Below are 115,343 nucleotides of genomic sequence, written 5' to 3'. Positions count from 1 at the left end.
CTGCATCAACCAGGCATCTGTGCTAGCATGCCGCCCTTGGCTTTTTTCTCGGTGCATTCAGTGTTAGCCCCGGAACAGAGCCATATACCCTTTTTGATTTGAACTCCAGTCACTCTGGTTCGGTAAATGGTTGGCCGCAAGGCTCCTGCCACTGTGAGGCAGGCTCACCACCGAATCGCGTACTGGCTCATCCCAACCCACGTGACCTTTGGTAGGGGTCACCACTAGGAGAGGAGGCGCCATGCCAACTATTACTCTTCCCGACGGCAGTCAACGTTCGTTCGATCATGCAGTCTCTGTTGCCGATGTTGCAGCATCGATTGGCGCAGGTCTGGCAAAAGCCACCGTGGCCGGCAAGGTCAACGGCAAACTGGTTGATGCGTGCGATCTGATTGAAAATGACGCCACTCTGCAAATCATCACGCCTAAAGATGAAGAGGGGCTGGAGATCATTCGTCACTCTTGCGCCCACTTGGTAGGCCATGCAGTGAAGCAGCTGTACCCAACGGCCAAAATGGTCATTGGTCCTGTCATTCAGGAAGGTTTTTACTACGATATTTTCTATGATCGTCCCTTCACGCCGGATGACATGGCTGCTATTGAGCAGCGTATGCAGCAGCTGATCGAGAAAGACTACGACGTGATCAAAAAGGTCACGCCTCGCGCAGAAGTTATCGAGCTGTTCTCTGAACGCGGTGAAGACTACAAACTTCGCCTGATCGAGGACATGCCCGATGAGCAGGCGATGGGCCTGTACTTTCACGAAGAATACGTCGATATGTGTCGCGGGCCTCACGTGCCTAATACGCGCTTCCTGAAATCCTTCAAGCTGACTAAATTGTCGGGCGCTTACTGGCGCGGCGATGCCAAGAACGAGCAGTTGCAGCGTATTTACGGCACCGCCTGGGCGGATAAAAAGCAGCTGGCAGCCTACATCCAGCGTATCGAAGAGGCTGAAAAGCGCGATCACCGTAAAATCGGCAAACGCCTGGGTCTGTTCCATACACAAGAAGAAGCGCCGGGCATGGTGTTCTGGCACCCGAATGGCTGGACGCTGTATCAAGTGCTTGAGCAATACATGCGCAAAGTGCAGCGTGATAACGGTTACCTGGAGATCAAGACGCCTCAGGTTGTGGATCGCAGCTTGTGGGAAAAGTCCGGTCACTGGGCTAACTATGCTGAAAACATGTTCACCACTGAGTCGGAAAACCGCGATTACGCGATCAAACCGATGAACTGTCCGTGCCATGTGCAAGTTTTCAATCAAGGCCTGAAAAGCTACCGTGAGTTGCCGCTGCGTTTGGCTGAATTCGGTGCTTGCCACCGTAACGAGCCGTCGGGTGCTTTGCACGGCATCATGCGGGTTCGGGCTTTTACGCAAGACGATGCGCATATTTTCTGCACAGAAGAGCAAATGCAGGCGGAGTCCGCAGCGTTCATCAAGTTAACGCTGGATGTTTACGCAGATTTCGGTTTCAAAGACATCGAGCTGAAGCTTTCGACGCGCCCGGAAAAGCGCGTGGGTTCAGATGAGTTGTGGGATCGCGCTGAGAGCGCGCTGGCTTCAGCCCTTGATAGTGCTGGCCTGGCGTATGATTTGCAGCCGGGTGAAGGTGCTTTCTACGGACCCAAGATTGAATTTTCTTTGAAAGATTGTCTGGGTCGTGTCTGGCAGTGTGGTACCTTACAGCTCGATTTCAACCTGCCTATCCGTCTTGGCGCAGAATATGTGTCTGAAGACAATAGCCGCAAGCACCCTGTCATGCTGCATCGCGCGATCCTCGGATCGTTCGAGCGTTTCGTCGGTATTCTGATCGAGCATTACGAAGGTGCGTTCCCTGCGTGGCTAGCGCCAACTCAGGCAGTGATCATGAATATCACTGATAAACAGGCAGAATTTGCTGCTGAAGTTGAAAAAATTCTCAATCAGAGCGGATTTCGTGCCAAGTCTGACTTGAGAAATGAAAAGATCGGCTTTAAAATCCGCGAGCATACTTTGCTCAAGGTTCCTTATCTCTTGGTTATCGGAGATCGGGAAGTCGAGATGCAGACTGTCGCTGTGCGTACACGTGAAGGTGCTGACCTGGGCTCTATGCCCGTCGCGCAATTCGCTGAATTCCTCGCACAAGCGGTTTCCCGGCGTGGTCGCCATGATTCGGAGTAATTATTATTAAGCGTGAAATGAGACAAGATAAACGAGCTGCACCGAAAGCCCCGATCAACGAGAATATCTCTGCACGCGAGGTTCGGTTAATTGGGGCTGAAGGCGAGCAGCTTGGGATTGTGTCAATTGAAGACGCGCTTCTTAAAGCTGAAGAGGCCAAACTGGATTTGGTGGAAATTTCCGCTGATGCAGTACCCCCAGTTTGTAAGCTGATGGACTACGGCAAATCGATCTTCGAAAAGAAGAAGCAGGTTGCCGCTGCAAAGAAAAACCAGAAACAGATCCAGGTTAAAGAAATCAAGTTTCGTCCAGGGACGGAGGAAGGGGATTACCAGGTAAAACTGCGCAACCTGGTACGTTTCCTGAGTGATGGGGACAGGGCCAAGGTATCGTTACGATTCCGCGGCCGTGAGATGGCCCACCAGGAGCTGGGTATGGAACTGTTGAAGCGGGTTGAAGCTGACCTCGCGGAATACGGTACCGTCGAACAGCATCCTAAGATGGAAGGACGCCAGCTGATCATGGTCATCGCCCCGAAAAAGAAGAAGTAATCAATTGGGCACGGCAGGCCTTCTGATTATGTTTATCAACTGAATGCGGAGTACCGAACATGCCAAAGATGAAAACTAAAAGTGGTGCTGCTAAGCGGTTTCTGAAAACTGCTAACGGCATCAAGCACAAGCACGCTTTCAAGAGCCACATCCTGACCAAAATGTCGACTAAGCGTAAGCGTCAACTGCGCGGTAGCAGCTTGCTGCATCCGTCTGACGTGGCAAAAGTGAAGCGCATGCTGCGCCTTTGCTAATTTCGGTCAAGAATAGAGGAAGTAACTCATGGCTCGTGTAAAGCGTGGCGTTGTCGCCCGTAAACGTCACAAAAAAATTCTGAAACTGGCTAAAGGCTACTACGGCGCACGCTCCCGCGTATTCCGTGTTGCCAAGCAAGCGGTAATCAAGGCAGGCCAATACGCCTACCGTGACCGTCGTCAGAAAAAACGTCAGTTCCGCGCTCTGTGGATCGCTCGTATCAACGCTGGTGCACGTATCAACGGTCTGTCTTACAGCCGTTTCATCGCCGGCCTGAAAAAAGCGTCCATCGAGATCGACCGTAAGGTTCTGGCTGATCTGGCAGTGAACGAAAAAGCGGCGTTTGCTGCGATTGTCGAGAAAGCTAAAGCCACTTTGGCTTAAGTACCCCCGACAGTCATCCGGGCCTACCTGTGTGAGCTCGGATACTAAACGTCATAAATAGGGGAAGAGCCTTTAAGCTCTTCCCCTATTTTGTATCTGGAGTCTGTACATGGAAAACCTGGATGCGCTGGTCGCCCAAGCACTAGAGGCTGTGCAAAGCGCGGAAGACATCAATGCCCTGGAGCAAATCCGGGTTCTGTACCTTGGCAAGAAAGGTGAGTTGACTCAGGTGATGAAGACCCTGGGGAATTTGCCTGCAGAGGAGCGTCCGCAAGTCGGCGCCCTGATCAACGTTGCCAAGGAGCGTGTAACAGAGGTTCTCAATGCGCGTAAGGCACTGTTTGAAGAGGCTGAACTGGCCGCCAAACTGTCTGCCGAATCCATTGACGTGACCCTGCCTGGCCGCGGCCAGACCTCAGGCGGTCTCCATCCGGTCACCCGGACTCTGGAGCGCATTGAGCAGTTCTTCACTCATATTGGCTACGGCATCGCCGAAGGCCCGGAAGTTGAGGACGATTACCATAATTTTGAGGCGCTCAACATCCCAGGCCATCATCCGGCCCGGTCGATGCATGACACCTTTTATTTCAATGCGAACATGCTGTTGCGCACCCATACCTCACCGGTACAGGTCCGCACCATGGAATCCAAGCAGCCCCCGATTCGCATCGTCTGCCCAGGCCGTGTTTATCGCAGCGACTCCGATATCACTCACTCGCCAATGTTCCACCAGGTAGAGGGCTTGTTGGTCGATCGTGACATCAATTTTGCTGACCTCAAAGGCACTATCGAAGAGTTCTTGCGGGTATTTTTCGAAAAAGAACTGGCTGTTCGTTTCCGTCCTTCGTACTTCCCGTTCACAGAGCCATCGGCCGAAGTTGATATGGAATGCGTGATGTGCAGCGGTAAAGGTTGCCGCGTTTGCAAGCAGACCGGTTGGCTTGAGGTTATGGGGTGCGGCATGGTTCACCCGAACGTGCTGCGTATGTCCGGGATTGACCCGGAAGAATTCTCGGGCTTTGCCTTTGGTATGGGGGTAGAGCGTTTGGCCATGCTGCGTTACGGCGTGAACGACTTGCGTCTGTTCTTCGACAACGACTTGCGGTTTCTTGCGCAATTTCGCTAGTCGTAACGGATTCTTAGGAGAGCAGAATGAAATTCAGTGAACAATGGCTGCGTGGTTGGGTTAATCCGCAGGTAAGTCGAGATGAGCTGGTTGCTCGTCTGTCGATGGCGGGTCTTGAGGTTGATAGTGTTACCCCGGCTGCCGGTGTTTTCAGTGGTGTTGTGGTGGGTGAGGTGCTGAGCACTGAGCAGCACCCTGATGCCGACAAGCTGCGCATTTGTCAGGTCAGTAATGGTGCCGAAACTTTTCAGGTCGTTTGCGGAGCGCCGAATGTGCGTCCGGGTCTGAAAATACCGTTTGCCATGTTGGGTGCCGAACTGCCGGGCGACTTCAAAATAAAGAAGGCCAAGCTACGCGGCGTTGAGTCAAACGGCATGCTGTGCTCGCAAGCTGAGCTGCAAGTCGGTGAAGGCAATGACGGGCTGATGGAGCTTCCAGCCGATGCGCCGGTGGGTGAGGATATTCGTGCCTACCTGCAGCTTGAAGATGCCAGCATTGAAGTCGATCTGACCCCGAACCGTGGTGACTGCCTCTCGTTGGCAGGTCTGGCCCGTGAAGTGGGCGCCTTATATGCTGCCCAAGTGACGCGTCCAGTTGTAGCACCTGTTGCTGCCGTACACGACGAAGTCCTCCCAGTCGACGTGCTTGCCCCGCCAGCATGTCCGCGCTACCTGGGCCGTATCATTCGTAACGTGGATTTATCACGGCCTACACCCTTGTGGATGGTTGAGCGTTTGCGTCGCGCCGACGTACGCAGTATCGACGCGGCCGTGGATATTACCAACTATGTGATGCTTGAGCTGGGGCAGCCGCTTCATGCGTTTGATCTCGCTCAGATCCATGGCGGTATCCGAGTGCGTATGGCTGAGGAGGGAGAGAAACTGGTACTCCTTGATGGTCAGGAAATTACCTTGCGTAGCGATACGCTTGTAATTGCTGATCATCAGCGTGCGTTAGCCATAGCGGGTGTCATGGGTGGCGAGCACAGCGGTGTAACCTCAACAACACGTAACATCTTCCTTGAAAGTGCGTTCTTCGATCAGATCGTTGTAGCGGGTAAAGCCCGTTCGTATGGTCTGCACACGGATGCTTCGCACCGTTATGAGCGCGGCGTGGACTGGAAGCTGGCGCGTGAGGCTATGGAGCGAGCCACTGGCTTGCTGCTAGACATCGCGGGCGGTGAAGCGGGTCCGATCATCGAAACCGTCAACGAACAGTACTTGCCGTCGATTGCCCCTATAACTCTGCGGGCCGCGCGTATCAGTCAGATGCTTGGCATGGAGATGGACCCGGCTGAGGTTGAGCGCTTGCTGCGCGCACTGGGTCTGACCGTCACAGCAGAAACCGCAGGGCAGTGGCGCGTAGAAGTACCTAGTCACCGCTTTGATATCAGTCTTGAAGTCGACTTGATTGAAGAGCTCGCGCGATTGTACGGCTACAACCGCCTGCCGGTTCGCTACCCGCAAGCTCGCTTGGCGCCACAAGCCAAAGCTGAAGCACGCAGCGACCTGCCAGAGCTTCGTCGCCTGTTAGTCGCACGCGGTTATCAAGAAGCCATCACCTATAGCTTCATCGATCCTAAGCAGTTCGAGCTATTCAGTCCGGGTGTTGAACCCTTGCTGCTGGCTAACCCGATTTCTAACGACATGGCGGCGATGCGTGCGTCCTTGTGGCCAGGCTTGATCAAATCGCTGCAGCACAACCTCAACCGTCAACAAGATCGTGTTCGTTTGTTCGAAAGTGGACTGCGTTTCGTGGGGCAGTTGGAAGGCCTGAAGCAAGAGCCAATGTTGGCAGGCGTAGTCTGTGGCTCGCGCTTGCCAGAAGGCTGGGCGCAGGGTCGTGATACTGTGGATTTTTTCGATGTTAAGGCAGACGTTGAGGCTGTTCTTGGATTCGCAGGTGCTCTGAATGCTTTCACTTTTGTGCCTGGCAAGCATCCGGCGCTGCACCCGGGTCAAACCGCTCGTATCGAGCGCGATGGTCGAGAGGTGGGGTATGTAGGTGCAGTCCACCCTGAGCTGTCAAAAAAGCTGGGCCTCGATCGACCTGTATTTGTCTTTGAGATGGTATTGGCTGAAGTTGCCTTGGGTAAAATGCCTAAATTCCAAGAACTCTCGCGCTTTCCCGAAGTGCGTCGAGACTTGGCGTTGATTGCTGATTGCAACGTAGCGGCCAGCGATGTCCTGAAAGTCATTCGTGAAAATGCAGGAGAGTGGCTGACAGACCTAAGGCTTTTTGACGTTTATCAAGGTAAAGGTATTGATCCAAATAGAAAAAGCCTTGCAGTTGGCTTGACCTGGCAGCATCCATCGCGCACTCTTAATGACGATGAGGTGAATACTACTACGCAAAATATCCTCACCTCGCTCGAACAAAGGTTGAACGCCACGTTAAGGAAGTGACGTATGGGGGCTCTGACGAAAGCTGAGATGGCGGAACGTCTTTATGAAGAGCTAGGCCTGAATAAACGCGAAGCCAAAGAGTTGGTTGAGTTGTTTTTCGAAGAAATCAGGCACGCTCTTGAAGACAATGAACAGGTCAAGCTGTCAGGTTTTGGCAATTTTGATCTGCGTGACAAGCGACAGCGGCCTGGCCGTAATCCGAAAACGGGAGAGGAAATCCCGATCACGGCACGCCGTGTGGTCACCTTTCGTCCAGGGCAGAAGTTGAAGGCCCGAGTAGAGGCTTATGCTGGAACCAAGTCATAACGACGAGCTCCCGCCAATACCAGGCAAACGCTACTTCGCCATAGGCGAAGTAAGTGAGTTATGTGCGGTTAAACCGCATGTTCTGAGGTATTGGGAGCAAGAGTTTCCTCAACTCAACCCCGTAAAGCGCCGCGGTAACCGCCGGTATTATCAGCGACAGGATGTGCTGATGATCCGGCAGATACGCGCTTTGCTTTATGACCAAGGCTTCACTATTGGCGGGGCGCGTTTGCGTCTTTCTGGTGATGAGGCCAAAGATGACACAACGCAGTACAAGCAATTGATACGTCAAACAATCTCCGAGCTGGAGGACGTTTTGCTGATTCTCCGTAAATAATGCGTGATCAAATGCTTTCGCATTCTGAAAGCATGAGGTATATTCAACAGCGTTTGTTATAGCAAGTCGTTCTAACGCCTAGTCGGGGCGTAGCGCAGTCCGGTAGCGCACTAGCATGGGGTGCTAGGGGTCGAGTGTTCGAATCACTCCGTCCCGACCATATTCTGTAAGGGAATCAAGGGTTTAGGCCTTTGATTCCCTTTCTCGTTTCTGCCTTGCGCAAAACTGGCGCAAAATGCGCGCAAAACTATCCGGTAATTTCGCTGATATTCAGGTCTGGAATCGCATCCGACCAGATCACATCGGCGTGGTCTTTCTGGTAGTTTTTGGTCATGGTCTCGCTGGCATGGCCCGCAATTGTTTGCCCATCCTTACCGGCTCTTTTGTACAGGTGCAGCGACAGCGCGCGCACTTCGTGAAAGCCAGGCATTTCCTCTTCTTTCCAATCCGCATAACAGCCAGCAAGCTCTCGCGCCTCTTTGAAAGAGCGCGTCAAAAACCGATCTTCAACCTTGGTCCAGTGCTCTTTGGTCTGCGCCTGCTTTTGTAGCAGTCGTCGCGGCTTACGATGGATGAGGAAGGGCGAGGCGACGTTGTCACGGCAACGCGTGATAACGGCCTGCAATTCGTCAGTCACCTTGAAACGAATCCACGCAGTATCGCTGGCCTTGGCTGTCTTCTTTTGCACCAGGTACAGGTAGCCATCCCGGACACCATCAAATCGCATATCCAAAATGTCCGAGCGCCGTTGAGCGGTGATCAGTGCCAAGTCGATGGCGTTGCGTAGCCAACCTGGAGCTACGTCTCGTATTGCCTTGAGGCCTTCGACGGTATGGCGTTTGCGCTGCTTCTTCTCGATACGGTTGATCGTGCTTGATGCCGGATTGTCAGGGCATAAGCCGTTCGATGCAGCATGGTTGAAAATGTCTACCAGCAGCTCGCGGCTTTGATTGGCACTGCGGGGTGTCAAGGTGTCGAGTAGTTCTGCAACCATGCGAATGGTTATCTGATCGACTGCCTTACCCTCGAAATGCCGTCTGAAGTGTCTGAAGTGAACGGCGTACAGTCCGAGCGTCCCCTTGGCCACCTCAATGGTACGGTCGAGGCCGTGCTCGATGCCAATTAAGGGCTGGCCGATGAGGTGCAGTTTCGGGCGGGGCTGGTTATTCACTTGCCAGATTTGCCCGTGCCGAGTGATGAGGTGGTGCTGTTGTGGGCTTGAACTTCTAGTGCTTCATCGACGAATAAAAGAGATAGACCCTCCGTCATTATGGGAAAGGTCTTATTGACCCTTGGCTGAACTGGCCGATACAGTCCGCGCACTTCAATGGATTGACCTGAACGGGGCGCTGCTTTAATCGGCCCTGGTGATTAAGGAAAATACGACATGCACATGCGCCTGATTTATGCAGACGACCGAGAAGAACTTGGGGGTCGTCTCAGTGAGATCGAAGCCCCTTTCTTTGCCAAATTCGAAGTCGAAGACGCTTTATGTAAGCCTTTGCCCACGCTGAGCCTGTTTGATATCCAAACGTATGGCCGACAATTAACCCATGAAGAAATCGTAGACGCCGTAGAAGCGGGCGACATTTTATTGGTTAAAGACGATCCCTTCAGTCCGCTGAGCCAAGACACATTCAACGAGTATTTCCACATCACCGGACGCGGTTGGACGGGCAGTTTCCATATGCCTGTTGAGCAGGAAAAACCGCCGTTGCCGGAAGCTGAACCTATTTTCAAACCGCAACCGCAACCGCAACCGCAAGCGCCTGGCTTCTATGTCGTCCCTAAAAGCACCACGGGCGAAAAGTTAAAAGCGGCTTTATTCTCGGTACAAAATCCCACCGTGATGAGCAAGTTCGATGCGCTGAATCCAAACCTTGGCAAGATCAACGCCGGTACGATGATCGTATTGAGCGACCCGAATAACCTGCAATGCACGCGTGAAGAAGCGATGCTGATGGAAGTTGCGGCCAAGGCTAATGCCGTTATTAAAGAGATGACGCCAGAAGAAGCTGAGTTCATGGTTCGGCATCGAGAAGAAATTGAAACGTTCTTGGCGCGGGGTGCGACAGCGATAGGGGGTGGTGAGGCGATATTCTCCAAGCATCTGGATGACGTTCAGAGGTTAATGAAGGATATCGAAGCCTTGCATGTGAGGACGTTTCAGGCCACGGGTGGCCTTACGTCCGCAGAGTTCTTCGCCGAACGTAAACGTCTGCTTGCTCAACTGAACACGAACCTTACCGCGTTAACACGCAAAAGCATTGGGCTTCCTGACCACCCGAACTTGAAAAGTGCGCTGGGTATTTCCAGTCGTAGCCTGGTTCATCGCTGGACGGCAGCAGGGGGAGCTGACCAGATACCCGGGTATGCGACGCATATAGAGGGCGTGTCGAAGGCTGCGAAATATGTAAAAGCCGGAGGTTGGGTCGGCACCGCCATTGGCGGGGGGGCATCGTATATGAAGGTTCAGGACGTTTGCTCTGCGGGCGATACCGAGGCATGTCGAAAAGTTAAATTCACCGAGGCAGGAGGTTTTGTGGGTGGCGTTGCAGGTGGGGCAGCTGCTGGTGCAATGATGACAGGCGCTACTGTCGGGTGGGCTTGTTTTGCTATAGGCGTCCCCACTGGTGGTATCGGTACACTGGTCTGCGGGATTGTAGTTGTCAGTGCCGGGTCTCTTGCAGGAGGCGTTGTGTTGGGGGCTGCTGGAGAAGAGCTTGGCGAGGTTATCTATGAGCACAGCAAATGAGTGCGGCTGAGTTTGTATTCGGTTACCTCGGGGGCGCTGTACTTCTTGGTGTCTTAATTTGGATTGGTGTCGCTCTCTATTTGGCTTTTACCAAGACGGATTTGATGTTAGCCCATTTGAAGAATTGCCCTGCGATCATGGTTAGAGCTCCACTGCGAAACGGTGGGCCCTGGGGCAAGCTACTACTGATTGGGGGCATATCCGGAATCATTACATTCCCAAATTTTTACCTTAAAAGAGGTGAGCTAAGTGCAGATGATCTATCTACGTTTCCGGCATCGCTTAGGCGAAAACTGATATTCATGCAGTGGAGTATTATCGTGCTTTTTAGCTTTGCTTTTTTACTATGGGTTGTCGGCAAGGTTGTTGGTTGGCACAAGTAAAGTTAGTCATGTTCTATCAACAGCACTGCCTTATTTGTGCTGAGGTCGTTGTAGGTGGAGGGGGCGTAGCCCGAGAAATTGTGGGCGGAGGAGAGCCAGGGGCTGATAATTTATGAGATTGCTCAATGAATATGAGTTTCGGCGATAAGATTTTTTTGTCAGTGGGCTTAATTGACTTTGGAGGGACATTTATTTGGATTGGAGTATGCCTACATCTTGGGTATACAAAGATGGACCACATGTTGGATCATCTGGGAAATAGCTCATTGCTTCATACATTGACCCCGCTTAAGCACAGTGGGCCTTGGGGCAAGCTTTTGCTCGTGGGTAGTATTTCTAGTGTACTCGCGTTTCCCAAATCCTACCTAAAGCGCGGCAAGATTAGTCCTGACGATTTGCACAAGTTCCCTTTGGCGCTCAAGCGCAAGCTAGTGATCTTGCAGTGGGTTGGACTCACACTTCTGTTGACTATGGTGGGTCTTGCAGCAGTGACTAAGTTTGGGATTTTATAAGATCGCTTATCAACAGCCTGCTCTTGGATTGTAAGTAGCCGATCAGCTTCCAATTCAAACCACTCATATCAACATCATTATTTAGCCCGCCTCATGCGGGCTTTTTAGTTTCTGGAGTTTACTCATGACCCCAACTTTCCGCATCGTCGCAGACGGTGCCGACATTACCACGCTGATCAACGACCGCCTGCTTTTACTGTGAACCACTGACAAACCCGGCATGGATTCCGACGACTTTGAACTGCGCATCGATGACCGTCATAGCGCCGTGTCATTGCCAAGTCGTGGAGCCAACATTGAAGTATTCCTCGGCTACAGCGGCACCGCCTTAGCCAGCCTCGGGCGCTACACCGTGGATGAGGTCGAGTTGTCCGGTCCACCCGATACGCTGGTGATCCGGGGTAAAGCCAGCGACATGCGCGGCGGTGGCAAGACCACGCGCAGCGGCAGTTGGGAAGGGGTGAGCCTGACCAGCTCAGCGAATCCGACTTCAACTTCATCACCCGGCTCTCCAAGCAGTTCGACTGCACCGCCAAAGTGGCGGACGGCAAGCTGCTGGTGATGCAGCGTCAAGGCGGTCAGAGTGCGAGCGGCAGAGCCTTGGGCTCAATCACTCTAACCCGCAGCGACGTCAGTCGCTGGCAGTTCCGGCTGGGTGATCGCAGCGCGCACAGGGCGGTCAGCACCAAGCACCAAGACAAGAAAACCGGCAAGTTGGCCATCGTCACTTTGGACTACGACGAAGCCCCTGTCCGATCTGGCCAACACCCACTCAGCGTTAATCCTTGCGGAACAGGGCAAGCGATTCGCCCTGGAGCAATGGCTGGCAGCCAGCGATCAAGCCCACTATCGAGCCTTGACCGATGCCAAAACTCATCAAGCCCGCCTGCGTGATCGCCTTGCTACTGCTGACCTGCGGCTGTCAGTCCTACTCGACGCTACCAGCGCAACTGGTAGTGACGGAATGCAAGCCACCACCGGCCCCGGCGGCGTGGTTCATGCACCCCGTCGAGCCAAACTTGACCCGGCGCATGCTCAACGAATTATCGGAATCACCGGCGAAGGCGACCAAGGACTGATCGCGCTGCAGGCCTGTCAGGCCTACGCCAAAGAAGTATCAGGCACGAAATAAAAGGAGCGGCCGAGCGGGATGCGTCAACATCCAGCCCGGCCACCAAACCCGCAGATTAGCCCTGCAAGCCCAGTCAAGGCTCCTGCTCCGTGCACAAAGCGGAGCGAGCCTGGTACCTGTCTATTCATACAGTAAAGCTCTTGCAAACAATGTCCTCACCCATCATTCCTTGGATGAGCGGCAAACGCCGGCTGGCCGACCGTTTTACCGCCGCCACCGCTCCGGCAATCAACCTGCTGCGCATTGAAGAAAATCTGTCTGCAGCTTGGCAGCGGTTGTCCGGCTCCTATGTTGAAAACTTGCCCTGGCTTGAATGTGCCGAGCGCTACGACCGGCCACACACCTTCCACTATATGGACCCGCCTTACTGGCAGACCGCTGACTACGGCGTGGACTTCCCGTTTGAAAACTACGAGCGCATGGCTGATTTTATGCGGCGCTGTAAAGGGAAGGTGATGGTCAGCATCAATGACCATCCGGACATTCGGCGGGTGTTTGAAGGGTTTCACTTTGAGACGACTGAGATCCACTACACAACCACGAATAAGCGGCAGGGGAAAGCTGAGGTGACGGGGGAGCTGATTGTTATGAATTGGGTGCCGGAGGCTTTGGGAGGGTTGTTTTAGAGTGTATAGATGGAATCGCTAGCAGTCCGTGACGAAGGGCTGCCATCGGCCTATTCTGTTGAAAAATTCGATTTTCCCCAAACACTCGAATATGGATGGGCGAAAACACCTGTTTTGTACGTTGTCACGTGAAATCCGAGGCCTGAACCTTCTGCCCAAAATTCTGATTTCAATCTCAGGCGCGTACTTTTCTGCGTTGGAAAGCATGGCCGACTTTTTCAACAGAATCGGCCAAAAGCTGTCATTCATCTGATCTCCAAACCAACGGAAATCATCGGGAGGACGATAACCGAGAATTGACAAGGCACCAGCGGTCGGACTCCCCTCAAGAACCGCTCGGGCACGCCGATGACGTAGGTGTTAGTTTGCGCGGCTCCGGCCACGAACCGGAATCGCAGACAGGGATGTTTGGACGTCTTTCACGCCTAACCAGGCGTACTTCATTCCTGTCATGAGTATCATCCGATGCTGCAAAAATCCCTGAGAACTCAAATCCTCGCGCTGCTGAGCGGCAGCCTGTTGGCGATGTTGCTGATTGCTTTAGCATGCTTTCATTTCCTGTCCAACGGCGTGCAAAACTACGCCAACTTAATCGAAGGCCCGCTGCACACTTCGCAATTGATCGACGAGGCCAACCTGCAATTCAAGGTGCAGGTTCAGGAATGGAAAAACGTATTACTACGGGGCAAGCAGCCGGCAGAGCTGGATAAATATTGGAAGCAATTCGAAGACCGTCAGCGCGACGTACAGGGGATCCTTGGCGAACTGGCTAACCAGAAAGGACTGGACGGCCAACTCAAGACCCGCATCGACCGCCTGCGTGACGAACACCGTCAGTTGGGCAGCGCTTACCAGAAAGGTCGCGATGCCTATATTGCCGCGGGTGCAGACCCCACTGCAGGCGACGCCGCCGTCAAAGGAGTTGACCGTACCACCAGCGATCAGATGAGCGAACTTGTTGGCGAACTGCGCAAGCAGGGCACCGAGCAATCTACACTGATCAGCGCCGCTGCCAATCGCACGGTGATGCTGGGGATTATCGTGATGCTCGCCTCGGGTTTGTTGATCGGCCTGTTGAGCCTTTGGCTGATCAACCGCAACTTGGTTGACCCCATCCGCAAGCTAATCGACTACGTGGCGCAACTGAGCCAAGGGAAATTTGCCGAGCGCGTGGCCAGCAGCCGTGAAGACGAGTTGGGCAAACTAGCCATGGCCGCCAACACTTTGCGCGACTTTCTCGCCGAAACCTTCAACCGCTTGCAGCGCAGCGCCAAGGATCTGGACAGCGCAAGTGGCGAGTTAAACGCCATCGCCGGTCTCATGGCCTGCGGCACTAACGAGCAGTTCAACCGTACCGATCAGGTGGCTACGGCTATGAACGAAATGTCCGCCACCGCCCAGGAAGTGGCTCGTCACGCAGCCGATGCCGCACGCGCCGCCGATGATGCCGACCAATCCGCGCAGCATGGCGAAAAAGTCATGCGGGGCACCATTCACACCATCACCCAAATGCGTGGCGAGATCGCTAACACAGCCACGGTCATCCGTCGGCTGGAAACCGATAGTGGCCGCATAGGCAAGGTGCTGGAAGTGATTCGCGGCATCGCCGAGCAGACTAATTTGCTGGCGCTTAACGCGGCGATAGAGGCGGCCCGTGCCGGTGAAGCCGGACGCGGTTTTGCGGTCGTGGCCGACGAAGTGCGAAACCTGGCCCAGCGTACGGCGGCGTCGATCATCGAAATCAACCAGATCATCCAAACGGTGCAAATCGGCGCGGTGGACGCGGCTCAGGCCATTGAAAGTGGCCAGTCGCGCAGTGAAGAAAGTGTCGCGCAAGTGAATGAGGCCGGAGCGATGCTGCAGCGTATCACCCATGCTGTGGAAGCCATTCGCGACATGAATCGCCAAATTGCCACCGCTGCCGAAGAGCAAACCTCGGTGGCGGAAGACATCTCGCGCAACCTCACCGAAATCACCACGATTGCCAGTACCAACCTGGACAACATGCAGCGCACCGAAGCGGCAAGCCGGAACCTTCACGGGTTATCAGGGCAGTTGAATAAAGTGACGGCACGTCTGAGTGCTTAGCCGGACCGTTAGTGGTTAGATCGGCTTCAGGCAGAGCTGCCATGTTAGAAGACCGAGCCCCGTATTTAGTCATAGCCTTATATGGGGCAAATGCTCTGACCAAAGATTCTCAGCATTTGTGTAACCTTCGGGCGATGAGACTTAATCTACTAAACGTATGCTTTTTTTGGTGCCACTTGGGGCAGTTTTTTGCCAAGTAATTGTGCCAGCAACTGCGCCAGGTCCAATAATTGGGTCTCCGCTCTTTCAAGCGCTGTAACTGCGTAACGCTGCCAAACCTTTTCAAGTGACCGCAGGTCAGATTCAGTCAAGGCTTTCTGGCACCCTTGAAAATGGTCATGCCAGGCACCCAAAGTCGAAGCGTTCCGGCAACACATCTGCCGCCCATCACCAAGTGTTGCGGTGTTCGTAGTCTGAAGCGCAGCACCTCGGGCAATTTTCCATCAGTAAAATCGTCCCATAGCAGGCACTCAACGTCTCATTCAGGGCGTGCGGGAATGCACGTAGGGTGCCAGTGCTTACGGCAATTTACGCGCACTCCCGCACTCCCGCACTCCCGCACTTTCGGGCTCTGCTAGAAGCTCCACTCCTCAGTCCGAACTAGCTTGCAGAACGGGCCGTCAAGAGTTGCATTGTGATGGTTAACGATGTCCTCAGCTTTCATCACTGGCGTGTCTGAACAGGTATGGCCTTCGGCGATGAGTACCGCATCGAAGCCAAGATCACGAGCAGCACGGCAGGTGCTGTCGACGCAGTATTGAGTTTTCATCCCAGTGACTACCACACCGGTGGCGCCACAAGAGCGCAAATTGTCAGCTAGGTCGGTCATTTCAAAGGCATTGGGCCGCCGTTTTTCGAACACCACTTCCCCACCCAACAGCTTCAGTTCTTGTGCAACCATCGTTAGCGGGCTGCCTGGTTCGATGGGAGAACCAGCGGGCCCGATGTGGCGCGCGAGAAAAATCGGAGCGCCTGCACTGCGTGCCTTGTCCATTAAGGTATTCAGTGTTTCCAGCAACTCTTCGCAGCGCCATAGTTTTTCCGGGCCGTGAACAAGCCCGACTTGGATATCGAGTATCAACAGGGCGTACATGGGTGCATCTCCTTGCGTTTGAGCCAGCGACACAAGGGCGTAAAAAAGGCCCTGTCCATCACTGGCGGGCCTTTGAAGTTCGTCTGCTATTGGCTCACGAAACCTCGCACGCTCCGCTTTCAGCGGTCGTGGTCGTGGTCGTGGTCGTCGAGGTGAGGCAATAGGTATTCATTGATCGACACTAGCAATATCGCAGCGAGCTGACCAGCCAGGATCCTAAAGTGAGTGCTTTGGGCGGATGGGGTCGTGTAAGTTTACGGAAATCAGGTCTTGTCTAACTCAAGCGGGCTGCCAGTTATGCGCCAGCAACTGGTAGATGTCACACGCCCGCTGCGTCGGAAGGCGCGTGAGAACATCCTCCAAGTAAATATACGGATCATGCCCGTTCGGAGGCGCCGATTGGATCAGACTCATGATCGCCGCCATGCGTTTTCCGCTGCGTAATGACTCTGCGAAGAGCCAGTTCCTGCGTCCAAGAACCCATGGCCGGATCTGGTTCTCTGCCCAGTTGTCTATGGGTACGGCCCCGTCATCATCTGTAGATGTTGGTCGAGATCTGCCAATCCTTGCAGGTAACAGATCACGACCGTCTATTTTTGGCAGGCCTCATCTTTTAACGAAAGCGGCCTCAGGCTACTTGCTAGCTTTCGCCAAAATGCAATTACCCAGCTGACTAAACCGCTGATCAAGACCTTCTTTTGCAATGTAATTCGGGCGCCCCGTATCCCCAAGTGATTATAGTTTTGGCCTGCTGTTCCCAGAGCGTTTCATTGCGCCCAAGATACTTTAAGCCACTGCCACCTAACTGCTGGTACATGAGCGATACGCTGTCGCCACGCTCCGCGATTAATGTCGGCGGATCGGTTTTAAAGAACATGACAGAAACCTCGCTGGCAGGCTTTCCTTCGCATTCGTAATAGAAAGGGCCGATTTCCGGTACCAGTCTGTACCGTGCTTGCAACTCGGCGATGCGACGCTGGTACTCTATGCGCAAGCATGCACCGACGTCATCACTCTTCCAGCAATCGTCGCGACCCTTTATCCATCCACGTTGTTCTGCTTTAAGCCGTGGGGGATGCTCGTTACCGGCCTTGATTCTTGCGCTGTCATAAACGACTGACAGATTGAGATCGAGCGCGGATAACGCCTTGTCCTCACATATCATCGCTTCGATAGCGCCGGGTTTCACATTTGCGCAATCGTAAGAAGGGCCAGGCGTCACATTGGCTGTTGACGATTTCCTCGTACTGCCCTCGGCCCCTTGCATCCCATTGATTTGCTGATCAATGTATTGGCACCACTGATCGGAGCTTCGTTCAGGGACATTTGGCCTATCGCGAACCCTTAATTTGAATTCGATCACCGACTTCCATTCATCGGAGCCTATATCCGGCCCATGCCCTTGCCCGTCAGTTGTATGCAGTATCTTATCGATCGATTCATACCATTGGTGAGTGCATATCGATTGAGCCTGAGCAACGCCTGTGGCGCTAACCAACAACAAAACCAGATATTTGTTCATGCGTTGTCCTTTTTGATTTAAGCAGTTGCCAAGACCCGGCCTAAGCATGATTCCTTCCCCAGCGTTCGGTTAAAAATATTCGATTTAGCTGAAGACCTACGCCAGTTCTTAGCGGAAAGCAGTAGCTCACACACTATTACTCGCTTTAGTTTAAGGTGGTCCGGTGGGCACATATACAAGCATGCACAAAACCCATCCTACAGCCCACGGTTTACCGTTTGCCAATGCACGAAAATCAGTGATTTCTTTCTGCCAAAATAAATAGATTATTTGTTTAATTACAGTGAGTTACGAAATTTACGCTCGAACATGGGGGGCTAGGGGCCGAGTGTTCGAATCACTCCGTCCCGACCATATTCTTCAATGGCTTTGGACTGGTCCTGCATGTCCATCCCAAAGGCTACAGATCCTGGCAAGTGGTCATCAATTTAGGCCGCGGTAAAAAATCCATCAGACTTTTTCGTTTCTTAAATACGGTGGTGAGGCGATGGCGTATCAGGCAGCACGAACGTTCAGGGACGAGATGGTGCTCAGCCATCCTCCACAGCAGCAACACGAGCGGCTATGTGGTGTATACAAGCGCTCAGGTGGCAAGCAGACCTATTGGGTGGCTCAGACGCTCAAGTATGACGGCAAGTATGTGCGCACGTTCTTTAACGTTGCTCCGCTGGGCGAAGAACAGGCCTTGGCACTTGCCAGCGAGAACAGATTTCCAACCGCCAGTGCCGTAACGTCGGTAGGGAGCGTTTGTATCAGGAACTGATTTGCAGGCAGAAAAGCAGTCCAGAGCAATGAATCGATCTAGCCTGTGGACAGCTGCTACTTGCTAAAGAGGACTCATCCATGCAGTTGAGACGGTGAGTGGCCTGAAAGTAGAGCCGTTTTCAGGCGTCGGGGCTACGCCGAAGAGGTCAAGCGAAGCCCCTTAAACCCCACGTGCCGCCCCTTGATTCATCTGCCTTGCGCCAGACCATGGTTGCAGTCGTTGGGCTTGACCAGCGGCTACGGTGAAGTGCTGGGCTTGACCAGCGGCTACGGTGAAGTGCTGGGTTTGCCTAGCAAAATCTCCGTGCTTTGTTACTGGTTTGCAGATCGCCGCATGACCATGCCGTACGGCACCTGTCCGGGCCCACTGTGTATTGGCTGTAGTCATGCATTGCCACGGATGACTTGGCCAAGGTCAAAATCCGCTACGGGGATGAGGGACGATGACGCCGTACCGTTTGCCAGATATTGACGCCTCACTGGATAACTAAGCGCTACGCTCAATACATAAATAATTGGCAGCCATGATCTCGCCTGTTTTAAAGGAGGCACGACGGTGAGTGTGAACACGATTGATTGCAGTGCAGCGTTTGTGGCCAATGGGGCCGTTAACAACTCCCGTTTTATTTCAAGTTTCTGCAAAGCAAGGATCTGGTAGTTATGTATACCCGTCCCGAGGGGGCAGTTCGAATCTGGTGATGGGGTTGCATTACACGGTCACCGGCGTGGGTCATGATAATGACGCGAGCATCACGACCAGAGAGATTCTGGCTGGCCCAGGGTAATTGATCATATTTCGGGATAGAGCGGTTTATCAGCAGGCTATGTCACGTAACGAGGGAACGTTAATGCACAAGACGCACACAGGCCTGCTTGGCAGATTGGCCCGGCTAGTTCAGCAAGGTTTTGCACTCTTTCGACTGCCTTTGACGCGGCCGTTTGGGCGTGACTATTACGAGGCACAGAATCGCCGCATTACCTCAGTCAAAGACCCTGTTGACCCGCAGGATGTAGCGACTAAACACTCTGTTGAAAAACTTATAGCTGAACGTGTCGCCAGCGCTGAGGACCTCGCTGATACAGCAGACAACATTATTTATGTCGGCCCAAACGAAGAGATTGCAAAAGTGCAGCATCTGTCTGGCTCGCAGGGTTCGCTGTTGTTGGGGCATAACTCTGAGACGGTGGCGGATGTACTAAGGCGTGTTGGCGAAAACAGTTACTTTGCCATGGGAGGCGTTGTTCAAAACACCCGTGACTACTCGCTGAACGGTGACAACGTGCTGCCCGAACTTACTGTGTTCGCCAAAGTGAATTTTGATGCTTCGGGCTATCATGCCTCAGGCTCATTGGGGAGTTTGACAACGACCGCTTCCCCCGCCGGCTCAGACTTCTCGCTTTACATGGTGACCGTTGTGCTTCAGACCGAAGTTGCAGGTTGCTTGAATATCAAGTTCGACGGCGCGCCGATAATGTCTGATCAGCCTTCGGGCTACTTGTTTTCAACAGCGCCCATCAAAACAGAAGGGGTCGAAAATAACCGCGCCATTGACGCCAATACCTACAACTTCATCTACGCGACGAGTGGGACGGCGTTCGCAACGGTGTCTATAGAGAGTGATGCCTTGTGGGGCGGCCGGGTCTATTCGTTATCCCTTGTGCCTGTGGCGGAGACGATGTTTGCCCTGGCGGGAGCGGGTACAGAGAACGGGCCAAAAAATCCGATTGGTTTCAAGGCCTGCGCTTATGGTCGAAACGACATTGCATTTGGGGATAGATACACACTTGCCAGCCTTAAATACGATGGATTACCTCAAACCCCTGCGCATAACCTTGCGATTGGCGCCAAAGCTCTGGCAACCAATCAGTTCGGTGACCAGAACACCGCGATTGGGACCTACGCACTTGAATTCAACGAAACATCAAACAACATTGCGTTAGGGTACTCGGCTGCAAAACTCAATACTAAAGGCCGAGAGCTGACAGCTATTGGCTACAAATCCCTAACCAATAACACCACAGGCTCGGCCAACACAGCGACGGGATTTTGGTCGCTAGGTCTGAATACAACCGGTACAGATAACAGTGCGTTTGGTTGGTACTCATTGCGAAATCTGCTGCTGGGTAACTTCAACACTGCCCAAGGCTCCAACGCTGGAATGATGGCCTTGTCCGGGTCGGGTAACACTTATGTGGGGGCATATGCCGGTTACGGCAATGGGGTTGCCTATGCCACCTATGCCAATACAACGGCCGTGGGGCGAGAGTCCTTGGCCGCAGGTGACAACGCCATCGCCATTGGTTTCCAGGCGCGAAGCGGCTCCTTGAGTCTTTCGTCGCCATTTTCGGTGGCCATTGGTTCATCTTCTAGGGCGACAGGTGCCACGCCTTGCGTGGCTGTCGGAGCTTCTAGCATGGCAAGTGGTGACAGAACGGTGGCCATTGGCGAGTCTGCGGTTGCTTCAGGCCCTAAATCAGTGGCCGTTGGCGCTTATTCTGAGGCCAGTGCCCAATATGTTACGTCTGTCGGCACTCAGGCGGGTGCAGGCAGTACCGGGATCAACAACACTTTTTTAGGCGCCCTGGCAGGATTTTCTCCAAACGCTTTCAACGGTTGTACCCTGCTTGGATCGAGCACTGCTGCGACCGGGGATAACCAGGTTCAGTTGGGCGCGTTCGGTACGGTCCCGTACGCGTTCGCGGCTCTTCAAATTCGCGCGGATGAGCGTGATGCGACGGATGTGAAGCCGCTAAAAAAATCATATGAGTTTATTCGTGCTCACAAAGGCATGGCGATTCAATACAGATACGACCTGCGGGCGCAGTATACGAGCGGTAAACCAGATGGGTCTAAAGCCGGAAAATCCCTCCATGCGGGTTTTCCTGCGCAGAAGGTTAGCGCGCTTGCCAAAAAGATAGGCATCACGTTCACGGGTGTAAGCCATCACGCAGATACCGGCGGGCTTGATGTCTGGTCAATGGGGTATGAGGAGTACGTTCCGCATTTGGTGGAAGCACAAGCCATCGCGATAGAAATGCTAGAAGCCCAAGCATTAGAGATAGAGCGGCTGTGGGCACGGATAAAAGTGCTGGAGGGGCAGAAGGACTAGACATTCATCACGGCATTAGCCCGGTATGAGCGTTTACATCGAGGGGGCGGGCAGTGATGCCCAAGTCGTACCCCAGAACTAGCGTGTTAAGGCGTTGCCTGAGCGTGATGGCTCAAGGCAACGCCGTATCGTGATCGCCTCTCTTGCAGTGCGCGGACACGTATTTACAAGTGCTCTGAACGAAGATATGCCAGGTTTTTTGCACTAAGTAGCTGTTTTTTAATAAATTTGTACGTTTGGGGGTTCCCAGATGAAACAAATGTTGGTAAATTTGCGCGCATTCCTGGACAGGTCATCACATGGCCTGCTGCAGAGGGCATATATGCCACCTGCGCAGAACAACCAGGAATAGAGTGCCAAGCACTCGTCGCAACAGATACAGGGGCGTCGCCAAGCGGTAAGGCAGCAGGTTTTGATCCTGCCATGCGTTGGTTCAAATCCAGCCGCCCCTGCCATTTTCTCCAAGCTTATTTATTCGAACCACCAGCGCCTCTGCGTCAGGTGATTTCGTTGTCTGTTTTATCTCCTCCTCTATTTATATCCTTGTTCAGCACGCGCTGTTTGCGCTGTCATGGCCAAGTGTTATTGCGCACTTGAAGCCTTAATCAGTAATGATTGGCGTGCCCGCACGCCAATCCCGTGGTGGTTATGCCTGGGTGCTGCTCAGTGGTGGGGTGCGAGGCGGGATCATGCGCTTTGAGCCCGTGGCCTCAAACGCGCTGGCCAAGCCGAGCAATGACGAATCATCGTAGGCGCGCCCGGCAAATGTCAGCCCGACCGGCATCCCGATATCCTGCATCACGCCCATGGGTACGGTCACCGTCGGAACGCCCAAGTGGCGGATGGCCAGGTTGCCGTTAGCCACCCATACCCCATTGCTCCAGGCAATGTCGGCAGATTGCGGGTTGACGTCGGCATCGGCCGGCCCGACGTCGGCCACGGTGGGAAAGATCACCGCATCAAGTTGCAAGTGATCCATCCAGTCTTCGAGGTCGATTTTGCGTGTCTGTTCCAGTCCGCGTAAACCGTCGGGCAGCGTCGTGATCTGGTCCCACGGCGTGATCCCGCGCTGGGCCATTTTCACGTATTCGTCCATGCCGGCGGCCAGATCGTCTTCGCGGTTGGGCAGGGTGCCGGGGTCGTGCGGGAAAATCTTCGGCCCGTCGACATCGGCCAGCCGATTCAGTTTTGGGTCGCCATTGGCACGCAAGAAGTCATCGAAAGCCCAGGCCGACAGCTCCCACAATTCGTCATGCATAAAGGCTTTTGATACCAGGCCGCGATTGAAAACCGTCGGTGCGCCTGGGCGGTCACCCTCACAGTTGGACACCAGTGGGAAGTCCACTTCAATCACCTGTGCCCCGGCCGATTCGAGCGCCTTGCGTGCCTGCTCCCACAGCGCAATCACAGAAACGCGGGTGATGATTTTTTGCCCGGTGGGGCCGCCAATGCCTGGCTTTTCTGCGGTGCCTGCCTCAGGGTCTGCGTTGATGTACATGCGGGGCACACCGAAGCGCTTGCCGGCAAGCGATTGCGGGCTTGCGGCCAGTTGTGAATACGAAGCAGGGCGCACTGAAGATGCGCGAGGGATCGGCACCCACGGCTGCAAGCGCCACAGGTCGCCACGGGTATCCGGGTCATCGGCGACCACAATGTCGAGCACTTCAAGCAGGTCAGCCATGGTTCTGGCGAAGGGCACCACCACGTCCATAGTCGGGGTTAAAGGCCAGTTGCCACGCACTGAAATCACACCGCGCGAGGGGGTGTAGGCACACAAACCATTATTCGATGCCGGGCCGCGACCGCTGGACCAGGTTTCTTCAGCCAGGCCAAAGGCTGCGAAGCTGGCGGCGGTGGCTGTGCCTGCGCCGTTGGAGGAGCCGCTGGCAAACGGTGCGGTTAGATAATGCGCGTTGTAGGGGCTTTCGGCGCGGCCATAAACACCGCGCTGCATGCCGCCGTTGGCCATGGGCGGCATGTTGGTTTTGCCCAGGCAGATGGCACCGGCAGCGCGCAGGCGCTCGATGGTGAAGGCATCGCGATAAGCAATCAGGTTCTTGAAGGCCGGGCTGCCAGAGGCTGCGGTCAGCCCTTTGACCAGATAGCTGTCTTTGGCGGTGTAGGGGATACCGTCCAGCGGCCCCAGGGGCTTACCTTCTGCGCGACGGGCATCCGCTGCCTGAGCTTCTTCGAGCGCTTGCGGGTTGCGTACCACGACCGCATTCAGTGCGGCGTCGGTGTTTGGACCGTCATAGGCTTCGATGCGCGCCAGGAATGCCTCGACCAGCGCTACGGCAGTCGTTTGTCCCGACTCAAGCGCGGCGCGCAGTTGGGCTATCGATACTTCAGTCACTTCGATCATGCCTTCCCCCCCGTTGATCGGGAGGTGGACAGGAGACTGCGCTCATCAGGCCTGCAGTGGGTTTCAGAGGCATTGTGTTGCTCAAAATGGCTTGTCATATCGGTTCTCATTGCACGGCTCACACAACAGGGGCTGAACGTGGGGTCAGAGCTTATCTAATCCGTGGGCGGTTAGGCCATCTGCGATGCACATTCGGGATAAATCCCCGCTTCTAGCGCAGCCTCGATGAGTCAAGGCCAAAGGTGAAATAAGCCTGCAAATTGGATCCGACTGCATAACCTGCTGAAAAGATTCAGCTTATGGACAAGTGGAATGGGCTTATAAGTCTAATCTAATGAAAAATATGTGGTTATTTAATGACTTAGATCAGTAATAAATTGAAAATATTCATGCAAAATATCTTGTTACGAGTTGTAACGCTGAGGTAAGATCGCCCCGCGTTCACCTACCACGGTTTATGCATTTTTAAGGCCCAAGTTTCCATCAGCTACTTGGGCTTTTTTTTGCGTGCGATTTTTATTGGATCCAAAAGCGGGCAGCCGTGGATCCGGTTATCGCGTGAGAGCCGTTGTGCCGTCAAACACAGGCTTACCCTGCATCTGCTCAGTGCTTGAGCGCCACATCTTCAGGATTGATGGTCTTGCACACTTGCTGCATCGACTGCGCTTTGGACTCCTCGCCGTTCTCTAGAGAGAACTGGATCAGCCACAACCGCGCCTCACGGTTGAAAGGTTGGCGCTTGAGCCGTTCTTCCCATTGCTCGTAGGCTTTGCCCTGCGGTTTCAAGCCCAAGTCGATCGCATCACCCATCGCCACTGCCCGGTTCAAGGCATTGGGCGACAGCCTGTCGTGAGCTACATCACTGTTTAATGACGGGCGGTGCGCGTGCGCAGGGAAAATGAAACCGCGCTATCAGCGTGCTATCGTGCTTGCCATTTTTGAGGGGATACGTGATGCGAATGCTGATTGGCGCTGTGAGCCTGGCCCTGCTGGCCGGTTGTGTTTCATCTGCGATGAACGAGGCCCGCAACCAAAAGCCGTTTCGCGTGCTGATGTCCGACAAACCGACACCGCTGGTGGCTCAGTGTGTTCAATTTGCGTGGCAAGACGAAGCGGTTTACGGCGTAGATGCCAGTGGCTACATGGACAACGCTAACAACGGCCGGATGACGGTGTATACCCGTGGCGCCGAGTCGTTTGCTGACCTGCAACCTCAAGGCACGGGGACCGGGGCCAGCTACTACGCCGTCAAACCCGATGACAGCGTGGCCTTGCGCCGTCTGGCCGCGTTGGCCACGTGCTTGTAACGTCGCAACGTTGGCGCTGAGATTGACCCCGTGAGCCTGCGTCAGGGTTTTGTGCTGACCCGTCATTGGCGCGATACGCCGTCGGGCATCGAAGTCGAATTCTGGTTGGCCACCGATGAGGGGCCGCAACAGGTGCGGCTGGCGTATCAGACCTCGACCGCATTCATCCCGGCCCAGCAGCGCGAGCAGGCTGAGGCGTTGTTGCAGGATGAACGCAACGTTGAGTTTCGCGTGTTGGCTTTGTGCGACTTTCAATCGCGCCCGGTGGTGGGGCTTTATTGCCAGCAGCACGGGCAGTTGATCGACATCGCCCAGCGGCTACGGCGTGCCGGACTGGATGTGTATGAGGCCGACATTCGCCCCCCGGAACGCTACCTGATGGAGCGCTTCATTACAGCCCCCGTGAGTTTCAGCGGCCAGGTGCAGGCTGATGGCCTGCTGCTCAATGCGCAAATCAAACCTCACCCCGACTACCGGCCGCGTTTGAAACTGGTGTCGCTGGACATTGAGACCAGCGAGCAAGGCGACCTGTACTCGATTGCCCTCGAAGGCTGCGGCCAACGACAGGTGTACATGCTGGGCAAGGCCTCTGAGACCGACAGCGCTGTCGATTTCGACCTTGAGTTCTGTGCCAGTCGTGGTGAGCTGTTGCAGCGTTTGAACCAATGGATGGCCCTGCACGACCCGGACGCAATTATCGGCTGGAACGTCATCCAGTTTGATATGCGGGTGTTGCATGAGCACGCGCGACGTCTGGGCATCCCGCTGTTGCTGGGGCGTGGCGCCAGCGAAATGCAATGGCGTGAGCACGGCTCGCGCAACAACCATTTCTTCGCCAGTGCGGCGGGCCGTCTGATCATCGACGGCATTGAGTCGTTGCGTTCGGCAACGTGGTCATTTCCCTCGTTCAGCCTGGAAAACGTCGCTCAAACCCTGCTCGGTGAAGGCAAGGACATCAGCACGCCGTATCAGCGCATGGACGAGATCAATCGCATGTTCGTCGAGGACAAACCTGCGCTGGCGCGTTACAACCTTAAAGACTGTGAACTGGTCACGCGTATCTTCGAACACACCGAACTGCTCACGTTTTTGCTGGAGCGCGCCTCAGTGACGGGGCTGGAAGCGGACCGCAGTGGCGGCTCGGTGGCCGCGTTTTACCATTTGTACATGCCATTGATGCACCGCCAGGGCTTTGTCGCGCCCAATTTGGGCGACAACCCGCCCCAGGCCAGCCCCGGCGGTTTTGTGATGGAGTCCCAGCCGGGTTTGTACGAGTCGGTGCTGGTGCTCGATTACAAGAGCCTGTATCCGTCGATCATCCGCACATTTTTGATTGACCCGCTGGGGTTGGTTGAGGGCCTGCGCGATCCGCGCGATGAAGCGTCGGTGCCGGGCTTTCGCGGCGCACGGTTCTCCCGCACCCGGCATTGTCTGCCCGCGATCATCGAGCGCGTGGCCAACGGCCGCGAAGTGGCCAAGCGTGAAAAGAATGCGCCACTGTCCCAAGCGCTAAAAATCATCATGAACGCGTTTTACGGCGTGTTGGGGTCCAGTGGCTGTCGCTTCTTCGACACCCGGCTGGCTTCGTCGATCACCTTGCGCGGTCACGAGATCATGCTCAAGACCCGTGCGCTGATCGAAGCCAAGGGTTACAGCGTGATTTACGGCGACACCGACTCCACCTTCGTCTGGCTGCGCAGTGAACACAGCGAAGCCGACGCCAGCCGTATCGGCCGTGAATTGGTCAGCGACGTCAATCAATGGTGGCAGGCCCATGTTCAGGCGCAATATGGCCTGAGCAGCGCGCTGGAACTGCAATTTGAGACCCACTACCGACGCTTCCTGATGCCGACCATCCGCGGGGCTGAAGAGGGCAGTAAAAAGCGTTACGCCGGGATGATTGAGCGCCCCGACGGTCAACTGGAGATGGTCTACAAGGGCCTTGAAACCGTGCGCAGCGACTGGTCGCCGTTGGCGCAGCAGTTTCAGCAGGCGCTGTACGAGCGCATCTTCAAGCGTCAGCCGTATCAGGACTACGTACGCGATTTTGTGCGCAGTACCCTGGCGGGCGAACATGACGAATTACTGATCTACCGCAAACGCCTGCGCCGCCCGCTCAGTGATTACGAACGCAACGTGCCGCCCCACGTGCGGGCGGCGCGCCTGGCCGATGACTACAACGACCAGCACGGGCGGCCACGCCAATATCAGCGTGGTGGCAGCATCCGCTACGTGATTACCGTGGCCGGGCCACAGCCCCTGGAAAACCTGACCGCTGCGGTGGATTACGACCACTACCTGACGCGTCAGCTACAGCCTGTGGCGGATGCGATTCTGGTGTTCGTCGATGACGACTTCAGTGCGCTGGTCGGCGGGCAACTGGGACTGTTTTAAGCCTTGTCGGCTGCATCAGCCAGGGCTTTGGACTTGGCGCGGTCTTTGGCGGCCTTGGCTTCAACGGCCAGGCACTCCATGCAGAACTGCTCTGCATAGGTCATGAAAATCTCGGTGGTGTCGTTTTTGATCGTGCGTGAACCGGCGAGGATGTAGCGCATGCGCTTTTCCGTCACGCCGATGCGCGAGGCAATCCAGGCCGGGGTTTGGCCGATGCGGTCGACCAGTTTGTTGGCGTACTCGGTGTCAGGGTTGTAGCGGTCAGCGTTGGGGTACATGGGGGTTCCGTGTGCGGTGGATTCTGAGCAGGGCGGCAGGGTACTCCTTTTTGCCGGGGCAAGTCTGGCAAATCCCGCGCTAACCGACGCCCAGCAACTGCCCGCCTGCGCTGCATGAACGAGCGTTCCTGACGTTCACCCACACCCGCGAGAGGAATGTTCATGACGGCACTGGACGTTTTTTGGGTCGGCCTGGGCGGTGGCCTTGGCACATTGCTGCGCGGGTGGATCGGCCTGCGGGACGCACGGCGGTATAAAGGCGACCTGCCGCTGGGTACGTTCTTGATTAACGTCAGCGGGGCTTTCGTGATCGGCTACCTGCTGGTCTCGGTGTTGCTGGGCGTGGCCACGTCGTTGTTCAAGAGCAAGCGTATCAATCAGTACGTCCATGTCATGGTTGGCACCGGGATCATGGACGGGTTATCGACGTTCTCAAGCTTTGTGTTTGGCGCGGTGCAAATGATGAATGACCCGGCGCAGGTGTTTGTGTCTGTGTGTTATCGGGTGGCCAGCCTGGTGGCAGGGTTTGTTGCGGTAGCACTGGGTTTGATCGCCGGTGCCAAGTGGCCAGCACCGCGTGCAACCGACACTGCGCAGTGACACGACATACCCGCACGCAAGCGCTTGCGTACGGGTTGAACGCGTAAGGCTTAGCCCAACGAGGTGCGTTTACCGAAGAACATGTCGGTGATCAGGTCGTTATTGATCGTGTCGCCTTGCAGGGTGCGCACCAGCAGTTCGCTGGCCAGCTGCGGCAGTGAAAGCACCATGGTCGGGTTGACGCGCTTGACCTTGTTCATGTTTTGGCTTTCGTTGACCAGCGCAATGGTTTGCGTGTTATCGCCCACCACTTCTTTGGCCGCCAGCACCACGAATACGTTTTCTGCGTCACTGTCGCACAACGTGACGATGTATTTGGCTTCACCCGCACCGGCCAATCTCAAGGTGGACGCCGCCGAGGTATCGCCCTCGATAATGTCTGCTTTATCCGGCAAATCGTGCTGGGTGCCAGGTGCGCACACCACTGTCACATGCTCTCCGCGATCAGTCAGGCTCTTGTAGACGTTTTGCGCCAGCGAGCTGGCGCCCACCAGGATGTAGTGATTTTTACGTGCCATGTGGGTAATCCTGCCTTTAACAATGCGTTGGAGGTTGTTGCTGATCAGCGGGCCGGCAATCGAGGCCACCGAGATCGCGAAGATGGTGATGCCCAGAATGATCACGGTCAGGGTGAACATGCGCGCATCGGTGGTGTGCGGCACGATGTCGCCAAAGCCCACGGTCGACATCACCACAATGGCGAAATAGAACGCGGTCGGAAGATCGCTCACCTGGGGTGCAAACTGCTCGCCCATGTAGAGCGTGCCGAGCATGCTGTAGACGATCAATGACGCCACACTGACCACGGCAAAGAAGCTGCCGGTGGCCAGGCTGTAATGGTCAAAGCGGCGCCAGTAATACACCAGCACCGCAATGGTGAAGAGCGAGTAGAAGGTTGTCCCGGTGGTTTTTTTTACGATGAACACGTCGACGCAGACGGTGGACACCAGCAACAACAGGGCAAAGAACCAACTGATGCGTGACTTGATCACCAAACCGATGGACATCAACAGCAACACCAGCCCGACCACGAAACCGGGTATTTCCAGTAAGGCCAAAAAGCTCAAGGCCTCCTTCCAGGTGTCGAAGGTGTCTAAGGCCGCGTTGGAGTGCGCGACCCCGCGTTGCAACACCGGCAAAAATAAAAGAAAGCCATTGATGGCCACAAGCAAGGCGACCCCATAGGCAAAGGAAAGTCTGGCTTTTATGTCCTCTTTTAAAGTCATGGTTGCTACGACGCCTCAGTGAAAGAGTGGGTGGAGTGTCGATCAGGTAATAACGGGCACATCCCTTTGCTGAACCTGTTCATCAGGCATTGGCTCCTAAGTGGTCATAACCGCGCAGGTAGTAATTCAAGGCTGAGATCAGCCAGCACAACACGAACATGCCGATGATCCAGTAGCCAATTTCACCGAAGTGATCGCTGATCGCATTGATCGGGGTCCAGATGCCGCCGCTCAATTCAAGTTTGTCGGCAATCAGCCCGAGCGCTTCAACACCGCCGATAAATAACGCGACCACCACCGACGCCGCCGTGATGGTGATGTTGTAGTACAGCTTGCGCACCGGCTTTGAAAATGCCCAGCCGTAGGCGCCAATCATCACGAAGTTATCCAGTGAGTCGATCAAGGCCATGCCCACGGCGAACAGCACCGGGAACACCATGATTGACCACAGGCTGATGCCGTGGGAGGCGCTGGTGGCGCTGATGCCCAGCAGTCCGATTTCGGTCGCGGTATCGAACCCCAGCCCGAACAGAAACCCCACCGGGTACATGTGCCAGCTTTTGTTGACCAGGTTGAACACTCGGCGAAACAGGCGCGCCATCAAACCGCCGTTGTTGCTGACAATCCCGTCCAGCTCTTCAGGGGCGAAGGTTTTACCGGCTTTGACCTGTTTAAATTTTTTGTACACCGAGCGCAAAATCACCAGGTTGAGTACGCCAAACAGCAGCAGGAATAACGACGACACAAGGGTTCCGATCAGCCCGCCGGTTTCATGGAACCAGGCCATATCGTCCTTGAACGCCATGGCGGTGGCCGCGATGGCAAACGAGGCCAGCACCACAATGGTGGAATGGCCGAGGGAAAAGTAGGTGCCCACGGCTATCGGGGTTTTACCTTGCTGCATGAGTTTACGGGTGACGTTGTCGATGGCGGCGATGTGGTCAGCGTCCACCGCATGGCGTAAACCAAAACTGTAGGCCAGCAAAGCCGTGCCCATCAATACCGGATTGGTACCCAATTCACTGAAGGCCCAGAGCCAGGCCAGCGCGTTGGCAACAATCAGACCGATCAGCAAATAGATCGCGTTGCGCGTGGTCCTCGAAGGTGCCGTTTGGACCAGGGGTTGGGCTATCGCTGTCATGTAAAGGCTCCGCTAAGGGGTAGATCGCTATTGTCGGTGGGCAGGCATGACGTCCTTGTTGGGCACCAGAAACAGCCACGACGCCAAGACAAACGGCATGGTCAAGGTCGGTATGCCCACCGGCGTCAGTAGCGTATTCAAAGCACCCTGTACAAATACAGTGAAAATTACGCCGATCAGGGTGTAGATCAGCACACGCCAGCTGAGTTTATTAAACGTCGAACCCAGCGCAATGGCCGTCAGCACGGCACTAAAGGCATACATGCCATTGTTGATATTGGCGTGCTCGGCTTGCAGCACCGTGGCGGTGAGCACAGCCCCAGGCCACGGCCGGAATGCCCTCGCTGTAGGCGCCGACGAAGATCGCGGCGAAAAGCAGCACGCCGGTCAGCGGGTTGTTCTGGAACATGACCTGAGCACAGCCGCGCAGGCTGACATCGATGATCTCAATCAGCCGATTGCTGTTTGCCCATTGTGTGCATTTGGGTGCGGGTGCATTGGCAACATTCATTGAATGTTCTCCCCATTAAAGATTCTCCGCAGGCTGCGAGCTGTTGATAGCTGAACCCGCGAGACCGCCTGATTAACGCCATAGGAATTGCGCTGGCAACGTCACGCCCAGCCTTTCTTCGCGGGCGATTTTCCAGAACTCTCGGATCTGCGCTTTGACCTCGCCGCTGTCATTGCCCAGCACGTTGAAAATCAGCCCGCAGTTATTCGGCAAGCGCGTCACGCCACTGGCCAGCCCGGCCTTGATGTCGCACAGGGTAGGTACCCGCTCGACAATCCGCTCGTGGTGTTCTTTGGGCGTCAGCAGTACCACATTGGCGAACACATCGAGGTCGGGGCGCTCTGGCACACGCGGTGAAAAGTAGGCCTCGTACAGGTTAATTTGCCGGACGAAAACGAGGTGTCCCTGATGCCTCAGGAGCAGGGCAGATGCAGGAATTGAACACAAAGAGGGGGGATGCGATGGCGCAATAAAAAAGGCCATTACCTTCATGGGGATCCGGTAATGGCCAAAAATCTCAACCAAAGAGAGCGTCAGGACTGACCTGACGGAGGCGAATGTATCAATCAGCCACTTAGTTAGCTAGCTAAGCAGGTGTGAAACAGTTTTACCCTGTGCGCAACAATGGTGCGTTTTTGATTCTCTGTTTTGAAAGCGCCTGCTTCGCTGAGCCGGGTATCGAAAGACTCAGGTCGGTTCAAGACCTTTGAACTGTTCACCTGAAGGGTTAAACGCTACCCTTCGGCCCCATGCATATACCTGACATGAATCTATTGGTTGCCCTCAACGTCCTGCTCGAAGAAGGCTCTGTGGTGGGCGCTGCCCGGCGCATGAACCTCAGCGCACCGGCCATGAGCCGTACGTTGACGCGTATCCGCGAAGCGCTCAATGACCCGATTCTGGTGCGCTCCGGTCGCGGGCTGGTGCCCACGCCGCGCGCCCTTGAGTTGCGTGAGCAAGTGCGCGGGGTGGTGGAGCTGGCGCACGGCGTTTTTACCCAAAGTCAGGACAGTGATCTGCGCCTACTGGACCGTACGTTCAGCATTCGCGCCAATGATGTGTTTTTCGGCGTTTACGGCGGAGCCTTGCGCCAGCAAATGGCGCTGGAGATGCCCAATGCCGCCCTGCGCGTGGTGCCCGAAGGCTTTACGGATGATGAGGCGCTGAACGAGGGGCGTATTGATCTGGCGATCAGTGCCACCCATCACTTCAGTGCCGATATCAAGGTGCAGCAGCTGTTTAGTTGCCCCTTTGTAGGGCTTGCCCGTGAAGGGCATCCGATTTTTGAGCAGGCCATGACCCCGCAACGGTTCGCGGGCTTCGACCACATCAGCGTGTCGCGCCGGGGTCGTGCCCGTGGGCCGATTGATGCGGTGCTGGCTGAACTGAACCTGGAGCGCCGGGTGCTCTTCACCACGCCCACGTTCTACTCGGCGATTTTTGCGTTGGCCGACTCGGACCTGATTTTGCCGTTGATGCCGCAACTGTTGCTCAGGACCCTTGAACCGTTGGGTTTGAAGCTCAAGGCATTCGAACTGCCAATTGCGTTGCAACCGGTTGAAATCTGCCAGGCTTGGCACCCACGCCTCGATAACGACCATGCGCATCGCTGGTTGCGACGCACCTTAAAAAACCTCTGCGATCACGCGTCGGTTTAAGGGTCGCCAGTCGATTGCGTTTGGTGCAATCCACAGTTGTCGATATATCAATTTTTATAGCTATCAGCGCTGATTAAACTTTTCGTCATCTTGTAAGGCGACGGAGTCAGCGATGTGTGGGCGTTATAGCTGTGGGCGTGATCTCGCGCCGAGAGTGGGGCTGTGACTGCGTTGACGGTCGGTGCGCAGGCGATCACCACGCCCGCACCGGCGCCCGCTGGCAGTGCAGCCTTTGGGTTGCGGATTTTTACCGGGCTGGTAGGCGTGTTGCTGGCGGTGCTGGTCTCAGGCTTTAACGAGAATGTGACCAAGGTCGCGATGCCGGACATTCGTGGTGCGATGGGCATCGGCTATGACGAAAGTACGTGGCTGCTGGCGGTGTATTCAGCCACCTCGATCAGTGCGATGGCTTTTGCGCCGTGGTGCGCGGCGACATTTTCACTGCGCCGTTTCACCCTCTGCGCCATCGGTGCATTTTTATTGCTGGGTCTGTTGTGCCCGTTCGCCCCCAATGTCGATGTATTGATGCTGCTGCGCACCTTGCAAGGCTTTGCCGGGGGCGCACTGCCGCCGATGTTGATGTCCGTGGCATTGCGTTTTTTGCCCCCGGGAATTCGGCTTTATGGGCTGGGCAGTTACGCACTGACCGCCACCTTTGGCCCCAGCTTCGGCACGCCGCTGTCGGCGTGGTGGGTGGAATATGCCGGATGGCAGTGGGCGTTCTGGCAAATTATTCCGCTGAGTCTTTTGGCGATGGGGTGCGTGGCCTGGGGCCTGCCGCAAGACCCGTTGCGTCTGGAACGTTTCAAGCAGTTTGACTGGCGCGGGCTGTTGCTGGGGTTGCCGGGGCTGATCATGTTGGTTCTGGGGCTGGAGCTGGGTCAGCGCCTGAACTGGTTTGAGTCGTCCATGATCCGCATTTTTATCGTCGCAGGCCTGGCGCTGCTGGTGCTGTTTTTTATCAACGAGTGGTCGCATCCGCTGCCGTTCTTCAAATTGCAATTGCTCAAGAATCGCAACCTGACACATGCCCTGATCACGTTGGGCGGGGTGCTGTTTGTGTTGCTGGCGCTGATCAAGATTCCCTCGGCTTATCTGGCGCAAATCCAGGGTTATCGGCCACTGCAAACCGCTCCGATGATGCTGTTGGTGGCCTTGCCGCAGTTGATCGCGCTGCCTTTGGTCGTCGCCTTGTGCAACCTGCGGCGGGTCGATTGCCGCTGGGTGTTGGCGGTTGGGCTGGCGTTGCTGGCGCTGGCGTGTGGCTTGGGTTCGCAGGTGACGTCGGTCTGGAGCCGGGAAAACTTTTATGTGCTGCAAGCGATTCAAATCATCGCTCAACCCATGGCCGTGATTCCGTTGCTGATGTTGGCCACGGGCAGCTTGCACCCCGCTGAGGGCCCCTTTGCCTCGGCCTGGTTCAACACAGTCAAAGGCTTTTCGGCGATGGCGGCGGGCAGCGTGCTGCAAGTGGTGACGCTAAATCGCGAGCATTTTCATTCGACGATGCTGGTGGATCGTGCGGGTAACTCACCGCTGGTGAGTGGCGATGCGGATTTGGCGCACCGCATCCATCAACAGGCGATGGTGCTGACCTCCTCGGACTTGTACCTGTGCATGGCCGTTTTGGCCGTGCTGTTGATCGTATTAATCCCTTTTGGCCCGACGCGGATTTACCCGCCACGGGCGCCGAGCTGAATCTGTAGTGGAGCAATGACATGAGTACAACGCACGGGCGCAAGCCCTGGCTGATGGCCGCACTGGGCCTGTTGAGCGTTCTGGTGCTGTATGGACTGTGGCGGCTGGTGTTCGCGGCCTCGCCGGTGCAAAGCACCAATGACGCCTTTGTGAGCGCGGACTTCACCTTGGTCGCGCCCAAAGTGGCAGGTTTCATTGACGAGGTGCTGGTGCAGGACAACCAGGCGGTCAAGGCGGGCCAGTTACTGGCCCGTATCGACCCCCAGGACTATGAAACGCAAGTACAAGCAGCCACGGCCGGCGTGGCCACGGCGCAGGCGCAGCAGGCCAATGCATTGGCCATGATGGAACGCCAGCGTTCCCTGATCGAGCAGGCCAATGCCACGGTGGACGCCGACCTTGCGCAGGTGGAGTTCGCCGCCCATGAGTTACAGCGCTATGAGCACCTGGCCGGGCAGGGCGCGGGTACGTTGCAAAACTCGCAGCAGGCCAAAAACCGCTCGCAAACCGCTCGCGCCTTGCTGGCTCAGCACAAGGCCGCGCTGGAAGCTGCGCGTCAGCAAACCCGTGTGCTGGTGGCGCAGCACACGGCCGCTCAAGCGTCGGTGCAGCACGCCCAGGCCTTGTTGGCCCGCGCCGAGCTGGATTTGTCGCACACTCGGTTGCTGGCGCCGTTTGACGGCATCGTCGGGCGCCGTAGCCTGCGGCTGGGGGCCTATGTCAAACCCGGCGACACACTGATGGCGGTGGTGCCGTTGGCGCAGGCTTATGTAGTGGCCAACTTCCTCGAGCATCAATTGACCCATATGCGCCCCGGTCAGCGGGTCACGATCAAGGTTGACACCTTCCCTGGCGAAACCCTACACGGCACCGTGGACAGCATTGCGCCTGCCACGGGCGTGACGTTCGCCGCCATCGCGCCGGACAACGCCACCGGTAACTTCACCAAAGTGGCTCAGCGGGTGCCGGTCAAGATCAGTCTGGATCACGACCAGCCCCTGGCTTATCAACTGCGCTTGGGCATGTCGGTGGACGCGGCTATCGATACGGCGTCGGACCAGCCGCAACAGGTGAGTGCGCGATGAAACACACTGCATGGGCCTGCGCAGTGGTCGGTTACTGCGCGTTAAACCTGAGTGGATGCGTGCTGGGGCCGGACTTTAAAACCCCGAATTCACCGCTTGCCCCGCACTGGGCAGCCACCCCGAGTGAACCCGGCCACAGCGCGGCGGTGCAAACGCCGGTCGATACACAGTGGTGGCATCGCTTTGGTGATGCGCAGCTCTCGGCCTTGGTCGCCGAGGCGCAACGTAACAACTTCGACCTGCAACGGGCGGCCAGCCGACTGGAGCAAAGCCTGGCACTGCGGCGTCAGATCACCGCCGACACGTTGCCCGCTGTCGACGCAGGGCTGGACTACAGTCGCAGCCGCAACAGCCGGCACGGTTTGAATGACCCCTCGGGACGCAGCGGCAAGCAGGCCTTCAACCTGTGGAAGGGCGGGCTGGGTTTCAGTTGGGAAGCTGACCTGTGGGGCCGGGTAAAACGTTCGGTGGAGGCCGCCGATGCGTCGGTACGCATGGCCGAGGAAGATCGACACGGCGTGCAGCTGTTGGTCATTCAACAGACGGCACAGCATTACATCCAATTGCGCGGCACCCAGCAGGCGCTGGCGGTGGTGGAGCAGAACCTGACCATTGCCCGGCGCACGCTGGCGTTGACGCAATTGCAAGTGCAGGAAGGTGTGGCCACGGACCTGCAAGTGTCTGAAGCGGCCGCGCAAGTCGCGGAAATGCAGGCGCGGCTGGCGCCCTTGCAGCAAAGCAGTGCGCAATTGATCAATGCCCTGAGCCTGTTGCTGGGCAGGGAACCGCGTGCCTTGCAGACGCAATTGGCGACACCGGCGCAGGTGCCGTCTTATCAAGCGCCAGTGCCCATCGGGTTACCCAGCGAACTGGCGCAGCGGCGCCCGGACATACGCCGTGCCGAGGCACAACTGCACGCAGCGACCGCTGCCATCGGCGTGGCCAAGGCGGACTTTTATCCGCGCATCACGTTGTCTGGCAGCCTCGGGTTGCAGGCCATGCAGCTGTCGGACCTGGGCAGTTGGGCGGCGCGCAGCTTTGCGTTTGGGCCTGGCCTGAGCGTGCCGCTCTTTGAAGGCGGACGCTTGCAGGGCGCTTTGCAGTTGCAAGAAGGGCGACAACAGGAAGCGGGCATCGGCTATCAGCAAACCGTGCTGCGGGCCTGGCACGAAGTGGACGATGCGCTGGTGGCGTATCAGGCCAGCCAGCGGCGCCGTGACAGCCTTGCGCAAGCGGTGCGCCACAGCCAGCGCGCGCTCGACAGCGTGCACCAGCAATACGCGCAGGGCACCGTGGATTTCCTGAACGTCATGACGGTGCAAAACGCACTGCTGGCCAACGAAGCTGCGTGGGTTGACAGCACGGTAGCGGTGTCGTTGTCGTTGGTTGACGTGTATGCCGCGCTGGGTGGCGGCTGGGAGGATGGATCGGTCAATGCACGGCGCTGATGCAGCAAGCAACTGCATCACAAGTTGAGGGACTGAAGCGCGGGTGCGCAGATTTGCTATGCTCGCGCCCCTGATCGCCGCGTCTGCTGAGGCGTGTCCTTTGAATATTGAGCGTATTTATGCCTGCTGATACTCAACCCTGCGGGGTGCGCTTTTCCCGTTCTGACTACCGAACCTTGGGATTGGCGGCTTTGGGCGGGGCGCTGGAAATCTACGATTTCATCATTTTCGTGTTTTTCGCCCTGACCCTCAGTCAGTTGTTTTTCCCGCCGGACATGCCTGAGTGGCTGCGCTTGTTGCAGAGCTTTGGCATCTTCGTCACCGGCTATCTGGCGCGGCCGCTGGGCGGGATCCTGATGGCGCACTTTGCTGACCATTTGGGCCGCAAGCGGGTCTTCAGCCTGAGTATTTTAATGATGGCGCTCCCGTGTCTGCTGATCGGGATCATGCCCACCTACGAAGACATCGGCTACTTCGCGCCCTTGATTCTATTGGCCTTGCGCATCCTGCAAGGTGCAGCGGTCGGTGGCGAGGTGCCCAGCGCCTGGGTGTTTGTGGCCGAGCACGCACCGGCGGGGCGTCGCGGGTATGCACTGGGCTTTTTGCAGGCCGGATTGACCTTTGGTTACTTGCTGGGTGCGTTGACTGCCACGGTGTTGGCGCAGTTGTTTACCCCGGCTGAAATCCTCGATTACGCCTGGCGTTATCCGTTTTTGCTGGGCGGCGTGTTTGGCGTGATAGGTGTATGGCTGCGCCGCTGGCTGAGCGAAACCCCTGTGTTTTTAGCGTTGCGTGAGCGCACAGAGGGCCGGGCCGAGTTCCCGTTGCGTACCGTGCTGCGCGATCATCGCAGTGCTTTGCTGCCGGCCGCGTTGCTGACCTGTGTGTTGACCAGTGCCGTGGTGGTGTTTGTGGTGATTACTCCCACCGTGATGCAGCAGCGGTTCGGGATGGACGCCAGCCACACGTTCGCCCTGAGCAGCGTGGGTATTGTGTTCTTGAACCTGGGCTGCGTGTTGGCCGGGCTGATCGTCGACCGCATAGGCGTGTGGCGCAGTATTGTGCTGTACAGCCTGCTGCTGCCGCTGGGCATTGGCCTGCTTTACGCCAGCCTGGTCGGGCAGTGGGCGCTGCCGGGGCTGGCGTACGCTTTTGCCGGCTTAACCTGTGGCATTGTCGGCGTGGTGCCGTCGGTGATGGTGGGGCTGTTTCCGGCGCCAATCCGGGTTTCGGGGATTTCCTTCACCTACAACATCGCTTATGCGCTGTGGGCCAGCACCACACCGCTGCTGCTGATCGCGCTGATGCCGTGGAGCCCGTGGGTGTGCGTGGTGTTTTGTGTGTTGATGGGCATGGTCGGGCTGCTCACCGCCCGCCGGTTCGGCTTTGCGCGGGGCAATCATGTCGAGCAGCGCCTGGTGGCCAAGGTGGACCTGTAGTGCAGGTTTACGCTTAGAGAAAACCTTAGCGCTCAGGCCCGCCGAGCGCTGTCATACCGATCAGTGCGGCGATCCGCATGAACATGGTTCAACGCACTGATGCGTTGCAAGGAGATTTCACGATGGTGTGCAACCTCACCCACTTTAGGTGCCAATTGACAGCATGCGACAACGGTGTGGGGGGGGTCATTGCAATTGCTCCTCAAGCAGGCGGTCGCTGTGGTCGATGAAGGGTGTTTCCAGTGTTGAGTCCAGCGTGCGGGTCATGATCCAGTAGACCGTGCTGGCGACCAGTAAGCCGATGAAAAAAGCCACGTCAGCCCCACCCAGCGCCTGAAGAGCAGGCCCTTGGTAAAACTCGAGTGACATGAAGGGAACCATTGCGATCAGTGCCGTGCAGTAGGCCACCAGGCCGGCTTTATTCCACAGGCCGTAGATACCCGACGGATTGAATATTTCACTGATGGCGTATCGGCCTTTGCGCACACCATAAAAATCGACCAAGTTAACGGCTGTCCAAGGCACGAGCAAATACAGCATCAGCAATACGAAGGTGTTGAAGCTACTCAGGTAACTCGACGGAATCGACAGGGTTATCAGAAACACCGCAGTAGAAATGATCAGAATGCCTGCGACGCGCACTTTGAGGCTCGGCGTGACCTTACGAAATCCGTCGATGGCACTGAGGCTGGTGAGCATGGCGCCATAACAGTTGATAGCCATAATGCCGATCAGTGACGGTACTGCTATCAGGACCGTCAAGGTGCCAAAGCCGGGGTAGAAGTGGTTGCCGACTTCGCGCACGCTGCCAATGGCATCCGGGACCGGCAGGGCAGAGGCGAGAAATGCGCCCAGCGCCATCAGCCATAGTGCAGAGCCTGCGGCACCCAGATAGGTCCAGAACACCACCTTCCCCGTCGGGGTGTCATGGGGCAGATAGCGCGAGTAATCGGACACATACACGGCATAACTGATTTGGTAACCGGCTGCGGCAGAGAGCTGGATCAGAAATGCGCTCCATGAAAAATGGGCGTTTGCCAAGGCTGCATCCATTTGCAATGTCATCAATGCACTGACAGTCAACACCCCGAACACTGAAATCATCACGTATGTCAGCCAGCGTTGCACAGTGTGCAGAAGATCATGCCCGATGATCGCCAGCAGTACGGCGACGAGAATCAGTAACAGATACCAAGGGGCGCGCAGGCCGGGCAGTACGGTATTGATGGCATCGGTGGCTAGGATAACGTTGAACACATTGAAGCCAATGTAGACACATACAACCGCTGCGAAGGGGACGATAGCGCCACGCAGACCGAATTGCGCTCGCGACTGGATCATTTGTGGCAGGCCCATGCGTGGCCCCTGATTGGCATGGAAGGCCATGAAAAAGGTCCCGAAACAGACACCTAATACAATGGCCAGTATTGAATAAAGTGTGCCCATGCCCAACGCAGGTCCGGTGAAGCCGGTGACCATAGTGGTCAACACGAAGTTACCTGTGAACCAAAATGGCGCTTGATGCCACACCTTGCCGTGGCGCTCGTTGCGCGGCACATAATCAATGGAGCGAACTTCAATTTTTGGGCGCGCAGGGGCAACTTGGTTGTCAATGCTCATTGAACATCCTCATCTTTTCTTATAGGTCTGTTTGCCGCTTGCACACAGCCGGTGTCGTTGACGCCGTGTGAGGTCGGGCAAGTGTTATTCATGGGGGCAACATATAAGAATAAAATATGAAAAATAATGACTTCACGTATTTCTGAGCGTTCTAGCTCGCCTGTCTATGGTTACTGATCTCCGCTGGTCGGCATGTAGGGTTTTTCTATTTGTTATGTAGGATAAGTTGAGCTTGACTGGTTTCAGGTGGCTGTTTGGGCTGCTCGCATAGTGTTTATGCCAACGGAATGTCATGAAATGTATGGAGTGCAGTTATGTCGTCAATCCCTACGCGTTCGCTTAAATCTCCGATTCTTGCCAATAAAGATGTCACCGCCTTGATTCCTGATTTTCCATTTCACTACGGTCAATATCTCGATGATGCGCAGGCTCAGGGCAGGCCTTTGTGTCAAATTGATCCGCTGCTGCACGGCACAAAGACGGTCCTGGTTGTAGGGGCGGGTGTGTGCGGGCTTGTCGCGGCCTATGAATTAATGAAAGTGGGCCTGCATCCGGTTGTCGTCGAGGCCACTGACAGAATTGGCGGGCGTTTACATTCGGTGCTGCAAGGTGACCCTGAAGATCCGGACGCGCAGGTGATCTGTGAGCTTGGAGCCATGCGCTTTCCTGTGTCCGGAAAGGCCCTGTTCCATTACTTCAACAAAGTTGGAATGACCCTCAATTCGGCCCCTTTTCCGAACCCCGGTTCTGATGCAGCGGTCAGTACTGTGGTTGATTTCAAGGGCACCACCAACTACTACGAAAATCAGAGCGGGGCCTTTCCCAAACCCGCTGAATACGTGCGGCTTGAAACTGAGTTTTTTGAAAATTTTGTGGGAGGAGAACCTTTTAACTTCGAAAGAATTGAAGCCGCCATGACGGAAGGGACAATTGATCAGGCCCTTATAAAACGGTTATGGAATGGCGTGCTTAAATTAGCGGACGGCAGAAGTTGGGATGATGTAAGTTTTTATGCGGCTTTGTTACAAGAGTCGGGGTGGAGCAAACAGGATATTGATTTGTTTGGACAAATCGGTTTCGGTACAGGCGGCTGGAACACTGACTACCCCAATAGCATTCTTGAAGTGCTGCGTGTGCTTTACACCGCGCTGGATGCAGACCACACATTAATGTATGACGGCTCTTCAGCCCTTCCGCAAAAACTGTGGTCAAGCACCGCACGTGACCTTGGGGATGCGTGCGTTGAATGGGCGAACGACAAAAGCGTTGAATCGCTCAGCAAAGCCGTGTTGGCAACCCCCTTCAACCAAGAGGTTCGGGATATAAAGCGCGAGGCTGATGGCGGTTTTTCGGTATTGATTCAAGACAACTCAACTGACGGCCAAGCGGGCTGGCACCCCTTTGATTTTGTTGTCTACACCCCGCATCTGCGGATTCTGGACAAGATGCGCTACGCCAATACCCCGCAGAGTCTTGACCCGGAACGTGCGTTGCTGCCGCCTGAAACGTGGGAGGCGATCATGTATACCCATTACATGCAGTCGGCGAAGATTTTTGCAGCCACGACCTCTGCGTTCTGGAACGAAACACCCCCCGAGGGAAGCCCGCGAAAAATGAGCGTCACGCTGTCAGACCGTTTGACACGTGGCACTTACCCTGTTGATTACGCCGGCAGCAGCGGCAAGCATAGGGGCAGTGGCATCTATTTGTCCTACACGTGGAATGATGACGCGCTGAAGTTTCTCGGTGACAGGGCATCGTTGTCGCATGCTCAATTGTGTACCACGTTGCTTGAGAGTATTTACCCGGACATCAAGCTGGATGAACATTTCAGCACGAGCAATGCCTTTATCGAATACAACTGGGAAGAGCAGCCTTTCCATTTGGGTGCCTTCAAGATGAACCTGCCGGGTCAGTATGAATACCAACGGCGTATTTTTTCCCAGTTTATGACGGGCGTTGCGCAAGGCGATCCTGATGGGTTTGTGTTGGCTGGCGATGATGTTTCATGGACGGGTGGCTGGGCCGAGGGAGCAGTGAGCAGTGCCATCAACGCGGTTAACAAAATCGCGGTATGTCTGGGCGGCGGCAGTTATGCGCAGTCGCCTGGTCCGGTCGAATCGTGGGAGGCGTTAAAACCCATTGAACTGAACAACTGATGTTAGCGGGGCGTCACAGTGATTGCTGGCTTTAATAGGAAGCATTACTATTCGCGCCCCGCCTTCATAGCCCAGTGCAATGACGCATAAACCGCCCCGTCGAACGGGCTTTTTTGACCATTACGAAGAGTTGATTGGCACCTGGACCCGCCGCCTGCGCAATCGCCAGCAGGCGCAGGACCTGGCCCATGACACCTTCGTGCGCGTGCTCGAATCCGACTCGGATGCAGTCGAGCAGCCGCGTGCCTATTTACATCAGACCGCCCGCAACATCGCGGTCGATGGTTTTCGCCGTGAAGAGCTACGCGACGCCAAGGAGCAGGCAGCCGTTCCCCCAAGTTCGTCCGAAACGGGCGACCCGGAGCAGTACATGCGCGCTATCCAGTTGGCTGAGTCGGTTGAGCGGGCATTGCAGGAGCTGCCACTCAATTGCCGCAAGGTTTTCGTCTGGCAGAAGATTGAAGGCTTGACCCAGGCCGAGATTGCCGAGCGCCTGGGGTTGAGCAAGAACATGGTGGAAAAGTATATGATCCGCACCCTGCGCCATCTGCGTGAACGCGTGGAGGCTCCGTGAAGAGGTCAGGTTGCCAGACAGGCTTGAACGGTTTACCGCCAGCCCCCGTAAGGATTCCATGATGGATACCCGTGACTGTAGCTGTGATAGCGCAAGCGTGCGTGACGCCGCAGCCACCTGGTTTGCGCGTGCTCAAGGGCAGGCCATGAGTGCCGCACAGCAGCTGGAATTGGCCGCATGGCGGGCGCAGCACCCCAGCCATGAAGCGGAATACCAATGGCTGCTGAACCTGTGGTCGGCCACCGACGCATTGCCCAAGGCGCGCTTGCAGGCGTTGTGTGAGCCGCCCGCAGCGCCGCTCAAACGTCGTTCGGTGGTGCGTTACGGGCTGGCGGCCAGCCTGGTTGCCATCGCCGCAGGCGCTGGGGTATGGGGTTATCAGCACACATCGGCGGGGTATCAAGCCCAATTCGCTACCGCCCTTGGCGAGCGGCGCAGCGTGACGTTACCCGATGGCACAAACCTTGAGCTCAATAGCCGCAGCCGCTTACGCGTCAACTTTGAACGTCGCCAGCGCCATGTTGAGCTGGAACAGGGGGAGGCCATGTTCAGTGTGGCCCACGACAGCGATCGACCTTTTGTCGTGCAGGCTGGGCCGGGGCAAGTAACGGTCACTGGTACGCGCTTTGATGTACGCCGTGAGGGTGATCAAACCCAAGTGGTCGTCGAGTCGGGCCATGTGCAGGTGCAAGGGGCTGACGCAAACGCGCAGGTCAATTTGACGGCGGGTCTGGGCACCTACGTCACGGGGCAAGGGCAGGTGGCAGCGGCGTATGCGGTGAATGCCCAGGCGCTGACTGCCTGGCGCAAAGGGCAGTTGGTGTTTGGCGATGCCACCCTGCAAGAAGTAGCGGCCCAGGTATCGCGCTATCGCCAGAAGCCGTTACGTGTGAGCAACCCGGCGCTGGCGCAATTGCGCCTGTCGAGTGTGTTCAAAGTGGATGACACCGATGCGCTGCTCATAGCCTTGCCCAAAATTCTGCCGGTGGTTATCCAGACCCACACCGATGGCAGTCAGGAAATAATTGCACGATAGATTCAGGTTTTTTTCGAGTTCTTCGTCTTCTTGAACAACTGAGACTGGTTTGCATTAACAGTCGCACTCAAGATGCGATCAATAGGGCAAGACTCGACGTGAAAAACAATAATTCCCGTGGACGATTTTCTTCGTTCAACTCAGCTCTGAGTACTCCACTTTCCTCCCCCCGAGCGCGGTGGCTGCCCTTGGCGCTGGCCCTGGCGGTCAGTGCAGCGGGGCCTGCCGCGTTTGCCAATGAGTCTGCGTCGAGCGCCATTCACATTCAGGCCCAACCGTTGGGCGCAGCCTTGAGCCAGTTGGCACAACAGACCGCCTTGCAAGTGTTTTTCAGCCCACAGCTGGTGGCTGGCAAACACGCACCGGCGGTCAACGGCAACCTGTCACCTGAACAGGCACTGAGCGAGTTGCTGCAAGGCAGTGGCCTGAGTTACGCGTTGAGCGGCGATGTGGTGACGCTGCGCGAAGCGCCTGTGAGCAGCGCATCAGTAGGCAGCGGCACACTGGAACTGGCACCGCTGGATGTAAAAGTGGTGGGTAACTGGCTCGGCGATGCTAACGAATCAGTGGTGCAAAACCATCCGGGTGCGCGCACCGTGGTGCGCCGCGAAGCGATGGTCGAGCAGGGCGCAATGAATGTGCGCGATGTGCTCAAAGGCATCCCCGGCGTGCAGGTGCAAGATTCCAACGGCACCGGTGGCAGCGATATTTCCTTGAACGTGGGGGTGCGCGGTCTCACCTCGCGCTTGTCGCCGCGCTCCACGGTATTGATTGACGGCATTCCGGCAGCGTTCGCGCCCTACGGTCAGCCGCAGTTGTCGATGGCGCCGATTTCGGCGGGCAATCTGGACAGCATTGATGTGGTGCGTGGCGCCGGTTCGGTGCGTTACGGGCCGCAGAACGTGGGCGGTGTGATCAACTTTGTGACTCGCGCCATTCCCGAGACGTTCCAGGGTGAAGTCGGCACCACGCTTGAAACCTCCGAGCGCGGCGGTTGGAAGCACATGGAAACGGCCTTTTTGGGCGGCACGGCAGACAACGGCATCGGTGCCGCGCTGTTGTACTCCGGCGTCAAGGGCGATGGTTACCGCGCGCGCAATAATGACAACGACATTGACGACGTGTTGCTCAAAACCCACTGGGCCCCGACCGATCAAGACGATTTCAGCCTCAATTTTCACTATTACGATGCGACCGCTGACATGCCCGGCGGTCTGACGCACAAGCAATTTGATGCCGACCCGTATCAGTCAGTGCGCGACTATGACGGTTTCAGCGGACGGCGCAAGGACGTGTCCTTCAAGTACCTGCGCCAGATTGACGATCAGACCCAGTTTGAAGTGCTGACCTATTACACCGACAGTTTTCGTGGCAGCAACATTGCCTCGCGCAACCTTGAAACGCTGGCCTCGTATCCGCGCAACTATCACACCTACGGCATCGAACCGCGGCTGTCCCATGTGTTTACGCTGGGGCCGGTTACGCAGGAAGTCGGAGTCGGTTATCGCTACCTCAAAGAAGCCATGCATGAGCAGGCCAGCCAACTTCAGTTGGTCAACAACGTGCCCGTGGTGGGGCCAAAAGGCGACGGACATGTGTATCAGGACCGTACCGGTGGCACGGAGGCTAACTCGTTCTACATCGACGACAAAATTGATGTAGGTAACTGGACCGTGACCCCCGGCATTCGCTTTGAGCGCATCAGTACGCAATGGCACGACCGCCCGGTGCTGGACGCCAAAGGCAAGCCGGTGCAGGAAAAGAACCGCAGCATCGACAGCAACGAAGCGTTACCGGCGTTGAGCGTGATGTACCACCTCTCGGACGCCTGGAAGCTGTTTGCCAACTACGAAACCTCGTTTGGCAGCTTGCAGTATTTCCAGTTGGGGCAGGGCGGCACCGGCGATCAGACCGCCGCCGGTTTGCGACCTGAAAAAGCCAAGACCTATGAGTTGGGCACGCGCTATGACAATGGCGTGTGGGGCGGTGAAGTCACGTTGTTCTACATCGACTTTGCCGATGAACTGCAATACATCAGCAACGACATCGGCTGGACCAACCTGGGCGCGACCAAACACCAAGGGCTGGAAACCTCGATTCACTACGACTTGGCAAGCCTGGACCCGCGCCTTGACGGCTTGACCGCCAATGCAGGTTTTACCTACACCAAGGCCACTTCTGAAGGCGACATTTTGAACTTCAAAGGCCGTGACTTGCCGTTGTATTCGCGCCAAGTGGTCAACCTGGGGCTGCGTTACGCGGTCAATCGCTGGACCTACAACGTGGACATGTTTGCCCAGTCCAAGCAGCGCGCACCGGGAACGGGCGGGGTGTACATCACTGAGCCGACCGCAGACGGCCAGTACGGCGACATTCATGGTTATGCAACGTGGACCACGCGCGTGGGCTATGACTTCGGGCCAGAAGCGTCAAACCTGAAAGTCGGAGCGGGGATCAAAAACCTGTTCAACCAGGAGTACTTCACCCGTTCCAGCGACAACAACTCAGGGTTGTACCTGGGTGAACCGCGTACGTTCTTCGTGCAGGCCAGCGTCGGTTTTTAACCCGCCGAGTGCCGGGTAGCGCAGGCGCTGACCAGCCGTGCGCGGTAGCGATCGTCAGCGCCTACGGGGGATGTGCAGTTAAACCCGCAAAATGCGTCCGCTGATGGCCACGGCCATCAGCAGGGCGGTGATCAACAGGAACGCGGCACTCAAGCTGCTGGCATGCGCGATAAAGCCGATAGCGGCCGGGCCTGCCAGAATGCCTGCGTAACCCAGGGTCGTGATGGCCGGCACGGCAATGTGCTCGGGCATCACGGTTTGCTTGCCCACGGCGGAGTACAGCACCGGCACAATGTTTGAACATCCCGCCCCGACCAGTGCATAACCGAGCAGCGCCACTTCCCAGCCCGGCGCCAGCGTGGCCAGCCCCATCCCCAGCGCGGCGAATAATCCGCCCATCACAATCACGCGTGTCGGCCCCAGGCGCTTGACCACAGTGTCACCGAACAAGCGCCCGGCAGTCATGGTCAAGGCAAACGCCGCGTAGCCAAGCCCGGCATAGGCATCGCCCATGCTTTTTTCAGTGGTTAAAAACACCGCGCTCCAGTCGAGCATCGCGCCTTCGGCCAAAAACACGATAAAGCACAGTGCACCGATAAACAGCACCACGCCGTGGGGGATGGCAAAGGCGGGGCCGCTGCTTTCACTGCCATAAGGCAGCAGGTGCGGGGCGGCTTTGGCCAGTGCGCCGAGGATGAGCACAATCACCACTGCAATCGCCCACAGTGGCGACAAACCCAGCGCGAGCAAAGCGCTGACCCCCGCAGCACCGGCAATCCCGCCGACACTGAACAGGCCATGAAAGCCCGACATCATGTTGCGCCCACTGGCGCGCTCGACGATGACGGCTTGCAGGTTGACCGTGGAGTCGACCCCGCCCAGCCCGGCACCAAAAATAAACAGCGTGGCAATCAATAAGGGAATACTGCTGGCGGTGGCCAGCAGCGGCAAGGCCAGACAAATCAGCAGCGTGCCGCCAATGGTGACTTTGCGACAGCCAAACCGCGTGGCCAGCAGGCCCGCAATCGGCATCGCCAGAATCGAGCCTGCGCCCAGGCACAACAGCAACAGCCCAAGCGTGGCCTCATCCAGCCCGGCACGGGCTTTGGCATAAGGCACCAACGGTGCCCAGGCGGCCAGACCGAACCCGGCAATAAAGAAGGCAATGCGGGTCGAGCTCTGTTCGAGCCGGCCCGGCACAAAGGGCTTTTGGGTGTTGGCGGCAGTCATGGGCTTCCTTGTCGTTCGAGGGTGCTGTTCGCGGTGATGTTCGAAGAGAATGTGCGGGGGGGGAGACTCTCTGTAGTCGCTGCCGCAGGCTGCGATGGACAGTATCGCAGCCTGCGGCAGCGACTACAGATCAAGGGTTAAACCTGTAACAAGCGCTCGCGCAGTTTGCCAATTTCGTCGCGCATTTGTGCCGCCGCTTCGAACTCCAGATCGCGGGCCAGTGCGTACATTTTTTCTTCCAGCTGGCGAATGCGTTTGCTGATTTCGCTCGGTGAACGCAGTTCGTTTTCGTACTTGGCGTTTTCTTCGGCGGCCTTGGCCATGCCTTTGCGCTTCTTGCTGCGCGAACCCGGCACGGTGGCGCCTTCCATAATGTCGGCCACGTCCTTGAACACGCCTTTTGGCGTAATGCCATTGGCCAGGTTGAAGGCGATCTGTTTTTCCCGGCGTCGTTCGGTTTCGCCGATTGCGCGTTCCATCGACCCGGTGATGCGGTCCGCGTACAAAATCGCCCGGCCATTGAGGTTACGTGCGGCTCGGCCAATGGTCTGGATCAGTGAGCGTTCGGAGCGCAAGAAACCTTCCTTGTCAGCGTCAAGAATGGCTACCAGTGACACTTCTGGCATGTCCAGACCTTCGCGCAGCAAGTTGATGCCCACCAGCACGTCAAACACTCCCAGGCGCAAGTCGCGGATGATTTCGACCCGCTCCACGGTGTCGATGTCGGAGTGCAGATAGCGCACGCGCACGCCGTGGTCGGCCAGGTAATCGCTCAGGTCTTCAGACATGCGTTTGGTCAAGGTGGTGACCAATACCCGCTCGCCCAGCGCGACACGTTTACCGATCTCTGACAGCAGGTCGTCGACTTGGGTCAGCGCCGGACGGATTTCAATTTGCGGGTCTACCAGGCCGGTGGGGCGCACCACTTGTTCAACCACCCGACCAGCGTGCTCGGCCTCGTAGTTGCCGGGGGTGGCGGAGACGAAAATGGTTTGCGGGCTGATGCGTTCCCATTCGTCGAAACGCATGGGCCGGTTATCCAGCGCCGAAGGCAGGCGGAAGCCGTATTCCACCAACGTTTCCTTGCGTGAACGGTCGCCTTTATACATCGCACCGACTTGCGGCACGCTGACGTGGGATTCATCAATCACCAGCAGCGCATCGGCCGGCAGGTAGTCAAACAGGGTGGGCGGTGCGGCACCCGAGTCGCGGCCCGAGAGGTAGCGCGAGTAGTTTTCGATGCCGTTGCAGTAGCCCAGCTCCATGATCATTTCCAGATCGAAGCGGGTGCGCTGCTCCAGTCGTTGGGCTTCCACCAGTTTGTTGTTGGCGCGCAGGTAATCGAGGCGCTCCTTGAGTTCCACTTTGATGCCCTCCACCGCATCGAGCAGGGTTTCGCGTGGTGTGACGTAGTGGCTCTTGGGGTAGAAGGTGAAGCGTGGCATTTTGCGAATCACTTCGCCGGTCAGCGGGTCGAACGCACTGATGCTTTCGACTTCATCGTCGAACAGTTCGATGCGCACGGCTTCCAGGTCGGACTCGGCCGGATAAATGTCGATCACATCGCCGCGTACACGGAAGGTGGCACGGGCAAAATCCATGTCGTTACGGGTGTATTGCAGGTCAGCCAAACGGCGCAGCAGTTCGCGCTGGTCGAGTTTGTCGCCGCGATCGATGTGCAACACCATCTTCAAATACGTTTCGGGGCTGCCCAAGCCGTAGATGCACGACACCGTGGTGACGATGATCGCGTCTTTGCGCTCCAGCAGCGCTTTGGTCGCCGAAAGTCGCATCTGCTCAATATGGTCGTTGATCGACGCATCCTTCTCGATGAACGTATCGGAGGAGGGCACATAGGCTTCGGGCTGGTAGTAGTCGTAATAGGAGACGAAGTATTCGACCGCGTTATTGGGGAAGAACGACTTGAACTCGCCATACAGCTGCGCGGCCAGGGTTTTGTTTGGCGCGAGCACCAATGTGGGACGATTTACGTGCGCGATCACATTGGCAATGCTGAAGGTCTTGCCCGACCCGGTTACCCCGAGCAGGGTCTGGTGCGACAAACCGGCCTCGATGCCTTCGATCAATTGGCGAATGGCTTCGGGTTGGTCGCCTGCCGGCTCAAAGCGGGTAACGAGCTGAAAATCGGACATATCTGACCTCTGGTTGCGCGTCTATAAAGGCATGGACCTCAGAGTCGCGAGAAAGACTGCACACGACGCAAGCCGCAGGAAAAAACAGGATACGGGTAAATATGGTGCTGGTGGCCGACTGTTTCAAGGCGTGCGTCTGACGCGGCTATTTGGATCAAGATTGCAATTAGACCAGTGGCCGGTAAATAAACTGAAATACTTGGGCAAATCCGGGAATCGGCTGTTGCCCGAATCCTGATCGCGCTTATACTTGCTCCCCGTTTGTGCACCGCTCTAGTGCAATCGGCTGGAGCGTTGTCACCCCCTCCATTCCTTATTCAGAGCCGCCGTAATAATGAGCCTGTTCTCCGCTGTCGAAATGGCACCCCGCGATCCTATCCTGGGCCTCAACGAAGCATTCAACGCCGATACCCGTACCAGCAAAGTGAATCTGGGGGTCGGTGTTTACTGCAACGAAGAGGGACGAATTCCGCTCTTGCGTGCCGTTATTGAAGCCGAGACGATTCGCGTTGCCCAGCATGCCTCGCGCGGTTACTTGCCCATTGATGGTATTGCGGCTTACGACCAGGCGGTTCAAACGCTGCTGTTTGGCGCCGAGTCGCCTTTACTGGCTGCTGGCCGTGTCATCACCACCCAAGCGGTTGGCGGCACCGGCGCGCTGAAAATCGGCGCAGACTTCCTCAAGCAACTGCAACCCGGTGCTGTGGTCGCGATCAGCGATCCAAGCTGGGAAAACCATCGCGCCCTGTTTGAAACCGCAGGCTTCCCGGTCCACAACTATCGTTATTACGATGCCGCGACCCACGATGTAAATCGTGCGGGCATGCTCGAAGACCTGAACGCGTTGCCAGCCGGTTCTATCGTTGTGCTGCACGCCTGCTGCCACAACCCGACCGGCGTTGACCTGACCCCGGCCGACTGGCAGAACGTACTGGACGTGGTAAAGGCCAAAGGGCTGATCCCGTTCCTGGACATGGCATATCAGGGCTTTGGCGATGGCATCGCAGAAGACGCCTCGGCCGTGCGTCTGTTTGCCGAATCGGGCTTGAGCTTCTTTGTATCCAGCTCGTTCTCCAAGTCGTTCTCGCTGTACGGCGAGCGTGTGGGTGCACTGTCGATCATCACGCAATCGAAAGACGAGAGCGCGCGCGTACTGTCTCAGGTCAAGCGTGTGATCCGCACCAACTATTCCAACCCGCCCACTCACGGCGCAAGCATTGTGGCTGCGGTGCTCAACAACCCGCAATTGCGCGCGATGTGGGAACAAGAACTGGCCGAAATGCGCCTGCGTATTCGTGGCATGCGCCTGCAAATGGTCGAGCTGCTGGCCAAAAAAGCCCCTGAGCATGATTTCAGCTTTGTAGCGCGTCAGCGCGGCATGTTCTCGTACTCGGGCCTGAGCGTTGAGCAAGTGACGCGCTTGCGTGCCGAGTTCGGTATTTACGCGCTCGACACCGGCCGAATCTGCGTGGCTTCGTTGAATCAGCGCAACATTGAAGCCGTTACCGATGCGATTGTTCAGGTCATCTGAATAATCCACAGAGAGGTCATCCAAAGTGTTGACTTCTCTTTTTATATCAGTAAGATAGACGCCATTCCGCGATAGCTCAGTTGGTAGAGCAAATGACTGTTAATCATTGGGTCCCTGGTTCGAGTCCAGGTCGTGGAGCCAGATACAAAAAAAGCCGCTAGCAATAGCGGCTTTTTTTTGCCCGCGATTTGTCGAGCGGGTGGGGTGCCTCTTCGGTTGTCTGTTCTCAAGCCTTGCTGCCGTCTGCCGATAAACCGGGCGGCGGCCCCGTGCCCAGAATAAATGGAGTGTCGCTCAGGCTTTTCTGAGCGTTAAGGAGAGCACCTTGAAACGCATAGGTTGTGTGGTTGGTTTGACCGTTATGTTGTCAGGCTGCGGTGTTTACAGCGACGTCAAGATTTCGATGGCCCGTGATGCTTTGCGCCAGGAGTGCATGGGCAACTTCACGAACAGTTGTGTGAGTAAAACCATCGACTACAACATCATGCTGCTGGAGCAAGTCAAAGCCGGGTGGCTGGCTCAAGATGACGCCTTGGTCGAGTCGTTGGGCAAAGAGGCTGGCCCGCTCTGGACTGACCTGGTTGAGCAAAGAACCGAGCAATTGATCGACACGTTGGAGTCGGTGCGCCCCGGGTTTTTCTCACGCTGGTTTCTGGGTGACGCCCAACCGTTTAGCGGCAAAGGCATGATGGAATTCTCGGAGCAGGACCTTAAAGAGATGCAAGGCGCGCTGATGGCCGAGTTCGTGGCCAAGGGCAAAAAGCAGGGCCTTAGCCTGACGGAAAAAGGTGCGGCCAAGTACGCGCCAACGGCTGATGCAACTGCGCCGGTAATCGCTGCGCCCACCGTTGCCGCACCTGTCGCCGGTCAGGTCGATCATGTGCTGCAAATGGCAATCGAGGAGCTGACCTCTACGCTCACCACTCAGGACGGTGGCGCTGAGTACACCGAAGGTCGCCAGGTGATTTACATGGACCTCAATGGCGACGGCCAGCCGGATGCGGTGGTGCTGTTTACGATTGAGGGGCAAGGTGGCGGCAATGGCTCTTTCCAGAGCCTGGCGGGTTTTTACCACTCGGGTGCGGGCTGGGAGTATCAGGGGCATTCGGCAGTGTCAGGCGCTGCGACCGATATCACGCCGGGTGGTGTGCAGCGTGTCTCTGTAACGACACTGAGCAGTGGGCCGGATGACCCTCGTTGCTGCCCGAGCATTGAAACCGTTGAAAGTTACAGCTGGAATGGGCGTGGTTTTGAACTCAAGCAAGGTTAAAACACGGCCCGACCTAAACGCCGCCACATCCACAGGGTTTGGCGGCTTTTTTTTGAGCTGGGCAGTCAGTCGCTTACTGGGCTGGCGTGTCTTGCAGTGCTTTTTGCAATTGCTCAGCGCTGGTGAAGGTGTGTTGTGACACCACTGTGTTGTCTTGCAGTTGCAGCCACAGCACTTGGTCTTCTGCGCCGGGGTACTGAGCGGCAATGCTGCCATCACGGTCAAGCACTACGCGGTAGGTGTATTTTTGCATGGCTGGAATGGCAAACCATTTGCCGATCAGCGAAGGCATGCCATGCACATCGGCCAGAAACACCGCATTGCGCGCTTCCAGATAGCCTTTGGGTTGGTCTTTGAGCGCCGCTTTGACCAGCTTGGCGCCATCCATGTTGCGCGCCACCAGCAGAATGCGGGTTTGCTCGTTCAGGGTGTAGGGCTGATCGTATTGGTCGTTCAGCGTCCAGGGCGTCAACGACTCACCGATGTCAGCTGCCTGGGCTAGCATGGAGAGCGCGCTTAGCAGCAGCACAAATACAATTTTCACCGTTCAATCCCTCTGTTCATCAATGTTGACTCAGATCGCTAACGGCCGATGGCCATGAGTCGCAGCGCGGCATGTTAGCCCGCAAGCCCGCGCAGTAGAACCTGAGACTCGGTCGTGTTGTGTCTAATGTGTGACAAAGAGTGAGAGCTTGCCTGATGGCTTTGTCGGGCAGTTTTTTTGTGCCTGACTTATCATCGTCGGCGATTCAACGATTAATGGCAGTACTCAGGGTAAAGGCGTTATGACTGACTGGCTTCAACACGATGGCGCAATGGTTGGGCGAATCAGACAGTATGATTGGGCCAGCACGCCGCTTGGCCCGCTGGCTGAGTGGCCGGACGTGTTGAAAACCAGCGTGGCATTGATGTTGGCCTCACATTTTCCGCAGTCAATTGTGTGGGGCGAGGATTTGATCACCCTCTACAACGATGCTTTTGTGCCCATTCTTGGGAGTAAGCCTGAGGCGCTGGGCCGACCGTTCAATGAGGTCTGGAAAGAAGCCTGGAGTGAAATCAGCGCAATCGCCGACGCTGCATTTGCCGGTGAAGCGACGTATATCGAAAACTTCCCGCTGATGATTGAGCGCAGCCAGCAGCCTGAGCGGGCGTATTTCACCTTTTGCTACAGCCCGATCCGCGATTCGCATGGCGCGGTCGTCGGCATGCTGGATACGGTGACCGAAACCACTGCCACGGTGTATATGACGCAGCGTCTGGCTGTGCTGGACGGCATTGGCCATGCGGTGGCCAACGCCACAGATGCGCAGGAGATCCTGGCCACGACCATGCAGATGCTGGCGCAGCATTTACACGTCACGCACTGTGCGTATGCCGAAATGGAAGCGGACCAGGATGCCTTCTTTATTCGCGACAACTGGCTGTCAGAGGGCGCCACAACCATCGTCGGCCAGTACAGTCTGGCTGATTTTGGTCAGCAGGCCGCCTCTCAATTGCAGGCGGGTAAGCCGCTGGTCATCAATGACGTGGTGAAAGAGTTTTCGGCGCAAGATGCTGCCAGTTTTACCGCGCTGGGCGTGAAAGCGACGATCTGTTTGCCTTTAATCAAGGGTGGGCGCTTAACCGCTTTAATGACCATTCATGATCGGTCACCCCGTCAGTGGTCAGCCCATGAGTTGGCGTTGTTGCGTGAGGTGACGGAGCGTTCGTGGGCGCATATCGAGCGCGCCAGGGCTGACGCTTTGGTGCGCGAGGGGTTGCTTGAGCTGGCGCAGCTCAATACCACACTGGAGGAGCGGGTGCAGGAGCGCAGCGCGCGTTTGCTCCAGATCGAAGCGGCCCTGCATCAGTCGCAAAAGCTTGAAGCGATCTGTCAGCTCACCGGAGGCGTGGCTCACGACTTCAATAACCTGTTGACGATCATTCGCTCCTCTGTGGATTTTCTACGCATGCCGCACCTCTCGGATGAGCGCCGGGCGCGCTACGTAAATGCGGTGTCTGACACGGTTGAGCGCGCCAGTAAGCTGACCAGTCAGCTATTGGCGTTTGCCCGTCGCCAGCCGCTGAACCCGCAGGTGTTTGATGCCGGTCAGCGTATCCAGAACATCGGCGACATACTGGACACCATGACCGGCGCGCGGATCAAGGTGGTGGTCGACTTGCCGCAAGGGGCCTGTTACATCCGCGCGGACGGCAGTCAGTTTGAAACGGCGCTGATCAATATGGCGCTCAACGCGCGTGATGCCATGGCGGGGCAAGGCACGTTGGTGCTTCGTCTCACCGAAAGCGCCGCATTGCCGACGATCCGCGGGCATGCAGGCTCCAACGAGCGTTTCGTGGCCATTTCATTGGCGGACACCGGCTGCGGCATGTCGAGCCGGATGCTGAGCCAAATCTTCGAGCCGTTTTTTACCACCAAAGCAGTGGGCAAGGGCACCGGGCTGGGTTTGTCGCAGGTCTTCGGGTTTGCCAAGCAATCGGGCGGCAACGTTGACGTCACGAGCGTGATCGACCAGGGCACGGTCTTTACGCTGTACCTGCCGCTGGCCGATGCAGATGATCGCAGCGAACGTGAGCATGAGGCGGGCGCACCTGCCTTGTTGACGCATCCCGAAAACAAGCCCCGGGTGTTGATTGTTGAAGACAACCTGGAAGTGGGGCATTTCGCGAGCCAGATCTTGCAGGATCTTGGTTACGAGACGGCTTGGGCCACCCATGCCGAAGAGGCTTTGCGCATGGTCGGGCCTGATGCGATGACATTTGATGCAGTGTTTTCTGATGTGGTGATGCCCGGCATGACGGGTGTGGCGATGGCCAAGGAGCTGCGCAAGCGGCGACAGGATCTGCCGATCATTTTGGCGTCCGGTTACAGCGAAGAGCTGGCGCTGAGTGGCTACGAGGGCTTCGAGTTTTTGCCTAAACCCTACTCAATCGAACAAATTTCACGGCTTTTAGAAAAGATAACCTTCAAAGGCTGACTCCATTTTTATCGGCGCCCCAGATGTACGAAAAGTACTTCAAACTTGTAATCCCTATCTTCATCCGTTATAGCTAAAAAGGAATCCATAACCCAATAAGAGGCTAACCAAGCCCGATGCATGAGACCACACGTATCTTTGACTCTCCAGGCCTTCATCCTGCGCAACGCAGCGATGGAACAAGGCCCTCCCGTCATTCGGCGCTGCCTGTGTTAGTGACCACTTTTTGTCATTCGCTGGCCACGCGTTTTCACCTGCCACCTACTTCGTTGCGTGACGCCCTTGTAACAGGCAAACGCTGCCGCGCGGTGCCTCCACCTTCAGTTTGATCGCCTGAATTTTTACCCTGCCAGCGCCATTTTTACGGGGCTCGCATCAGGGGTTTGCGTTGTTCAGTGTTCAATCTGTTGAGGGAATTCGATGTCTATTCGTGTCGCAATCATTGGGGCCGGCCCTGCCGGACTGGCGCAGCTGCGTGCCTTTCAATCCGCCCATGAGCAAGGCGCACCCATGCCGCATGTGGTGTGCTTTGAGAAACAGGCCGATTGGGGTGGCATGTGGAATTACACGTGGCGCACCGGGGTGGATGAGCACGGCGAGCCGGTGCACGGCAGCATGTACCGCTACCTGTGGTCCAACGGCCCCAAGGAGTGTTTAGAGTTTGCGGATTACAGCTTTGATGAGCATTTTGGGCGCCCAATTTCTTCATATCCTCCTCGCGAAGTGCTATGGGACTACATTCAAGGGCGCGTCAAAAAGGCGGGTGTGCGTGATTTCATTCGTTTCAAAACGGTGGTCAAAAGCGTCACCTTTGAACCGGCTTCGCGCCAGTTCAGCCTCACGGCGCATGACTATGCCCAAGGTCTGAGCACGACTGAGACATTCGATTACGTGATTGTCGCCAGTGGCCATTTTTCAACGCCTCAGGTGCCCGAATTTTCTGGTTTTGAGCGTTTTTCGGGGCGCATTCTGCATGCCCACGACTTTCGCGAAGCCACTGAATTCAAGGGCAAGGATTTGCTGATCGTGGGTAGCAGTTACTCGGCTGAAGACATTGGTTCGCAGTGTTACAAATACGGTGCCCGCTCCATCACCAGTACCTACCGTTCGCAGCCTATGGGCTACACATGGCCCAAGGGTTGGGAGGAGCGCCCGTTACTGCGCAAGGTTGAGGGCGACATCGCGTATTTTGCCGACGGGTCCAGCAAGCGGGTGGATGCCATCATCCTGTGCACCGGGTATCAGCACCATTTCAGCTTTTTAGCGGATGAACTGACGCTCAAAACAGGTAATCGTCTGTGGCCACTCGGGCTGTACAAGGGAGTGATTTGGGAGCGCAACCCGCAGTTGATTTACCTGGGCATGCAGGACTTGTGGTACAGCTTCAACTTGTTCGACGCGCAGGCCTGGTTTGTGCGCGACTGCATCCTGGGCCGCATCACGTTGCCTGAAAAAGCTGAGATGCAGGCTGACAGTGCTCGCTGGCGTGAGGTGGAGGAGGGGCTGCAATCCACCGCGTCGATGTACGAGTTTCAAGGTGACTACATCAGGCACTTGATTGAGCACACGGACTATCCCGCCTTTGATATCGACGCCGTAAATCAGATATTCCTCAAATGGAAGGCTGACAAGAAGCGGGACATCATGGGCTATCGCGATAAATCCTACCGCTCTGTCATGACGGGTACGGCAGCAGTGCCGCATCACACGCGCTGGTTACAGGCATTGGATGATTCGATGCAAGAGTACCTGCGCGAAACGTCGGGCAAAGGTGACGTTAATGCGTTGCATCAGCGCTGATTTGGGCGATTGAACGACGCGCCATCTGGCGCCTTAAAGCGCCAGACACGGTTTAACCCTTCTTTTTTTGCAGGCTTTTCAGGCGCGCGGTGGCGCGTTGTACCGCGGCCATTTTTTCAGGCCGCTTCATGCGCCGCCAGGCCCTGATGTCTGCTTTGTTGCGCCCGCAGCTGACGCACACATCGCCGCTCAACTGGCACGTGGCCACACACGGGTTTTCAATGTCCTTGGCCACGGCTTATTTTTTCCGATTGGCGCCCTTGCGCGCCATGCGTTGCGGCCAATTACCCGAGTCGGTGCGCTGGCATTCTTCTTCTGAGTCGTAATACACGTAAGTGGCCACATTGCGCACTTTGACATCGGCGTTTTTCAGCGCCTTTTCTGTCAGGTCGACCATGTAGCTGGCGGCGCCATCAGCCAGTGCGAAGTCTTTGTTGTCTTGCGTGTCGAAAACCCACACCACTTTGAAGCCGGCAGGGAAGGTTTCGTAATCGGCCGCGTGGGTCAGCCATACAAACCCTTCGATGTGCTTTTTGGCGGTTTCACAGGCTTTGGTCAGGGCTTTAATCAGGCGCTGTTCAACCTGTGACTGATTACGTTTGTTGGGCGGCATGCAGGTTCCTGTTGGCTGGCGGTGCTTGAAAGCCGGCCATCATACGCAAACATCACGCCCGGTCACGGGAAATAATGCGTTACCACTTGCCCGTGCCGTAGGCGGCCCTGGCGGTCAGCACCACCATGGTTTCGTAATACATACGGCCATTTTTCTTCGGAATTTTGTACACAGAGCACAGCAGTGCGTTGGAGGTGGGCGGTTTTTGCGCAATGATTTTGCGTTTGCGGCTGTGGTAAGTGTCGAGCGGGGCTTGTGCCATGACGTGGCTCTGGATGCCCACGACTTCATAGGGCAGTTTTTTGTTGACCGGGCCAAAGGGGGCACTTCGCCCACCGATATAAACCAGTGTGACTTTGAAGGCAGCCATACAGGCTTTGTCCAGCTCTGCGCTAAGGTTCATCGGTTTGTCGGGGTATTGGGTAAACCCTTTGCGGCTGCCGACCTGTTTGTTTTGCTCGCTTAACTCGACTTCGGGCAAATGCGTTGAATGTACGCCTTGGCCTTCAAGCATGTAGCGCCGTGTAGAGGGAAACACCCAGTTCACTTCTTTGGGGGAGTGGTGCTTCACGTACGCTTTGATGTCGTCCAGTTCATACCAGCGCGACTCTACGAACACTCTGTCTTTTTCGGCGCTCGCCACTGCGCAGGTGGCGACGAACAGCAGGGGTAATACTGCGAAGGGGCCGTTGAGGCGCACAGTTCATTCCTTGAAGGGGGCAGATAAGTGGCGCAATGCTACCGCTTGCTCGCGGGTTAAAAAAGCCCTTTGCAGACACTGCAGTTGAACAGTGGGCAGACAGTTTGATGCCGCCAAAGCATCGCGCCCAAGGTCGGGGGCGTGACTGATCAGTCATTGACGTTGAATCACGCAGGCAACCCTGCGCCAAATCACGCTCGCAATCGATTCAGCCGTGACAAAAAACGCGAAAAGATGCGTTTTCGTCTCAAGGGCTACCTGAGGTAGAATGTCGCGGTTTTGAGGCTGGCCACCCCCGGATGGATAGGTTCACGCAGGTTTCTTGGAAGGAACCGCGGGGCGGTCAGATGGCAAGGGAATCGCGAAAAGGTCAGTGGGCGTGAAGGAGCTGGGCGGATTCACTCTGCTGTTGGCCGCGTTCACTGATAGCTGACACACAACATACATGTCACCCAAGTAGCTGAAGCCAATAATTAATAAGAGATCAGCACCCAAGGTACATAAACGTGAGGTCTATAGTGTGCATAGGCCTTTATCGATCTACCCGTTCCAGGCCTGAGGGCTCGATTACAGGCAGACCGCCTGTGATGAGTCGAAATCGCTCATGAACCGCGTGCCGGGTAGATGATGTTTTATCTTAGGTACTCCAACATGTTAAAAAAAATGAACAAGGGCCTATTGGGCCTTGCGCTGACCATGGGGTTAACCTCCGTGCACGCAGCCGAGACCAAACAGGTCGATGTCTTGCTGATCGGCGGCGGCATCATGAGTGCCACATTGGGCGTATGGCTCAATGAACTGGAGCCCGGCACCTCGATGGAGATGATTGAACGTCTCGACGGTGTGGCGCTGGAAAGCTCCAACGGCTGGAACAACGCGGGTACAGGTCACTCGGCGCTGGCTGAACTGAACTACACCCCGGAAGACAAGAACGGCAACGTTGAAATCCCGAAAGCCATTGAAATCAATGAAGCCTTTCAGATTTCCCGTCAGTTCTGGTCCTGGCAGGTCAAGAACGGTGTTCTGAAGAACCCGCGTTCGTTCATCAACTCCACACCGCACATGAGCTTTGTGTGGGGCGATGACAACATCAAGTTCCTGAAGAAGCGCTACGAAGCACTGCAAGCCAGCCCATTGTTCGCCGGTATGCAGTACTCCGAAGACCCGGTTCAGATCAAGAAGTGGGTACCGCTGATGATGGAAGGGCGTGACCCGAACCAGAAAATCGCAGCCACCTGGTCGCCGATCGGCACTGACGTGAACTTCGGCGAAATCACACGCCAGTTTGCCGCTCATTTGCAGGCACAGCCTAACTTTTCGTTGAAGCTGTCGAGCGAAGTCAAAGACATCAAGCGCAACGAAGATGGCAGCTGGCGCGTGGTGTACAAAAACCTCAAAGACGGTACTGAGTCCCAGACCGACGCCAAGTTCGTGTTCATCGGCGCGGGCGGCGGTGCACTGCACTTGCTGCAAAAGTCCGGCATTCCTGAAGCTCAGGAATATGCAGGCTTCCCGGTGGGTGGTTCGTTCCTGGTGACCGATAACCCGACGGTGGCCCAGCAACACTTGGCCAAAGCGTACGGTAAGGCTTCGGTTGGCGCGCCACCGATGTCGGTGCCACACCTGGACACCCGTGTGCTGGATGGCAAGCGCGTGATCCTGTTTGGCCCATTCGCGACTTTCTCGACCAAGTTCTTGAAAGAAGGCTCCTACTTCGACCTGCTGACCAGCACCACCACGCACAATTTCTGGCCAATGACCAAAGTCGGTATCGAACAATACCCGCTGGTTGAGTACCTGGCCGGTCAGCTGATGCTGTCGGACGAAGACCGTTTCAACGCCCTGAAAGAATACTTCCCGAATGCCAAGTCTGAAGATTGGCGCCTGTGGCAAGCCGGCCAGCGCGTACAGATCATCAAGCGTGACGAAGAGAAGGGCGGCGTGCTGAAACTGGGCACCGAGATCGTTAGCGCCAAAGATGGCAGCATCGCCGGCCTGTTGGGCGCTTCGCCAGGTGCATCCACCGCGGCACCGATCATGCTGACCGTGCTGGAAACCGTGTTCAAGGACAAGGTTGCCACACCTGAATGGCAGGCCAAGCTGCACCAGATCGTGCCGAGCTACGGCACCAAGCTGAACGGCTCGCCAGAGCGCGTTGCGCAGGAATGGGCCTACACGGCCGAAACCCTGCAACTGACGCCGCCACCGGCTATTCCGGCGGCAACCGCAGCACCACAAGCACCTGCTCAAGCGCCGGCTACACCTGCGCCAAGCAACCCAGCGGCTGACATGGCCCTGTAAAAAAGCAGCCCCGCCCAACGATGTTGGGCGGGGCTACTGTTTTCGTTACGCCCTCGCTACACCTTCTCTTCTTTTGACCGTGCGCCCACTCACTGCGTACCGAACACGGCCGTCCAGTAAATGGCGGCATCACTTTTAGGGTCGACGGCATAGGCCGCACCCAGCTCACGAAATTGCGCGTTCATCAGGTTCGCACAATGGCCGGGGCTGGCCAGCCAACCCTCTACGACCTTGTTCGGGGTGTCTTGCCCGGCGGCAATGTTTTCGCCGATCTGCTGACCGATAAAGCCCGCTAGCTCAGCGCGATCACCGGGTGTGCCGCCATTACGATCCTTGTGATCAAGGTAATTGTTATTGGCCATGTCTCGTGAGTGAGATTGGGCAGCGGTTGCCAGTGTGGCATTCCAGGTTAATGCCTCAGCGGCGGTAAATGCTTGGGTGCCGCATTGACGAGGCTGAGTGCGTGCGGTGTTGATCAGGTCCAGTACCTTTTGCCCTTCGACCTGCCAATCGCCCAGGCGAGCGGTCAGCAATGGGCGCGCCAGCACAATTCTCCATTCCCGCTGATCGCGGCTGATACCGATGTCGACAAATTGCGGGTCGAGCACCACTTTGCAGAAGCTCTCTTGCACGGCTTTCATTGCGGCCTGGGCATCTCTGGGGCCAGACAGGCTGATGGCCTGCACGTTGACCAACGGATACGCAGCGCGGCTCAGGGCTTGTTGCAGGTCGCCAAAACTGTTGGAGGGCAGGATCAGGCGTGGATCAACGGCGAGCGGTGGTAACTCCAGAGACACCTGGCCCGCGCAGTTCTGACTTTGACTGCGATACGTATTGATCAACTCGGCCAGCTGCGACGTTTCACTGGCCATAGCCGGGACGGCCAGCCCCAGCCCCAGAGTGAGTGCTGCCAAACGGGTAAGTGTGAAGTGAACGCGCATGAGCAATGCCTCTGAACGGAATGCGCACATGATGCGGTATGTGGCGTGGGTACAGGCAAGGGGAGATTGGCTTTTATGGCGTCACTGACGCATGAGCCAACACTCAGGCGCGATGACACGCGCCTGAGCAGGGAGCAGTTACGCGCGCCCCAGCCGTTCGGCCACGAAAGTGCGGGCTTTGAGCGTCAATAGATCGATCTGGCGATCACGCTTTTTTTCGGCCTCCACCATCGCTTTTTTACCGTTGCGATTGAGCAGGTACGTGTGAATCTGTCGCACCTCGGTAGAGCTGTAGACCGCCGACACATCCAGCACGGCCATCAGCCCGTCCGTGCAATGATCGCGGGTGTTCATCAGCACACGTGGGCCACGGGAGCCTAGTACTTGAAAGCCCATCGCTTCGTATTGCTCCACGTTGCGCACACTGCACGTGAGTTCGGTGTGCGGGTAACGTGCAATGACCTGCTGCACCATGGCTTGCGTGACGGCAGGGGTGCTGGCGGCCATGTACGCGATACCGCAGGCCTGAGGATCATCCTTGACCGGCAGGTACAGGGCGAAGCCGGTCACGGTATCCGGGGCTTGAGCATCGGTCGCGACGATCAGCTCCACACTTATTCCTTTAGTGCCGTCCAGCGCTTGCAGGTATAAGTGCACTTCGTAGCCGATGGCGTACTGGTAAAGGTTGTACAGCGGGTTGCTCGGCGTGATTTCCATCATGCTCAGCTCGGTAAGCTGGTCCACGACCCGTTGCAAAATCTGGCTACTGATCGGTTCACTGACCGGCGTATCAAAGTGAGTAAGAAGCGTCATGGGGCCTTTATCTGCGGGGCGTGAAGTGTTGGGGCACGCTGGCTCAGCCAATAGTCATGCAAGGCGCTCACCGCCGGAGCCAGTTCAGCGACCTGTTGTTGGTGAGAGGCGACGTCCAGATCGGCCGGCAGTTCAAAGTTGTCTTGTTCGGCGCAGTCAGAAATGGCGCCCAGTAATTCTGCCTGCGGGGTAGGCAGAGGCGGCCAGTTGGCAACCTGCACCCCGCGCAAGTAGCCGAAACACCACTCTTCGGCCAGGGTCACGGTGTGGCCCTGGTGTTCGGTCTGCTCGCAACGCGGCACAAACGCGTGCGGCTCTTCAGCCAGTTGGCGTGCCAGCGTGTTGATGTGGCGCACGCACAGGTCGAAGAACTGGCGGGCTTCTTCGGGGCTTTCCCAGTCAGGATGCTGCCCGCCCCAGATCGCCGGGAACCACGCCTCGATCTCTACGTGTTTGGGCCCTGAAACCAGAGCCGTGAAATAGCCGTCGAGCTCACTGGGATTGAGGACGCTATGGTCGTTGCCGTGTTTGAGCAGCGTGTCTTCGATAAGCGTGAAGTCGGCAGCGTTCAAGGGTTGAACTTGCATGGACGGTTTCCTGTGCCGGGCGCGGTGGGTTGCGCTTTGAAAGGGCGCGCAGGATGGCGCTTGAGGCAGCGTTAATCCAGTGCGCGTGCCGAATGGCTCAGTCGACTTTAACGATCGAGACCAATTCGTAATATTTGAACCTGGCTTTGGCCAAGGCTTTTTTGGCTTCCTGCTCAGCATCGAAACGGCTCAGGGATTTCGAGTCGTGAATGAACTGGGTCACTTCGCCATCGTATTCTTTGCTCACGTTCATCGTGACGCGCAATACCGGACCTCTGCGTTTTACAGGCGCGCGCTCAGCAGCCTTGACGGGCTGAGGGGCGATTTCAGGCAATTGGGGTTCAGGCTTGGATGCAGGGGTAGCAGGGGGTGTGGGTGTATCAAGGCCGAGTGCTCTGCGCATTTCGTCCTCGGTGAATCCGGTGCTCATGGGATGACTCTATTAATGTGAAAGACGGGCTTATATTTCAGCGTTGACACATAGGCAAGTTAAATCTTCCAGCACGGGGCAAATAACGGTTTTTTTGTGAATGAGTATCGAATAGCGATTTAGGTGTCGCGCAGCAAGTCGTGGTCATCGAGCAGTCGATAAGCAATCTCAGGACGTCTTTCCAGGGCACGACGGATGGCCGCGGGGATTGTTTGACGGGTTTTTCGGCACAGCCCGGGTTGATCGGCCAGCCGTATGGCGATGCCGCGCATGGTCCTCACCTCATTAAAGCCGGGTTCCAGGGTCAGCATAATCCCCAGCTGTTCTTGTAGACGGCGGCGTAAGTGTTCGAGTTCATCCAGGCTTTGCACATTTTCCAGACGCTCCAACAACTCTTTTTCAGCCTGACGGTTGAGCTTGAGAATGCGCAGGTCTGCGCCAACTTCGGCCAGCAACTGTTCGCGCTCGCAGATGCAAACACCCGGTGGGCAAGGTTGGCGGATGGCTAAAGGTGGAGTCATGCCATTGAGCATAGCCAGATTGAGGTGCTTTGCCGAGCGCCTGATTACGCGGCAGCAGTGGCCTGCGGGTCATGGCTCAGGCATCGAAACCTTCACTCAAAATCCCTGCATACAACTGCCGATCGATATTGGCACCGCTCAAAATGACAGCCACGCGCCGACCTTGTTGCTGCGACTGTTCTTTGATCAAGCCCGCCAGCGCGGCTGCTCCGGCGCCTTCTGCCGTGTTGTGGGTGGTTTGATGACAGACGCGTATCGCCTGCGCAATCTCGCGGTCAGACACCCGGATGATTCGCGCTGCGCCGCGAGCAATGATCGCCAACGCTTCAGGCAATGGCTGACGGCAGGCCAGGCCGTCGGCGAACGTGTGGGCGGTGTCGGTACACACCACCTGACCTTGCTCGACACTTTGCGCAAATGCATCGGCATGCTGGGACACCACGCCCACTATTTCGGTGTTTAGCCCCAGCAGATCGCGGGTCTGGATCAGCCCGCAAATGCCCGATCCCATGCCGATGGGCACATACACGGTGTGCAAGTCAGCCACGGCTTCAAACAGTTCCAGCGCATAGGTGGCGACACCGCGAATCAAGTCAGGGTGAAACGCCGGTACCAGATGAAGCTGATGGCGCTCAGCCAGTGCCGCGGCTTCGGCGCGGGCTTCGTCAAAGTCCTTGCCGAATTCGATCACGTTGGCCCCCAAGGCGCGCATGGCGGCGTTCTTCTCCCGCGAATTACCGTCAGGCACCACGATGCTGATGGTCAGGCCCATGTGCCGCGCCGCCAGTGCCAGGCTTTGCCCGTGATTGCCGCGTGTAGCCGTCACCAGGCCGGTAGTGGCGGGTTCGCGCGCCAGTAAACCCTGCACATACAGCAACCCCCCGCGCACTTTGAAAGCGCCGGTCGGGGTGTGATTTTCGTGTTTGACCCACACCGTTAAGCCCAACTGCTCAGCCAATAACGGCCAGGCCAGTTGTGGGGTGGGGGCAATGCTTTGGTGAACGGTATGCGCAGCGAGGCGAAGAGCATTCAAATCAAACATGGCGGGCACCGTTATCGAAGATTTGACTCGATTCTAGGCACGAAGCATTGTATGGGCCGATCCTTATATTGCATGGCCGACAATAAATGTGGATGCCCACCCTGATTGACCCCCAGCTGCCGCGCTACCTGGCGTTGGTCGATGCAATTACCCAAGCCATTGCCAGCGGCGAGTTAGCCCCCGGCGAGCGTTTGCCGCCGCAACGACGTTTGGCCTGGGCATTGGGCTGGAACCCCAGCACCACCCTGCAAGCCTATCGCGAAGCGGCGCGGCGTCATCTGGTGTCGGGTGAAGTGGGGCGCGGCACTTATGTACTGGCCGGCAGCAAAGAAGCCACGCTGTTCAAATTGCAACATGCCGACGCTCGGCCCGAGCGTCTGGACTTGCGCACCAACGTACCGGCGATCGATCACGCCAGCGAAGAGGATGCCCAAGCGCTGTCATGGCTGCTCGAAACGGGGCAGGCCACGCGTTTACAAGGGTATTTGAGCGCTGACGATCTATTGATGGCGCGAGCACAAGGTGCAGCGTGGCTCACCGCGCGCGGCCTGCAACTGCCCGTTGAGCACATCATGTTGTGTACCGGCGCGCAGCAGGGTCTGTTTACCGTGTTGCTGTCGCTGTGTCAGGCGGGCGAGCCGGTGTTGGTCGAAGCCTTTGCCGCGCCGGGAATAAAAGCGGCGTGTGCGCAATTGCGCTTGCCGATGCACGGCGTACTGCTTGATCAGCAAGGCATCGTCCCGGAGGACTTTGACCGCATGATTCGCGCCACCGGAGCGCGCATTGCCGTACTCACGCCCACGCTGCAAAACCCCACCTCAGCGGTGATGAGTGTTGAGCGCAAACAGGCGATTGCCCGGATTGCCCTGCATCACGGGGTCAGGGTGGTTGAAGATGACGTGTACGGTGCGCTGACCCTCAGCCCGCCGCTGTGCCACTACCTGGCGCAACAGGGTGTATTGATTAGCAGCTTGTCCAAGACAGTGGGCGCGGGTTTGCGCTTGGGCTGGATCGCGGCCAGCCCCGATCTGCTTGCACGCATTGATCCTCACGCTCAATCGGCGCACTGGGGGCTTTCGTCCATCAATCTGGCGATTGGTTGTCACTGGATCAGCCAAGGCATCGCGCAACAGCGCGTCGCGTGGCAAACCGGCGAAGTCACGCGGCGTTGGCGGTTAGCCAAAAAACTGTTGGGCCCGATGATGGAACAAACCCACAGCCCATCGCCGCACATCTGGCTCCAGCTGGCAGACGGTGACACACCGCTGGTGCACACGTGGCGTGCGGCAGGCATAGAGGGGGTGCCCGCCCAAGTGTTTGCGGTTAAATCCACCACCGCCAATGCCGTGCGCATCAGCTTGACGGCAGCCCCCAATGCCCAAAGCCTGAGTGTGGCGCTGCATCGCGTGGCTGCACGCTTGAGTCACCGCTGAACAGCAGGGCACGCAGCGGTCGAACACCCTGTGATCTGGCGCATCTGGCACAACGCGGTCATCGGGTTTAGGATCGCTTCGCAATCGAACCTTACCTTCGGCAACGGCTACGCAAGCCGTTGTCACCTTTGCAATTGATCCGTCACAAGGCCCCTATGCGCAGAGAAATTGGTTACTGGCACCGTGAAGGTCGCGAGCTGTTTTATTACCTGGAATTCAAGCCCGACACCGCGCAGTTTTACCTGACCTGCGAGCACACCCCCAGCACCGGCGAAGGCAGCGTGCGCTCGGTATTGCTCAGCGAGGCAAGAGGCGAGCGCTACTACGAAGATGCACTGCTGATCATCAAGGAAGAGTTGTTCAAGCAGTACACGTTGTGACCAAGGCTATTTGAGGGGAGCAGCCGCGGCACGTGTCATACAGCGCTGGCGCCGTTCATCGACCCGTTTGGCAAACCAGGCGGTGGTCAGGTTGCGGGTGATTTTTGGGCTTTGCAGCGTAATGCCCGGCAGCACGGCGCGGGGCAGCGGGGTGCCTTGTTGGCGGTCCGCCAGCGCAAAGACCTGCCGGTACAGAGTGGTGTCATTGAACGCTAGGCTGTCGCCTTTCTCCAGTTGACGCCGAATCGCATTGTCATTGAGGCCCAGCTGTTTACCCAGCAGCCGTACGGCCCGCTCAGTCGATCCCACGGCGTAGGACCCCGGAATGGTCAGATCACCATCCAGCGCCAGCGGTAAGCCTGAAACCTGGCTCACCGCAGCCTGAAAGGCGGCATTGCGACTGGCGTACCAGCCCGCATTAAAGTCAGCAAAGCGATACAGCGACTGGGTGTAATCGACGGGGTAACCCAGCAAATGGGCGATGCCGAAATACAAACCGCCGCGCCGGGTGAACACTTCGTGACGAATCGACTGTGCCACCGGGTACGGGTATTCCTGCGCGTGTTGCTCGGCAAAGGCGATGCTCACTTGCATCGGTCCGCCTGTGTGCACCGGGTTGAGGCTGCCAAACAGCGTGCTGCCCAGCGGCACCATGCCAATGAAATCATCGAAAATGGCGCTTAACTGGCCTTCGGTACGGGCCGCATCCAGGCGCTGGTTGTAGGTTTTGCCTGTCGGTGAGGTGATGTTCAGCGCGCTGCGCACCAGAAATTCGGGAATGTGCAGTTTGCTGGCGCGGCGGTTGATTTCAGTGCGGGCGATTTTCGCCAGCCCCGGTACGGGCGGATCGGCCTGAAACGTCGACTCCTGTTCGGTAACCGACAGTACCGAGCACAAGTTCTCGTCGGAGGGGGCCAGTGCTTGTGCAACAAAGGCGACCTGGATATCGGCTGCCCACCCCTGACGGTCCGGGACTGTAGACGGCATGAGTTGCACGACTCGTGCCCGCGTTTGTTCAGGCGTCAGGTGGGGGCCTGTCTGCGTGCTCTGGCTGCTACAACCTGCAATAACAGCCAACGATATAAGTGATAAAAAGTGCAGGCCAAATCGATTCACCAAGCGCTATCTCCCTAAAAAACATAAAACCTGCTGCTGCGTGTCAGTCGTCGCGCGTCAGCACTTCGAGCAGTTCGATCTCAAAGGTGAGATCAGAGTTCGGTGTGATATGCGCGCCCATGCTTCTTTCACCGTAGGCCAAATGCGCAGGCACCTTCAGTGCACGCTTGCCGCCGACCTGCATGCCCATCAGTCCCAAGTCCCAGCCCTTGATTACGCGCCCCGTGCCGATGACGCATTGGAAAGGCTTGCCGCGCGAGTGGGAGGAGTCAAACACCGTGCCGTCTGCGAGCCAGCCGGTGTAATGGGTGGTGATCAGTGCACCTTTAACCACGGTTTTACCGTCGCCCACTGTGAGATCAGTGATGTGTAGTTCGTGGGTCATGCTGTTTTCTCAAAAAGTGGGAAGGGTGTATTGCCGATGTCGTGAGGAAACGCAATCAATACACAAAATGTAACAACTTTGCAGTTCGTCTTCCTTAGCGTGAGCAGGAGGGCGTTTTCTCAGACTTGGCGTGCCCCAGCAACCTTTTTTATCGGGCAAAGGTGTGAATCGAGTGATGGCTAGGGAACTTAATAATGAGTTGCATTGTCATTCGCGCTTTACTCTCAAATGAGACTGGTTATTATTAGTGCCCTGGCAGCGCCGGGAAAAGCTCATCTGCATTAGGCCCTTTTAGAGCCTCGCGCATGCGATTCCAGTCTTACGCCTGCTGAGCACACTCCATTGTTAAGGGATCAACTGGACATGTCGTCTCGATTCAAACGCAGTCAAATGTCACTCGCTTTTGTGGCCGCTCTGGCATCACCCACGTTACTCGCCGATGTGCTGGAACGTGATCGCGATGAAGTCCCGGTACAGGCGACTGATTTACCGGTCGATGGCACAAAGCAGGCGTTGGAGCTGGAAGAAACTCGCGTTCTGGGCACCGCCGCCCAAGAGCTGAAGCAAGCCCCTGGTGTGTCCATCATTACCGCCGAAGACATCAAGAAGCGTCCGCCCGCCAATGACCTCTCCGAGATCATGCGCCGTGAGCCGGGCGTCAACCTGACCGGCAACAGCACCAGTGGCAGCCGTGGCAACAATCGCCAGATTGATCTGCGGGGCATGGGCCCTGAAAACACCTTGATCCTGATTGACGGCAAACCGTCCTCGTCGCGCAACGCGGTGCGTTATGGCTGGAGCGGCGACCGCGACACCCGTGGTGAAACCAACTGGGTGCCTGCCGAAGAAGTTGAGCGCATCGAAATCTTGCGGGGTCCAGCTGCTGCACGCTACGGCTCGGGCGCGATGGGCGGGGTGGTCAACATCATCACCAAACGCCCTACCGATAAGCTTAAAGGCTCGTTGACCGCCTACTACCTGGCCCCGGAAGACGACGCTGAAGGTATCAGCAAACGTACCAATTTCAACCTCAGCGGGCCGATCACGGACGATCTGGTGTTTCGCGTCTATGGCGGGATGAACAAAACCGACGCGGATGACGCGGCTATCAACACTGACGAGCAGGCTTCGCGCGACAGTGTGGTTGCAGGCCGTGAAGGCGTGCGCAACAAAGACATCAATGGTTTGCTCAGCTGGCAGTTCACCCCCGAACAATCGCTGGATCTTGAAGCCAGTTACAGCCGTCAGGGCAACATCTTTGCCGGCGACACCATGCTCAACAGCGGCGGTGATTACGTAAACAGTTTGACCGGTAAAGAAACCAGCATCCTGCAACGCAGCACATTCTCGGCCACTCACAACGGCTCGTTTGACTGGGGATCGAGCAAAGCCTCGTTAACCCATGACTTGACCCGTAATGCCCGTCTGAACGAAGGCCTGGCCGGGTACGGTGAAGGCGCGCCGTCCGAGAGTGCGGGTAAGTTCGAGTCACGCTTGCGCAACACGCGCGCAACGGCCGAGGTCAACGTGCCGTTGAGCGTGTTGACGGAGCAGGTGCTGACTGTAGGTGGCGAGTACTTGTATGAGTCATTGAATGATCCAGGTTCGTTGCGTCCGCAGAGCTGGGATCCGGGCAGCGATGGTACGCCGGGTATTGCGGGGCAGGACCGTACGCAAACCAAAACCACCGCCAACAGTTATGCATTTTATGTGGAAGACAACATTGAGGCCGGTGCCAAAACCATCATCACCCCAGGTGTGCGTTTCGACCATCACAGCGAATTTGGCGGTAACTGGAGTCCGAGCCTCAATGCTTCGCATCAAATTACCGACGAGCTGAGCATTAAGGGCGGCATTGCGCGCGCGTACAAAACCCCGAACTTGTATCAGTCCAACCCCAACTACCTGTTGTACAGCCGCGGAGGCGGTTGCAGCTCGGTCGAAGTCAATATCGGCGGGTGTTACCTGGTGGGTAACCCGGGCTTGAAACCTGAAATCAGTGTCAATAAAGAAATTGGCCTGGCCTTCGACAAAGGCACATGGCGTACCAGCGGTACTTATTTCCGCAATGACTATCAGAACAAGATCAACGCCAGCAACGAAGCGGCTTACCGTTTGCCCAATGGTCGCCGTGTCTACCAATGGGATAACAGTGGCAAAGCCATCGTTCAGGGGATCGAAGGCAACCTGTTCGTGAATCTGCGGGAGGACCTGGACTGGAACACCAACCTGACCTACATGATCGAGAGCAAAGACAAGGAAACCGGCGATCCGTTGAGTATCATTCCCAAGTACACGGTCAACACGACGCTGGACTGGTACGCCACCGAGAAGCTGTCGTTTCAGGTCAGCGGGACGTACTACGGCAAACAGGAAGCCCCTAAACGTAATAACCGCGCCAATGAAGAACTCAACAAATCAGTTCAACAACCGATCGACCCCTACGGTCTTGTGGGGTTGAGCGGGGGCTATGAGTTCAACAAAAATCTCAGCGTGCGATTGGGCATCAATAACCTGTTCGACAAACAGCTGTACCGCAAAGGCAACTCGGATGAAGCGGGCGCCCAAACTTACAACGAGCCGGGTCGCGCTTACTTCGCATCGGTGACCACCTCGTTCTGATCATCCCAATCGCCTAACCACTGTGCTTGCGACAGTGCCGGCATTTAAAGGCGCGACACCTTTTTACGGGTGCCGCGCCGTTGTCACATCTGGCACTGGCAAAACCGTGGCTGGCGCGCAATGAAGGATTTAACACGATGAAACTCGCAACATCGGCCTGGGTACCCATTGTTTCTCGCACACTGGCAGCACTGGTGGGCGGTTATGTTTTTACCTATGCCTTTACGGCGGCGCTGGCCCGGTTATTACCACTGGACAACGTGGACGCGTTGATCGTCGCCAGTCTGTTGTCATTCGTCATTTACACCTTCGCCATCCTCTGGGCCTTTGCTGCTAAACGGCAATGGTCGGCGTGGATGGGCGCGGTGCTTGCACTGCCGTTGGCGGCCATCGGGTTTTGGCCACAACTGCTGGAGCGCCTTGCATGAAACAGACCCTGACTCAATCCATGGCCTGGCTGCACACGTGGGGTGGCCTGATCGTGGGCTGGTTGTTGTTCGTGATTTTCCTGACCGGCAGCCTGGCCGTGTTCGATCAGGAAATTGACAATTGGATGCAACCCGAACTGCCCGCGCATCACTTAACTGACGTACAAGCGGCCGAGCGCGCCTTGGGCTATTTACGTGAGCACACGCCTGACGCCAAGCAGTGGGGCATCAGCTTGCCCAATGAACGCACGCCGGCCCTGCAAGCCTCGACCGGTGGGCGCCGCGACGGGGTGTCGGTGACGCTGGACCCGAGCACTGGCGAAGTGTTGCCGGTGCGTGAAACAGCAGGCGGTTTTTTCTTTTTCTTCTTTCATTTCACCTTGCACATGCCGGGCATGCTCGGGATTTATCTGGTGGGTGCGTTGGCGATGGGCATGCTGGCGGCACTGGTCAGCGGTATTGTGATTCACAAAAAATTCTTTAAGGAGTTCTTCACCTTTCGCCCGGCCAAGGGTCAACGTTCGTGGCTGGACGCTCACAATGCCAGCGCGGTGTTGTTGCTACCGTTTCACTTAATGATTACGTACAGCGGGCTGGCGATTTTCCTGGTGATCTACATGCCCGCGGCGATGGACGCGCTGTTTGATGGCAACCGCGAGGCGTTTTTCAAAGCCCAGGACCGCACGTCACCCGCGCTTGAGGTGAAGCACGCGGCCGCGATTGAGCCTGCACCTTTGGTGGCCCTGGGGCCGTTATTGAGCAAGGCCCGTGAGGTGATGGGGCCTTTGAGTAGTGTCAGCATTACTAATCCCGGGCAAAGTAACGCAGAGATTCAGATACGCCCCCTGCTGGGTAACCGCATTGCGTTGGCCAAAGGTCAGGGCATGCGGTTCGACGGGGTCAGCGGTGAGCCGTTGTCCGGCCCGACCGACATGCGTTCCAGTGTACTCACGCACAAGGTTATTTCCGGTCTGCACTTCGCTCAATTCGGCGGCTACCCGATGCGCTGGCTGTACTTTATTTGCGGCGTGATCAGCAGTGCGATGATCGCCAGCGGGCTGGTGCTGTTCACCGTCAAGCGTCGGCGCAAATACGCCAGTGAAAACCAGGTCGCGCAGGTGCTGTATCGCTTGGTCGAGGCCATTAACGTCACGGTCATGGCTGGCTTGAGCCTGGCCTGTATCAGCCTGCTGTGGGGGAATCGTCTGTTACCGGTCAGCCTGGCCGAGCGCAGTGATGCTGAGCTGAATGTGTTTTTTTGCGTGTGGGCATTGAGTCTGGGCCACGCGTTGTTCAGGCCACGCATGCAGGCGTGGCGTGAGCAATTGGGGTTGGCCGGTGTGATGTGCATGACGTTACCGCTGCTGAGCCTGCTCACCGTCAATCAGCCTTGGACATTGCCCAGCCGCCTGGGCGTTGAGCTGGTGGCTGTCGTGATGGGGGCATTGTTGTTGTGGGCCTGCTGGAAAGTCGCGCAACCGGTTGTTGAGCGCGTTCCGCGCAAAAAGGCGGCGCAATTGGCCGAGGTGAATTGAGATGCTGGCGCATTACTTTGCAGCTTTCGCCTTTGCCTATATGGGCATGCTTGCCTTGTGTCAGGGGCTGGAGCGGCACTACAAACAAGTGTGGAAAAAAGTCCCTCCTGAGGGGTTGAGGCATCTGTTGCGGGCAGCAGGTTGGTGCAGCCTGGCGCTGAGCTTTTACTTCTGCGGGCTTGCCTGGGGGTGGGCGATGGGACCGATAGGGTGGTTTGGCATGCTTTCGCTCAGTGGCTTTGGCTTGCTGATGGTGTTGCCTTATCGACCGCGTTTGGCCGTTTGGCTGCCTTTGGGCTTTGTGCCGGTGTGGGCAGTAATTGTAACGGTTCTTTGATTATTGAGGGCGCCCCGTATTAATAAGATCGGGCGCCAACTTTATATAACGGTTCTAATAACCGGCGCGCAGCATAAACGGTGTGGACGATGGCTGTAGTATGTGTCTGCTGCTGAATGTGGTTTTTGTAGTGAAAGTCGGCGTTGAGTATTATTTCGTTGTTCGTATGCTTGTTTTGATACCGTGGTCTTAAAAGACTACGCAGTTATATGCGTTGTCTGCGTGATTTGAGGGGGATGTCTGCTTGAACTGAAGGTGGCCAAGTGTTGATGCAGGATTTCTGCTGGGTCGTCTTTGTTTGGTGAGTATTCAACTTGTTCTAATCTGATGTTTATACACGCTGCGCAGTTGATGTGACGGTGTCTTTCGGTGATTTGCTGAGGGGCGGTTCTAATCAGGCAGCGTCATTCAAACATAAGGATACGGACAGAATTAAATATGGATATTAACGCAGGGCCAGAACAGGCAGAGGTATTGAATACTTCGTTTGATGAGCGCCTTCCCGCCTCGAGGGATGTCGCCCCCTCGCCAGGTCACGAACAGTGGGAGGCGGTAAAAGACTTCCAGATCATCACCGCTAACGGTGGAAACACGCTCTATGGTAATGGACGCCAGCAAGTGAAGGTGCGGGTGCTTATTCGTGTGACCAATGCACTGAATATGCCGGTTGATATTGATGAACAGAGTTTGGCTTCTCTTACGTTGGTGGACACCCACACCCATAAACCTCTGGAATGGGGTGTGGTGCAATCAAGGGATGCTGAAGTCTGGGCGTTTGTGTATGACCACGATCCCCGCTTCACGCCATTCCCTTATCATGGGCCCATCAAGGGCGGGCTGGAGGGGGGGAAATTCTCCGTGCGTGAGTTTTACGTCAGCACCAATGCCTCGTCTTCTATTTCACTGTCGGCCTCTATTACACGGCACGACGGTAAAGTGTTTTATTCGGGATTAAAAACCGAGTTTGGAACCCTGACACTGAATGCCGTGTTACCTGCTGTGTATCAGGCCCATCACGTTAATATCAAACACGTGGCTCAAAGGCCCTATCGTTCGGCCAATATTGCGAAGGTGGATGTTTATGCACTTCGGATGGTGGTGGACAATCAACGTATTGGCATCGCAAGGATATACGAAGTGTATCCCTCTACGTTTTTAAAACTGAGCGAGCACCCTGATTACTTGGGTTATTATGCGACGGCTTACTTAAATGCGAGCCCTGGTTATTATGGGCGGTACCAGAACTTCGAAATGCCACATGCGGTCGCTAAATATTATGACGTTCCCGGCGAACTGACGTTGCTGGTGAGCTATGCGAAGAAAGGTGGGCGCTCTCAAGTCAGAGAAGAACATGACCATTGGCGACTGGACCTCATTGACATATACGGCAATCTACACACGGTCCGAATTGTGTCCTCTGATGAGTCGCCACCCAGGTTAATAGTTCAAGCGTGAGCGGTTAGGCAGAGGCATGACTTTAAGGCACACGGAAGTAATCAATGAATACATCAAATAAAGGGTCGGGAACGCTGCATTCTGGTGCGTTCAATTTTTCGAGTTTTATTCAAAGCGGTGTGGACCCTCGCACCGGTTCTTATAGTTGCAACCTGGCGTTGAATGAAGTACTGGGCAATCGCTTGTGCGGGCCGACCGTACCGCTAGCGCTGGTTTTCAGCGCGTTTAATAGCCGAAACTCAGGATTGGGAACGGGCTGGTCTTTGCCATTGAGTTCGTACAACCGGACGAACCACAAACTGTCTTTGTCTTCAGGGACGTGTTACCACGTACATACCCACGGCACGACGGTCAGTCTGTTAGACAAGAAGCTCGATACCGTCAAGGTTCATATGCATGAAGACACCTGGGTCATTGAACATAAAAATGGCACGGTTGAAGAACTGACGCGCCCCAGTGAAGACGATGACGAGTGGCTGCCTTCAAGAATCTTCTCTCCCGAAGGGCGTTATATTTCTTTCTTCTACAGCATTGTTCAGGGCCAACGGGTACTGCGAGAACTTCGCGATCAACATCAGTCTTTGTTGAGGCTTGAATATGAGAGCGATAACAACTGGGATAGCCAGCCTGGCCTTACGCTGTGGCCCGACAGTCAGCCACAAAGACGTAAATTTCACTTTGTTATCCGCGATAACTGGCTGCGTCAAATATCACTGACCACGCCCCACGGCAGGGAAGCGGCCCACTGGGTATTTGACTATCAAACCAGTGAATCGGCCGCGCTGCTGATGACGCATGTGCAGACACCGGCTGGGGCCGTGGAAACGCTGAGTTATAACCTTCATGGTCATGCATTACCTTCTGGCGCGCCGGTTGAGACCGTGCCTGTTGTGACGTCCTGGCGTATTGCTCCCGGCGCCGGGCAACCCGCGGTCGTTCGTCAGTATGAGTTTTCAAGGCATAATTATTTTGGTTATGGCGCGGGGTATGTCTGGAGCGACAACGAAGATTATCTTTACCAAAACGCCAGTGACTATGTGTATACGTCGACTGAAACCGTGGTTGCAGGGGCACAGTCCACGCGTATTGAGAGGTGTTATAACCGGTTTCACCTGATGATCTCGCAGGTGACAACAGTCGGCACTAAGGTGCAGCGCAAGCTGATTGATTACCACGATGCAGAAGGGAGAAGTTTTAACGAACAACCGGCTATTTTCCAACTGCAAAAAAGCCTGTCGGTTTCCTACTACGATCTTCGCAGTCCTCAAGACGTACGTACCGAGATCACCCGGACGACCTACGATTCGTCAGGTAATTTATTGGAAACTCAGAACCCGACAGGCGGCAGAGAGATCAATACCTATTACGCCGCTGCGGGAGAGGCCGGTTGTCCGGCGAACCCCGGCGGGTTTGTGCATTTCCTCAAAAGTAAATCAGTCATCCCCTCACCTGACTTCAGAGCTGCCCCCACCACGCGAATCTTGCACACCTACGCGGATCTGCCTTCTCTTCAAGGCGGTTCTAAGCGTTTTCTAGTGTTGCTCAGTGATGAGTTGTACGAAGTCGGCACGGCTGACCCCCTGGTGCGCACGACGTACCGCTATGTGAGTGATCCAACGCAACTCCAATACGGCAAAGTCAGTGCCAAGACCGACACTATGGGCGGCGCCTCAACCACCTTTACGTTCACTTACACCCAGGATCAGGACTGTGTGCGGGTCAGTCAGGGTGTGGAGGCCGATGCTCATTCATGTATCCAGCAGGTCTGGTACAACGAATTGAGCGGTCAAGAAGTCAAAGTCTGTGACCACGACCGCAGCGTGCTTGAATCGACCTACGATGGATTAGGCCGTTTGAAGTGCGAAACCGTGGCCTCGCCAACGCATCCGGCCTCCCGGCAATACGCCTATCACTTGCCAACCGATGCAGAAGGGGAGGCGCACCAAACGCTTTTAAATTCGCGTGGTGCGCAGCACATCACCACCGTTGATGGCCTGGGTCGTAAGGTGCATGTGGCGGTGCAAGACCTTGACCATGGCGGTGCTGAAAAACCATTACGCGAGGTTTATCGCGCGGTGTACACAGAGGCGGGGCAACTCAGTGAAGAGTTCACCACAGATTGGTTTGAGGGAGTGGCGCAAACAGTGCGCACTGCGTTCAGGTATGACGAGTGGGGCAATGTTTCACAGATAACAGGCCCCGATGGCACGGTGACCCACGAAGCGCATGATCCTGTAACCCGCACCCATACACGATGGCTGGAGGGGGCAGGTAAAACTGTCACGGTCAATAACGTCTTCGGTAAGCCTGCGAGTGTTGAACGTATTGATACCCAAGGCCGCTCGCTGGGCCAAACACGGTTCACTTATGACGGATTGGGCCGGTGTGTGGAAACGCTCAGCCCGCCAGGGCTGATCAACCAGTTCAGTTATGACGTCTTTGGGCGTTTGATTCAGTCGGTATTGCCCGAGGGAACCGTGATCACGCGGCTCTACTCGCCACGCAGTATTGGCCCTTACCCCACGCAGATAAAAGCCAATGACTACGTATTGGGTACACGCACTTACGATGCATTAATGCGCATCAGCAGTACGACAGTCGGTGGACGAACCGAGCGTTTTACTTACGAACGCGGGCGCGCAGAGCCATCGAGCAAAACCTGTGCTAGCGGGAAAATAATCCACTTCACACTTGATCCGCTTTGCAAAGGAGAGGTGGCCCGGCGTTCCGTGGAGGGGGATTCGGATTTGACCACCACCTTCAATCGAGCATCGCCGCATGGCCAATTGCTTCAAGCGTCCAACCCCTATAGCCAGGAAAATTTGTCTTACTTCGCATCGGGCAAGCTTGAGAGCAAAGAGTATGTGATCGGGGACAAGCGCTTTGAATCCTCATACACCTATTCGCTAATGGGTAAGCCGATCAGCTTCACTGATATCACGGGGAGCACTCGTCACTCTCGTTATGACCTTTTTGGGCGGTTGTCTGAAGTTGAACAAGGCCCCGTTAAAAGTGTTTATGGCTACGATGCGCGTGGGGCGCTCAAGACCTTGAGCGTCAACGACACTCAGGCAGGGCGCAGACTGGTGACCGAGCTTGTACAGGATGATTTCGCACGGGAAATTCGTCGTACGTTCATCCTGGAACACAATCGCCGGTTAGTCCTTGAGCAAGCCTTTACTGTGCAGGACAAACTCCAGCGGCGAACCTTGAGTGAAGGCCCAGCGGTGCTGCGCGATGAAACCTATGAGTATGATTTACGCGGGCGCTTGAAGAGGTACACGTGCAGCGGCCCGCAAGCTCCGGTCGACCCTTTGGGCAACGTCATTGTGTCCCAGGACTATACCTACGATTACCTCGACAACATTCGTTCGTTAACCACCTGCTTCGAGGGCGATGAGGATGTCACAACGTTTAGTTATGACTACATCGATCGAACCCAGCTCAGCCAATTGACCCACAGTCATCCTGACTACACGTTTATGAACCGTCGATTTGAATACGACGCTGACGGTCATCAGCTCACTGATGAATGGGGTCGCGTGCTGACGTATGACGCATTGGGTGGCTTGTGCTCGGTGGGGGTGGATCAATTGCCGGAATCGAGCAAGCTGGTGGAATACAGCTACAGCCCAATGGACAAACTTCAGAGTATTCAACCAGGGCAGGGCCTGATCAAGGAGTGCTTCTACCATGAGGGCTCACTGGCCAATGAGGTTCAGGGTGAGCAGACGTGCAGTTATTTTCATCAGGGGAGCCACGCGATGGCTCAGATGAGCGCAGATGATTGCGCGTTACTGGGCACCGATAGCCAGGGAAGTGTCTTGCACGTACTTTCACATCGAGGGGATGCTCACTTGGCCTACACACCTTATGGCAATAGGCCGCTTGATGATGGCATGAGTTCATTGCTTGGGTTCAATGGCGAGTTACCCGACCCGGTCACCGGCTGTTATTTGCTGGGCAATGGTTACCGTGCTTACAACCCGATACTGATGAGGTTTCACTCCCCCGACAGCTTGAGCGTATTTGATGGTGGCGGGTTCAATGCCTACGCGTACTGCCTGGGCGACCCGATAAACTTCAGCGATCCGACCGGCCATATTACGACGGCGCAAGGCGTGAAACTCGGTATCACCATCGCGCTTTTACTGGCCTCCCTGGCACTCACCCTGTATACGTTTGGCGCCGCGTCGTCCTCGCTCGTACTTTCGCTGAAGTCGATCATCAGTGTTATTTATGAGGTGGTGTCCACTAGTATTTCGATTGCTTCAGCTGTGCTCGACGAGTTGGCTCCCGATACAACCGTGGCGAAAGTCTTCTCCTACGCCAGCCTGGCCTTAGGCGGTGTATCGGGTGCCAATTGGGTGATAGGGAAAGCCTTTAACAAGGGCATCGGTGTTGCGCTGACTCAAACAATTGATCGAGTGGGCAAGGCCGCCACCCACACAACATGGTCAGGTACGATCGCGACCAGCGCTGTGCGGCCGATGGCAAACACCAGCACGGTTGTGCGGGGTAATGGGGGGCTTAAACATTTGAATAAGCTGCATAAGCAGTTGATCGCAGTTTCACACGCCAAGACCGTTGTCGATTACGCACGCTATTCGTTCACCGGATTCAAGGCTGCACATAAGCACTATGGCAATATCAGTGAGTTTGTGACGAGCCATGAGGCGCCAAGAACCTTGGGACAGTTGGGCACTTGGGTGACGGACGCGGGAGCTCATTTTTCTGGCGACAACCCGTCCGGCTCGGATAAAACGCTGCCCCTGGTGGCATTTTTTGAAGACCTTGAAGATCGGGCAGATACCATCAGGCATGCCCTTTAACGCCCGTGAATGGAGCACGCCAATGCCCTTGCGGGGTTGGCGTGCACGGCCTGTCAAGCGTGAGAAGGCTTTTTGGTGTTGACCCAGCGATTGGCGATGATGTCCAGGCTGCTGCAAAACACGAAATACACTAACGCTACAAACAGGTAAATCTCGGTCGGGTGCACCATCACCCGATTACTCACTTGAGTGGCTACGAACGACAGCTCGCCGACGCCGATGACATATGCCAGTGAGGTGTCCTTGATCAATGAGATCCATTGATTGAGGAAGGAGGGCAGCATCATGGGCAGGGCTTGCGGCAGGATAATCAGGCGCAACACCTGCCAACGGCTCAAACCCAGCGCTTTGCCCGCTGCCCACTGCCCAGCCGGCAACGCGCTGATACCGGCATAGACCGAGTGCGCCAGGTACGCGCCGCCGATCAACGACAGCGCACACACCACCGTGGCCAGCGCAGGCACATCCACCTTGAACACAATGGGCAGCAGAAAGTAGCTCCAGAAAATCAGCATCACCACCGGGATCGCGCGAAGAAACCCCAGTACGCCCAGCAACACCCAGCGCCCCCCGCCGCGCATCATCACCAGCGCTACACCCAGCACCAGCCCTAACAGCGCAGAAATAATGCCTGACAGCGCACTCAACACCAGCGTGAGAGCGGCACCGCCCAGCGGGCCATCGGGATAAGCCCCGAGCAAAAAGTACGACAGATTGTCGCTAATGACCGAGAAGTCCATGACTTACACCACTCCCTGCTTGTACCACTTGCTGCGGGCGACCCTTTGGCCGATCACTTCGATCAACGCAATGCTCGCCACATACAAGAGGGTGGCAAAACCAAACGCTTGAAACGTTTTGAAGGTTTCAGTCTCGACCTGGCGCGAGGCATAAGACAATTCGGCCAAGCCAATCGCCATGGTCAGTGATGAGTTTTTCAGTGCATTCATGTATTGCCCCAACAAAGGCCCCAGCGCGGTGCGCAAAGCCTGTGGGAACACGATGTAACGCCACACTTGCGTGCCGGTCAAACCCAGGGCCAGCCCGGCAGCCCGCTGCTCGATGCGCACTGAACTGACCCCCGCGCGAAACTCCTCGCAGATAAAGGCCGCGGTGTAGAGCATCAACCCCCAGAACCCGGCCAGAAATTCAAACGACGGCCATTCAATCTCAAACAGCCCCACAGACAGGCTGCGCGGCTGATTGAGCCACATCACCAGGCCTTCGGGCAGCATCGCCGTGACGCCGAAATACCAGAAAAACAACTGCACCAGCAGCGGTGTGTTGCGAAACAGTGAGAGATAAGCACGGGCCGGCCATGACCACAGCCGTGAAGGCGAAAGGCGCGCCAGGCACAACAAAAACCCAAGGCCGGTGGCGACGATACAGGTGAGCAGTGAAAGGATCAGCGTCAGCACGAAGCCATCAAGCAGCCAATGCAGGTAATGCGGGGCAAGCAGTTCACCGAACATAAACAACGTCCATCCAGAAACAAACAAACCCGTCCGGTTGACCGTGACGGGCTTAACGATACAACGCGCAGGTTTTAGCGTTTGTCGCCGATCGTGTACAGACGGGTCAGCGGAGTTTTGGTGGTTGGGCCAAACCAGGCGTCATAAATGGTTTGCGCCTGACCTTTGCCTTCCAGTTCGAGCAGGGTTTCGTTGACCACGTTGGTCAACGCCGTTTCGCCTTTGGGGATGCCCACGCCAATCAGGTCGTTGGAAATAGTGAAGGGCGGGACTTCGTATTTGTCCTTGTCCGGCACGTTGGCCAGCAAGCCGATGAGTTTGGGGCCGTCCTGGGTAATGGCTTGCACGTTACCGTTGCGCAGCGCAGTGAACGCAAACGGGGTGTCATCGTAAGCCACCACTTTTGCGCCGGGGTACTTGGCCCGCAGCACGCCTTCGTTGACCGTGCCTTTGTCGACACCTACGCGCCAGGTGTTCAAGTCTTCGGGGGATTTGAGCGTACCTTTTTTAACGATGAACTGCTGGCCGGACGAAAAATACGGAATGCTGAAATTCACCTGCTCGGCACGCTCCGGCGTAATGGTGAAGTTGGCCAGCACCAAGTCCACTTTATTGGCCACCAACAGCGGTACACGGTTGGCCGGGTTGGTTGGCTGCAACTGCAACTTCACGCCCAGTTTGTCGGCGATGGCTTTGGCGTAATCGACGTCCAGACCTTCGATTTGCTTGCTTTTGGCATCCACAAAACCGAACGGCGGGTTGCTGTCGAACGACGCCACACGCAGCACACCGGCCTTTTTGATGTCATCCAGACGATCAGCATGGGCCAGGCCAGACAGTACAGCCAGGGTCAGAGCGGTGAGGGCAGTGATTTTCTTCATTTCGTTCTCATCATGAGTTGGAATCGTTATGAGGAGAGTGTTACAGGAAATTTATCTTTTAAAAAAGAATATAAAACGATTTGAATATTCCATTTTTGAATATGAAGATTGTGAGAAAAGCAAGCAACAAGGCGCAACGATCATGCGGTGCTTAACACACACCGCATTTCGCAGCCTCCTGCCTCGTCAGTTACAGAGCACCTGCGGGGTATGACTCACCCCGGTGGCCAATGTCATTGGCTTCAAGCTGCTGGCCTCTAACAGCGCTTGGGTATACGGATGTTGAGGGTGGTTGAAGATCGTCCGCGCATCCCCTTGCTCCACGACTTTGCCGTCCTTGATGACGATCATGTCGTGGGCCAGCGCATGCACCACCGCCAGGTCGTGGCTGATAAACAAGTAGGTCAGGCCGTGGCGCAGTTGCAGGTCGCGCAACAAGTCCACGACTTGTTTTTGCACGGTGCGGTCCAGCGCCGAGGTCGGTTCGTCGAGCAGGATCAAGGCGGGCTCCATGATCAGTGCCCGGGCGATGGAGATGCGTTGGCGTTGCCCCCCCGAAAACTCATGGGGGTAACGATGGCGGCTTTGCGGGTCCAGCCCCACTTCTTGCAATACCCGAATCACGGCCTCTTCGCGTTCCAGGGGCGTGCCGATGCCATGCGCCAGCAAACCTTCGGCGATGATTTGCTGCACCGACATACGCGGGCTGAGGCTGCCAAACGGGTCTTGAAACACCACCTGCATTTGCCGGCGCAACGGGCGCAGCAGGTTCTGGTTCAGCAGGTTGAGCTGCTTGTTGCCAAAACGAATGTCGCCCTCGGAGTCCACGAGCCGCAGGATGGCCTGACCCAGGGTGGATTTGCCCGAACCCGACTCACCGACAATGCCCAGGGTTCTGCCTTTTTTCAGCTCGAAACTGACCCCGTCCACGGCCTTGACGTACTGACGCTCGCGGCTGAACAGCGGCGTGGGCAGCGCAAACCATACCCGCAGGTTGTCGACTTCCAGCAGGTTGTGCCGGTAGTCGCTGGGCACTGGCGTACCGCTGGGTTCGGCTTCAATCAGCATGCGGCTGTAAGGGTGCTGCGGTGCGCGAAACAGGTCTTCGCACCGGGCTTGCTCAACGATTTGGCCGCCGCGCATCACGCACACGCGCTGGGCGATTTTGCGCACCAGATTCAGGTCGTGGCTGATGAGGAGCAGGGACATGCCCAGGCGCTGTTGCAGGTCGATCAACAGTTCGAGGATTTTTTGCTGCACCGTGACGTCCAGTGCGGTGGTGGGTTCGTCGGCGATCAGCAGCTCAGGTTCATTGGCCAGCGCCATCGCAATCATCACCCGCTGGCGTTGGCCGCCCGACAGTTGGTGCGGGTAAGCTTTCAGGCGGGTTTGCGGGTCGCGGATGCCCACCAGTTGCAGTAACTCCAGGGTGCGTGCCCGTGCCGCGCGGTTTTTCAGGCCCTTGTGGGTGAGCAACACCTCGCTGATTTGCTTTTCAATGGTGTGCAGCGGGTTGAGTGAGGTCATCGGCTCCTGAAAAATCATGGCGATGCGGTTGCCGCGCAGACCGCGCAGTTGGGCGTCGCTGGCACTCACCAGGTCGATGCCGTCATAGCGGATGCTGCCTTGGGTCTGCACGTCTTTGCCCGGCAGCAAGCGTAGGATCGAGTGCGCGGTCACGGACTTGCCAGAGCCGGACTCACCCACCAGCGCCAGGCATTCGCCACGGCGGATGTCGAGGTTGACCCCGTGCACCACTTCGCGCCCGGCAAAGCCGACGCGCAGATCACGTATTTCAATCAATGTGTTGGTCATCTCAGCTCCTAGGGTCAAATGCATCGCGGCAGGCTTCGCCGATAAACACCAGCAACGACAAAATCAGCGCCAGGGTGAAGAAGGCTGTGAGTGCCAGCCAGGGCGCTTGCAGGTTGCGTTTGGCCTGGCCAATCATTTCGCCCAGCGAGGCGGTGCCGGGCGGCATGCCAAAGCCCAGGAAGTCCAGTGCGGTGAGGGTGGCGATGGCGCCCGTGAGGATGAACGGCAGGTAGGTGAGGGTTGAGGTCATGGCGTTGGGCAGGATGTGTCGGCGCATCAGGGCACCGTCGGTCAAACCCAGTGCGCGGGCTGCTTTAACGTATTCCAGGTTGCGTCCACGCAAGAACTCGGCGCGCACCACGTCCACCAGTGCCAGCCAACTGAACAGCGCCATGATCCCCAGCAACCACCAGAAGCTCGGCGCCACAAACCCCGACAAAATGATCAGCAAGTACAGCACCGGCAAACCGGCCCACACCTCTTGCACGCGCTGCCCGAAAAGGTCGACCAAGCCGCCGTAAAAACCTTGCAAAGCGCCAGCGGTGATCCCGACCACGGCACTGATGGCGGTCAGGATCAGGGCGAAGAGGATGGAAATCCGTGCCCCGAAAATCACCCGCGCCAGCACATCGCGGGCCTGATCGTCGGTGCCCAGCCAGTGGGTGGCGCTGGGTGGGCTGGGGGCGGGTTCCTTGAGGTCGTAATTGACCGTGTCGTAACTGAACGGGATGGGCGCAAAGAGCATCCAGCCGCCCTGATCAGTGATCAGCTTGCGCACATAGTCGCTGCTGTAATCCGGCTCGAAAGGCAGCTCGCCGCCAAAGTCGGTTTCGACGTAGTTGGCCACTATCGGGAAGTACCAGCTGTCTTTGTAGTGAATCGCCAAAGGTTTGTCGTTGGCCACCAGTTCCCCACCCAGGCACAGGATGAAGAGCGCGACAAACAGCCATAACGACCACCAGCCGCGGCGGTTGGCCCTGAAGTGTGCGAGACGGCGCCTGCCAATAGGAGAGAGGGTAAACATCAGGCAGTCCTCGCCGAGAAGTCGATACGGGGGTCGAGCAGGGTGTAGCACAGGTCGCCGATCAGCTTGATCAACAACCCGAACAGGGTGAACAGAAACAGGGTGCCGAAGACCACGGGGTAGTCACGCGACACGGCGGCTTCGTAGCTCATGCGCCCGATGCCATCGAGGTTGAAGATGGTTTCTATCAGCAGTGAACCGGCGAAAAACACCTCGATCAGCGCCTGCGGGATACCGGCGACCACCAGCAGCATGGCGTTGCGCATCACATGACCGTAAAGTACCCGGCGCTCGGTCAGGCCCTTGGCGCGCGCCGTGACCACATACTGACGGCTGATTTCGTTGAGAAAGCTGTTTTTCGTGAGGATGGTCAGGGTGGCAAAGCCGCCAATCACCAAGGCAGAGACCGGCAGCACCATGTGCCACAGGTAGTCACCGATCTTGGCGAAAAAGCTCAGGTTATCGAAGCCGTCCGAGACCATGCCTTGCACCGGAAACCAGCTCATGTAGCTGCCGCCCGCGAACACCACGATCAACAGAATCGCAAACAGGAATGCGGGCATGGCGTAGCCAATGATGATCGCGGTGCTGGTCCACACATCGAATGCACTGCCGTTGTGAATGGCTTTGCGAATGCCCAGGGGGATTGAGATCAGGTAGGTGATTAACGTCGCCCACAACCCGAGCGAAATCGAGACCGGCAGCTTTTGCAGGATCAGGTCCGTGACCTTGGCCCCGCGAAAAAAACTGTTGCCAAAATCCAGTTGCGCGTAGTTCTTGAGCATCAACCACAGGCGTTCGTGCATGGGCTTGTCGAAGCCGTAGTGCTTGGTGATTTCTTCAACCAGCGCCGGGTCCAGGCCGCGGCTGCTCCGGCTGGCGCCACCGCTGCTGGCCGCCATGTCCCGCGCGCCGCCGCCCACTGATGCCCCGCTAAAGCCTTGCAAGCGTGCGATGGCTTGTTCCACCGGGCCACCGGGTGCGGCTTGTACGATCAGAAAGTTGACCACCAGAATGCACAGCAAGGTGGGGATGATCAGCAATAAACGTCGACTCATGTAATGCAACATTTCAATGGCCCTCCGACGACGTACTGGCGGCGCTCAAGGCGGCGTTGGTTTGCGCGGTGGTGCTGACTTGCCACCAGGTGTCCAGCCCTTCGTCATACATCGGCTCCTGTGCCGGGCGGCCGAAGCGGTTTTGGTACACGGTGGGGGTGCCGACTGAGTAGTAGTTGGGAATCATGTAGTAGCCCCATTGCAAGACCCGATCCAGCGCACGGGCGTAATGCACCATCTCTGTACGGCTGTTGGCCTGCACCAGGCCGTCGAGCAGGGTGTCTACGGCCGGGTCGCGCAGCACAAAGGCGTTAGAGGCGCCGACCTGGGTGGCGCTGCGCGAGCCGTACATGTCGTACATCTCGCGGCCTGGCGAGACGATGGGCTGGCCACTGCGCGGAAAGCCCACCACGATCATGTCGTAGTCACGCGCGTTGAGCCGGTTGATGTACTGCGCCGAGTCGATCTTGCGAATGTCCATCGTGATGCCGATCTGCGCCAGGGTGCGCTTGTACGGCAAAATCATGCGGTCAAAGCCGCCTTGGCCATCGAGGAAAGTGAAGCGCAGCGGTTCGCCCTCAGCGTTCACCAGCGTGTTGTTTTTGGCCGTCCAGCCCGCTTCTTTGAGCAGCGCCAGCGCTTGCAGTTGTTTGTCGCGGATGTAACCGCTGCCATCGGTCTTGGGGGCCTGATAGACCTGCGTGAAGACCTCATCCGGGATTTTTCCGCGCAGCGGTTCAAGGATCTCCCGTTCGCGGGCATCGGGCAGGGCGGTGGCGGCCATTTCACTTTTCGGGAAGTAGCTCTGCTGGCGCACGTAGAAGCTGCGCATCATCTGTTTGTTGGTCCACTCAAAGTCCCACAGCAGGCTCAGCGCCTGACGCACGCGGCGGTCTTGAAAGAACGGGTTTTGCAGGTTGAACGCAAAGCCTTGCGCGGCCCCCGGTTTGTCTTTGGCGAACACGCCTTTTTGCAGGCGGCCATCGTTGAGCGAAGGGCTGTCATAGCCGATGCTGAAACCGGTGGCCGAGAACTCGCGGTTGTAGTCGAAAGCCCCGGCCTTGAGCAGTTCGCGGGCTACATCGGTGTCGCCGTAAAAATTCACGGTCAGGCGGTCGAAGTTATACATCCCTTTGCTGACCGGCAGGTTTGCGCCCCACCAGTGCTGATTGCGCTCAAAGGTGATGCTGCGGCCAGGGTCAACCTTTGAGACGGCATACGGGCCACTGCCCAGCGGCGGTTCGAAGCCGCCGCCATTGGTAAAGTCGCGGGTCTTCCACCAGTGTTGCGGCAGGATGCGCATGCTGGCCAAATCCAGTGCCAGCGTGCGGTTCTGGTTGTTCTTGAAGTCAAAACGCACTTGCAACGGGCCTTCGATCGCGATGTCTTTGACCTCGCCATAGAGCATGCGGTAGCTCAGGCTGCCTTGGGTCATCAGCGTGTGGTAAGTGAACGCCACGTCTTGTGCCGTGATAGGGGTGTCGTCAGCGAAACGGGCTTTGGGGTCCAGGTTGAAGCGCACCCACAGGCCATCGGGGTCGCGCTCCATGGTTTTGGCCACCAGGCCATACACCGTGTAGGGCTCGTCCAATGAACGAAAGGCCAGCGGGGCATACACCCACTGATCCACCTGCGCCACGCCGGTGCCTTGGTCAACATAGGGCGTGAGGTAATTGAACTGGCCGATTTCCATCGACGCGCGGCTCAAGGAGCCACCTTTGGGGGCGTTCGGGTTGACGAAGTCGAAGTGCTGGAAACCGGCCGGGTATTTGGGCGCCTCGCCGTAGACCGTCATGGCCTGGCTGGGCGCGGCACTGACGCCGATGCTTACGCACGCGAGTACGGGCACCAACAACGAGCGGATCAGGGGCAGGAAATATGAAGACATGTGTGGGGTTTCCTTGTACCGCGTGTAGAACCATTGAGTACCGTGAAAAATCCCCACAGCCTTGCGCGTGAAAAGGCCGTGGGGTCGCGATTTCGCAGTTATGCCGACGCAAGCTGGAGGAGGCTGCGTCGGTTATCACTCAGAAGTGGTAGGTGGCACGGGCGAAGAAAGTACGGCCCATTGGGTCGGCATACCGTGGATCGAAACCACTCTGGAAGTTATAGGCCTGATTGGAGAACGGCGGATTGCGATCGAACATGTTTTTCATGCCCACATCCAGGTCGACGGTTTTGTTGAAGGTGTAGCCCGCAGACAAGTCCCACAGGGTGTAAGAGGCCACTTTGGCATGGGTGCTTGGGTCGTAGTCGTTGTAGCCGCTGGTGAAGCGGTTAACCAGCGAGGCACGGTATGGCCCCAGGTTCCAGGTGCCGTTGAGCACATGTTTCCAGCGTGCCACCACCCCGGTGCCTTCAAAGTCACCGACGTTATCGGTGTACGTACCGCCGATCGTGCTCTGGAAGTCATAGCGGGTGACGTAAGTGCCTTGCAGGCCCAGGCCGAATTGGCCGTATGGGGTGTTGGGGAAGCGGTAGTCCATGCTCACGTCAATGCCGCTGGTTTTGACTGCACCCAGGTTGGCGAGGCCGGTTTGCACGTAGTTGAGTGAACCGTCGGGGTTACGCACATAGCGGTCGGCATACAGCGCCGGGTCGTCAAATACGGTGGATTCCGGGAACTCGGCGATCTGGTTGGCGATGTGAATCCACCAGAAGTCCAGGCCCAGCGACAGGTCGCGCACCGGTTGATAGACGAAGCCCAAGGTCACGTTGCGGGCTTTTTCGGGCGAGAGCTGGGTGTTGCCGCCGGTGCGGTTATGGAACTGCTGGCCGCAATCGCGCCCGCTGTTGCCGCCCGGTTGCACCACGCCGCCGGCGCACAGCACCGGGTCGTTGTAGTAACCCTGGGTGTACGTGGTGTATTGCGGGTTGTACAGCTCATACAGCGACGGTGCACGGAACCCTTCGCTGTAAGCGCCACGTACCACCAGCTCTTTGACGGGCTGGTAACGGAACGAGTATTTCGGGTTGGTGGTGCTGCCAAAGTCGCTGTATTTGTCATGACGTACAGCGGCCGAGAGTTCCAGGCTGTCGAGCACCGGTACGTTCAGTTCGGTGTACACCGCCTTCACGTTACGGTCACCTTTGACGCTGCCGTCCGGGTCAACCCCCAGGCTGCTGACGTCAGCCGCATAAGCTTCGTAGCTCTGGTGGAATTTTTCCTGACGGTATTCACCGCCGATGGCCAGACCGGCCGGGCCTGCGCCGAACCAGTCACCGACCTCGCGGCTCATGCGCCCGTCGATCCCGCTTACACGGCCCACTGAGGAGGAGTATTGGCCGTGGTATTGGTTGGCGTCGATGTAGGCCTGGCCGGCCGACGTTTGCGGGCCGAAGGGGTTGATGATGCCGTCTGCGATGCCGTTGATCATGGCTGCATCACTGACATAACCCCCGGTCAGGCTGGAGATGACCTGGTTTTGGTTGTACGAGGCGCCGACGTTGTAATCCCAGCCCTTGACCATGCCGTCGAAGCTCAGCACCAGACGCTGACTGGTGTTCTGGTCTTTGGACTGACGACCGCCTGCGGCTGTTTCACGCCAGTTCAGGCCAATCGGCTGGCTGGGGTCGAAGGACGGATCGTTGGTGCCCGGCGTGATGCCGTTGCCGGGGAAGTAAGGCGAAGAGGGGTCCATCGTCAGGCCGAGCAGGGGGGCGGGCGCCACCGAGGTGGCGTTGTTATTTCGGGCCCAGAAGTATTCGAGGTTAACGTTGTCATCGTCGGTGAGCTTGCCGGTGGCCTTGCCGAAAAACGAGGTCTTTTCGGTTTCGGGCAGCAAGTCGATGTAGTCGCGGGTGTCATAGCGGCATACGCCCTGACGCAGTACCAGGTTGGCACCGCTGCAATTGCTGCCGGCCAGCGGGCTGGTGTTGATATTGCCCTGGCTCCAGTTGGCCGGGTAAGAGGTGCCGGAGGTTTGGTCCAGCCCACGGCCCGGCGCGTAGTTGGTGGTAAAGGTGCGGTCCTTACTTTGCAATGCGCGTTGTTTGTTGTAGCCCACCACGCCCATGACGTTGAAACGGTCTTTGTCCAGGTCGCCATACCCCCAACTGCCGCTGATGTCGTGGCTGCTGCCACCACCGCTGGCATCGGTCCCTTCGCCGCCCAGCGAGAGCGTGCCGTCGGTCAGGGATTTTTTGGTGATGAAGTTGATTACGCCGCCAATCGCGTCGGTGCCGTACAAAGCCGAGGCGCCGTCGCGCAACACTTCAACCCGGTCAATGGCCGCAAACGGGATGGTGTTCAAGTCAACTGCCGAGCCGTCGATGGCGTTGTTGCCCAGACGGCGACCGTTGAGCAGCACCAGGGTTTTGTTGGCACCAATGCCGCGCATGTCAGCGAAGGTCGACCCCCCGGTGGCAGAGCCAACGGAGCTGGCCGAGTTGCGGATCGACTGGTTACCGGTCACGCGTTGCATGATTTCAGCGGTGGTGGTCACGCCTTCATTGCGCAGCTGTTCGGCACGCAGAATGGTGATCGGCACAGCGGTTTCGGCATCGACCCGGCGAATCGCCGAGCCGGTCACTTCCACTCGTTGCAGTTGCGTGGTGGCGGGTGCCGCCACGGCATCTGTGCTGACTGTTGCGGTGCTCACCGCACTGCCAGAATCGTGCGCAGGGGCCGCTTCGGCTGCGTGTAACTGGCCAGCGCTCATCCCCAGAGCAACCAGATACAGCGGCACAAAACGATGGCGTTGCAGGCTCGCAACGAGCGGTTTGAGGGTAAAACCTGAACTCTTCATCTGCATGGTTATTTCCGACTTTTTCAGACGTTTATTGGAATGGCCTTGTGAGCCCTCATGACTCCAGTTGGGTTGTGTCGACCCTGGCAAAACACGTTTTTCAAGCCAGCCGCTCCCCTGCAAGGGCCAAAGAGCCCCTGCGCGACGTGGGTACTGCGTGGTTACAGCGATTGCACAGTGATCTCTGAAGTCGCTGCCAACGGCGGCGACTACAGGGGCGTTATTTGGCGGTCATCACCGAGATTTTGGTGATCCCCGAACGTTCGATTGACGCCATCGCCTTGGCCACCTGGCCGTAATTGACCCCCTCGTCTGCCTGAAGCTGCACGCGCACTTCGGGGTCCTGGTTTTTTACGTCTTGCAGGCTTTTTTCCAGCAGCTCGGGGGCCACCTCGTTTTTGGCCAGGTAGAACTTGCCGTCCTGATCGACGCTGACCACCACCGGGTCTTTCTTTTGCTGACTGGCCACCGCGTCGGTCTTGGGCAGGTTGATCTTGATCGCGTTGGTCATCATCGGGGTGGTCACGATGAACACCACCAGCAGTACCAGCATCACGTCCACCAGCGGGGTGACGTTCATTTCACTGAGTACTTCGTCGCTGTCCTGCGTTGAGAAAGACATCAGCTTGCCTCCCGCACCGGGGTGCGCTTGGTGGAAATGGCCTGGCGATCAACGGCGAAGGCGCTGCGTTGGGCGAGGGCGTCGAAGTCATGGGCAAAATCGTCCATGTTGGCCGAAGCCAGTTTCAGGCGACGCAGGAAGAAGTTGTAAATCAACACCGCCGGGACGGCGACCGCGATGCCGACGCCGGTGGCGATCAAGGCATGGCCGATGGGGCCAGCAACGGTTTCAAGGCTGGCCGAGCCTGTAGCGCCGATGGTTTGCAGGGCTTCCATGATTCCCCAAACGGTGCCGAACAAACCGATAAAGGGCGCGGTGCTGCCGATACTGGCGAGGATGGCCTGACCGCTTTCCAGCGCGCGGCGTTCTTTCTGGATTTGCTGGCGCAGGTTGCGCTCCAGACGGTCTGAACGGTTGATGGTGTGGGCCAGCTGTTGGGTGGTGCGCGGGGTGTCATCGACAATCATGGCTTCAAAGCCGCTGTTGGCGATGCGCGCCAGTGCGCCGGGGTACTGGCTGGCGTGTTCGGCGGCGGTGAGCAAGTCCGGGGCGGCCCAAAACGCTTTGCTAAACAACTTGTTTTGTTTTTTCTGACGCAAGTACTGCGAAGACTTGATGAGCAATAGTGCCCAGCTCACCACTGAAAACAGCACCAATGCCCACAACACTCCAGGGACAATCATGGAAGACAGAGACTCGTTCATGGCTACACCTCACACGCGACTAAATGAAAGTAAATGTCGGCCCCTGAAGGGTTATGCCGGCAATTTGAAAGCGATGGTCTGGGTTGCAAAACCTTCAATGGGTGTATCCCCACGTTTGGCCGGGACAAACTTCCAGTTGCGCACGGCGGTGACGGCGGCTTCATCCAGCGCTTGCTTGCCGCTGGACTTGGTCACCTCGACCGTCCCGGCGCGGCCGTTGGGCAGCACCTTGATGCGCAACACCACGGTGCCTTCCCAACTGCGGCGCAGGGCCAGCGACGGGTATTCGGGTGGCGGGTTACCGAGGCTGGCCAGGCCAGACACCGCGGCGGTTTCCTTGACCGGTCCAGGCGCTGCGGCAGGGGCCGCCGGCGCTGTTGGCACTGTTGGCGCAGTAGGAGCGGCAGGGGCTGCGGGCGCAGGTGGCGCAGGTGGCGCAGGTTTGACCGGCTGTGGTTTTGGCACAGGTTTAGGCTTGACCACCGGCTTGGGCTTTTCGATTGGCTTGGGTTTTTCTACTGGTTTGGGCGGCTCCTTGACCGCGTCTTCATCCTCCTGAGGCACTTCAGGCTCGGGCGGCGGGGGTGGCGGTGGCGGCTCTTCCACAGGCGGTGCAGGAGGGGCCGGGCTGGTAAGCTCGACGGTCATTTCCGGAATTTCGGGCGGGGTGATCACAGGTTCTGCTTGGGCTTGCTGGAACACCCACCAGGCACCGGCATGCAACAGCGCTGCCACGCCGATTAGCAGCAACACGCGCGGCGCACTCAACCCGCCGGGCGTTGAGGTGTTGGGCACATGGGGAATATGCGTCCATTGCTGCACACGCTCAGCGTCGAGTGGCGGCGCGGGCCGCGCTTTGTTCTTTACCTCGTCACTCATTAAGAGTCCCTCGACTAAAAGAAGGGCAATAAGGCTCCGTTCGCCCTTGCATGCAGGGACGACAACTGTCTTTAAAACGGTGATCTGCCAATCATGTCGATCCGTGATACTTCACGGATCGACATGACTTAAGGGCTAATGGGATACGACGTCATACAAACTCCTTGGTACACGCCAACGCCAGTCATGACGCGTTATTTTTAGAACGTTAAATTCATTTCAATTTATTACTAGCAATGGCTATGCCAACAGTGAAGTTTAAGAAGGCTGGCGCCCCATTCATTGAACAATGCGCCAGCCTTTTAATAAAAAGTACAGGAGCAAACCTTAAGACTTCTGCACAACCCGCCTCGGTTTAACCCGGCAAACTGCAAAAGACATACGCCCACTTAATTAACATTGTCAGACAATCATGCGAGTGGCTTAAGGGGGGGTGTTTAATGCACCAAAGTGACCAGTTGCTGTATGAAATGAGTGCACTCTTATGCGCGTGAAAATTACAGCGTGAGCGTCAATGCACTGAAGAGTGCACCGGGCATTACATAACGGCTGACCTCGCGGCGTTCATAGGTGCTTGTCGTAGTGAATGACGCCTGCTCTCGGGTCAGGGCCAGCAACAGATGCTTGCACCGGGCTCGAAGAAAACGCATCGAGCCTATGTCTGGGCCTATGCGACGACCTCGACTGCCGATATTCAGGCAGTGGTGTACGACTTCAGCTCTGGTCGTTCGGGCGAGTATGCCCGTAACTTTCTGGGAGACTGGAAAGGCAAATGGGTCTGCGACGACTACGGTGGCTACAAAGCCAGCTTTGCTCTCGGCGTGACCGAAATCGGCTGCATGGCCCATGCCAGGCGCAAGTTTTACGATCTGCATGCGACCCAAAAAAGCGTACTAGCCGAACAGGCACTGCAATACATCGCAGCTTTATACGAGGTTGAGCGTGAAGTTCGAGATTTAGAGCCTGATGATCGGCGAAGAATACGCCAGGAAAAAGCAGTACCGCTGATGAAGACTTTACATACTTGGATGATCGCCCAGCGCGAGCGCGTGTTTGAGGGGGTTAGCCATTACTAAAGCCCTGGATTACAGCTTCAAACGCTGGGCGGCGTTGAGCCGTTATCTGAACGACGCAACGGTACCCATAGACAACAACCACATAGAGCAGCAAATTCGCCCCTGGGCTCTTGGAAGAAAGAACTGGCTCTTAGCAGGGTCGCTGCGCAGCGGCAAACGCGCTGCTGCGCTGATGAGCTTGATCCAGTCGGCCAAGCTCAACGGGCATGATCCGTATGCGTATTTGAAGGACGTACTGACTCGGCTACCGGCACAGCAGATGAGCGAAATCGGTCAGTTACTGCCGCACAACTGGCAATCTGCGTAAACACGCAAGGCGTGTTTACTGGCTGCTTACACTGCTTCGTCACCGATGACCAAGCAACCCACCGGGTAATCACTCGGAAATTCACCCTGTCAATTAACAAAGCCACACCGTCATAGCGACGGCCACCGGCTGCAACGTCCATGAATTCGCCGTTGACATGCACAACCAGATTTTGCAGAAGACCTTGCCCGGTCTGCTTATGAATGCTGAGGATAGAGGCTGCAAGAGCCTTAATCCCCGTCCGGTACTTAGCAGTGTCGCGGCCAGTGCGGCGCACGTTCGCGGCGCTGAGACGCAGGCGGTTGAAAGGAATGACAGTGGTATATGCGTTAGACATGTTGCTACCAATACAAGGTGTACCCTGAGCGGTGGCCGCCGCTCGCTTCGCGTCACATACCCGAGGCAGGAGCCGTATGCGGTAGTTCCGCAGGTACGGATCTGTGTGGGTCGGTAGGTAACTGCCGTCCCTACCGCGACCGTTTTTTTCAGAGTTTCTTTAAGTTATAAGCTTTTCGTTTGGTATCGTTTTTTTGTTGCATTAACTGTCATTTATTACAGTTCTGTTGGAGTGGGGCTTTGGCTATTATTCTATTTCGACAACTGGCATGGGAGAAGACGAAATGATTGATGAAAACTTTAAGAACCTTCTTGTAGGGACGGATGGTACTGTTAAGGGGGCTTGGGTTCGTATTACGGGTTATTTCGATTTCCCAACACGAAGCACGGATCGAATTGGCCGGTTTAAGAGCTGCAATTCGGAGGCGATCACACTCGATGAAGAAGATGGTACTCGTATAAAAATCTTAGGCTGGGACAAGATACTTGGTATTGGAGTTGAGAAAAAATTGCGTGAATAAGATGAATAGTAAATGTAAAAGCTAAACTTGAGCTGACAGTTGCTGGATTTGCGGTCGTGACTGTCAGCTCAGATTAATGTACTCCCAACCCAGCGGGGATCGATTTTTCAACAGCGAGTGGTCAACGGTTGAGCCGTGATTGAATCCAGATAAACTGTTATCCCTCAAACCAAAGCGCTGTCATTTAGTACAAAAGTAGGCGCAAATTATGAAAAGCTCGGTCTGTACAGACGGTAAGCGCAAAACATCGATACGTTCAAGTTAGATATCGCGGCGTTTTGCAAGGTAGTTGTCGCGTCAACCGTGTATTCATGCGGCTCTTTTCAGTACCGGCAACTCCCTTTCCGGGTTAAGCGTGACGGCCCCCATAGGTTGCCAGTTGCGCGTCGCGCCTGACCAGCGATGAGGGTGTTGATCACGCGCTTGCGTAGGACTTACGTTCACGCATGGCGATCCTGACATTAAGGGTAATTGCGTCCGCTTAAAATTACGCGGACACAATCACACTTGCTGTCGGAGGTCGGAAGGTGTATTCGCCAGCCCCTTACCCAGCATGTTGTACAGCGTGACATCCCGGTGAGGCGCGCGGCGCTTTGATCCGAGGAGTTCAGGTACCACAGATTACTGATGTACAGCGCCGTGCCGAGTGCGTTCAGCCCCTCGTCATCGGGTAAGTCGCCCGGTTAGATGTTCGTCGCTGATAGGGGGTGGCTCGATGATATTTCGGGTCACGGCCATGTGGTGCGTGTGCTGCTCTACCAGGCGTAACGACAAAAAAATGGAGGCGTGTGCATAGCGCTGCATGAACTGTCGTAAAGACGACTGTGCGTCAGTCATGAATCTAATGTTCTTGTAGTTAATCACCCTGCGGTACAGAGACGCGCGTAAGGAAACCGAGTACGCAGGGAGTCATTGATTAAAGGCCGGTAATAAGAAGATCGAGCAAGTCTGGCCATCTAAAAGAGCAAGATGTGCGCCAATAAGTGGTGCCTTAGTGCACGTTTCATGTGGCAAGAATCATTAAGAATGAGGGCGCTGTGCTTTCACGTGCTATCGCCTCTCGATAGCGCGTGAAATAAGAAGGCGCGAGGTTTAACGTTCATGACTCTTGAGTCACTAAGTTGTCCTGTACTTGATCGTCAGTTTCACTGAGAAGTCCATCCGTCTGGCGTTGCCATAATCCGAAATACAAGCCACGGCGTTCAAGGAGTTGCCCGTGGGTGCCGTCTTCAATGATCTGACCTTTGTCCAGTACGACAATACGGTCCAGGTGCGCGATGGTGGACAGGCGATGGGCGACAACCAGCACGGTTTTGTCCGACATGATGTCGTCGAGGCTGCCTTGAATCAGGCTCTCGGTTTCTGAATCGAGGCTTGCCGTGGCTTCGTCGAGCACCATGATCGGTGCGTTTTTCAACAGTGCGCGGGCGATGGCGATGCGCTGGCGTTGTCCTCCTGACAGTTTGACCCCGCGCTCGCCGATCAACGCGTCATAACCCTCAGGCATTTCTAGGATGAATTCGTGGGCGTGGGCGCGTTTGGCCGCGAGGATGATGTGTGACTCGCTGGCGTGCACGTCGCCATAGCCAATGTTTTCGCGCAGTGAACGGTGAAACAGGCCCGGCTCTTGGGGGATGAGCGCGATGTGCGTGTGCAGCGATTGTTGGGTCATGTGTTGAATGTCCAGACCATCGACTTCAATCTTGCCGCTCTGTGGATCGTATGAGCGCAGCAGCAGGTTGAGTAACGTCGATTTACCCGAGCCCGAAAACCCGACAATGCCCACGCGTTGCCCGGCGCGAATGTCCAGATTGAAGTGTTTGAAAATTGGTTTGTCGGGGCTGTAGCCGAAATTCACATCACGAAAGTGAATCGAGCCTTTCTCGATGCGGGCAGCTTGCGCGCCGTGCTGATCCGGCATTTCGTGGGGTTGCAGCAGCGTATTGATGCTGTTTTCGATGTTGCCGATGAACTCGAAGAAATGCATGAACTGCATGCTCAGAAAGCTGCACTGCGCCACGATCATCAAACCCAGTGTGGCGACCATCACCAGTTGCCCGACATCGATTTTGCCCAAGTGCCACAGGTACAAGGCCAAGGCGACCAAACCCACGCGCAACACGATGGACAGGCTGTCTTGCAGCAGGCGGATTTTCTCCTGATAGAAGAAGGAGCGCTGGGCCGCCTGTTTCTCTTCTGTCTGGTAACGGGTCAGGTAATCGAGCTCAAACCCCTGACGGGCGAACAGGCGGATGCTGCTCAAGTTGCCCACGGCGTCGACGATTTTGCCGGTGGTCACGCTGCGCGCTTGCGCGTGATTGCCAGCGAGCACTTGGGCTTTGCGCGACAGCACAAACGCCAGCCACGAATAAGCGCCCACCCACAGCAACAAGCCCAGGCCCAGCCAGGGTGATGCCAGGGTCAGCAATACCAGGCTGGTGACCAGCACCACCAGAATCGGCAGCATTTCCACCACCAGCGACCAGGTGATTTCCAGCAAACCGATGCTGCCTTCACCGATACGGTGCGCCAGGCTGCCAGCAAAGTGCTCGCTGAAATAACGCGGCGAATGGCGCTGCAAGTAGGCAAAAAGGTCGCGGATAATGCGTATTTTTTGCTGCGGGCGAACCATGATCATGCACAGCGTGGCGCCGCGTGCGAACAGCATTTGCGCTACCGCGAGGGCAAACAGTAAGCCCAGCGCGGGCAGGCTGGCGTGCCACACGTCAGCCTGATCCCAGGCGCCATCGCTGACGGCACCGGTAATTTGGCCGATGGCGTAGGGCATCAGTGTCGCGGTCATGGCAGCCCCAACTTGTAACAGGGCAATGCCCCAATACCAGCCGGGATACAGGCGAATGTAATGCCACACAAAGGCCCACGGCTGTTTGGGTGGAAGGGTGATAGCGTCAACTTCAGACATGACGGGCTGCCTTCTTTTTTGGAGCAAAAGGAGTCGCGTTGGCGGCGCGATAAAAGGCGCAGCCAAAAACGGGCTGAGGGTCAGCAAACAGTGAGTGCGTATCGCTGGCGCCCCGGCATAAACGCGGGCGTCAGCGCAGCGTCAGGCTAAGTGTCGGTGCCCGGACACGAATGCCATACCGGCAGACGCAAGGCGACAAACAGGGCGGGGGAAGGGGCGGTGGTTGAAACTGTGCACGCATCCGACATCGTTCATATTCCTTTATAACAGCCGCTTATTGACGTGACTTTTGGTCCGTCATTGCACCGAATGTGGACGGCGTTACCGTCCGTGTTCGCAATGGGTGCGGGTTGCGCACGCGGGAGGGGTCATTCCAGCCGAATAATTGCGAACGCGGATTTACAAGAAAAAAGTGTGCCAGTTTGTGTCAAAGGAAATGTAAAGATGCAGCGCGGCTGATCGTAGCCGCGCATGACGGTTGGCGCCGACCCGCTGTTGCAGTGTTACCCCACGCTGATCAGGCTCTGGCGGCAATGCAGGGTCAGCCGGGCACCACCGCTTTCGCGGTTATCCACCTCCAGGCTGAAACCGTGCAGGTTGACGATGGCAGCCACAATCGACAGGCCAAGGCCAAAGCCGCCATGTTTGTCGTCACTGCGGTAAAAGCGCTGGAACACCGCCTCACGTTCTGCTTCTGGAATGCCGGGGCCGGTATCGAGCACTTCAATGCGCGGGCTGGCGTCATCGTTGACCGCGCGCAGAATCACTTGACCACCCGGCGGGGTGAATTTGATCGAATTGCTGAGTAAGTTGGCCAGCGCTTCAAATAACAATGCGCGGTCGCCGGTCAGGCCGGGCAGGCTGGCAGGCACGTCCAGCAGCAGCGTCACCTGGCCTTCTTCGGCCAGCGGCAAGTAAAAGTCATACAGCTCTTGCAGCAAGGGCAGTGGGTCTAGTTGCACAAAACCTGAGCGCCGCTGATGGTCTTCCAGTTCTGAAATGCGTAACAACCCGCGAAAGCGCGCCATCAACGTATCGGTTTCAGCGATCACCTGATCCATTTGCAACGCTTGGGGCGAGCCTTCGGGTGCCTGCTGTTGAATGCGGTACAGTTGCGCACGCAGCCGGGTCAGCGGTGTGCGCAAATCATGCGCGATGTTGTCACACACCCCTTTGACTTCATGCATCAGCCGCTCAAGGCGGTCGAGCATGGCGTTGACGATGGCCGCCAGCATGTCCAGCTCGTCACGCCGGTTCGACAGCGGCAACCGATAAGTCAGATCACCCGCCACGATGGCTTCGGCACTGGCCTGGATGGCTCGGATGCGTTGCAAGGGCCGACGCCTGAGCAAATGCCAGCCCGCGATGCCGGGCAGAATGGTCAGTGACAATCCCCAAAACAAGGCATGCAAAATGATCCGCGTCACCGCGAACAATGAGCCGTTGTCGCGCACCAGCACCAGCCAGCGGCCATCGTTGGTCTGGGTGGCGACGGCGTCGCAGCTGTCTTGCGGCAGGTTGGGATCGTCGGCGTCGATGCAGGTGCGCAGCTCGTGGATCTGGCCATCGAGCGGCAGGTCATCAGGGATGACTTGAATCGGACCGCTGAGGGGGCGGTGTTGCGCATCGAACAGTCCATAGGCATCAACTGTTCGCATATCGAACGTCAGGCTGGTGGCCAGCGCTTCATCCAGTTGCTCACCTTCAAAGCGCGAGAACAGGTGCTGGCGCTGCATCAAGGAGTGCTTGGCCAGATTAGCGAGGTAGTGCGACACCTCGTAATACAGCACGCCCATCAGGATGCAGCTCCAGGCCACGAACAGAAAACTGTACAGCGCCAGCAAGCGACTGCTGGAAGAACGCCAGCCCTTAGAGGGGTTCGGCAATGACATAACCCGAGCCTCGAACGGTGCGAATCAGGGGCACCTGGCCCGGCGGATCGATTTTTTTGCGCAGACGGCCAATGTGCACGTCGATCAGGTTGGTGCCGGGATCAAAGTGATAACCCCACACTTCTTCGAAAATCATCATGCGCGAGAGGATTTGCCCGGTGTTGCGCATCAAAAACTCAAGCAGTTTGTATTCCGTGGGCAGCAGGCTGAGTTGTTGCTCGGCGCGGCTGGCTTCACGGGTGATCAGGTTGAGTTCCAGATCGGCGACGCGCAGGGACGTTTCGTATTTGTCGGCCGGGCTTTTGCGTCGTAACAGCACTTCCACCCTGGCGGCCATTTCGTCGCTGGCGAACGGTTTGGTCAGGTAATCGTCGCCACCGGCCCGCAACCCGCGCACACGTTCGTCGACATCGGACAGGGCGCTGATCATCAAGATTGGGGTGCTGACACCAATGGTGCGCAAGGTGGTGACAATCGCCAACCCGTCCAGCTCGGGAAGCATACGGTCGAGGGTGATCAGGTCGTAATCGCCACTTACAGCGCGCACCAGGCCTTCACGGCCGTTGTCGACCCAATCGACCTCCAGGCCGTGGCTGCTCAGTTCAGCCACGATTTCTTTCGCCGTTACGGCATCGTCTTCAATGGTCAAAATGCGGGTCATACCGTCACCTGATAAGCCTTCACAGCGGTGAGCACATTTTGCCCACAAAAAGCTGAAACGTTTCTTAATAATTCTTCATGTTCAGCTTCGCGGCAGGTATGTCGGCGCGAGGGTTGACCCGCACAGCGTCTTTAAAGCGGGCGCGTGATCAGCGTCATCTGTGGAATCGGCTTGCGCATCAGGGTGCCTACCACCAGCGCGCCGAGCAATCCCAGCCAACCGGCGACCCACAACACCACGCTGAACCCGCTGACAAACGCCTGCGTCGCCAGTGCCTGAACCTGTGGTTGCACAGCATCGGGCAGTTGGCTCAAGGCCCCGGTCATGTCCCCGGCAGCGACTCGCGAGGCAATAAAGTGGGTTTGCCCCACCCATTGCGACGCGTCCACTTTCAAGCTGGCATGCAGGTTTTGCTCGGTGTGTCCGCCCAGTAATGCCCCCAACACGCCGATCGCCAACACGATGGCGCTGAAGCGCATGGTGGTGCTCATGCCTGACGCCATGCCCACCCGGTCGCGCGGTACACAGGCCATGATGTTTTTTTGCGTATCGCCATTGAGTAAGCCTGCCCCGGCGCCAGTCACCGCGGTGGTCAGCGCGAAACTCAAATACCCGCCGTGCTCCACCGCCCAGGCGCTCAGCAGGTTGCCGCAGCCCACCAGCGTCAAACCCGCTGCCATCATCGTGGCGGGGCTGTAACGTGAGGCCAGGCGGGCGCCAATGCGCGGGCAAATCAACATGGTCAGGGCAAAGGGCAGCATGCCCAAGCCTGACAGGACGGCACTGAACCCCAAGCCGTTTTGCAGGTAGAACGGCAGCAGGGTCATCATCACTTGGGCACAACCGGCGTAGGCGAACATGCCAAGCAAAGCGCCGATAAAGCGCGGATGACGGAACAGTTGCAGGTCAATCATCGGGCGCTTTTGCAGGGACTCAACCAACACAAAGACGCCCAGTAGCATCAGCCCGCCGAACATCCGGGCATAGGTCAGCGGGCTGTTCCAGCCAATGCGGTTGGCTTCAATCAGGCCCCAGATCAGGCACACCAGGCTGGCGCTGAAAGCCAGGCTGCCCCACGGGTCGAGGCGCGCAGACTGCGGGTCGCGGGACTCGGCAATCGCATGGGTAACCAGTGCCATGAGCAACAGGCCCACCGGCAGGTTGAGGTAGAAGATCCAGCGCCACCCCAGGTACTGGGTGATCAGGCCGCCCAATGTCGGGGCGGCGGTCATGGCCACGCCCATGCAGGCGCCCCAGAATGCCCAGGCTTTGGCCCGCTCCACCTCGTCATGGAACGCATGACCAATTGAGGCCAGTGCCGAGGTCAGTAGCAGTGCCGCGCCCACGCCTTTTACCGCACGGGCGATGTCCAGCAGCAGCGTGGTCGGCGCCGCCCCGCAGCCGATGGAGGCGAGGATGAAAATGCTTAAGCCCCAGAGCAGGGTCTTTTTGCGACCGAAACGATCGGCAATGCTGCCCGCAGGCAGTAGCAGTGCCGCAAAGGCCAGCATGTAGGCGCTGACCACCCACTCGATATCGACGAAATTGGCGCCTAAATCCTGAGCAATGCTGGGGAGGGTGACGGCGACGATGTTGGTGTCGAGCACGATCAGTGAACACACCCCTGATGCGGCCAGCAGGGTAAGACGTGGGCTGACGGCTTTCATGGCTGTTGCTCCCGGGGGGGGCGGCTCATTGCGTTGCAGGCAATGCACTGCACACGGGCTGGGGCATGCGCCCCGGCTAACTCACTGCACGGCAATAAAACAGGGGATTTGACGGACATGTGAAGGACTCTCTAGTGTGACTGTCGGCACAGGGTATCGCTGTGTAACAGAGTGTTTGTTAGCGAATGTGCTGGACTTCATTACCTTTGAGCTAATACGGCTATGGATATACGTCATTTCCGCTACTTTCTGGCGGTTGCGCATCAACGCAATTTCACTCGCGCCGCCGAAGTGCTCGGCATCGCGCCGCCGACGTTAAGTCGCCAAGTGCAAGACCTTGAAACCGAACTGGGGGTTCGCTTGTTCGTCCGCGAGCAGCGCCAGGTCAGCCTCACGCAAGCCGGGCAGGCCTTATTGCCCGAAGCACAGGCCACGGTGCGCCAATTTGAGCTGGCGCAACGCAACGCCCAGCGTGCAGGGCGAGGCGAGTTGGGGCATATCGAGTTGGGGTATGTGGCGTCGGCGGTGTATTCGGGGGTTTTGCAGCGTCAGGTTCAGGGTTTCAGTCGCGAATGCGCCGACGTGAGCCTTACCGTGCGCGAAGCACTGATGCCCGATTTGCCACTGATGGTGGTCGAAGGTCGTTTCGATGTTGGCTACATACGTTCACCGATGGCGCTGCCAGAAGGTCTGCAAGCCCTGCGCTTGAACGCAGAAGGCTTTGTACTGGCGCTGGCGGCGGACTCGTGGCTGGCGCGCCTTAAAAGCATCAGCCCCGAACATCTGCAAAACGAGACGTTCGTGCTGCCGGAGCAAATCAGCGGCACCTTGCAAGTGGCCGCGCAAGGTGGCTATGCCCCCAAGTTGGGGCCGCAACCCGGCGGGTTGGTCGCGGTCATTGCACTGGTATCGTTGCGCCAGGGCGTGGCGGTGGTGCCAGCGTCCGTGGTGGGGCATATCAGTTTGCCGAGTGTGATTTATCGTCCCATCGACGGCTGTGAAGTGACTTCATGGCTATCCTTGATTCATCGGCGCTTTGAAAAGTCGGCGGTCGTGGCGCGTTACATTGAGCACGCCAAGCACGACTTCCGGGTAAACGAGGCCGCGCTAAGCCGCTGATGACGGATCGATCAAAAAGACCTGATTAGGTACTGGCACATAGCCAATGTCTTTGCGTGCGTTTGCTATGGGAACCAGTACAATCGCGCACTTTTCACCGAGCATGGAAGCAGTTCGGCAAACGCTCACGAGAAGGCCCATGGTTTCTGCAAGTTACTCCCCCGCGTTGGTTTTGATTTCACTGTGTGTCGCCATGCTGGCGTCGTACACGGCCCTTGATCTGGCAGGCCGGATCGCCACGGCGCGTGGTCGTGCCGTTTACCTATGGATGGGTGGCGGCTCGCTGGCGATGGGCTTCGGCATCTGGTCGATGCACTTTATCGGCATGTTGGCGCTGTCCTTGCCCATTGAGCTGGGTTACGACGTGGGCCTGACCCTGTGGTCGTTGCTGGTGGCCATCCTGTCCTCAGGTTTTGCCTTGTGGATGGTCAGCCAGCCGCGTTTGCCGGCGCTGCAATTATTATTTGGCGCCTTGATCATGGGAGCGGGCATCAGCGCCATGCACTACAGCGGCATGGCCGCGTTGCGCATGCAGCCAGGCATCGATTACGACCCGGCACTGTTTGGCTTGTCTTTGGTGATTGCGGTGGGCGCTTCGGCCGCCGCGCTGTCGATTGCCTTTCGCTTGCGTCAGCAAACGCCGTATGTGCGTCTGGCCAGGGCGGGCGCGTCGGTGATCATGGGGTTGGCGATTGTCGGCATGCACTACACCGGCATGGCGGCTGCGAGTTTTCCGGCGGGCAGCTTTTGCGGTGCGGCGCTCGATGGTTTGAGTGGCAAAGGCTTGGACAACCTGGTGTTGGTCGCCAGCCTGGCGGTGTTGATTATCGCGCTGCTGACGTCGATTTTTGATGCCAGGCTCGATGCGCGCACGGCGGCGCTGGCAGACTCGCTGACGCTGGCCAATCAAGAGCTGACGCAACTGGCGCTGCACGACAACCTGACCGGGTTGCCCAACCGTATTTTGCTGGCCGACCGTATTGGTCAGGCCCAGCGCAAAGTCGCGGAGCAGGGTGGCTGTTTCTCGTTGATGTTTATCGACCTGGATGGCTTTAAGCCGGTGAATGATGCGTTCGGCCACCATTTAGGTGATCGCTTGCTGCGTGAAGTCGCGCTGCGCCTGCGTGAGCAGTTGCGCGGGCAAGACACCCTGGCGCGCATTGGCGGCGATGAGTTTGTGCTGCTGGTGCGCTTGAATGAAACCGATGATGCGCCACAGGTGGCGGCGCGCCAGGTCAGCCTGTTGTCCAGAACGTTTCAAGTGGACGAGCATCAGTTGCAAATCTCCGCAAGCATCGGCATTGCGCTCTACCCCGGCAATGGTGAAAGCGCCGAGGAGTTGTTGATGAACGCCGACGCGGCGATGTACCACGCCAAAGGCGCGGGCAAAAATGGGTACAGCTTTTTTGATGTGTCCATGAACACCAATGCGCGCAAGCAATTGCAACTGCTCCAGGACCTGCGTCATGCCTTAGAGCATCAGCAGTTCTGCCTGCACTATCAGCCCAAATTCGACGCTAGCAATGGCCAGGCGGTGGGGGCCGAAGCGCTGTTGCGCTGGGAGCATCCACAGCAAGGGCTGCTGATGCCGGACGCGTTTATCGACCTGGCGGAAAAGACCGGGTTGATCATTTCGATAGGCGAATGGGTACTCAACGAAGCGTGTCGCCAGATGCGCCTGTGGAGTGATCAGGGTTACAGCCACTGGCGCATGGCGGTGAACCTCTCGGCCTTGCAGTTTTGTCACAAGGGGCTGGTGGACAGCGTGGCGTCGGCGTTGGCGCGTCATCAATTGCCGGCCAACAGCCTGACCCTGGAAATTACCGAAACCACCGCCATGAGCGATGCGGATGCCAGCATGAACGTGCTGCAACAGCTGTCACAGATGGGGGTCGACCTGTCCATTGATGACTTCGGTACCGGTTATTCGAGCTTGATGTACCTCAAGCGTTTGCCGGCCAACGAGCTGAAAATTGACCGTGGTTTTGTGCGTGACCTGGAGCACGACAGTGACGACGCGGCCATCGTCTCGGCCATCGTTGCGCTAGGGCAGGCGCTGGGGTTGCGCATTGTGGCCGAGGGGGTTGAGACCGATACCCAGCAAAGCTTTTTGACCACCCTTGGCTGCGACGCGTTGCAGGGGTTCTTGCTGGGCCACCCCAAACCTGCGCAACAGTTCATGGCCGATATCCACCAAGGCCAACAAGCGCTTGTGCAGAAAAACACGGCGCACTGACAAACACCCTGCTGCCAGTTATTCTGCCCGCAGGTTTACACCGTGAATGGGGAACGCGTATTTATGGATAAAGTCATCGTGATCACCGGTGGCAGCCGTGGCATTGGGGCGGCAACAGCACTGTTGGCAGCCCGGCAAGGCTATAAAATCTGCATCAACTACCTGGCTGACGACGCGGCGGCGCACGAGGTGCTGGAGCACGTCCGGGCCTTGGGCGCACAGGCGATCAGCGTGCGCGCCGACGTCAGCAATGAGGACGAAGTCATCAGCCTGTTCCTTCGGGTTGATCAGGAACTGGGGCCGGTGACTGCCCTGGTCAACAATGCCGGGACCGTGGGGCACAAGTCGCGGGTTGAAGACATGTCCGAGTTCCGCATTCTGCACACCCTTAAAACCAATGTGCTGGGCCCGATTCTGTGTGCCAAGCATGCTGTGCTGCGCATGTCCCCGCGTTATGGCGGGCAGGGCGGCAACATCGTAAACGTCTCGTCGGTGGCGGCGCGCTTGGGCTCGCCGGGTGAGTACGTTGATTACGCCGCGTCCAAAGGGGCGCTGGACACCTTCACCGTGGGCCTGTCCAAAGAGTTGGCGGGTGAGGGGATCAGAGTCAACGCGGTGCGGCCGGGTTACATCTTCACTGACTTTCATGCCTTGAGCGGGGACCCGGGGCGTGTCAGCAAGCTGGAGTCCATCATCCCGATGGGCCGAGGTGGTCGCCCTGAAGAAGTTGCTGAGGCTATTGTGTGGTTGTTATCGGACAAAGCCTCGTATGCCACAGGCACATTCGTCGACATGGGCGGCGGACGCTGAACAGCGCACAAGTGTTGATGTGCTTTAGATGGGCGTGCCCTACCATCCGGCCGCCTCGCCAAGTCTCGGCGGTGGCTTCGCTCCGGCACCGTTGCGGTGGCACGCCGCGACGGGCCATCCTAGGCCCAACACGGCTGTCTGGGCATTCTCGCAACAGTCACTGCGCTCAGCCTTCTGTGAGGGGCCTTTGCGTTGTTCGATCGATGTGGGTGGCAACAGGAAGAGATTGAAAAGCAAAGAGCAAAAAGCAACCCGGGCGAGGGTCTTGCAATTGAAGTCAATAAGTCGATAATGCGACTTATTACTATTTGAGTCTGGTTGTTTTTTATGAATTGTTCGAGTGGCGCAGTCCCTATGAGCAAAAGCAGCGTTGACCCCATTACCCGTGCGGCTGTTGACTGGATGTTGCTGCTTGAGTCCGGCCACGCATGTCCTTCCCAACGTCAGGTGTTCAAAGCCTGGCTGGCGCAAAACCCGGAACACCTGGCTGCCTGGCAGCGCGTCGCCGATGTTTTAAGTTTTAAATCCCGTCAAACCGCAGACCCTGATCAACTCAAAGAAGTGCGCCGGGTGCTGAGCGCCGGTACTTCGTTCTCGCGCCACAAGGCCATTCAACACGCATGGCTTGCGTTTTTAATCGGTGTGGGGGTTCTGGCCTCGGGCCTGCTGCTCCAGGGCTGATGCCAGGCTGAACGCCAACGGCAGGCGGGGCAGTAGCGTGGCCTGGTAGGCATGGTAGAGGTCAGGTTTGCCAGGCCAAATGCGCGCCGAAGGTTGATTGGCCGGGTTCAGTTCGTGATGCCAGCTGCCGTGTTGGCGGTCGATCAGGTGCAGGTCGATGTAGTCCCAAAACTGCGTGTACCACGTTTGATACTGCACCTCGCCTGTGCGCTGCCACAACGCAGCCGCCGCGGCTGAGGCCTCGGCCAGCGTCCAGTGCAGGCGCTCACGCACCACCGGCCGGTTGTCCTCATCGAGTGTGTAAACAATGCCGCTGCTGCCATCGACATTCCAGCCGTAGCGGCACGCGCTGTGAAACAGCTGTCGGGCATCTTCGAGTAACCACGCGGGCGTCGACAGGCTGCGCTGCGTGCGTGCAGCTTCCAGATGCAGCAACAGCCGCGCCCACTCAAAGGCATGGCCTGGGGTCTTGCCAAAAGGGCGGAATTGATCGGCCGGGTTATCGCGGTTGTAATCGGGCAAGGGCTGCCAGTTGCCATCAAAGTGCTCAACCGGCAGGTAGTCCGATTGCGCGGCATGTTGATGGATCACCCGTTCTGCAATGCGCAGGGCGCGGTCGAGCCATACGTCTTCATCGAGCACATCGGCCAACGCCAGAAAAGCCTCGGTGGCGTGCATGTTGCTGTTCGCCCCGCGATACGCCTCGCAGTCACTCCAATCGTTGGCAAAGGACTCCAGCAATGCCCCCTCGTCTTCAGACCAAAACGTATCTTCAAGGATTTGGACCGCATCGCCCAGCAGTTCGGCCGAACCTTGCCGACCGGCCATGACCGCCGAACTGAAAGCCAGCGCAACAAAGGCATGCAGGTAGGCTTGTTTGCGAGCAGTACCCGCGTGTGCGGTCGAGGTGGCGAACCAGCCGCCGTGTTTGGCATCACGCAAAGGCCCAGCCAACGCGGCTAACCCGTGATCAATCAGTTGCACACAATCGGGCAGGCCCTTGAGGTGGGCGAGCGCAAAACTGTGCACCATGCGTGCGGTGGTAACGGTGTCTGCGTCAGCCTCATCGGGGCGGCGACCAAAGCGGTCCAGGCAGGCAAAACCCTGTGGCACTCGCGCAGCTTTGGCGAATTCAATCAGCGTTCGGCCCTGCTCATCAAGCCATTGATGGTGCGCAACAGAAGCCATCGAACCAGCGTGCGTGCGAGTGAGATCAATCATGGGCCACCTATGTTTTTGGGCATGATCCAGCGCGTGCAGCCTAAGGGATTGATCACCCGTTGAACAGCTGAAAGGTTTCACTGCGCCGCGTCACACGTGCTGTGGATTCAGCGCCGTTGATTGCTCAGACCTCCGGTCCCCAGCGTTGCGACCAGTCGCTGTCTTGTTTGACGATGTCGCGCAATAGCTCAAGCGCCTGTTGCAGCGCCGCGCAATCACGTTCGCGCGAATACACCAGGTAGGTGGGGTAGCTGAATTCTGGCGCTTTGGGCACCCGCTCCAGCGCACCGCTGTTGAGGTAGCTTTGCACCACGCGTGTGCGAAAGTAGCCACTGCCGCCGTTTTCAAGAATGTAGTGCAGCGCCACAGGCCCCAGGTTGAAGCTGAGCGCGGCGCGCGCTTTATCGGGCAGCGCAGCATCATGCTGACGCCGAAAGTCTTCGCCCCAATCCACGTACACATAAGGCTCTGGTAAGGCGGGGCGGCGGATTTGAATCAGCTTTTCTTCCAGCAATTGCTCCACCTGCACCCCAGGCCAATACGCGGGCCGGTAAACCAGAGCGGCATCCAGCAAGCCCATTTCCACTTGACGCAACAACTGCTCGCCATCGCGAATTTGCACGCGCACGGCGTGGGAGGTGAGGTGTTGGCGCAGGGCTTTGGTCCAGCTCAGGATCAGCGGGTTGCACAGGCTGACCTCGCCCGCGATATGCAGCACTTGGTTGAGCCCTTCAGGGCGCGGCAGATCGCGCCGTGCCGCTTCCCAGGTTTGCAACAGTTGATTGGCATACACCACAAAAGCTTCACCTTCGGGGGTTAACCTGGCCCCGGCGCGGTTGCGAATGAACAACGTCACGCCCAGCAGGCTTTCAAGCTTCTGCACCCGTGCCGTCACGGCGGTCTGGGTCACATGCAGGTTCTGGGCAGCGCTGGCAAGGCTGCCGTAGCGAACAATTTCAAGAAAGGTTCGAGCCAGATCCAGGTCCATAGAGGGCCGCCGCAGTGCAAAGGGCGTTCAGTGTAAGTGCAATAGTTCGAAAACTCGAAAAATCAGGTGAATCTATTGGCTTATATCAATGCTTATTTTTGCGAATCGTCTAACGTTCGAGGTCTTGGTATTTAAACGCCAAGACCTCTGGCTGCCCAAAAAAACCAGAGGCCCGCATGAAGCGGTGCGGCACCTGCGGGTGTGCCGCACAATACACATTAAAAGGACAACATAAAAAAATGGATGATTTGAACCGGCAGTACGACATTCAACCTTTAATGCAGGCGGACATGACCATCCTTATCAATGGTCAGGCGGTGAATGCTGCGCAAGGGGAAACCGTACTCAGCGTCTTGAATTCAGTGGGTGTGCGCCAGGTGTCAGCCAATGATCACGGACAGATCAGCGGTGCCTATTGCGGCATGGGCGTGTGCTACTGCTGCCTGGTCAATATTGACGGTCGGCACAAGCGTCGCGCCTGTCAGACCGTGGTACACCCCGGTATGAAAGTCGAAACCGGACACAACCGGGTCGCCGAACAGGAGAAACTGCTATGAGCCTGAATCCTGTCATCGTTGGGGGTGGCCCGGCGGGTATGTCAGCCGCGATCGAGCTGGCACAGCACGGCGTAGCCAGCACCTTGCTCGAAGAGGCGTCGCGCCTGGGCGGTGTGGTGTATCGCGGCCCGTTGCGCGAAGGCGTTGAGCTGGACTATTTGGGTGAGCGCTATAAAGACGCGCTGCATAAATTGCACGCTGAATTCGCCGAGTTTGGCCATCTGGTCGATGTACGGCTCAATCATCGTGTGATTGGTGGTCAGGGCGAGCAGCGGTTACAAATGCTCGATGCCCATGAACAGGTGCAAGAGATTCAATTCCCGCAACTGGTGTTGTCGGCCGGCTGCCATGAGCGCAGCGTGCCTTTTCCGGGCTGGACCACGCCGGGAGTCATCATGCTCGGCGGCCTGCAATTGCAGATCAAAAGTGGTGTAGTCAAGCCTAAAGGCCCGGTACTTATCGCGGGCACTGGGCCTCTGTTGATGCTGGTTGCCTGCCAGTTGCATGCGGCGGGTGTCGAAATAGCCGGTGTTTATGAAGCGTGTGAATTGGGCCGTATCGCCAAAGAAAGCTTGGCGCTGCTCAATCAGCCGCAGTTGTTCCTCGATGGCCTGAGCATGCTGGTGTACCTCAAGCGCCACGGCATCACAGTGCGTTACGGTTGGGGCGTGGTCGAGGCCCGTGGTGAAGGTGAGGTGCAAGAAGTGATTGTTGCGCCGTATTCCAGCACCTGGCAGGCCGACATGAGCAAGGCGCAGCCGGTTGTCGCACGCACGCTGGCGGTGGGCTACGGGTTTATTCCGCGCACCCAGCTCACCCAGCAAATGGGGCTTGAGCACGCCTATAACGTTGATGGCTATCTGGCAGCAACGGCGAACAGCTGGCAGCAAAGCAGTGACCCGAGTATCCATCTGGCCGGTGATGTCACCGGGTTGCGTGGTGGCGAAGCGGCGATGCTCACAGGGCGTATCGCGGCCCTGTCGATATTGATGCAGCGCGGGGTCCTGAGTGAAAAACAGGCCCTTGAAGAGCGCCGCGCTTACATGAGTAAACTCAACACCATCATGCGGTTCCGTGGTGGGATTGACCGCTACACCCAACGCGGCACCCGCCAGATTGACCTGCCCCAGGCCGACACCGTGGTCTGTCGTTGCGAGCACGTGACGCGCGCTGATATCGACGTGGCGCTTAGCCAGGGCGTGCAAGACATGGCCGGGCTGAAAATGCGCACCCGCGTTAGCATGGGCGATTGCCAGGGCCGGATGTGCGTCGGCTATTGCAGCGATCGCTTGCGTGATGCCACCGGGCGCAAGGATGTCGGCTGGTTACGCCCGCGCTTCCCGCTGGAGCCTGTGCCTTTTTCTGCCTTCACCAATCCCTGCAAGGATGCCTGACATGATCAAGACCTATGACGTTGTAATTGCTGGCGGCGGGGTGATCGGTGCCTCAATCGCCTATCACTTGTCGCGCCGCAAAGATTTGAAAATTGCCATGATCGACTGCAAACGCCCTGGCAACGCCAGCCGTGCGTCGGCAGGCGGTTTGTGGGCCATCGGGGAGTCGGTGGGCCTTGGCTGCGGGGTGATCTTCTTTCGCATGATGTCGGCTGAGCGCAAACGCGAAGCCCAAGGCAGCGCAGTGGTGGTGGACTCCAGTACGCCGCACATCCTGCCCGACTGTTTCTTCGACTTTGCCTTGCAGTCCAATGCGCTGTACCCCGGTCTGCATCAAGAACTCAAAGAAAAACACGGCATGGACTTCAAGTTCGAACGCACGGGCCTCAAGTACGTGATTTACGACGATGAAGACCGCCTCTATGCAGAGCACATCGTGGCCAATATTCCGCATTTGGCCCATGAAGTGCGCTGGCTCGACCAGGCCGCCCTGCGTGAGTCCGAACCCAGTGTCAGCCACGATGCCAAGGGTGCGCTGGAATTTCTGTGCGATCACCAGGTCAGCCCGTTCCGCCTGACGGACGCCTACACCGAAGGTGCACGTCAAAATGGCGTTGACCTGTTCTTCAACACCAACGTCACCGGTGTACTGCGCCAAGGCGCCAAAGTGTTGGGTGTGCGCACTGACAACGAAGGCGTCTTCCACAGTAAAACCCTGATTAACGCGGCAGGCGCATGGGCCGCAGAGCTGAGCGTGATGGCCACCGACTTGAGCATTCCTGTGGCGCCAGTCAAAGGCCAGATCGTGCTGACCGAGCGCATGCCCAAGCTGCTCAACGGCTGCCTGACCACCAGTGATTGTTATCTGGCGCAGAAAGACAACGGTGAAATCCTGATTGGCAGCACCACGGAAGACAAAGGCTTCGACGTCACCACCACCTTCCCGGAAATCAGCGGTCTGGTACAAGGCGCCATGCGTTGCATCCCGCAGCTGAAAGACGTGAACCTCAAGCGCACCTGGGCCGGTTTGCGACCGGGGTCGCCGGATGAACTGCCGATCCTGGGACCCATGAAAGGGGTGGAAGGTTACTTGAACGCGTGCGGTCACTTCCGTACCGGCATCCTGACGTCGGCTATCACTGGCGTCATGCTTGATGCTCTGGTGCGCAATGAACCTTTGCCGTTGGACGTGACGCCATTCTTGGCGGATCGCTTTGATCTGCAGCCCGTAGGATTGCCACAAGTGATGGGCGCGTAAGCACTGCTTTTACGGTAGGAGTTGAGCTTGCCTGGTGAACACGGAGTGTCAGTCAACCTTAAGGTTGAATGCCAAGTCGTGATTGCAAGGCAAGCGCGATCCTCGTTTGTTGTAACAACCCTTACCCGTAATGATGACCAGAGCCTGTGCGGTAGTGACTAGAGCCCTTGATATTACGTGTAGAGACAGGCTGTTCAGAGAGTATTCACGCCACCCACCATTTAAGTTTTAACACATCGAGTTCCCTCCAGACGGAACCCCAACAAGTGATAGATGCACCTATGGGAGCCTGATTGGAGGAGCCTTGAAACTCTGACTGACAGGCATAAACCCCAAGCTCGTCTGATAGGGTATCTAGCCAATGTCTACCTTCACCATCCCGTTTTTATCACTCGTCACGTCCCAACTGCCCGCGATGCCTAACAACAAGCAATCGCGCGTTGCGCAAGGCAACCCGTTATCAGTAACCCATCCGGCCCTGCCTGTGCAAAAGCCCGCTCCATTGCGCGAGAGCACTCAAAATAGCTCAAACCGTGAAACCGGGGCTCCTGCGCAGAGAGTGGGGGCGAATGGCAACTCGTTATCACTGCATTCTTCGTCGCCCCAACTGGATGACAACACGCACACTATTTATGGATCAAGTACGGTTTCACCGCCCACGGTGAGCTATAGCCTTAATGAGCGAAAGCAGCGTCTCGATGCTTATGCTGATCGGGTAAAGGCGCAGATTGGCAACATAGAACAGGGACGCGAGGGCGAAAGAAACATCAAGTTCCAGAACGCACGCCAGTTCTTGGAGCCATCAGGATTCTTCAGCGCAGGCTTATTGGCTGCGGGGTATGACCCACATGAAAAAATCACGGTGACGTTCGACGCCTACAGAAAAGAAATAATAGGGAATAAAACAAATCATGTAAGCACTGAAAAAAGAACGTACTTAGCCTGGGAGTTAGCAGCCGGTGCGCTGGCACACGACAAAGTGGCACCGGGTGGCCCGATCAATTTTCAATACATGAGCATTCAGCCAAAAGACCGGAGCAAAGTCGACGCGCTAGAAGGGCTAGGGAAAAATCTTCAAGATCATTGGGAGAAAGAAATCGCTACGCCCATGCGCGATGCATCGGGGGGGATGGCGCAGCGCTCCGGGAAAGCAGATGCCTATCTAGTAAAGGGCACTTTGCAAAGCCTGGTTAACGATAAGACGGGTTTTGAGTCGTTAAGCCCAGCAGGTCAAGCCGCTGTAAAACGCACCCTGGCGCACAATGGTCAGGTCATCATTCCCAATGTGTACGGTTACCCACTGGCCGGCTATGCATTTATTCCTAATACCCCTTATGACGCCAATTATGAGCACCGGCCAAATCAGGGGCTGATGATTGATTTGCGCAAAGGCAGTGCTCATGAAATTCAGGGAGATGAAGGCTTTGCCAACTGGGCTACCACCCATCGGGATGATCTGCTCAAACGTTTCAATGCCCGCGACAGGCAAGGGGGTAAAGATGCCCATTGGCCAAAGGCAGGTGAAGTGCTTGATAGCCTGATCGCCGGCAATGATGTGAGCTACGAGGGCTATTTTAATCTCGTTTCGGATCAGGCCATTCCGGTGCGGGAGACCTTCAATTACACCCGTTCGCGAAACCGTGATTATTCATTAAGAGAGGGGAGTCTGGAGCAAGGCCTTGCGTCTCAATATCAAGCCGTGAACACCAAGAACTCAGTGTGGGCCGACCAGACGCAGGTGTTTGGTGCCTCACAGCAAAGTTGGAAGAGTGTGAAAGAGGCGTGGGGTAATACCTTCGGTTATTTACCGGTTGTTGGCAACGCTGGCAATATTGTCTTCGGTATTCATGACGGTATTTATGGCAAAACGGCTGATGATCGACTTCAAGGTAATGCCGCCGCGGTGATTTCGGGCCTGCAATTAGCGCATGAACTACTGCCCGGGGCCGTAGAGACGGGATTAGGTGATACACCTTCACTCAACACGTCTGCCGTCAAAGACTACAGTTGGACACCTAACGAGCAGACGCATGATCTTGAATTACGTCGACCTGCGAAAGCACTCAATAGGCCAGTTGAAGGAAATGTTCCCGTTCAGGGTGAGCCCCCCACCCAAGCAACATCGGTAACCGGGGCAGTTAACAAAAGGGTTTCAAACGACTCCGATATCAACCGCCTGCGTCCTGGCCAAGCGGGAAGCATTAGCGACTATGCAGTGCCAAACGGTGAAGCATTAATTGAAAACACCTTGCCGAATGGCCAAGGCATTTATCAGCTAAAAAACGCGAGCGGAGTGGATCAGTGGTTCATCCGTCATACCGATACCCGCGGTGCTCCCAAGGTCTACGAGATCAGGTCCGACTTTAAAATCGGTGATAACCGGGTACAGATTATTGACCCCGCTACCCGTAAACCTTTAGTGACGGTCAGTCATACAAACAACGGT

At 56.8% G+C, this 115,343-nt stretch carries 91 protein-coding genes, 3 tRNA genes and 7 pseudogenes (1 of these 101 only partly in view); 55 read left to right on the top strand and 46 right to left on the bottom strand.

Translation table 11 applies throughout. From position 1 onward, the window contains the following. The first annotated feature begins 241 nt into the window (after positions 1-241). The 9 genes from thrS (at position 242) to GYN01_RS01495 (ending at position 7,688) form a co-directional block, all read left to right on the top strand. Positions 242-2,164, top strand: a complete 1,923-nt coding sequence (thrS, locus tag GYN01_RS01535) for a threonine--tRNA ligase (protein ID WP_203306783.1) — start codon at positions 242-244, stop codon at positions 2,162-2,164. Then, positions 2,164-2,715, top strand: a complete 552-nt coding sequence (infC, locus tag GYN01_RS01530) for a translation initiation factor IF-3 (RefSeq protein ID WP_169916631.1) — start codon at positions 2,164-2,166, stop codon at positions 2,713-2,715. Before thrS ends, infC begins: the two co-directional genes overlap by 1 nt. Before the next feature lie 59 nt (positions 2,716-2,774). Next, entirely contained in the window at positions 2,775-2,969 is a 195-nt protein-coding gene (rpmI, locus tag GYN01_RS01525) for a 50S ribosomal protein L35 (RefSeq protein ID WP_003442181.1), read from the top strand. Between the two features lie 28 nt (positions 2,970-2,997). Then, the gene (gene rplT / locus GYN01_RS01520; RefSeq protein WP_047275143.1) at positions 2,998-3,354 is read left to right on the top strand and encodes a 50S ribosomal protein L20; all 357 of its coding nucleotides are present in this window, start codon (positions 2,998-3,000) and stop codon (positions 3,352-3,354) included. A gap of 109 nt (positions 3,355-3,463) precedes the next feature. Further along, the gene (pheS, locus tag GYN01_RS01515; protein WP_048365677.1) at positions 3,464-4,480 is read left to right on the top strand and encodes a phenylalanine--tRNA ligase subunit alpha; all 1,017 of its coding nucleotides are present in this window, start codon (positions 3,464-3,466) and stop codon (positions 4,478-4,480) included. A 26-nt stretch (positions 4,481-4,506) separates the two neighbouring features. Then, a complete protein-coding gene (gene pheT / locus GYN01_RS01510; RefSeq protein ID WP_048365678.1) occupies positions 4,507-6,885 on the top strand; it encodes a phenylalanine--tRNA ligase subunit beta in 2,379 nt (792 codons plus the stop codon). Positions 6,886-6,888: 3 nt separating this feature from the next. Further along, positions 6,889-7,191: an integration host factor subunit alpha gene (ihfA, locus tag GYN01_RS01505; RefSeq protein ID WP_002553164.1), complete on the top strand. Its 303-nt coding sequence runs from the start codon at positions 6,889-6,891 to the stop codon at positions 7,189-7,191. Further along, complete coding sequence (locus tag GYN01_RS01500) at positions 7,172-7,528, top strand: MerR family transcriptional regulator (protein ID WP_047275136.1); 357 nt, start codon at positions 7,172-7,174, stop codon at positions 7,526-7,528. Before ihfA ends, GYN01_RS01500 begins: the two co-directional genes overlap by 20 nt. A gap of 83 nt (positions 7,529-7,611) precedes the next feature. Continuing rightward, positions 7,612-7,688 (top strand) — tRNA-Pro (locus GYN01_RS01495). 87 nt (positions 7,689-7,775) lie between these two features. Here the strand turns inward: GYN01_RS01495 and GYN01_RS01490 are convergent. Beyond that, complete coding sequence (locus GYN01_RS01490; protein WP_420850376.1) at positions 7,776-8,651, bottom strand: tyrosine-type recombinase/integrase; 876 nt, start codon at positions 8,649-8,651, stop codon at positions 7,776-7,778. Between GYN01_RS01490 and GYN01_RS22615 the strand changes: the two are divergent. The 8 genes and pseudogenes from GYN01_RS22615 to GYN01_RS22605 all read left to right on the top strand — a co-directional run bounded on the left by GYN01_RS22615 (position 8,559) and on the right by GYN01_RS22605 (position 15,024). Continuing rightward, positions 8,559-8,750: pseudogene (locus GYN01_RS22615) on the top strand (tail protein X). The gene GYN01_RS01490 and the pseudogene GYN01_RS22615 sit on opposite strands and share 93 nt — an antisense overlap. A 165-nt stretch (positions 8,751-8,915) precedes the next feature. Then, positions 8,916-10,283, top strand: coding sequence for a hypothetical protein (locus GYN01_RS01485; protein ID WP_203306494.1), 1,368 nt, complete (start codon positions 8,916-8,918; stop codon positions 10,281-10,283). Then, positions 10,280-10,666, top strand: coding sequence for a hypothetical protein (locus GYN01_RS01480; protein ID WP_203306493.1), 387 nt, complete (start codon positions 10,280-10,282; stop codon positions 10,664-10,666). Before GYN01_RS01485 ends, GYN01_RS01480 begins: the two co-directional genes overlap by 4 nt. A 636-nt stretch (positions 10,667-11,302) precedes the next feature. Then, positions 11,303-11,928: pseudogene (locus tag GYN01_RS01475) on the top strand (phage late control D family protein); the annotation flags it as partial. Beyond that, positions 11,927-12,310: a lysis system i-spanin subunit Rz gene (locus GYN01_RS01470; RefSeq protein ID WP_420850375.1), complete on the top strand. Its 384-nt coding sequence runs from the start codon at positions 11,927-11,929 to the stop codon at positions 12,308-12,310. The pseudogene GYN01_RS01475 and the gene GYN01_RS01470, both read left to right, overlap by 2 nt. Before the next feature lie 206 nt (positions 12,311-12,516). Then, a pseudogene (locus tag GYN01_RS01465) lies at positions 12,517-12,936 on the top strand (DNA adenine methylase); the annotation flags it as partial. Positions 12,937-13,401: 465 nt separating this feature from the next. After that, a pseudogene (locus tag GYN01_RS22610) lies at positions 13,402-14,091 on the top strand (methyl-accepting chemotaxis protein); the annotation flags it as partial. 54 nt (positions 14,092-14,145) lie between these two features. Further along, on the top strand, positions 14,146-15,024 hold the full coding sequence (locus GYN01_RS22605; RefSeq protein WP_420850374.1) for a methyl-accepting chemotaxis protein: 879 nt from the start codon (positions 14,146-14,148) through the stop codon (positions 15,022-15,024). A gap of 574 nt (positions 15,025-15,598) precedes the next feature. On the opposite strand, the gene GYN01_RS01455 is transcribed toward GYN01_RS22605, so the two are convergent. From GYN01_RS01455 to GYN01_RS01445, 3 genes and pseudogenes are all read right to left on the bottom strand, one after another. Continuing rightward, positions 15,599-16,117: a cysteine hydrolase family protein gene (locus tag GYN01_RS01455; RefSeq protein ID WP_048365682.1), complete on the bottom strand. Its 519-nt coding sequence runs from the start codon at positions 16,115-16,117 to the stop codon at positions 15,599-15,601. Positions 16,118-16,396: 279 nt separating this feature from the next. Further along, positions 16,397-16,651: pseudogene (locus tag GYN01_RS01450) on the bottom strand (transposase domain-containing protein); the annotation flags it as partial. Between the two features lie 151 nt (positions 16,652-16,802). After that, on the bottom strand, positions 16,803-17,639 hold the full coding sequence (locus GYN01_RS01445) for an MliC family protein (protein ID WP_203306490.1): 837 nt from the start codon (positions 17,637-17,639) through the stop codon (positions 16,803-16,805). Between the two features lie 1,589 nt (positions 17,640-19,228). Between GYN01_RS01445 and GYN01_RS01440 the strand changes: the two genes are divergently transcribed. Further along, positions 19,229-21,514, top strand: coding sequence for a hypothetical protein (locus GYN01_RS01440; RefSeq protein WP_203306489.1), 2,286 nt, complete (start codon positions 19,229-19,231; stop codon positions 21,512-21,514). Between the two features lie 380 nt (positions 21,515-21,894). Next, a tRNA-Gln gene (locus tag GYN01_RS01435) sits at positions 21,895-21,969 on the top strand. A gap of 191 nt (positions 21,970-22,160) precedes the next feature. Here the strand turns inward: GYN01_RS01435 and GYN01_RS01430 are convergent. Together GYN01_RS01430 and GYN01_RS01425 are read right to left on the bottom strand one after the other, a co-directional pair. Beyond that, positions 22,161-23,876, bottom strand: a complete 1,716-nt coding sequence (locus GYN01_RS01430) for an amidase (RefSeq protein ID WP_048399624.1) — start codon at positions 23,874-23,876, stop codon at positions 22,161-22,163. 603 nt (positions 23,877-24,479) lie between these two features. Further along, complete coding sequence (locus tag GYN01_RS01425; RefSeq protein ID WP_203306488.1) at positions 24,480-24,686, bottom strand: hypothetical protein; 207 nt, start codon at positions 24,684-24,686, stop codon at positions 24,480-24,482. A 143-nt stretch (positions 24,687-24,829) separates the two neighbouring features. On the opposite strand from GYN01_RS01425, the gene GYN01_RS01420 reads away from it, so the two are divergent. Continuing rightward, entirely contained in the window at positions 24,830-25,183 is a 354-nt protein-coding gene (locus GYN01_RS01420; RefSeq protein WP_203306487.1) for a hypothetical protein, read from the top strand. Between the two features lie 30 nt (positions 25,184-25,213). Continuing rightward, positions 25,214-27,577 (top strand): DNA polymerase II, encoded by a 2,364-nt coding sequence (locus GYN01_RS01415; RefSeq protein WP_048365688.1) that lies wholly within the window; start codon positions 25,214-25,216, stop codon positions 27,575-27,577. Here the strand turns inward: GYN01_RS01415 and GYN01_RS01410 are convergent. Next, complete coding sequence (locus tag GYN01_RS01410; protein ID WP_048365689.1) at positions 27,574-27,855, bottom strand: hypothetical protein; 282 nt, start codon at positions 27,853-27,855, stop codon at positions 27,574-27,576. The two genes, GYN01_RS01415 and GYN01_RS01410, sit on opposite strands and share 4 nt — an antisense overlap. A 162-nt stretch (positions 27,856-28,017) precedes the next feature. On the opposite strand from GYN01_RS01410, the gene GYN01_RS01405 reads away from it, so the two are divergent. Continuing rightward, positions 28,018-28,455 carry a CrcB family protein gene (locus tag GYN01_RS01405; protein ID WP_048365690.1) on the top strand — a complete coding sequence of 146 codons (438 nt, stop codon included), beginning with the start codon at positions 28,018-28,020 and terminating at the stop codon, positions 28,453-28,455. A 50-nt stretch (positions 28,456-28,505) separates the two neighbouring features. Here the strand turns inward: GYN01_RS01405 and kch are convergent, their stop codons facing one another. The 5 genes from kch to GYN01_RS01385 form a co-directional block, all read right to left on the bottom strand. Beyond that, the gene (gene kch / locus GYN01_RS01400) at positions 28,506-29,681 is read right to left on the bottom strand and encodes a voltage-gated potassium channel protein (RefSeq protein WP_048365691.1); all 1,176 of its coding nucleotides are present in this window, start codon (positions 29,679-29,681) and stop codon (positions 28,506-28,508) included. 82 nt (positions 29,682-29,763) lie between these two features. Next, entirely contained in the window at positions 29,764-30,822 is a 1,059-nt protein-coding gene (locus GYN01_RS01395; protein ID WP_203306486.1) for a HoxN/HupN/NixA family nickel/cobalt transporter, read from the bottom strand. A 27-nt stretch (positions 30,823-30,849) separates the two neighbouring features. Further along, on the bottom strand, positions 30,850-31,137 hold the full coding sequence (locus tag GYN01_RS22220) for an urea transporter (protein ID WP_241485719.1): 288 nt from the start codon (positions 31,135-31,137) through the stop codon (positions 30,850-30,852). Beyond that, positions 31,073-31,333: an urea transporter gene (locus GYN01_RS22215; RefSeq protein ID WP_238936068.1), complete on the bottom strand. Its 261-nt coding sequence runs from the start codon at positions 31,331-31,333 to the stop codon at positions 31,073-31,075. Before GYN01_RS22215 ends, GYN01_RS22220 begins: the two co-directional genes overlap by 65 nt. A gap of 72 nt (positions 31,334-31,405) precedes the next feature. Further along, on the bottom strand, positions 31,406-31,681 hold the full coding sequence (locus tag GYN01_RS01385; protein ID WP_238936067.1) for a hypothetical protein: 276 nt from the start codon (positions 31,679-31,681) through the stop codon (positions 31,406-31,408). 401 nt (positions 31,682-32,082) lie between these two features. Here GYN01_RS01385 and GYN01_RS01380 point away from each other — a divergent pair, with 401 nt between their 5' ends. The 5 genes from GYN01_RS01380 (at position 32,083) to GYN01_RS01360 (ending at position 38,661) form a co-directional block, all read left to right on the top strand. After that, positions 32,083-32,991 carry a LysR family transcriptional regulator gene (locus GYN01_RS01380; RefSeq protein ID WP_048365694.1) on the top strand — a complete coding sequence of 303 codons (909 nt, stop codon included), beginning with the start codon at positions 32,083-32,085 and terminating at the stop codon, positions 32,989-32,991. Positions 32,992-33,162: 171 nt separating this feature from the next. Next, positions 33,163-34,689, top strand: a complete 1,527-nt coding sequence (locus GYN01_RS01375) for an MFS transporter (RefSeq protein ID WP_238936096.1) — start codon at positions 33,163-33,165, stop codon at positions 34,687-34,689. 20 nt (positions 34,690-34,709) lie between these two features. Beyond that, positions 34,710-35,774, top strand: coding sequence for an HlyD family secretion protein (locus GYN01_RS01370; protein ID WP_048365696.1), 1,065 nt, complete (start codon positions 34,710-34,712; stop codon positions 35,772-35,774). Further along, positions 35,771-37,222, top strand: a complete 1,452-nt coding sequence (locus GYN01_RS01365; protein WP_203306485.1) for an efflux transporter outer membrane subunit — start codon at positions 35,771-35,773, stop codon at positions 37,220-37,222. The genes GYN01_RS01370 and GYN01_RS01365 overlap by 4 nt, the downstream gene beginning before the upstream one ends. Before the next feature lie 119 nt (positions 37,223-37,341). Continuing rightward, positions 37,342-38,661, top strand: coding sequence for an MFS transporter (locus GYN01_RS01360; protein WP_203306484.1), 1,320 nt, complete (start codon positions 37,342-37,344; stop codon positions 38,659-38,661). Positions 38,662-38,847: 186 nt separating this feature from the next. Here the strand turns inward: GYN01_RS01360 and GYN01_RS01355 are convergent, their stop codons facing one another. Continuing rightward, complete coding sequence (locus GYN01_RS01355; RefSeq protein ID WP_420850373.1) at positions 38,848-40,275, bottom strand: purine-cytosine permease family protein; 1,428 nt, start codon at positions 40,273-40,275, stop codon at positions 38,848-38,850. 320 nt (positions 40,276-40,595) lie between these two features. On the opposite strand from GYN01_RS01355, the gene GYN01_RS01350 reads away from it, so the two are divergent. The 4 genes from GYN01_RS01350 (at position 40,596) to GYN01_RS01335 (ending at position 46,614) form a co-directional block, all read left to right on the top strand. After that, a complete protein-coding gene (locus tag GYN01_RS01350; RefSeq protein ID WP_048399353.1) occupies positions 40,596-42,440 on the top strand; it encodes a flavin monoamine oxidase family protein in 1,845 nt (614 codons plus the stop codon). Positions 42,441-42,519: 79 nt separating this feature from the next. Then, the gene (locus GYN01_RS01345; protein WP_048365701.1) at positions 42,520-43,014 is read left to right on the top strand and encodes a sigma-70 family RNA polymerase sigma factor; all 495 of its coding nucleotides are present in this window, start codon (positions 42,520-42,522) and stop codon (positions 43,012-43,014) included. Positions 43,015-43,072: 58 nt separating this feature from the next. Next, entirely contained in the window at positions 43,073-44,050 is a 978-nt protein-coding gene (locus GYN01_RS01340; protein WP_203306483.1) for a FecR family protein, read from the top strand. A gap of 146 nt (positions 44,051-44,196) precedes the next feature. Then, on the top strand, positions 44,197-46,614 hold the full coding sequence (locus GYN01_RS01335; protein ID WP_203306782.1) for a TonB-dependent siderophore receptor: 2,418 nt from the start codon (positions 44,197-44,199) through the stop codon (positions 46,612-46,614). 78 nt (positions 46,615-46,692) lie between these two features. On the opposite strand, the gene GYN01_RS01330 is transcribed toward GYN01_RS01335, so the two are convergent. Then, on the bottom strand, positions 46,693-47,844 hold the full coding sequence (locus tag GYN01_RS01330; RefSeq protein WP_048365351.1) for an MFS transporter: 1,152 nt from the start codon (positions 47,842-47,844) through the stop codon (positions 46,693-46,695). A gap of 137 nt (positions 47,845-47,981) precedes the next feature. Continuing rightward, complete coding sequence (uvrB, locus tag GYN01_RS01325; protein ID WP_048365352.1) at positions 47,982-49,997, bottom strand: excinuclease ABC subunit UvrB; 2,016 nt, start codon at positions 49,995-49,997, stop codon at positions 47,982-47,984. 334 nt (positions 49,998-50,331) lie between these two features. On the opposite strand from uvrB, the gene GYN01_RS01320 reads away from it, so the two are divergent. From GYN01_RS01320 to GYN01_RS01310, 3 genes are all read left to right on the top strand, one after another. Further along, positions 50,332-51,528: an amino acid aminotransferase gene (locus tag GYN01_RS01320; protein ID WP_203306482.1), complete on the top strand. Its 1,197-nt coding sequence runs from the start codon at positions 50,332-50,334 to the stop codon at positions 51,526-51,528. Between the two features lie 65 nt (positions 51,529-51,593). Next, a tRNA-Asn gene (locus GYN01_RS01315) sits at positions 51,594-51,669 on the top strand. 184 nt (positions 51,670-51,853) lie between these two features. Beyond that, complete coding sequence (locus GYN01_RS01310; protein ID WP_053221305.1) at positions 51,854-52,798, top strand: hypothetical protein; 945 nt, start codon at positions 51,854-51,856, stop codon at positions 52,796-52,798. Positions 52,799-52,871: 73 nt separating this feature from the next. Here the strand turns inward: GYN01_RS01310 and GYN01_RS01305 are convergent, their stop codons facing one another. Next, positions 52,872-53,342, bottom strand: a complete 471-nt coding sequence (locus tag GYN01_RS01305; RefSeq protein ID WP_203306481.1) for an FAD/FMN-containing dehydrogenase — start codon at positions 53,340-53,342, stop codon at positions 52,872-52,874. A gap of 241 nt (positions 53,343-53,583) precedes the next feature. Here GYN01_RS01305 and GYN01_RS01300 point away from each other — a divergent pair, with 241 nt between their 5' ends. Together GYN01_RS01300 and GYN01_RS01295 are read left to right on the top strand one after the other, a co-directional pair. Continuing rightward, positions 53,584-55,776 carry a GAF domain-containing protein gene (locus GYN01_RS01300; RefSeq protein ID WP_203306480.1) on the top strand — a complete coding sequence of 731 codons (2,193 nt, stop codon included), beginning with the start codon at positions 53,584-53,586 and terminating at the stop codon, positions 55,774-55,776. A gap of 420 nt (positions 55,777-56,196) precedes the next feature. Then, the gene (locus GYN01_RS01295) at positions 56,197-57,576 is read left to right on the top strand and encodes an NAD(P)-binding domain-containing protein (RefSeq protein ID WP_048399360.1); all 1,380 of its coding nucleotides are present in this window, start codon (positions 56,197-56,199) and stop codon (positions 57,574-57,576) included. 52 nt (positions 57,577-57,628) lie between these two features. Here GYN01_RS01295 and GYN01_RS01290 read toward each other — a convergent pair whose 3' ends face one another. The 3 genes from GYN01_RS01290 to GYN01_RS01280 all read right to left on the bottom strand — a co-directional run bounded on the left by GYN01_RS01290 (position 57,629) and on the right by GYN01_RS01280 (position 58,889). Further along, on the bottom strand, positions 57,629-57,811 hold the full coding sequence (locus GYN01_RS01290) for a DUF1289 domain-containing protein (protein ID WP_048365358.1): 183 nt from the start codon (positions 57,809-57,811) through the stop codon (positions 57,629-57,631). Between the two features lie 3 nt (positions 57,812-57,814). Then, complete coding sequence (locus GYN01_RS01285) at positions 57,815-58,189, bottom strand: hypothetical protein (RefSeq protein WP_048399365.1); 375 nt, start codon at positions 58,187-58,189, stop codon at positions 57,815-57,817. A 79-nt stretch (positions 58,190-58,268) separates the two neighbouring features. Beyond that, entirely contained in the window at positions 58,269-58,889 is a 621-nt protein-coding gene (locus GYN01_RS01280; RefSeq protein ID WP_203306479.1) for a hypothetical protein, read from the bottom strand. Between the two features lie 651 nt (positions 58,890-59,540). Between GYN01_RS01280 and mqo the strand changes: the two genes are divergently transcribed. Next, positions 59,541-61,190, top strand: coding sequence for a malate dehydrogenase (quinone) (mqo, locus tag GYN01_RS01275; RefSeq protein WP_048365361.1), 1,650 nt, complete (start codon positions 59,541-59,543; stop codon positions 61,188-61,190). Between the two features lie 89 nt (positions 61,191-61,279). Here the strand turns inward: mqo and GYN01_RS01270 are convergent, their stop codons facing one another. The 6 genes from GYN01_RS01270 to GYN01_RS01245 form a co-directional block, all read right to left on the bottom strand. After that, positions 61,280-62,131 carry a CAP domain-containing protein gene (locus tag GYN01_RS01270; protein WP_203306478.1) on the bottom strand — a complete coding sequence of 284 codons (852 nt, stop codon included), beginning with the start codon at positions 62,129-62,131 and terminating at the stop codon, positions 61,280-61,282. 138 nt (positions 62,132-62,269) lie between these two features. Next, positions 62,270-62,944 (bottom strand): GNAT family N-acetyltransferase, encoded by a 675-nt coding sequence (locus GYN01_RS01265; RefSeq protein WP_203306477.1) that lies wholly within the window; start codon positions 62,942-62,944, stop codon positions 62,270-62,272. Further along, positions 62,941-63,531: a UPF0149 family protein gene (locus GYN01_RS01260; protein WP_048365364.1), complete on the bottom strand. Its 591-nt coding sequence runs from the start codon at positions 63,529-63,531 to the stop codon at positions 62,941-62,943. The genes GYN01_RS01265 and GYN01_RS01260 overlap by 4 nt, the downstream gene beginning before the upstream one ends. 97 nt (positions 63,532-63,628) lie before the next feature. After that, entirely contained in the window at positions 63,629-63,961 is a 333-nt protein-coding gene (locus tag GYN01_RS01255; protein ID WP_048365365.1) for a hypothetical protein, read from the bottom strand. A 119-nt stretch (positions 63,962-64,080) separates the two neighbouring features. Then, the gene (locus GYN01_RS01250) at positions 64,081-64,482 is read right to left on the bottom strand and encodes a hypothetical protein (RefSeq protein WP_048365538.1); all 402 of its coding nucleotides are present in this window, start codon (positions 64,480-64,482) and stop codon (positions 64,081-64,083) included. Positions 64,483-64,558: 76 nt separating this feature from the next. Further along, a complete protein-coding gene (locus tag GYN01_RS01245) occupies positions 64,559-65,524 on the bottom strand; it encodes a threonine dehydratase (protein ID WP_048399373.1) in 966 nt (321 codons plus the stop codon). Between the two features lie 86 nt (positions 65,525-65,610). On the opposite strand from GYN01_RS01245, the gene GYN01_RS01240 reads away from it, so the two are divergent. Together GYN01_RS01240 and GYN01_RS01235 are read left to right on the top strand one after the other, a co-directional pair. Next, positions 65,611-66,957: an aminotransferase-like domain-containing protein gene (locus tag GYN01_RS01240; RefSeq protein ID WP_203306476.1), complete on the top strand. Its 1,347-nt coding sequence runs from the start codon at positions 65,611-65,613 to the stop codon at positions 66,955-66,957. 155 nt (positions 66,958-67,112) lie between these two features. Then, complete coding sequence (locus GYN01_RS01235) at positions 67,113-67,337, top strand: hypothetical protein (RefSeq protein ID WP_048399377.1); 225 nt, start codon at positions 67,113-67,115, stop codon at positions 67,335-67,337. Positions 67,338-67,343: 6 nt separating this feature from the next. Here GYN01_RS01235 and GYN01_RS01230 read toward each other — a convergent pair whose 3' ends face one another. Continuing rightward, the gene (locus GYN01_RS01230; RefSeq protein WP_238936066.1) at positions 67,344-68,324 is read right to left on the bottom strand and encodes a DUF1615 domain-containing protein; all 981 of its coding nucleotides are present in this window, start codon (positions 68,322-68,324) and stop codon (positions 67,344-67,346) included. Between the two features lie 172 nt (positions 68,325-68,496). Next, positions 68,497-68,838, bottom strand: a complete 342-nt coding sequence (locus GYN01_RS01225) for an FKBP-type peptidyl-prolyl cis-trans isomerase (protein ID WP_048399378.1) — start codon at positions 68,836-68,838, stop codon at positions 68,497-68,499. 363 nt (positions 68,839-69,201) lie between these two features. Between GYN01_RS01225 and GYN01_RS01220 the strand changes: the two genes are divergently transcribed. From GYN01_RS01220 to GYN01_RS01195, 6 genes are all read left to right on the top strand, one after another. Then, complete coding sequence (locus GYN01_RS01220) at positions 69,202-71,460, top strand: FepA family TonB-dependent siderophore receptor (RefSeq protein WP_203306474.1); 2,259 nt, start codon at positions 69,202-69,204, stop codon at positions 71,458-71,460. A gap of 137 nt (positions 71,461-71,597) precedes the next feature. Then, positions 71,598-71,888, top strand: coding sequence for a hypothetical protein (locus GYN01_RS01215; RefSeq protein ID WP_048365371.1), 291 nt, complete (start codon positions 71,598-71,600; stop codon positions 71,886-71,888). Next, positions 71,885-73,423 carry a PepSY-associated TM helix domain-containing protein gene (locus tag GYN01_RS01210; protein ID WP_048399381.1) on the top strand — a complete coding sequence of 513 codons (1,539 nt, stop codon included), beginning with the start codon at positions 71,885-71,887 and terminating at the stop codon, positions 73,421-73,423. The genes GYN01_RS01215 and GYN01_RS01210 overlap by 4 nt, the downstream gene beginning before the upstream one ends. A 1-nt stretch (position 73,424) precedes the next feature. Then, on the top strand, positions 73,425-73,760 hold the full coding sequence (locus GYN01_RS01205) for a DUF3325 domain-containing protein (protein ID WP_048365373.1): 336 nt from the start codon (positions 73,425-73,427) through the stop codon (positions 73,758-73,760). 438 nt (positions 73,761-74,198) lie between these two features. After that, entirely contained in the window at positions 74,199-75,215 is a 1,017-nt protein-coding gene (locus tag GYN01_RS01200; protein WP_203306473.1) for a hypothetical protein, read from the top strand. A 44-nt stretch (positions 75,216-75,259) separates the two neighbouring features. Further along, positions 75,260-80,047: an RHS repeat-associated core domain-containing protein gene (locus GYN01_RS01195; RefSeq protein ID WP_203306472.1), complete on the top strand. Its 4,788-nt coding sequence runs from the start codon at positions 75,260-75,262 to the stop codon at positions 80,045-80,047. Positions 80,048-80,100: 53 nt separating this feature from the next. Here GYN01_RS01195 and GYN01_RS01190 read toward each other — a convergent pair whose 3' ends face one another. The 11 genes from GYN01_RS01190 to GYN01_RS01140 all read right to left on the bottom strand — a co-directional run bounded on the left by GYN01_RS01190 (position 80,101) and on the right by GYN01_RS01140 (position 93,250). Next, complete coding sequence (locus tag GYN01_RS01190) at positions 80,101-80,787, bottom strand: amino acid ABC transporter permease (protein WP_048399383.1); 687 nt, start codon at positions 80,785-80,787, stop codon at positions 80,101-80,103. A gap of 3 nt (positions 80,788-80,790) precedes the next feature. Further along, positions 80,791-81,519 (bottom strand): amino acid ABC transporter permease, encoded by a 729-nt coding sequence (locus GYN01_RS01185; RefSeq protein WP_048365376.1) that lies wholly within the window; start codon positions 81,517-81,519, stop codon positions 80,791-80,793. Between the two features lie 74 nt (positions 81,520-81,593). Continuing rightward, positions 81,594-82,400, bottom strand: coding sequence for an ABC transporter substrate-binding protein (locus tag GYN01_RS01180; RefSeq protein WP_048365377.1), 807 nt, complete (start codon positions 82,398-82,400; stop codon positions 81,594-81,596). 186 nt (positions 82,401-82,586) lie between these two features. Further along, positions 82,587-84,215: an ABC transporter ATP-binding protein gene (locus tag GYN01_RS01175; RefSeq protein ID WP_048365378.1), complete on the bottom strand. Its 1,629-nt coding sequence runs from the start codon at positions 84,213-84,215 to the stop codon at positions 82,587-82,589. 1 nt (position 84,216) lies between these two features. Continuing rightward, a complete protein-coding gene (locus GYN01_RS01170) occupies positions 84,217-85,239 on the bottom strand; it encodes an ABC transporter permease (protein WP_048399385.1) in 1,023 nt (340 codons plus the stop codon). Then, on the bottom strand, positions 85,239-86,309 hold the full coding sequence (locus GYN01_RS01165; protein ID WP_048399388.1) for a microcin C ABC transporter permease YejB: 1,071 nt from the start codon (positions 86,307-86,309) through the stop codon (positions 85,239-85,241). Before GYN01_RS01165 ends, GYN01_RS01170 begins: the two co-directional genes overlap by 1 nt. 1 nt (position 86,310) lies before the next feature. Beyond that, on the bottom strand, positions 86,311-88,185 hold the full coding sequence (locus tag GYN01_RS01160; RefSeq protein ID WP_082149323.1) for an extracellular solute-binding protein: 1,875 nt from the start codon (positions 88,183-88,185) through the stop codon (positions 86,311-86,313). A gap of 139 nt (positions 88,186-88,324) precedes the next feature. Next, entirely contained in the window at positions 88,325-91,051 is a 2,727-nt protein-coding gene (locus GYN01_RS01155) for a TonB-dependent receptor (protein WP_048365381.1), read from the bottom strand. A gap of 214 nt (positions 91,052-91,265) precedes the next feature. Continuing rightward, the gene (locus GYN01_RS01150) at positions 91,266-91,667 is read right to left on the bottom strand and encodes an ExbD/TolR family protein (protein ID WP_048365382.1); all 402 of its coding nucleotides are present in this window, start codon (positions 91,665-91,667) and stop codon (positions 91,266-91,268) included. Then, positions 91,667-92,371 carry a MotA/TolQ/ExbB proton channel family protein gene (locus GYN01_RS01145; RefSeq protein ID WP_088500071.1) on the bottom strand — a complete coding sequence of 235 codons (705 nt, stop codon included), beginning with the start codon at positions 92,369-92,371 and terminating at the stop codon, positions 91,667-91,669. Before GYN01_RS01145 ends, GYN01_RS01150 begins: the two co-directional genes overlap by 1 nt. 51 nt (positions 92,372-92,422) lie before the next feature. Next, positions 92,423-93,250 (bottom strand): energy transducer TonB, encoded by an 828-nt coding sequence (locus GYN01_RS01140; RefSeq protein ID WP_048399393.1) that lies wholly within the window; start codon positions 93,248-93,250, stop codon positions 92,423-92,425. A 617-nt stretch (positions 93,251-93,867) separates the two neighbouring features. Here GYN01_RS01140 and tnpC point away from each other — a divergent pair. After that, positions 93,868-94,633 (top strand): annotated as a pseudogene (tnpC, locus tag GYN01_RS01135) (IS66 family transposase); the annotation flags it as partial. Positions 94,634-95,253: 620 nt separating this feature from the next. After that, positions 95,254-95,490, top strand: a complete 237-nt coding sequence (locus tag GYN01_RS01125) for a hypothetical protein (protein WP_048399397.1) — start codon at positions 95,254-95,256, stop codon at positions 95,488-95,490. 500 nt (positions 95,491-95,990) lie between these two features. On the opposite strand, the pseudogene GYN01_RS22210 reads toward GYN01_RS01125, so the two are convergent. The 6 genes and pseudogenes from GYN01_RS22210 to GYN01_RS01100 all read right to left on the bottom strand — a co-directional run. Continuing rightward, positions 95,991-96,170, bottom strand: a pseudogene (locus tag GYN01_RS22210) (TldD/PmbA family protein); the annotation flags it as partial. Further along, the gene (locus GYN01_RS01120; RefSeq protein ID WP_158002647.1) at positions 96,154-96,327 is read right to left on the bottom strand and encodes a hypothetical protein; all 174 of its coding nucleotides are present in this window, start codon (positions 96,325-96,327) and stop codon (positions 96,154-96,156) included. The gene GYN01_RS01120 and the pseudogene GYN01_RS22210, both read right to left, overlap by 17 nt. Positions 96,328-96,589: 262 nt before the next feature. Then, positions 96,590-98,413 (bottom strand): ABC transporter ATP-binding protein, encoded by a 1,824-nt coding sequence (locus tag GYN01_RS01115; RefSeq protein WP_048399401.1) that lies wholly within the window; start codon positions 98,411-98,413, stop codon positions 96,590-96,592. A gap of 503 nt (positions 98,414-98,916) precedes the next feature. After that, the gene (locus GYN01_RS01110; RefSeq protein WP_048399403.1) at positions 98,917-100,305 is read right to left on the bottom strand and encodes a sensor histidine kinase; all 1,389 of its coding nucleotides are present in this window, start codon (positions 100,303-100,305) and stop codon (positions 98,917-98,919) included. Beyond that, entirely contained in the window at positions 100,283-100,966 is a 684-nt protein-coding gene (locus GYN01_RS01105) for a response regulator transcription factor (RefSeq protein ID WP_048365387.1), read from the bottom strand. Before GYN01_RS01105 ends, GYN01_RS01110 begins: the two co-directional genes overlap by 23 nt. Before the next feature lie 131 nt (positions 100,967-101,097). Further along, complete coding sequence (locus GYN01_RS01100) at positions 101,098-102,633, bottom strand: MFS transporter (RefSeq protein ID WP_203306471.1); 1,536 nt, start codon at positions 102,631-102,633, stop codon at positions 101,098-101,100. Between the two features lie 222 nt (positions 102,634-102,855). On the opposite strand from GYN01_RS01100, the gene GYN01_RS01095 reads away from it, so the two are divergent. The 4 genes from GYN01_RS01095 (at position 102,856) to GYN01_RS01080 (ending at position 107,479) form a co-directional block, all read left to right on the top strand. Next, positions 102,856-103,752 carry a LysR family transcriptional regulator gene (locus GYN01_RS01095; protein ID WP_048365389.1) on the top strand — a complete coding sequence of 299 codons (897 nt, stop codon included), beginning with the start codon at positions 102,856-102,858 and terminating at the stop codon, positions 103,750-103,752. 139 nt (positions 103,753-103,891) lie between these two features. Continuing rightward, entirely contained in the window at positions 103,892-105,988 is a 2,097-nt protein-coding gene (locus GYN01_RS01090) for a putative bifunctional diguanylate cyclase/phosphodiesterase (RefSeq protein ID WP_203306470.1), read from the top strand. Positions 105,989-106,051: 63 nt separating this feature from the next. After that, the gene (locus GYN01_RS01085; RefSeq protein ID WP_048399411.1) at positions 106,052-106,798 is read left to right on the top strand and encodes an SDR family oxidoreductase; all 747 of its coding nucleotides are present in this window, start codon (positions 106,052-106,054) and stop codon (positions 106,796-106,798) included. Between the two features lie 354 nt (positions 106,799-107,152). Continuing rightward, complete coding sequence (locus tag GYN01_RS01080) at positions 107,153-107,479, top strand: FecR/PupR family sigma factor regulator (protein WP_048365392.1); 327 nt, start codon at positions 107,153-107,155, stop codon at positions 107,477-107,479. Here GYN01_RS01080 and GYN01_RS01075 read toward each other — a convergent pair. Together GYN01_RS01075 and GYN01_RS01070 are read right to left on the bottom strand one after the other, a co-directional pair. Beyond that, positions 107,432-108,700: a D-mannose isomerase gene (locus tag GYN01_RS01075; RefSeq protein ID WP_203306469.1), complete on the bottom strand. Its 1,269-nt coding sequence runs from the start codon at positions 108,698-108,700 to the stop codon at positions 107,432-107,434. The two genes, GYN01_RS01080 and GYN01_RS01075, sit on opposite strands and share 48 nt — an antisense overlap. 124 nt (positions 108,701-108,824) lie before the next feature. Beyond that, positions 108,825-109,688 (bottom strand): LysR family transcriptional regulator, encoded by an 864-nt coding sequence (locus GYN01_RS01070; RefSeq protein ID WP_048365394.1) that lies wholly within the window; start codon positions 109,686-109,688, stop codon positions 108,825-108,827. 239 nt (positions 109,689-109,927) lie between these two features. Between GYN01_RS01070 and hcnA the strand changes: the two genes are divergently transcribed. The 4 genes from hcnA to GYN01_RS01050 form a co-directional block, all read left to right on the top strand. Next, positions 109,928-110,245 carry a cyanide-forming glycine dehydrogenase subunit HcnA gene (gene hcnA / locus GYN01_RS01065; RefSeq protein WP_048399417.1) on the top strand — a complete coding sequence of 106 codons (318 nt, stop codon included), beginning with the start codon at positions 109,928-109,930 and terminating at the stop codon, positions 110,243-110,245. Further along, entirely contained in the window at positions 110,242-111,639 is a 1,398-nt protein-coding gene (gene hcnB / locus GYN01_RS01060; protein ID WP_203306468.1) for a cyanide-forming glycine dehydrogenase subunit HcnB, read from the top strand. The genes hcnA and hcnB overlap by 4 nt, the downstream gene beginning before the upstream one ends. A gap of 1 nt (position 111,640) precedes the next feature. Next, positions 111,641-112,897, top strand: a complete 1,257-nt coding sequence (hcnC, locus tag GYN01_RS01055) for a cyanide-forming glycine dehydrogenase subunit HcnC (protein WP_048365397.1) — start codon at positions 111,641-111,643, stop codon at positions 112,895-112,897. Positions 112,898-113,258: 361 nt separating this feature from the next. After that, a protein-coding gene (locus GYN01_RS01050) for a hypothetical protein (RefSeq protein ID WP_238936065.1) crosses the window boundary here: on the top strand, positions 113,259-115,343 show its 5' portion. It continues 840 nt past the right edge of the window; only the first 2,085 of its 2,925 coding nucleotides appear in the window; its start codon is at positions 113,259-113,261; the stop codon falls past the right edge of the window.

It is taken from the genome of Pseudomonas weihenstephanensis (assembly GCF_016812185.1).
Taxonomy (GTDB): Bacteria; Pseudomonadota; Gammaproteobacteria; order Pseudomonadales; family Pseudomonadaceae; genus Aquipseudomonas; species Aquipseudomonas weihenstephanensis.
This window is presented reverse-complemented; position numbering and strand designations above follow the sequence as displayed.

What these genes read in the sequence shown, in the direction of transcription:
- GYN01_RS01260 (WP_048365364.1), bottom strand. Translation starts at nt 63,531, where the DNA reads ATGCAAGTTCAACCCTTGAACGCTGCCGACTTCACGCTTATCGAAGAC.
- GYN01_RS01395 (WP_203306486.1), bottom strand. Translation starts at nt 30,822, where the DNA reads ATGACAGCGATAGCCCAACCCCTGGTCCAAACGGCACCTTCGAGGACC.
- pheT (WP_048365678.1), top strand. Translation starts at nt 4,507, where the DNA reads ATGAAATTCAGTGAACAATGGCTGCGTGGTTGGGTTAATCCGCAGGTA.
- GYN01_RS01195 (WP_203306472.1), top strand. Translation starts at nt 75,260, where the DNA reads ATGAATACATCAAATAAAGGGTCGGGAACGCTGCATTCTGGTGCGTTC.
- GYN01_RS01070 (WP_048365394.1), bottom strand. Translation starts at nt 109,688, where the DNA reads ATGGACCTGGATCTGGCTCGAACCTTTCTTGAAATTGTTCGCTACGGC.
- hcnB (WP_203306468.1), top strand. Translation starts at nt 110,242, where the DNA reads ATGAGCCTGAATCCTGTCATCGTTGGGGGTGGCCCGGCGGGTATGTCA.
- GYN01_RS01410 (WP_048365689.1), bottom strand. Translation starts at nt 27,855, where the DNA reads ATGTACCCCAACGCTGACCGCTACAACCCTGACACCGAGTACGCCAAC.
- GYN01_RS01225 (WP_048399378.1), bottom strand. Translation starts at nt 68,838, where the DNA reads ATGACCCACGAACTACACATCACTGATCTCACAGTGGGCGACGGTAAA.
- rplT (WP_047275143.1), top strand. Translation starts at nt 2,998, where the DNA reads ATGGCTCGTGTAAAGCGTGGCGTTGTCGCCCGTAAACGTCACAAAAAA.
- GYN01_RS01165 (WP_048399388.1), bottom strand. Translation starts at nt 86,309, where the DNA reads ATGTTGCATTACATGAGTCGACGTTTATTGCTGATCATCCCCACCTTG.
- ihfA (WP_002553164.1), top strand. Translation starts at nt 6,889, where the DNA reads ATGGGGGCTCTGACGAAAGCTGAGATGGCGGAACGTCTTTATGAAGAG.
- GYN01_RS01485 (WP_203306494.1), top strand. Translation starts at nt 8,916, where the DNA reads ATGCACATGCGCCTGATTTATGCAGACGACCGAGAAGAACTTGGGGGT.
- GYN01_RS01155 (WP_048365381.1), bottom strand. Translation starts at nt 91,051, where the DNA reads ATGCAGATGAAGAGTTCAGGTTTTACCCTCAAACCGCTCGTTGCGAGC.
- GYN01_RS01300 (WP_203306480.1), top strand. Translation starts at nt 53,584, where the DNA reads ATGACTGACTGGCTTCAACACGATGGCGCAATGGTTGGGCGAATCAGA.
- GYN01_RS01250 (WP_048365538.1), bottom strand. Translation starts at nt 64,482, where the DNA reads ATGACTCCACCTTTAGCCATCCGCCAACCTTGCCCACCGGGTGTTTGC.
- pheS (WP_048365677.1), top strand. Translation starts at nt 3,464, where the DNA reads ATGGAAAACCTGGATGCGCTGGTCGCCCAAGCACTAGAGGCTGTGCAA.
- mqo (WP_048365361.1), top strand. Translation starts at nt 59,541, where the DNA reads ATGTTAAAAAAAATGAACAAGGGCCTATTGGGCCTTGCGCTGACCATG.
- GYN01_RS01500 (WP_047275136.1), top strand. Translation starts at nt 7,172, where the DNA reads ATGCTGGAACCAAGTCATAACGACGAGCTCCCGCCAATACCAGGCAAA.
- GYN01_RS01350 (WP_048399353.1), top strand. Translation starts at nt 40,596, where the DNA reads ATGTCGTCAATCCCTACGCGTTCGCTTAAATCTCCGATTCTTGCCAAT.
- GYN01_RS01455 (WP_048365682.1), bottom strand. Translation starts at nt 16,117, where the DNA reads ATGTACGCCCTGTTGATACTCGATATCCAAGTCGGGCTTGTTCACGGC.
- GYN01_RS01370 (WP_048365696.1), top strand. Translation starts at nt 34,710, where the DNA reads ATGAGTACAACGCACGGGCGCAAGCCCTGGCTGATGGCCGCACTGGGC.
- GYN01_RS01160 (WP_082149323.1), bottom strand. Translation starts at nt 88,185, where the DNA reads ATGTCTTCATATTTCCTGCCCCTGATCCGCTCGTTGTTGGTGCCCGTA.
- GYN01_RS01235 (WP_048399377.1), top strand. Translation starts at nt 67,113, where the DNA reads ATGCGCAGAGAAATTGGTTACTGGCACCGTGAAGGTCGCGAGCTGTTT.
- GYN01_RS01110 (WP_048399403.1), bottom strand. Translation starts at nt 100,305, where the DNA reads ATGTCATTGCCGAACCCCTCTAAGGGCTGGCGTTCTTCCAGCAGTCGC.
- GYN01_RS01360 (WP_203306484.1), top strand. Translation starts at nt 37,342, where the DNA reads ATGCCTGCTGATACTCAACCCTGCGGGGTGCGCTTTTCCCGTTCTGAC.
- GYN01_RS01150 (WP_048365382.1), bottom strand. Translation starts at nt 91,667, where the DNA reads ATGTCTTTCTCAACGCAGGACAGCGACGAAGTACTCAGTGAAATGAAC.
- GYN01_RS01215 (WP_048365371.1), top strand. Translation starts at nt 71,598, where the DNA reads ATGAAACTCGCAACATCGGCCTGGGTACCCATTGTTTCTCGCACACTG.
- GYN01_RS01320 (WP_203306482.1), top strand. Translation starts at nt 50,332, where the DNA reads ATGAGCCTGTTCTCCGCTGTCGAAATGGCACCCCGCGATCCTATCCTG.
- hcnA (WP_048399417.1), top strand. Translation starts at nt 109,928, where the DNA reads ATGGATGATTTGAACCGGCAGTACGACATTCAACCTTTAATGCAGGCG.
- GYN01_RS01365 (WP_203306485.1), top strand. Translation starts at nt 35,771, where the DNA reads ATGAAACACACTGCATGGGCCTGCGCAGTGGTCGGTTACTGCGCGTTA.
- GYN01_RS01115 (WP_048399401.1), bottom strand. Translation starts at nt 98,413, where the DNA reads ATGTCTGAAGTTGACGCTATCACCCTTCCACCCAAACAGCCGTGGGCC.
- GYN01_RS01080 (WP_048365392.1), top strand. Translation starts at nt 107,153, where the DNA reads ATGAGCAAAAGCAGCGTTGACCCCATTACCCGTGCGGCTGTTGACTGG.
- kch (WP_048365691.1), bottom strand. Translation starts at nt 29,681, where the DNA reads ATGACTTTAAAAGAGGACATAAAAGCCAGACTTTCCTTTGCCTATGGG.
- GYN01_RS01085 (WP_048399411.1), top strand. Translation starts at nt 106,052, where the DNA reads ATGGATAAAGTCATCGTGATCACCGGTGGCAGCCGTGGCATTGGGGCG.
- GYN01_RS01330 (WP_048365351.1), bottom strand. Translation starts at nt 47,844, where the DNA reads ATGACTGCCGCCAACACCCAAAAGCCCTTTGTGCCGGGCCGGCTCGAA.
- GYN01_RS01100 (WP_203306471.1), bottom strand. Translation starts at nt 102,633, where the DNA reads ATGAAAGCCGTCAGCCCACGTCTTACCCTGCTGGCCGCATCAGGGGTG.
- GYN01_RS01185 (WP_048365376.1), bottom strand. Translation starts at nt 81,519, where the DNA reads ATGTTCGGTGAACTGCTTGCCCCGCATTACCTGCATTGGCTGCTTGAT.
- GYN01_RS22215 (WP_238936068.1), bottom strand. Translation starts at nt 31,333, where the DNA reads ATGAATGTTGCCAATGCACCCGCACCCAAATGCACACAATGGGCAAAC.
- GYN01_RS01140 (WP_048399393.1), bottom strand. Translation starts at nt 93,250, where the DNA reads ATGAGTGACGAGGTAAAGAACAAAGCGCGGCCCGCGCCGCCACTCGAC.
- GYN01_RS01430 (WP_048399624.1), bottom strand. Translation starts at nt 23,876, where the DNA reads ATGATCGAAGTGACTGAAGTATCGATAGCCCAACTGCGCGCCGCGCTT.
- GYN01_RS01420 (WP_203306487.1), top strand. Translation starts at nt 24,830, where the DNA reads ATGCGAATGCTGATTGGCGCTGTGAGCCTGGCCCTGCTGGCCGGTTGT.
- GYN01_RS01405 (WP_048365690.1), top strand. Translation starts at nt 28,018, where the DNA reads ATGACGGCACTGGACGTTTTTTGGGTCGGCCTGGGCGGTGGCCTTGGC.
- GYN01_RS01075 (WP_203306469.1), bottom strand. Translation starts at nt 108,700, where the DNA reads ATGATTGATCTCACTCGCACGCACGCTGGTTCGATGGCTTCTGTTGCG.
- uvrB (WP_048365352.1), bottom strand. Translation starts at nt 49,997, where the DNA reads ATGTCCGATTTTCAGCTCGTTACCCGCTTTGAGCCGGCAGGCGACCAA.
- GYN01_RS01480 (WP_203306493.1), top strand. Translation starts at nt 10,280, where the DNA reads ATGAGTGCGGCTGAGTTTGTATTCGGTTACCTCGGGGGCGCTGTACTT.
- GYN01_RS01345 (WP_048365701.1), top strand. Translation starts at nt 42,520, where the DNA reads ATGACGCATAAACCGCCCCGTCGAACGGGCTTTTTTGACCATTACGAA.
- GYN01_RS01120 (WP_158002647.1), bottom strand. Translation starts at nt 96,327, where the DNA reads ATGACTGACGCACAGTCGTCTTTACGACAGTTCATGCAGCGCTATGCA.
- GYN01_RS01145 (WP_088500071.1), bottom strand. Translation starts at nt 92,371, where the DNA reads ATGAACGAGTCTCTGTCTTCCATGATTGTCCCTGGAGTGTTGTGGGCA.
- GYN01_RS01105 (WP_048365387.1), bottom strand. Translation starts at nt 100,966, where the DNA reads ATGACCCGCATTTTGACCATTGAAGACGATGCCGTAACGGCGAAAGAA.
- GYN01_RS01190 (WP_048399383.1), bottom strand. Translation starts at nt 80,787, where the DNA reads ATGGACTTCTCGGTCATTAGCGACAATCTGTCGTACTTTTTGCTCGGG.
- GYN01_RS01200 (WP_203306473.1), top strand. Translation starts at nt 74,199, where the DNA reads ATGGATATTAACGCAGGGCCAGAACAGGCAGAGGTATTGAATACTTCG.
- GYN01_RS01170 (WP_048399385.1), bottom strand. Translation starts at nt 85,239, where the DNA reads ATGTTTACCCTCTCTCCTATTGGCAGGCGCCGTCTCGCACACTTCAGG.
- GYN01_RS01210 (WP_048399381.1), top strand. Translation starts at nt 71,885, where the DNA reads ATGAAACAGACCCTGACTCAATCCATGGCCTGGCTGCACACGTGGGGT.
- GYN01_RS01270 (WP_203306478.1), bottom strand. Translation starts at nt 62,131, where the DNA reads ATGCGCGTTCACTTCACACTTACCCGTTTGGCAGCACTCACTCTGGGG.
- thrS (WP_203306783.1), top strand. Translation starts at nt 242, where the DNA reads ATGCCAACTATTACTCTTCCCGACGGCAGTCAACGTTCGTTCGATCAT.
- GYN01_RS01095 (WP_048365389.1), top strand. Translation starts at nt 102,856, where the DNA reads ATGGATATACGTCATTTCCGCTACTTTCTGGCGGTTGCGCATCAACGC.
- GYN01_RS01125 (WP_048399397.1), top strand. Translation starts at nt 95,254, where the DNA reads ATGATTGATGAAAACTTTAAGAACCTTCTTGTAGGGACGGATGGTACT.
- GYN01_RS01090 (WP_203306470.1), top strand. Translation starts at nt 103,892, where the DNA reads ATGGTTTCTGCAAGTTACTCCCCCGCGTTGGTTTTGATTTCACTGTGT.
- GYN01_RS22605 (WP_420850374.1), top strand. Translation starts at nt 14,146, where the DNA reads ATGGCCGCCAACACTTTGCGCGACTTTCTCGCCGAAACCTTCAACCGC.
- GYN01_RS01255 (WP_048365365.1), bottom strand. Translation starts at nt 63,961, where the DNA reads ATGAGCACCGGATTCACCGAGGACGAAATGCGCAGAGCACTCGGCCTT.
- GYN01_RS01180 (WP_048365377.1), bottom strand. Translation starts at nt 82,400, where the DNA reads ATGAAGAAAATCACTGCCCTCACCGCTCTGACCCTGGCTGTACTGTCT.
- GYN01_RS01245 (WP_048399373.1), bottom strand. Translation starts at nt 65,524, where the DNA reads ATGTTTGATTTGAATGCTCTTCGCCTCGCTGCGCATACCGTTCACCAA.
- GYN01_RS01425 (WP_203306488.1), bottom strand. Translation starts at nt 24,686, where the DNA reads ATGGGTGATGCGATCGACTTGGGCTTGAAACCGCAGGGCAAAGCCTAC.
- GYN01_RS01175 (WP_048365378.1), bottom strand. Translation starts at nt 84,215, where the DNA reads ATGACCAACACATTGATTGAAATACGTGATCTGCGCGTCGGCTTTGCC.
- GYN01_RS01240 (WP_203306476.1), top strand. Translation starts at nt 65,611, where the DNA reads ATGTGGATGCCCACCCTGATTGACCCCCAGCTGCCGCGCTACCTGGCG.
- GYN01_RS01220 (WP_203306474.1), top strand. Translation starts at nt 69,202, where the DNA reads ATGTCGTCTCGATTCAAACGCAGTCAAATGTCACTCGCTTTTGTGGCC.
- GYN01_RS01440 (WP_203306489.1), top strand. Translation starts at nt 19,229, where the DNA reads ATGTCACGTAACGAGGGAACGTTAATGCACAAGACGCACACAGGCCTG.
- rpmI (WP_003442181.1), top strand. Translation starts at nt 2,775, where the DNA reads ATGCCAAAGATGAAAACTAAAAGTGGTGCTGCTAAGCGGTTTCTGAAA.
- GYN01_RS01230 (WP_238936066.1), bottom strand. Translation starts at nt 68,324, where the DNA reads ATGCCGTCTACAGTCCCGGACCGTCAGGGGTGGGCAGCCGATATCCAG.
- GYN01_RS01285 (WP_048399365.1), bottom strand. Translation starts at nt 58,189, where the DNA reads ATGCCGCCCAACAAACGTAATCAGTCACAGGTTGAACAGCGCCTGATT.
- GYN01_RS01295 (WP_048399360.1), top strand. Translation starts at nt 56,197, where the DNA reads ATGTCTATTCGTGTCGCAATCATTGGGGCCGGCCCTGCCGGACTGGCG.
- GYN01_RS01205 (WP_048365373.1), top strand. Translation starts at nt 73,425, where the DNA reads ATGCTGGCGCATTACTTTGCAGCTTTCGCCTTTGCCTATATGGGCATG.
- GYN01_RS01265 (WP_203306477.1), bottom strand. Translation starts at nt 62,944, where the DNA reads ATGACGCTTCTTACTCACTTTGATACGCCGGTCAGTGAACCGATCAGT.
- GYN01_RS01445 (WP_203306490.1), bottom strand. Translation starts at nt 17,639, where the DNA reads ATGAACAAATATCTGGTTTTGTTGTTGGTTAGCGCCACAGGCGTTGCT.
- GYN01_RS01380 (WP_048365694.1), top strand. Translation starts at nt 32,083, where the DNA reads ATGCATATACCTGACATGAATCTATTGGTTGCCCTCAACGTCCTGCTC.
- hcnC (WP_048365397.1), top strand. Translation starts at nt 111,641, where the DNA reads ATGATCAAGACCTATGACGTTGTAATTGCTGGCGGCGGGGTGATCGGT.
- GYN01_RS01340 (WP_203306483.1), top strand. Translation starts at nt 43,073, where the DNA reads ATGATGGATACCCGTGACTGTAGCTGTGATAGCGCAAGCGTGCGTGAC.